Below are 113,643 nucleotides of genomic sequence, written 5' to 3'. Positions count from 1 at the left end.
ATAGTCCTCTGTTTTTCGAGCAGGGACACGTATAAAATAGTGACTAAGTCCTTTCCTTGAATCATCCATTTTTGTAACGTCGACCACTTTCAGCGATTGTTTTGTCAATGATTCGATTTGCTGGATGGAACGATCGGCTGTTGCTGAAAAGAAAGCTAACTGGTAGTCCGTGGGCGCTTGATGAACGATTTGATCAATAAATGGTCGATTTCCTTCATCAAAAAGTTGATCTGCCTCGTCAAATACGATTGTTTTGATTTGATGAGCCTTTATTTTTTTTTGTTTCATCAACTCTAATACACGACCTGGTGTGCCTACCAATACTTCCGGTTTCTTTTTTAGCCCTTCGATTTGGCGTTTGACATTTGCGCCGCCCACAACAGATTGGATAGAGATTGCTAAATCTTTTGCCCATTCTCTAGTGACCTCTGCAACTTGGATCGCCAATTCTTGAGAAGAAGCAAGGATCAACAAAGTACTTGCCTCACCTTTTTTCACATTCAATAGCAAGGGCCATAGATAAGCTAAGGTCTTACCAGAACCGGTTGGAGAAACAGCAATCAAGCTTTTACCTTCTTTTAAGTCAGTGAATACTTCTTGTTGGATAAACGATGGGACAGTGAACCCTTTTTCTTCCCATTTGTTTTGCCAATTAGTTGGAAAATGTTTTACAAAATCAGTCATTACTCAGTTCCCTCTTTATCTGCATCGAATTCGATCCCTCCACTGATTCGCAAATCATAAACGACTTGATTCACGTTTCGTGCAAGTTCGACCCATTCTTCATACTGTAATCCCCATTGTGGATCTTTAGGATTCATGATCACATTCGCAAAATCTTCTGCCTCTTCACTCATTGGATTTTCAGAAGCAACGATCTCTAATTTTTCGATTTGTTCGTGGTTACGATCATGGTATTCTGCTTGCTCAATTGCATTGACGCCATTCATGATCACTGTTCCACTATTGAAATAAATCTCAGAAGGTAGATACGAATCACCGATCTTGCCCGGTTGGATTGCCACATCAAAAGTAGCATATCTTAAAATTCCCCAACCTAATCCATCAACGCCTGTGGCTATTTTTCTAGGGAAATAATGAACTTCTTGCGGCTTGCCAAACCAACCTACAGCTGCATAAACGAGGTAAACGCCGAGATCCATCATTGCGCCACCTGAAAAACGCGGAGAGAAAATATTCGGTTCTTCCCCATCTAACACTTGATCATAACGAGAAGAATATTTCATATAGCTGAAATTCGCGCCAATGATCTCATCTTTCAAAGGTAAAAATTCAGCAATTTTTTTAAACCCAGCTTCATGGATATTTCGCGCGGCTTCAAAGAAAAAGACTTTCTCTTGATTGGCTAAATGAATGATTTCTTCCATTTCTTTTGGCGTACTAAATGCCGGTTTTTCTACAATTACATTTTTTCCAGCCAAAATTGCTTGCTTCGCATGTTGAAAATGCAAACTGTTTGGCGAAGCAATATAGACGGTATCCATATGTTCTAACTCAAAAAAAACAGTTAAATCTGTTGCGAATGCGATATCGCCTTCATATTCTGCGCCAAATTGTTGCGCCTTTTCTAAATGTCTTGAATAAACAGCTGTTAATTCATACTTACGTGTCGCTAATGCTGCTTGAACAAATTGATGGGTAATCCAATTTGTGCCGATTATACCTAAATGGATCATCTTTACGCCTTCTTTCTATAAATTAGGATCTTCAAAAACTGTATTTAGGTCAAATGGGATTGCTTGTTTCAATACCACTTGTTTTTCTGTTACTTGACAATTATATACGATTACTTGAACACCTGCTTGCTGAGCCAAACGAAAAGCAGTGGCTAATTCTGGTTGCATCTGCTCATGGATCGTTGCTTGATGCAAGTGTTCAAATTGTGCAATAAAAAGAATATAGGCCTCATAGCCTTCTTGATGCGCGCGGATCAATTCATTGACGTGTTTAAGTCCACGAATGGTCGGTGCATCGGGAAAAGCACCTATTGCTTTGTTTTCCAGAGTCATCCCTTTGACTTCTACAAATGCTTTTTGTCCGCAACTTGTTTCTAAATAAATATCGAATTTAGACTTGCCAAAGGTCACTTCACGTTTGTAGAACACAATATCACCATTTAAATTTGGTAAGTGGATCGTCCCATCTAAAATCCCATCAACCGCTAATCGGTTTGGTAACTGACTATCGATATTGAACCACTGCTGCTCTTTTTTAACAGCAATCAGATCATACGCAGTTTTACGCTTTGTTCCAGGAATGTGTACTAACGCCACCTCTGCACCAGGAAGCAATAACTCTTTGCCTCTACCTGTATTCTTAACATGGGTTTTGACTACTTCTCCTTTTTTGTTCAAACAAAAAGAAATAAAGCGATTTGGTCTTTCAATGAAGTAAGCAATTTCAACATCTTGGTACTCCAATAGTGATCACCTGTCTCCCTACTACTGTATCCTACCATATTTTTACTAAAAACACTTGAAAAACCAGTCGAAAGTCTTAGAGAAATCATGCACGTTCTTTAGTAAACTATAAGAAAAGGGACAATAAGCAAAATATGCTTTTATCATAAATGAAGACAAAGGAGTGGAAAAAATGAAAAAAAGAATCCTCTATATCCTACTTGCCGGTATCGCAACACTTGCTGGAAAAAAAGTACTTGATCATAAAAAGAAAGAAGCACAGGTCGATCATCTGGATAAATACTGTGGAACTTGGTCATTTACAGATACCAGCCAAACACACCATGAACTGACCATTCATTCTGATTATTCTTTTTGGCTTGATGACCGTTCTTTAGGAACACTATTAGTCGAAGTTACTTCCGAAAAATTGATAGTTAGAGATCAGTACGGCTTTTACCTAACGTTTTCTTACAACGACATGTTACTGTACGATGAAGCAAACGATTCCGCTTATTTGTTATCAAAAAAATCATGATTATCCTAGCTTAGTAGATGATACACTGCCAATTACTTCATTAACGTACTTCTTTTTTATAAAAACAAGACGAAGGGTTTAGAAAATTGCTGTTTTCTAAACTCTTTGTCTCGTTTTACAAGTTTCATCCATGCAACTTCCTCTAGGTCACAACGATCGAACAAATTATGCTATGATAAGATCAAAGTACTTTTCAACTAGTGGCTATTTGATCACTGCACATCTCAAACAACTACTTGGAAAGATGGACGAACGATTGAATACGAAAAAAAAACCGACATTTCCGTCCTATTTTTTTCTCATAAAATAGTCAATTTGTGTTTTTTTTGTTACACTTACAAGTGATGGTTTCTTACCATGAAAGGATGATCGCATATGACACCAAACCGAGAAGATTATTTAAAAATCATTCTGGAATTAGGCGGTGACACAACTAAAGTCAACAATAAACAAATCGTTTCTAGCCTAGCAGTGTCACCTGCTTCAGTAAGCGAAATGATTTCTAAACTCGTCAAAGAAAAACTAGTCGAACACTCTCCTTACCAAGGTGTACAATTGACTGATAGTGGACTGATAAAAGCAAGTAGCCTGATACGTAAACATCGATTATGGGAAGTTTTTTTAGTCGAACATTTAGATTACAACTGGAATGAAGTCCATGACGATGCAGAAGTACTTGAGCATGTGACTTCTGAACAACTTGCGGATCATTTAGAAAGTTATTTAAATCATCCTAAACATTGTCCTCACGGAGGCATTATTCCTGAAAAAGAACAGGTTGTCCATGAAGAGCGTCGTCAAACACTTGAATCCTATCCAGTCGGTACAAAAATTCGGATCGCTCGTGTCCTTGATGAAAAGGAATTATTAGACTATTTAGTCACAATCGATGTCAATATTGATGAAACTTATGAAATCACTGATGTAGCGGCCTATGAAGGACCAATCACCATCCAAAATAAAACCAAAAAAATTCCTGTCAGCTTTAAAGCCGCCAGCACAATTTTTGTCGATAAACTGTAAAGGAGATTACCCAAATAATGAATGAAAAAAACGTATTATTTACTATATTTGGCGGTACAGGAGATTTAGCACAACGTAAATTGTATCCTTCACTTTTTCGTTTATACAAAAAAGGTAACTTGAGTGAACATTTTGCTGTGATCGGTACAGCACGTCGTCCTTGGAGTGATGAACACTATCGTGAAGTGGTTAAAGGAACAATCGAAACATTAAATCCTTCTGCCGAAGAAGCCGAACGATTTGCTAGCCATTTTTATTATCAATCTCATGATGTCAATGATTCTTCTCATTACCAAACATTAAAAGAATTATCTGATCGTTTAGATGAAAAATACCACTTGAATGGTAATCGAATGTACTATTTAGCTATGGCTCCTCAATTTTTCGGCACGATCGTTTCACATTTGAAATCTCAGAAAATCATCACTGAAACTGGCTTCAACCGATTGATTATCGAAAAACCTTTTGGTTCTGATTTCCATTCTGCATTTGAATTGAATGAAAAAATTCGACAAGCCTTTCCAGAAGACGATATTTTCCGTATCGACCATTACTTAGGTAAAGAAATGATTCAAAATATCTCTGCGATTCGCTTTGCCAATAATATTTTTGAGTCTCAATGGAACAATCGTTACATCGACAACATCCAGATCACTTTTGGTGAAAGTTTAGGTGTCGAAGATCGTGGCGGCTACTATGACCACAGCGGTGCGTTAAAAGACATGGTCCAAAATCATATCCTTCAAGTATTAGCATTACTCGCGATGGAACCGCCTGTTGCCTTTTCCGAAAAAGAAATCAGATCAGAAAAAATCAAAGCGTTAAAAGCTATTCGTATTTATGAAAAAAAAGAAGTCTTAGAAAATTTTGTACGTGGGCAATATGCTGCAGGTCAATTAGATGATCAGACATTCAAAGGCTACCGTGAAGAAGACAACGTTGATCCACAATCGACAACTGAAACATTTGTTGCTGGAAAATTTACGATCGATAATTTCCGTTGGTCTGGCGTACCGTTTTATGTACGTACTGGGAAACGTCTTACTGAAAAAGGTACACGAATCAATATTGTCTTTAAACAAGTACCTGTCAATGTATTTAAAACATCGATCGACGAACCTTGTAATGATCCAACGTTACCACCAAATGTTTTGACTATCTATATTCAACCAACAGAAGGTTTTTCATTTACATTAAATGGAAAAAAAGTTGGTCAAGGCTTCGCCACCGATCCAATCAAACTGGAATATCGCAATAGTGCTGAAATGGTCGAAAATAGTCCTGAAGCGTATGAAAAGCTTATGTTAGATGCATTGAACGGTGATAGCACCAACTTCTCTCATTGGGAAGAAGTCGCACAATCTTGGCATATCGTTGACGTGATCCGCCAAGTTTGGGATCAAGTACAACCAGATTTCCCAAATTATAAAGCTGGTTCTATGGGTCCTGAAGCAGCATTCGAGCTTTTAGAAAAAGACGGTTTCGAATGGATCTGGCAACCAGATCATTGGTACCGTGAACGCGGTAAATTGGATTAGTGACCAATCATTTGCTATTCGCTTAAAAATACTCTTTGATGTAATAAAAACAACCAAACACAAAATGTGTTTGGTTGTTTTTTACTAACTTTTATTCAAAACCTTCTGCGACTGCTTCTGGATAGAATTCTTCAACAAGTTGTGCGCAACGTCCGCATAAGTGTGGTAATTTTTCATCAGTTCCAACATCTTTACGGATTTGACGGCAACGATCACACGTTTCACCTTCTGCTTTTTCGACTAAAATCGCTACATCATCAAAGACTAAAGCATTTTCAGGCGCTTCAGTGTTTTCTGGCATAATCGTAAAGTAGTCTGGTGAGACGATCAATAACTGAGGAATGTCAGCAGCAACTGCTGTCAATAATTGATTCACTTGTTGATTCGGATAGATCGTTAATTTTGCTTCTAATGATTTTCCGATCAATTTACTATTTCTTGCTTCTTCTAGTGCTTTTAAGACTTTATCACGGAAATCCATGAAGGCCGCCCATGTATCTAACAACTCATCTTGGTTCGCATATTCAACATATCCTGGTAGCTCACTTAATTGAACATAAGCTTCTTCTTCTTTTAAGAATGACCAGATTTCCTCTGTTGTATGAGGAATGATTGGTGTCAATAATTTTGTTAATGAAACAGCTGTTTCGTAAAAAACAGTTTGCATACAACGACGTTGATGATCATTTTCTGCTTCAATATAAACAACATCTTTTGCAAAATCAAGATAGAAAGAAGAAAGATCAACTGTTAAGAAATTCATCACTGTGCGATAGATTTGCATAAAGTTATACTTATCATATCCTTCTTCACGAATTTCTTTGATGACTTGATTTAAACGAACTGTCATATATTTATCAACTGAACGACGATCTTCATACGCTACTGCATCTTTCTTAGGGTCAAAATCATCCGTATTTGCTAATAGGAAACGCATCGTATTTCGGATTTTCCGATAAACTTCAGCAACTTGTCCTAAAATATCCATAGACACACGAACATCTGCTTCGTAGTCCACACTAGATACCCATAGACGTAGAATATCCGCACCAAATTGTTTGATCACTTTATCTGGAACGATCGTATTGCCTAATGATTTACTCATTTTTCGACCTTCGCCATCTAACGTGAAGCCTTGGGATAAAACTGATTTGTATGGCGCAACACCATTGATCGCTACACTTGTAGTGATACTTGAATTGAACCAACCACGATATTGATCTGAACCTTCAAGATACATATCTGCTGGGAAAGATAACTCAGGGCGTTGACGTAAAACAGCTTCATGAGAAGAACCTGAATCAAACCAGACGTCCATGATATCTGTTTCTTTAGTGAATTCGCCATTTGGCGATCCTGGATGCGTAAAGCCTTCAGGTAGTAAGTCCTTCGCTTCTTTTTCAAACCAAATGATTGAGCCATGGGCCGCAAATAATTCAGCGACATGTTCAATAGTCTCAGGTGTAATGATCGCTTCGCCATTTTCAGCATAAAAAATTGGTAGTGGGACGCCCCAAGCACGTTGGCGTGAGATGACCCAATCGCCGCGATCACGTACCATATTGTAAAGACGTGTTTTTCCCCATGGAATGATCCAATCAACTTTTTCCACTTCATCAAGAATATTTTGGCGGAAATCATTGATTGAAGCAAACCATTGTGGTGTTGCACGATAAATGACAGGTTTTTTAGTACGCCAGTCATGTGGGTAACTATGGGTGAAGAAATCCAATTTCAACAAGGCACCTTTTTCTTGTAATAGATCCGTGATCATTGGATTTGCTTTGTCATAAAAGATTCCTTCAAATCCAGGTGCTTCATCCGTAAATACACCTTTAGAATCAACTGGCGAAACCACAGGTAATTTGTAACGATTTCCTGCAATATAGTCATCTTCCCCGTGTCCAGGTGCGGTGTGGACTAATCCAGTACCTGCATCCAAGGTCACGTGATCTCCTAAGATCACTAAAGATTCACGATCATAGAATGGATGTGTCGCTGTCATGTATTCCATCTCTTGTCCTGCAAATTCTTTTAAGACTACGACTGTTTCCCAGCCAATTGCCTGTTGCACCGTTTCCATCAAATCTTTGGCAACAACAAATTTGCGACCATCAGCTTCTACTAAGACATACGTAAATGTTGGGTTTACAGCAATCCCTTGGTTAGCTGGCAATGTCCATGGTGTCGTTGTCCAAATAACGAAAGCAGTATCTTCTTCTAAAAGACCTTTGCCATCCTTCACAGTGAAAGCGACATAGATAGAAGGAGATTTGACATCTTTATATTCAATTTCAGCTTCAGCTAATGAGGATTCACTAGATGGTGACCAGTAAATTGGTTTTAATCCTTTGTAGATATACCCTTTTTCAGCCATTTTACCAAACACACGGATCTGTGCAGCTTCATAGGAAGGATCTAAAGTGACATAAGGATTTTCCCAATCACCAGCAACACCTAAACGTTTAAAGTCTTCCCGTTGTTTGTCTACTTGTGAAAGGGCGTATTCACGACATTTTTCCAAGTATTCAGCCATCGTCATTTCTTTTCTTTTGATTCCTTTGTTCGTCAAGACTTGCTCAATCGGCAAGCCATGCGTATCCCAACCGGGAACGTACGGCGCACGAAAACCAGACATTGATTTTGAACGGATGATGATATCTTTACTAATTTTGTTTAAAGAATGCCCTAAATGGATATTTCCGTTTGCATACGGAGGACCATCATGAAGAATAAAGCTTGGTTTGCCTTCATTCAACGCTTGTCTTTGTTGATAGATTTGATTTTCTTCCCATTCTTTTTGCCACTCACCTTCACGGTTCGGCAAATTCCCACGCATAGGAAAACTTGTTTTTCCTAGTTGCAAGGTTTCTTTCATTTTCATACAAACACTCCTTAACTATAGTTTACAGAACGCAAAAAAGCATGTTCATCCTAGGGACGAACATGCCGTGGTACCACCCAAATTTAGTTACAATCGTAACTCTCGAAGACCGATAACGAGGTCAGCCGCTATTTCTTACTGTCGTTCAGAAATAAATCAAGTAGAGGATCTTTCACTTTGCAGGGTCTTACCAATCTTACACTGTCATTGGCTCGCTTTAAGAATGTCAAAATGCTTTTCTGTTCTACTCTTCTTCGTATTCTCCAGGAATGATCGAAAGATCGATTGCTTGCGTATCAAAAGCAGTCACTGGAGACTCGTATACTCCTGTTTCAGAGTGTACATCACTTTCAATTTCATTGTCAAGCTGTTTTGCCAAAACTTCTTTGATTACTTCATGGCTGTCTGTTACATAACTCGAGAATGGTTGTAAGATTTCATCCCATTCTGGACTTTTCACTTGTTCAAGTTGTGATTCCAACATCAAGCTGATTCGTTGATGGAATACACGTGTTTTCTTTTTCAAATCTTCTGTTTCTGTAGCCAATTGTCTTGCTTTTTCAGTCGCATCTGTCAAGATACGGCGGGCTTTTTCTTCTGCATCCGTTGTTAATTGGTGTGCGCGTTTTTCAGCGTTTGCTACCATTTCGTCTGCTTTATTTTGTGCAGAAGTCACGATCACTTCTGATTCTTTACTTGCGCTTGTTTTTACTTTGTCGGCTGTATCTTGTGCCACGATAATCGATTGATTCAACGCATCTTTCAGTTCATTGAAGTATTCAAGTTTTTCTTCTGAATGCTTCACTGCTTTTTCTAACTCACGATTTCTTTGTGTTACTTCTTCGTAATCACGAACAACTAAATCTAAGAAATCATCTACTTCGTCTTGATTATATCCCCGCATTTTTGTTGGGAATGTTTTATTTTGAATATCTAATGGAGTTAAAGCCATGAGTAAACCACCTTCTTGTTTTATTTACGTAATACACCAAACAACACCCTGCACTTGTCTTTCTTTGTTTTCCCCTCAAGGTCTTGGATTTGTATTCTACCATATCCTCTGATCGAAACAATATCTAATAACTCAAGCAAAAAATCCGGTTTTGTATTTTCTGTCCAATTAACTTTTACTTTCCCCGATTCGATCAGCTGCTTTGAACGCTGTCTTGAAATATTATAAATTTCCGAAATCACACTATCCAGTCTAAGTGAACTGACCGTACCTCTTTCTTGAGTCCAGCTGTCTTTTGGCAAGATCATATCTGTGTAATTGATCTCCTCTAAGCGAACAGCCACTTTCCCGATTTTAGTCACTTGATTAACGACAAAATGATCGATTTCGTCTGCAATGAAAACTTGCCATCGGTCATCATCTGAAATAATATCACCGAAGTAAGAACGTTTAATCCCTGTGCCAACTAGTGTACCTAAAATCTTTCCATGACTCAAACTGGCAAATTTACTTGGGTAATGGATTTCATATAACGACATTTCAAAATCATCGTCAACTGGTTCATAGTAGTCTGGGAAAATCAAGCATCTTTTTCGTTCTGCTTGCTCATAGCCACCGTATAATTGAAAACGCAAGTCACTATTTTGGCGAATCAAGGTCTCTAAGATGTAACATTGTCTTGGATCAAGAAATTCTGTCAGATAAGGTGCATACTGACTTTGGACCTGTTCGATCCAATCTCCGACAGAGTCAATAAACGGACGTTCATCTACTCGGAAATGCTGATACACATTCGTATCCACTTGATTCCCTCCTATATATCCCTGGTTGTTCTACACTAAATAGCGAACGTAATCATCCATAAAACGATATGCTGCAATCCTTGGACAGCAAGATTTAAAATGACAATTGATGCTAAGACAGTAAAATCCATTGGTCCAAATCTTAAAGGCAAACGATCGAATAGGCTGATATATGGTTCACAAATCTTTGCTAATATACGTCCAAGGCTAGATTGATACCCTCCTGGAAACCAAGATAGTAACGCATAGACTACTAGGATCATGCTATAAAAGTATGCAGCACGTGAAATTAAATTAAGTAACATAAAAAGAATATAAATGTTTGCTCCTCCTCTTTACAGATCAAACATACTTCCATCTGCGAAAGATTGAGCCGTTGAACTATCGATTTCCAGACCAGCTGGTGTGCAAAGGAAAATCTCATCACCTACTCGTTTGATATCGCCGTCTAACGCATAGACTGTCCCTGTTAGGAAATCCACGATACGTCGAGCCTGCTTTTCTTCTACTAACCGAAAGTTGACTAATGTTGCTTCTCCCGCAATGATCCTTTTAGCAATCGTCATTGCTTCAGAGTAGGCACGAGGTTCCATCACTGTGATTTTTCCTGCTAACTGTGTGTTAGGTTGAACAGATGGTCTCGTTTGTCGTTGGTCTTTTTGCGTATTTTTTGTAGAAGTTTGATGTAATTCGATGACTTTTTTTGTTTCGTTCGTCGGCGCATTCTCACGACCAACCGGACGAGATGTCGTCGTTGGGCGTTGTTTTTTTTCAATCGGCTGTGAAACAGCTGGAGAATGTTGTTGATACTGTGTGTTTGATTTAGTTGGTTGCTTAGCAACCTGTTGTTGTTCAGGATAATCTTCGTATTCGTACTCTTCTTCATCAGCTAATCCGAAAAAATTAGCAATTGCTCCCCTGTTTAAAAGTGGCATTATTCTTCCTCCTCGTCTTTGAATAGCGCTGTTCCTACACGGATAAATGTAGCTCCTTCTTCAATTGCAAGTTGAAAATCTTGGCTCATCCCCATGCTCAGTTCGGTACATGGTGCATGTGTGTATTGTTTTGATTGGGCAAGATCACGCAATTCTCTCAGCGTTTCAAACACTTTACGAATTTGTTCAGCAGAAGCGTCCTTCGGTGCCATAGTCATAAGTCCCACTACCTGTATATTTGGATAGGCTGCTAAAGATTCTAAGAAAGGTAGAAGCTCCGCTGGTGAGATACCGTGTTTCGATACTTCACCAGACACATTGACTTCCACAAAACAAGCTAATTGTTTTTCTAATCTTTTTTGGATTTCTTCTGCTAATTTCAAACTGTCTAACGCATGAAAGTAATCAATTTCATTTACAATCAATTTTACCTTTCTGCGTTGTAAATTACCAATTAAATGCCACTTCACTTCAGAATATTTAAGCAAATCTTGTTTTTTTTGCAACAATTTATCGACACGATTTTCTGCACAATGTGTGACTCCAGCATTGATTAATTCTTCAGTTTGGAGTGATTCTACAGATTTTGTAACAGCTACTAATGTCACTTCTTTCGGGTCACGATGAACAAGAGCACACGAATCCTGAATGTCTTGCTTGATATTCTGCAAGTTGTCAGCAATCATGTGCTCTTCCTCCTTTTATTTTTTACGACGGAAAAACGGCGGTGTATTCAATTCGTCGTCACCTTTTGTTTTTGTTTCTTCACGATTGAATGTATCAAATTCTTTTTTCTCAATAGTTTCGTAATTAGACTCATCCACTTTTGGACGAACATTTTGTTCGCGACGGATGTCCCAATCACCAAAACTGCTTTCATCTTCAGCAGTAATTGGTTTTGCTTGGTCCATGTCTAGTCGATTGCTTTGAGCAGAAGATTGCGTTTGAGTTGACGTTTGTCTAGCTGGACGACTAGACTTTCGTTCCTTTTTTGTTTCATCAATACCTGTAGCAATGACCGTTACACGGATTTCATCGCCCATTTCTTCATTGATCGATGTACCTAAGATGATATTTACATCGCCAGTTGCTGCATTTGCTACGATATCTGAAGCATCTTGTGCTTCGAATAACGTCATATCCAAGCCACCAGTGATGTTCAATAGGACTTGTTCTGCCCCATCGATCGATGTTTCTAATAATGGAGAAGAGATTGCTTTCTTCGTTGCTTCGATCACGCGTTCTTCACCGCTTGCTACTCCGATACCCATCAAAGCAGTACCTTGGTTTGCCATGACTGTTTTTACATCAGCAAAATCCAAGTTTACGTAACCTGGTGCAGTGATTAGATCAGAGATACCTTGCACACCTTGGCGTAAGACATTATCTGCCTCACGGAATGCTTCAAGCATTGGTGTCTTTTTGTCAACGACTTCAAGAAGACGGTTGTTTGAGATAATCAATAATGTATCAACATTTTCTTTCAAACGTGCGATACCTTCCGCAGCGAAACGGCCACGTTTTGGTCCTTCAAATGTAAATGGACGAGTGACAACACCTACTGTCAATGCGCCTAATTCTCTAGCAATTCCAGCAACGATCGGTGCAGCACCAGTACCAGTTCCACCACCCATACCAGCAGTGATGAAGATCATGTCTGCGCCTTCTAATGCTTCACGTAAAGATTGTTCACTCTCTTCAGCTGCTTTTTGGCCAACTTCTGGTTGTGAACCTGCTCCTAAACCACGTGTGTATTTAGGGCCTAATTGGATCACTGTTTCAGCTTTTGAATTTTTTAATGCTTGAACGTCTGTGTTGGCAGTGATAAACTCAACACCTTTAACGTTTTCTTCAATCATACGGTTTACAGCGTTTCCGCCTCCACCACCGACGCCGATTACTTTGATGACTGCGCCGTCATTGATGTTATTATCAATTGAGAATTCCATGTTTTTTTCCTCCCACGATGATTAATCAAATATATTGGTAAAAAATCCTTTGATTTTACTTGTTACGTTTTCGCCAGAATTTTTTTCTTCTGGTTCTTCGTTATACGTTGTTTCTTCTGCCACATCGTATTGTTCATAAGATGTGTGAGCTTCCGGCTCATTGGTTGTATAATGAACAGGTGCTGATTCCCCCATAACAGCGATTTTAGCTAATTGGTATACTTCACTTAAATTCGCAGAGTAATCAACGATACTGATCACGTTTGTAAATACCGGATTTCTTAGACCCATTTGATTTGGTACATAAAGTTTCACGTTTACGCCAAATATTTCCTGTGCCAAATCAACGACACCTGGAAGGCTTGCTGCCCCACCAGTTAACACGATACCACCAGGCAGCTCTAATGCTTCGATTTGATCTAATGCTTCTTTTGCTTTATTGAAGATTTGTTCCATTCGAGCAGAGATCACTTCTGATAGGTAATGTTCATCGACTCGAACAGGTTCTGTTTGGCCAATCACATCTACCGGAAATTCTTCTTGCTCTGAGGTACGTTCTGGATAAGCATCCCCGTAATTTATTTTTAATGCTTCTGCATTGTTGAAGGAAGTATTTAAAACAATGGAGATATCTTTTGTGACAAATTCGCCACCTTCTTGATCTAGGCTCGTGAATTTCAACTGTTTGTCATGCATGACAGCTGTTGTTGTTTGTCCACCACCCATATCGATAACGATTGTACCAAAATCTTTTTCTCCATCTGAAAGAATTGATTCAGTCAACGCTAAAGGTGTGATCACTAATTCATTGACGATCAATCCCGCATTCTCAACACACTTACGAATGTTATGAATGATTGTTTTTGGTCCTGTAAATAATAGACCATACATTTCTAATCTGACACCGATCATCCCACGAGGATCTTTGATGCCTTCGAATCCATCTACCGTAAAGTCCTGTGGTAAAATTGACACGATTTGACGTTCAGGAGGTATTGAACGAACCAGTGCAGCTGAAGCCACATTGCGGACATCTTCATCGGTGATTTCTTTTGAATCTCCGTTTACTGCAATCATCCCTTGGCAGTTTTCTACTTCAAGCATGTTTGCTGGTAGACCCACGCTTACACTTTTGATTTGAATGCCGGCTTTTTCTTCTGCCTGACGCACTGCTCGCTTTATCGCTTGTACTGTTTTATCGATATCAACGATGATGCCTCGGTTAATCCCTTCTGATTTTGCGTTCCCTACTCCAATAATATTCATTTGGCTGTCGATATATTCAGCCACGACAACTTTGACAGATGTCGTTCCAATATCAAGGCCTACGTACATTCCTGTTTTTGCCATGAATGGGATTCCCTCCTACTTAACTATTCCATATACATGCGAACCAATAACGTCCGTTTTAAAAATATACTTTATAGATATATTCACTGTTTCCAATTTTACCATAAATTACCAGTTTTTAGAAAGTAGATTATCACATTTTACAGTGGTTTTCTTAATTTTCATCTAAACTTGACGAAGATGGGGTCGTATTTTCATTCGTTGGATTCATTTCGTCTTGATTCTCACTTATTTGAGGATCATCAACGCCTGTTTCTGGAGTAGAAGTTTGATCCGCACTTTGCGCACTTTCATCTGTACTTTCTTCTGATCCTTCTTCTGCTTCTTCGCTATTATTTGAGTAAGGGTAAGAAAAAATCCCTACTTCCATATCGATCACACCATTTTCTTCCATTTCACTAGCTACTTGCGCATAAAAATTCATTTGTGATGCTAAGTTAGTAATATTGACGATCACTTGATTGCCATCGTTCATATTCAGCTGGATCAAATTTTGATTCGTATTACGTGGCGTATATTTGATTTCCGAAATGGCTTTTTGTAACTCTGGAGATAGTTTATTATATTCTATTGCTAAATCTTTGATTTTTGTTGGGTCAGTAAATCCTTCTAGGATCGGAAGATTTTTTGTTGGACTTTCAACGGTCTCATCCAACACTGTTCCATCTTCGATCACAGGGCTATATTTTCCGTCCGTTAAAATCAAAGCAATCTCTTTATATTCAGTGACAGACAGATCAAATGTATTGACACTACTAAAACCGATCGTAGCAGATTTTATTCGAGGTTGCTCTTTTTTCAAATGATCGATGTAACTTTGGCGTTGCCAATACTGTCCCCAAATATGTTGATTCAATGCTAATTGCGTATCCTTCAATATTTCTTCTTTCGAAACAACTTCATTTCCGGAAATAGAAACACCCTCTAATTTGCTCAACGGGGAAACGTAATAAATCAAAAATAACAAAGGAATCAAAAGAATGGAAATGATTAAACTCAGCCTTTTGTATAAAACTTTGTTTCGATAATTTTTTAAATTAGGCAAGCGATCGATAAACGAACCATTATACGGTCCCCCGTCTTTCTTATGTTCGATTTCTTCATAGTCTAATAAATCATCTTCTTCAACAAGCAATTCTTCTTTTTCAGAAGAAATAGGATCTTTTTGTTCTTCTTTATGCTCGCTTTTTTCACTTGTTCCTGTCTGATGATCTGTTTTTTCTTTATGTTCTTCTAAGTATTTTCGGTTGGCCATTTGCCAAGGTGTCAGCGAGTTTTCATCGTTTGACTTCTCAGGCATTTTTTTTGTTTCTTTTTTCTTACTCATCTATGACCACCACCTTATTCTATGATTAACGATTTTGCTAGTTGGTACAAGCGCTCAGACGCATCCGGGATACCTAATGTTTTAGAGGCAGTTGACATGCTTTTTTGCAGTGTTTCATCTGTCATGATCTCATTTATCGCGGCACCCAACGAATCACCATCCAACTCTCCATCCGCAATCATCTTAGCCGCCCCAACTCGAACGAGACTCATCGCGTTTTTTGTCTGATGATCGTTTGTCACATAAGGACTTGGGATAAGGATCGCAGGTAACCCAAGTGCGGTCAGCTCAGCAATGGAGGTTGCCCCTGCTCGTCCGACCAATAGATCACTTGCCGCCATCACCGCTGCCATTTCATTGATGTAAGGTTGAATACTGATATTTGCTTTTGTTTCTCCTAACTTTTCCTTAATGCTTTGATAATAACGTTCTCCTGATGCATAAAGGATCTGATAATCCGTCGCTTCAAATGTATCCAAATAAGAAGTAACAGCTTGGTTGATTTTTAATGCCCCTTGGCTTCCTCCAAAAATCAAGACTGTTTTCTTCTCAGGATCAAGATCAAATTTTTTTAGAATATCTGTTTTCATCGTATCTGCAACTTCTTGTGCTCGCGGGTTACCAATCAAAACTGATTTGTCCTCCGGAAAAAAGGTCGCTGCATCTTTAAAAGAAAGCGCGATTCGATCCACATAACGACTCAAAAATTTATTTGTCATCCCCGGCACACTATTTTGTTCATGGATGATTGTCGGAATCCCTAACTTAGCTGAGGCATACACAACTGCTCCAGAAACATAACCACCGGTTCCGATCACGATGTCTGGCTGAAATTCTTTTAGTATTTTTTTCGCTTGATGGATACTTTTTAAGAATAATTGGATCGTTTTGACATTAGCTAGTGAAAACTTTCGCTGAAATCCTTGGATCTCTAAGGTATGAAAAGGAATCCCAGTGGTTGGAACAATTTTGTTTTCCAAACCACGTTTTGCACCTACATACATAAACTCGGCGTTCGGCTCTTGTGTTTTCACATAATTGACGAAGGCTAGCGCGGGATAGATATGTCCACCGGTTCCTCCACCTGTTACCAAAATTTTCATAGTTATTATCGCTCGTTTCTACTTTTCTATTTTTAATTTTCTAACGGCTTCCATAAAGCGATCGCCACGGATCTCAAAATTAGGATATTGGTCCCAACTTGCATTGGCTGGTGATAATAAAACCACATCTCCTGGTTCGCTATTTTCTAAAGCTACAGGAACCGCAGCTTCCACAGACTCTGCGGTGCAGATCGTTGGTATGCCCGCTTTTTCACCAGCATCCTTCAATTTCTCTTTGGTTTCACCAAAAGTGATCAATCCCTTCACACCTTCAAGTGATGGAATGAGTTCATCAAAGCTATTGCCCCGATCAAGTCCACCGGCGATCAGAATCAATTTTTCTGGTTGAAATCCGCTTAATGCCATCTTGGTCGCTAAGATATTTGTGGCTTTCGAATCATTGTAAAATTTACGTCCTTGGACCTCACCGACATATTGTGTACGATGTGGTACGCCATGAAAATGACTCAATGTTTCTTTTATTTCTTCATTTGAGACATTATATTGTTTTGCAACAGTAATAGCTGCTAACGCATTTTCGACATTGTGTGCTCCTGGAACACCTATTTCTGAGATTTCCATGACTTTTTCTTTGTCGTAATAAATAACTCCCTCAAAAGAATAAGCACCTGTCTCTAAGACTTGATCTGTCGCAAAAGGTAACACTTTCGCTTTTGTTTTTTTACTTAGTTCCTGTAATTCTTTCTGATTCCAATTCAGTACAAGATAATCCTCTGACGTCATGTTTTTTTGCAAATGCCATTTAGCTTTGACGTAGGCTGGACGAGAGCCATGATAGTCGATATGTGCTTCGTAGATATTGGTGATCACTGCAATGTGGGGACGAAGATCAGTAATCCCCATCAATTGAAAACTTGAAAGTTCCATTACAATCTTGTCTTCCGGATTTGCTTCTTGTGCCACACTACTTGCAGGATAGCCAATATTACCAGCTAAACGAGTGATACCTGCTGATTTCCCCGCATTCAACAATAACCCAGTCATTGTTGTTGTCGTCGTTTTTCCGTTGGTGCCTGTTATGCCGATAATTGGGCATTCCGCTACTTCGTAAGCCAGTTCAACTTCCGTAATTACCGGAATACCCATTTCTTGAGCTTTTGCAACGAATGGATGTGTGTAAGGAATACCTGGATTTTTGACCAGCATTGAAAATTTTTCATCTAATAATTCAATTGGGTGACTACCAGTCACTACTTTGATCCCTAAAGAAAGTAATTCTTGCGCTTCAGGATTTTCATCAAACGGTTTTCCATCATTAACGGTTACAAGTGCGCCCAGTTCATGTAATAACTTGGCCGCACTGAATCCACTTTTTGCTAATCCTAATACAAGGACTTTTTTATTTTCATAAGTTGTTATTTTTTTCATTCTCGTCATCTCCTACCATACGATCCACAATGTGATCAACGAAGTAATTACACTTGTTATCCAAAAGACAGTATCTATCTTCCATTCAGACCAACCACTCATCTCGAAATGATGATGGATTGGTGACATTTTAAAGATTCTTTTACCAGTCAATTTGAAAGAAGATACTTGTAACATCACGCTAGCTGTTTCGATGACATACATCAGACCGATCAATAGTAATGTCCATTCCTGATTGAGCATGATCGAGATTGCTGCTAATAATCCTCCTAATGCTAAGGAACCGACATCCCCCATGAATATTTTGGCAGGTTTGCGATTATAGACGAAAAACCCTAGTAAACCACCTAAAACACTCAAGCAGATAATTAAGACATCATACTGCTGTTGGTGCCAAGCGATAACTGCGTAGGTCAAAAAAGAAATACTTCCTAATCCAGCTACTAAGCCATCAATACCATCTGTTAAGTTAACAGCATTGGAAAAGCCAACTAACCAGAAAATCGCGAATAATCCGTACAACCAACTTAATGGAAGATCAATTCCAAAAAAATTCAGTGTTCCAGGGTATCCTTCACCACGATAAACGAGATAAAAGATGATTCCCCCAACAATTTGGCCAATCAATTTTTGCTTTGAGTTCAATCCCATATTTCTTTTCTTGAAGATTTTGATGAAATCATCTAAAAAACCAATTGCTCCATATAGGGCAAGTACAAAAAGTAGGATGAAAAGAGTAGGCGTCAACTGTTGTTGCCAAGCGCCTACCCAGATACCAGTCAAGAGCGCACTGACTAAAAACACCAATCCCCCCATCGTTGGAGTTCCGGCTTTTACATTATGCCATTTAGGTCCTTCCTCACGAATGGCTTGGCCTTGTTTTTTCATTTGAAAATAACCAATAAATAACGGCATTGTTGCAATCGTCATTGCACAACTACTCGCAATGGGAATTAATGTTTGTGTCAAATCCATGCTCTCTTCTCTCCTATTATTCTTTTAGATGGAAACTTAATGTTTCATCAGATATTTTTTCATAAGGTGCGAGGCTTTGTTCTGTACAGTAACCATCACCGTGGAACGTCACTTCGACACCAAGTATTTTTCCTAATTTCATGATATCTGCCTTTGACCAGCCTGTCACATCAGGCATCAATGCAGTACCACCACTATATAAAATCAATTTTTCTCCCGATATCAGCTCATCCCCATTTGCTGTGGATTGCGCTTCTACCTTGTCTCCATCGCCGATGACTACTGGTTGCAAACCGCTCTTTTGTGCATCAGCAGCGGCAATATCAGGATTCAAATTTCGATAGTCAGAGACAGTGATATTTTCCGTCTTTTTCTCTTCTGGCGTAGCTGTTTCCGCTTCTTTGAAATCCATTGCTCGTTTCAGTAATGGGTTCGCAATTTTTGCTAAAGCTGTGCGGTCATATGTCTTAGGATGTTTCATTGTCAGATAAAGGACATATTCGGGATCCTCAGCTGGTACCATTTCGACGATCGAATACAAATACGCGGTATCACCTGTTAGATAACCTCCTGTATCAGAAGCAATCTGGGCTGTTCCTGTTTTAGCTGCAATATTGTATCCCGGAACATTATATACTCCGTAAGCACTCCCGTAATTTTCATTTTCTATGACATCACGCATATACTCACGAACTTTTTCTGTCGTTTCTTTCGAAAATGGCTGTCCTAACACTTCCGTTTCAGTAGAAACTTCTTCTCCAGTATTTGGATCAACGATCTTACTAATATAACGTGGTTGGATCATCGTCCCGTTGTTGGCGATCGCGCTGAAAGCTTTCATCATTTGGAAATTCGTGACACCAATCGCTTGGCCATACGCACTCATCGCTTGGTCAACGATATTAGCAGTGGGTAAAGCACCCGCAACTTCATCATCCAACCCAGAGTGAGTACTTTGCCCAAATCCTAGTTTTTGCAAATAGTTATACCACTTGCCACCTAAACGTTGTTCCAGCATTACCATTCCCACGTTACTAGACCATGAAAGAGCTTGACGCATGGTCAGTATTCCTTTTTTACCAAAGTCATGGTCATTGATCGTGGCATCAGCCACTTTGATCTGTCCGGATAGGAAAGATTCATTTTCATCAAATTTACCTTCTTCGATCGCTGCTGCTGTCGTGAAGACTTTGATCGTTGAGCCTGGTTCATAAGAATCTTGTACAAGGATGTTACGCCACACAGCATCTTCACCAGTCAACCCTTCCATCGTCTCAGGATTGAATGTCGGGCGTTGGCTCATCGCAGTGATCTCGCCTGTTTTAGCTTCCATCAATATCGCAGTCAATTCTTCAGGTTGGTATTCTTCATTGACTTGATCCATCAATGTTTCTAAGTAACTTTGCAGACGACTATCAAGGGTCGTATACACATCTTTACCGTCTGTTGCCTTTTCTTCTTCTGCTACAGTACCTGGTAATGGGTTTTGGAAATTATCTTTTTGATAGTAGATCTTTCCGTTTTGTCCACTCAAAATATCATTATAAGCAGATTCGATCCCAAGTCGGCCAACTAAACCATTTTCTTCTTCATCCGGTACCGCATAGCCAATAAAATGGGAAGAAAATACCCCACTAGGATACATACGTGCAGGATGGTTATCGAAATAAAGCCCAGTCACATCAGCTGCTTTCATCTCTGCTTCGATGTTTTGTTTCGTTTCTTGGGTGATATTACGTCCATAATTCCCAAACTCTACTTGGTAGAGATTTTGCTCGGCTCCATCACGTAGCACCTTCAAGGCTTTACTTTTTTCCATTGAAAGGTTTTTACTGATAATATCCGCAAGTGTATCGAAATCTTTTTCTTGTGCATATAATTTTTTATTTCCAGTCGTGTATGTTTCGGAAAGAATCGCTTTGATCGAGTAAGACGTGGCATCTTCTGCTAGTGCCACCCCATTACGATCAAAAATCGTGCCTCGTTTTGCCTTGACCTCTTCACTACCTTGATAAAGCTGGTTCGTTTTTTCTTCTAGTGATGTGCCAGCCACATGTCCACCGATCACGATGTATGCAAAACGAACGGCAAATAAAAAGAACAATCCAATACTCGTAGCAAATAAAATGATACCTACTTTTTTGCGATTGTTCATCGGATTTAGATTTTTCTTTTCCATAAACCGCCGGAATTTATTTTTAAGACTCATTTACTTCACTTTCCTTAAATTGTCGTCATTGATTGACAACCCTTTTTCTTCTGCGATTTTTTTAACACGCTCGGTACGAGAAAGTTCACTTTTCTCTTGTTCCAAACTGATTTTTTCTTGATTTTTTTCATTATATTCAACCTGTAGCGCACCGATTTGCTTTTCCATACCACTGATATTGGTTCGTAACATCACTGTTAATACGCAAAGTGCGATGACAGAAAAAGCAATACACACTACTGCAAGCTTTTCAAAAATAGAGATTTGCTTCAAGCGTTTTGCTGGAGATTGAGGAAGAACGATTTCTTTCTCTGAGGGTGAATCTGGCAGAGGTTGCTCTGGTAGTTCAATTTCTTGTAAATCATATGGATATTGTTGGACTTTCTTTAGTTCTGCCATTCTTCTACTCCTCTTTCTCTCGTATTTTTTCAGCGATACGCAATTTTGCACTACGAGAACGATTGTTTTCTGCCAATTCTTCTTCAGATGGCAACATCGGTTTTCTCGTTATCACTTTTAATTCAGGTTGGAACTCATCAGGTACGATCGGCAACCCTGGTGGTAAATCTTTGACCGTACTATATTCTTTGAACATGTTTTTGACGATCCGATCTTCTAATGAGTGGAAAGTGATCACACTGATCCGGCCACCGACCTTCAATAAGCGGATTGCTTGCTCTAAAGAGGCTTCCTCCGCACCTAGCTCATCATTGACTGCAATTCGCACAGCTTGAAAAATGCGTTTTGCAGGATGACCGCCTTTTCGTCTTGCTGGGGCAGGAATCACCTGTTTGATGATTTCTACTAATTCCCCGGTTGTTTCAATCGGATGATCTTTTCTCACCCGTTCAATTTCTCTGGCAATTTGTTTTGAAAACTTTTCTTCTCCATAACGAAAGAAAATCTTTACTAATTCATTGTAAGGATATTCGTTGATCACATGATACGCTGACAAATGTGCCGATTGATCCATTCGCATATCCAAAGGCGCATCTTGATGATAACTGAATCCACGTTCTGCTTCGTCTAATTGTGGCGAAGACACGCCTAAGTCGTAAAGTATCCCATCGACCTTAGGTACGTATTCAGTCAAGCGCTCTTCAAGCTCACGGAAATTTGCTTTGATAAAAGTGACCATACCTTTTTCGACATACTCAGCCAAACGTATTTTTGCGTGATCGATTGCTATTTGATCTTGATCAAACGCATAAAGATGACCCTCTGTATTCAGTTGGCTTAATAAGTATTCGCTATGCCCGGCTCCGCCGAGTGTACAGTCCACATAAATTCCGTTCGGTTTGATTGCAAGTCCATCTACCGTTTCTTTTAACATGACTGTATAGTGTTGAAATGTTTCAGTCATTGGTCAGCCTCTTCCTATTTCTTATAATCCGAAATCGATCATATTTTCAGCGATTTCATCAAAGTTTTCTTCCGCAGCTTCTGAAAATTCTTGCCATTTGGCTTCATCCCAAATTTCGATTCGGTTTGACACACCAACAATGACACACTCTTTCGTTATTGTTGCGTAGTTTCTTAATGTATTAGGGATGTTGATACGTCCTTGTTTGTCCAACTCACATTCTGTAGCTGCTGAGTAGAAAAAACGGACAAAGGTTCTAGCGTCTTTCTTTGCTAGGGGCATATCATTGAGTTTCGACTCTAATTCGTTCCATTCGCTCATCGGATAGCCAAAAAGACAGCCATCTAATCCACGAGTCAACACGAATTGTTCGCCTAATTCTTCGCGCAGTTTTGAAGGCACGATCAAGCGACCTTTTGCATCAATATTATGCCGAAATTCGCCCATTAACATCGAAACTACCCCCAATCCTCCACTAACTAAAATCAGTCTACCACAATCCCCCACTTTCTACCACCTTTTATGGGAAATCTGAGAATAACTTTTTGATTAGTAAAAAAAATTTTAACAATAAGGCTGCTAAAAGATTTTTTAAAGTCTTTTAACAGCCTGATTGCGCCATATTAGAGAAACGAAAGGATGTTTAGGACGATCAAAACGAGATACATGACTAAGGTCACCAAAAAAGTAAGACGCCAAGTCATTTTGAAATAACGTGAATACACAAGTTCGTCATAGTAATAAGCTTGGAATATCGCGATACAGATTGCCATTAAAAGGATGGTGATCAATAAAAAGGGCAAAAATGAAGACGTAGCGGTATTACGAGACAATGCGTGGATGCCTCCCCACAAAAAAGGAACGGCTAAATCAGGTGCTTTGACTTTGAAACGACGAGTCAATGCAAATATTTTTACTAGAAATTGACAACCAAAAATCACGATTGCCGGAAAGATGTACCAAAACAATACAAGTGGTGAAAAACTGCCCATTCGACAAATCTCCTTTTTTATCGTTGCGTTCAGTATACGTGATTTAGTTTACACAACGATTTCATTTAGTTTAAATTTATACTGTTTTATTATTTTGTTGCAGCCGTTTTTTGACAAATCAAGATTGATAATCAGTGGGTAGTCTCTTTCAATGTGTTCTTTTCAAGAATTGGTTATAATAGAAGAAAGAAGTATTGAGGAGGTTCCCAATGATAAAGTATTTCACACTTGAAGACCAGAAATTGGTTGATTCAATGGAAGAAACGGCTGAAACCATTTGGTATTGTGTCGAGCGACCAACAGAAGAAGAAATCAATCAATTGATCAAACAGTTCCAAATACCTAAAGATTACCTCACGTCTGTCTTAGACGATGCAGAAAACTCCCGGGTAGAAGAATTTAATCAAGAAAAGCTTACAAAACCAGCATTGGTATTATTGCAATACCCTTTTCCAAAAACTAGTCCTAGCGGATATTTCCAAGTAGATACTTATCCGTTTTCGATTATTCTCACGCCCAAAAAGAAGCTTATCACAATTACGAATCACGAACCACTTTTTTTGAAAAAAGTCTTTCATCAAACGTTTCAAAGAAACGATCTTTCGACAACTCTAAATATTTTTATGCAGTTACTTTGGCAGATCACTCAGTCCTATAACACTTATCTCTCTACCTTACTTGCACAATGTGATTTGTTGGAGACACAACTAAAAGTTTCAACTGAGAATAAACAATTGTATCAAATCATGGATATCCAAAAAAGCTTGGTTTATTTCAAAGAAGCGACTGCCTCGAATCTTGAAGCGTTGCAACAATTAGCCGAGAACCAATCGGTAAAAAATAATCACGCGATGATGAATCACCTCAGAGACGTGATCATCGAAACAGAACAAGCAAAGACCACCGCTCGTATCCGCTTGAAGCTTGTCGAACAGATGAACCAAACTTTTTCTGCCATCATTTCAAACAACTTGAACAATATTATGAAAATTTTAACTTCTTTAACGATTATCCTAACGATTCCAACAATCATTGGAAGTATTTATGGTATGAATATTAAACTACCAATTGCCGAAAGGGATGATGCTTTTCTTTGGTTGATACTATTGACCGTGATCATTTCACTTCTGACTACTTATTATTTGAAAAAAGGTAAGTTTTTATAGAGATGCCCTCTTGTAGAATCAGTGAAAAGCATGTAAAATCAAGTTAACAATAATAAATCGAGGTAATCACGATGCGAGAAAAAAAACAAACAAGCACTTTTGCGAAAGTCACAAAATTAGTGATTTGGACAATGTTGATTTTGACAATCGGCTCAGTCGTTCTAACTGCTGTAATCAGTGTCATGTAAAAATAATGGAGGTTGCGCCAAATTTGGCGCAACCTCCATTTCCTGTTATTAGCTATTATCATCAAGAGTCTGTCACATTGGTTACTACATACTTAAACTGACCTCTTTTTTGTTTGTTCTTGGTTGCTGGCTTGCTTGATTCGATATATTTTTATGTTGGCTTTTTACTCTCGCATCACTTGTTAGCATCGCAAAACTTTTCTTATTTTCATTTTGAAATCTGGTCACTGACTGTGTAGACTGATTCGCCTGTTCTTCTCTCAATCTAAAATCTGAAGTTGGACTGTCTTTGGTCTGGGATGAAGGAGCTTGCTGTAAATCTTTCAAAAAATCCTTCAATTCTGCGGGAAAATTCTGTCCATCCGATGATTCTATCATTTTTAAAATATATTCACCTGTCGGCGTATCTTTTAAATCAATAGTTTTTTGATTCGCCAAGCTGTTATACAGATCCTGTGATTTATTTTGCGACGGTTGCGTAGGAATCGCCTGTTGATATATTGTAGCCTTAGAACGATAGAGCTGTGCTTGCTCTCCGAACTTGTTTAGACTTTCTCCTACACCGTGTGTCAAGCTTTCTTCGTTTTCACCTCTTACATTTTTTGCTTCAAATACAGGATTATCATTGAGATTGCGCAGTTTAACTGTGTCAACTTCTTTTCCTCCATGCGTTGTAAAACTGACCTCTGAATTCGGATCATCTTTTGTTTGGGATGAAGAGGCTTGCTGTAAACCTTCTACAAATTTCTTTGTCATTCCCTGATTTTCCATATAGGTTGTCCGATTACGTGAGTCTGTTCCCTGATTTCGCTTGGATGGTCTTGCTTCAAACTTAGATATGTGATCATTTTGAATACTCTTCAAACTTTGCATTGCCTTATCCTGTAGTTCAATCGTCGATTTCTGAGTTGTATCTACACCTTCCTGTGACAAGTGATTCTTTCCTTTTTGCCAGGACGCTATTCCAGTGCTTGTTGGCTCATTTTCTTCTCGCAATCTAAAATCTGAATTTGGACTATCTTTTATTTGCGATGAATAGGCTTTTTGTAATCCATCCAAAAATCCCTTTAAAATTTCCTGATTTTCCATATTGGTTGTTCGATTACGTGAGTCTGTTCCCTGATCTAGCTTGGATGGTCTTGCTTCAAACTTAGGGATTTCATAAACAAAAGAAGTCTCATCTTTTTGAATTCTACTTGTATGATTTACTATCTGATCATGTAGTCCACTTGCATCTTTCTTAATTGCATCTACATCTTCCTGTGACAAGTGAAACTTTTCTTCATGCCAGGAAGTCATCCCATTATTCGTTAGCTCATTGTCTTTTGTTTGGGATGTCTGCTCATGGTTGGATGATCTTACTTCAGACTTAAACATTTCATCTTTTTGAATACTATTCAGAATTTTTACTCTCTGATCATGTAGCTCACTTGTGCCTTTCTTAATTAAATAGGAGGCTTCCTTGGAGAGCGCACGGCGATGTCTTGGATTGATCTGTCTACTTCCATTTAGGGATTGTTGCAATACATCACTTGTATTGCGAGATGTATTGCCCTTATGTTCACTAGATTCTTTACGTTTAAATTTCAATGCCTTTTTAGGAACGTACTCACTATTAAAATGTTTAGGAACCGTACCTGTCACATTAGCTAGCCCATTTGATGCTAGAACGTTTTGATCTATACTGACTTGAGGAATTCTCTGTACTACATTACGATAGCTTTGAGTTGCATTTGCTCTAGTATTTAAATCATACGAAGGACTTTCTTGATTTCTTTCTCCAAATGAGGTGCGCGCATTTCCTGCAACTCGATCATTCCTTTGATTAATCGGCTGTAGTGTTGTATTTTGAAGAATACCTGTCGAATAATAAAGATAAGTAACAATTGGGTTTGCTCTCACATTTAGGGATTCATTCCCCATGCGAATAGCTAATCTATTCAGATCTTTTTGAGTATTTGTCTTATTAGCGTCATGCATTCGATTAATGAACTTTCCACCTGTTTCTCTGAAATCAATTCCTGGCATATCTTACACTCCTCGCATTTTTATGTATTTGTTTTGTTCCATTCCTTTTTCTTAGAAAAACTTCTAAAAGTGTACGTTCCTAAATCACCCATTTACAAAAAATTTTTAGATGAATTGTCCCCTCCTCCCTTTCTTGTAGGTATTCTCTATGAGTAAAAATACGACGTAACCACCATTGGGACAAAAACAACGAACAATAATCATTGAGTTTGCTATTTCTATAACAAATAAATCACCAGCGGAAACGAATCATTTACATAGACGATATGACGATACTTTTAATACAATACTTTAAGCGAATCAATGATAGCTTTTATTGATCTAAGAATATTCGTATTATTCATTTACTGATCTATTACATTCTTACAAACCTATCTTTTATCCGTGGTAGTTACACAGATAATATTTCTTGTTTATTTACAGAAATACTTTAGACTATTTATGACATCATTTTCCTACTAACCTCAAGTATCTGTTCTTAGCGTTCAAAAAAGAATTATTTTCAATAATCATACGTTTAAACTAATTTATGTGTAGTGCTTTTTTTTCAAACATAATCAAAAACTGGGAAAACATTACTACTGAATTTATCTTTTCATCATTGACCAAAATTTTTTATGATTAAAAAAATATACCTTTGTAAGCGGATTAACTATTGATTGACTATCGACAGCTTTTGGATTTAAAAATCTCATTCTCAAAATCATAAAAAAAGTATAATAAAATACAATATAAAAATAACCAATTATTTTTTCTGTTGGGAAAGATTTCAACTGTTTTTTTACCTCTATTCCCTAAAAAAGCAAAATAAAATCACCCTAGCCAATGTAGGCAAAGGGTGATTTTTATTTTCTATTTATTTTTTCGCCAAACGTAACAACTCTTTGGCGTGTTCGATCGTTAAAGGCGTGATTTCACTCCCCGCTAACATTCGTGCGATTTCATTTTCTCTTTCAGCTGCGGCTAATTCGGAGACGGATGTTTGTGTTCTTCCGCCGACGACTTTTTTTACAATGTAATATTGATAATCCGCTACAGCAGCCACTTGAGGGAGATGCGTGATACAAAGTACTTGGGAATACTTGGATATTTTCAATATCTTATCCGCAATGGCTTGTGCCACTCTGCCACTAACACCAGTATCAACTTCGTCAAAAATGATACTAGTCACACCTTGTTCAGAAGAAAAAATGGTTTTCAGAGCAAGTAATACTCGTGACAATTCTCCACCTGATGCTACCTTGACTAGTGGCTTCAATGGTTCTCCTGGATTTGTCGTAATATAAAATTCGACAATATCAAAACCTTGCTCATCTAAGCGTCCATTTGCTTGCGTTGAAAAACGAACTTCAAATTCGGTGTTTTCCATATAAAGACTCTTTAATTCGCGCAGAATCGACTGTTCTAAGTCACTTGCGATCGCTTTTCTTGCTTGATGGAGTTCTTCTGCACATTGAAACGCCCACTCTTCTTTTTGGGTCAGTTCATTCTTCATTTTATCAAGTTGACTTTCTGTAAAATCCGATGAATCCAATTCTTCTGTGATTTCTTCATAGTAGGCTAAGATGGCTTCAACTGAATCGCCATATTTACGCTTCAATTGACGAATCGTTTCCATGCGTTGCGTCACTTCTTCCAAACGATTCTCATCCAGTTCAAGCAGATCGATTTGCCTGCTCATATCCCCTACTGCATCTTGCAATAAATAATAGGCACTCTGGATATTATCAAAAATTGCTTCATACTCTGAATCAAGATGGGCAATACTTTGGATCTCGGAAACAGCCATTCCCACCCCATCAAGACTGCTTTGTTCACCTTCACTAAGCGCCCCATAAGCAGTAGCTAAACCATCGACGATTTTTTGATAATTACTTAATTTATCGCGCTCTTCTCGAAGTTTTTCTTCTTCACCAACTTCTAATTGAGCGGCTGCGATTTCTTCTTGTTGGAAATTCAACATATCAATACGTTGGACATAATTTTTTTCGTTTTGTTGGATCTTACGTACTTTTCTTTCAAGTTCACGATACGCTTGATAAGCTTCTTGGTACGCTCTTTTTTTCTGTTGGAATGTCGAGTCCCCAAAACGATCAAGTAACACAAGATGTGACTCAGGTTGTAATAATTCCTGATGCTCATTTTGACCTTGGATATCCACTAAATAACTGCCAACTCGTCGCAAATTCGCTAATGTCACGATATGTCCATTGACTCGACAAACATTCTTACCTGCTAAAGACATATCTCGACGGACGATCAGATTCGAGCCATCAGACTCGATCCCTAACTCTTCCATCAGCGCTTCAAAACCTTCTTGTTTAGGCCACTCAAATAACCCTTCCAGAATACATTTATCGGCACCTTGACGAATATAATCACTTGATCCACGACCACCTGCTAATAAGCCCAAAGCATCAATAATAATTGACTTACCGGCTCCGGTTTCTCCTGTTAATGCTGTCATTCCTTCATGAAACGACAAACGCAATTCAGGAATAATCGCAAAATTGGTGATACTGATTTCTTGTAGCATTGCAATCACTCCTTAGATTAAAGGTAATGCAGAAAATCTTTCTTTAATTGAACAGCATCTTCTTCCAATCGTGTGATCATCAACACATTGTCATCATCGTTGATGATCGAGAACAATTCTTTTTTGTAACGTTTATCGATTAAATTTGCAGCTGCAGAAGCATTGCCCGGTAAAGTCTTTAAAATAACAAATTTTTCCATCTGGTCAACTGCTACAAATGCGTCCTTCAATAGTTTTTCTAGCTTTGTGCTCACATCTTCACTTGTTTCAGCAGGCAGACTATAGCGATAGCCACCATCAACTGCGGGAACTTTGATCAATTTAAGCTCTTTGATATCTCTTGAGATCGTTGCTTGTGTAACAGAAATCCCTTTATTTTTTAATATTTCAACAAATTCTTCTTGTTTACGTATATCTTGTTCATTTAGTAATCGAGTAATCAAACGATGTCGATCTTTTTTTCTCATGCTCAATCCGCTCCTTCACCAATCCTTCTTCTTTCAATGATAGCTTATTTTAAGCGCTTAATAAAGAAGAACTCATAGTCTTTTTTGTCAATTTCTAGACTACCGCTTATGCGTGAATTGTTCATGAGCCATTTCAACGATGTGAGCTGGATCAACGTTCGCATAGATCGTTCCTTTATCTGATACTTTTTTTAAGTGCGCTAAAAATTCAATATTTCCCTCTCCACCTGTAATAGGAGAGTAACTTAGATCTAATACATCAAACCCTTGCTCTGTGGCAAAAGTCAAAATTTGTTCGATGACTTGTTGATGGGTTGTCGCTTCTCGAACAATACCATTTTTACCGACCGCTTCTCTACCTGCTTCAAATTGTGGTTTGATCAATGCAATTACTTCACCCTCTGGTTTCAAAATTGCATGTAATGGCGGTAGCATCAGCTTCAAAGAAATGAATGATACATCAATGACAGCGACTTCTGGCACACCTTGATCAAAGTCTTCAGGTTTTGCATAACGAAAGTTGACACGTTCCATCACGACCACTTTTGGATCTTGTCTGATTTTCCATGCTAACTGATTGTAGCCTACATCTAAGGCATAGCTCATTTTTGCTCCATTTTGTAAGGCAGCATCGGTAAACCCTCCTGTGGATGCCCCAATATCAAGCAATACTTTATCTTTGACTGTTAGATCAAATTGTTTTAATGCTTTTTCTAGTTTCAACCCACCACGAGAAACATACGGCAATTTTTTACCTTTGACTTTTAATTCACTACTAACGGGGATTTTTTCTCCTGGTTTATCAAAACGTTCATTTTTCTCATTATAGATCAATCCTGCCATCACGGAACGTTTTGCTTGTTCCCTTGTTTCAAATAGCCCTTGTTTGACGGCTAATACATCTACTCGTTCTTTTTCCATCCTCTTCCTCACTTCTCATCAAATCGTTTGACCAACTGACGAAGACTCTCTCCATCAAATGAACAAACTTCTTGTTCTAACTCGGCAATGATCCTATTGGCGGAATGGATTTCTCGTTGTAACGCAGCTCTTGTCTGCTCGATCCCTAATAAGCGTGGATACGTATTTTTATCCGCTCGTTCATCCTTGCCAGCTGTTTTTCCTAATGCTTCTGTCGTACTAGTCACATCCAATAAATCATCACGGATCTGAAAAGCTAACCCAAGATGAGCGGCAATTTGTTGCAATTGTAACAAAACTTCTTCTGGTTGTTCTGCTAAAATCCCACCTGCTAGCAAAGCATAACGTATCAAACGTCCAGTCTTTCGTTCATGGATCAATGCTAGTTCTTCTAGCGTCAAATCTTTCGTTTCTCCTTGGATATCTGCCGCTTGTCCTGCAACCATGCCTTGTGTCCCAGCACTAACAGCCAATTGTTGCAATAATAACAATTTTGGTGAGTTCGCTAAGTGGGTCATGCTGATCAACTGGAAGGCACCCGTCAATAATCCATCCCCTGCTAAAATTGCGATTGCCTCCCCATAGACTTTATGATTGGTTGGTTTTCCTCGACGCAGGTCGTCGTTATCCATTGCTGGAAGATCATCATGGATCAATGAATACGTATGGATCATCTCTAATGCTGCTGCCACTTGATAAGCTGAAGTATCGATCTTGGCATCAAAAGAAGCCACGGTTGCTAATAAAGCAAGTGGACGGATTCTTTTCCCTCCTGCATGGATCGAATAGATCATACTTTCTTTTAAGCGTTCATCCGAAGTATATTCCGTAATGAAAGAAACCATTTCTTCTTCTACCAAAGGAAGGTGAGTCGCAGAAAAATCGGTTAGATTCATTGTGTCCCCTCTTTCTCGTCAAAAGTGATCTCTTCATTCGTCTCAGTCATCATTTTTGTGAGGGTTTCTTCTGCTTTAGAAAGAGTATCTTGACATTGCTTACTTAATTCCATCCCTCTTTTAAACGCATCTAACGCTGATTCTAAAGGAACATCTCCTTGCTCTAATTGCATGACGATTTTTTCTAATTCTTGCAATGATTCTTCAAATGTTGGATTTGCCATCTTATTCTGTCTCCTTTTTGATCTGTTCCACTTTACCTTTGACCTGTCCATCTGCATAATGAATGACTAACTCATCACCGACTTGGATCTCATCGACACTTTTTGCCACTTGATCATGCAACGTGGTGTAACTATACCCTCTACCCATGATTTTTAAAGGACTAAGTAAATCAAGTGATTGAACCGTCTGTTGAAACTTTTGTTGCTGTTGTTGCATATATTGGTACATTTTTTCTTCTAGTCGTTTTTCTAAGTAGCTTGTTTCTTGCTTGGCTGATTTCACTCGATAAATGGGTGCAACTTGTTGCAACTGATGACTTAAGGTCATGGTTTGTTTTTCTTTTGCATGGTAAATTTGTTGCGTTGCTTGATACAAGCGTTGCCGCAATTGATCTAGTTTGATCGTTTGTCCCTCGTAGAGACGTTCAGGTTGGCGAAAGACATAGGATTGTCTTGAGCGGGCAAACCGCTCTTGTTTTCGTTGGATCTGGCGTAAAAACCCTTGCTCTAAGCGGGCTTGTCTTTCCTTGATCCGCATCAACTCTTCCGATAATACTGGAACAGCCAACTCAGCTGCTGCTGTCGGTGTCGCTGCTCGAACATCAGCCACTAAGTCAGCAATCGTCGTATCTGTCTCATGACCGACAGAAGAGATGCTCGGTGTTTTTGCTTGATAAATCGCACGAGCCACCCGTTCTTCGTTGAAAGGCCAAAGATCCTCGATCGAACCACCACCACGTCCGATGATCATTGTATCAAAATTTCCTAACGCTTCAACGCGTTGGATATTGCGGACGACATCATCTGCTGCTTGGTTTCCTTGCACAACAGTTGGGAACAAAACAAGTTGCGCGATTGGGTAACGGCGTTTGACCGTCGTGATAATATCACGAATGACCGCACCACTAGGACTTGTTAAAACGGCGATGCGTTTTGGAAATCTCGGCAATGCCATTTTAGGTCCAGCAAATAGACCTTCTTTCATCAATTTTTCTTTTCGTTCTTCTAGCTCTTGGTATAACGCACCAACACCATCTGGCTCCATATGTTCCACGTAAATTTGATAAGAACCGCTGGCTTCGTAAAGGGAGATCCGACCAATCACCAACACTTTCATGCCCTCTTTTGGTTGAAAACGTAACTTTTGGAAAGCACCTTTGAACATGATCGCAGAGATTTTTGCGTGATCATCTTTTAAACTGAAATATTGATGCGCATTCGCTCGCATACGGAAATTTGAGATTTCACCAGTTAGATAAACTCTTTCCAGATATGGGTCTGCTTCAAATTTTCGTTTTAAATATTTGGTTAAGGTGGTAACTGTTAAATATTCTTGCGTCATAACTCTCCTCGCTCTGCTTCAGCTGATTGGACCGTTTGTGCCATCAACATCGTGATCGTCATTGGACCTACTCCTTTAGGGACAGGCGTGATATAGCTTGCAAGAGGAGCGACTTCATCAAATTTGACATCGCCGATCAGTTTTCCATTCTCATCACGATTCATCCCCACATCGACAACTACCGCCCCTGGTTTGACAAAGTCTTTTGTCACAAAATGGCCACGCCCAATAGCCACTACGAGTATGTCTGCTTCACGAGTTAACGCTGCAAGGTCTTTCGTTTTTGAATGAGCAATGGTGACCGTCGCATCAGCCATCAACAAAAGTTGCGCCATGGGTTTACCGACAATATTACTGCGACCGATCACTACTGCACGCTTGCCAGTCAAATCAATATCATATGCCTCAAACATCTTCATGATTCCATAAGGCGTACAAGGGATCTTATCAGGATTCCCTGCAAATAAACGTCCTAGATTCAATGGATGGAAGCCATCAACATCTTTTTTAGGATCGATTGCTAATAACACTTTCTCTTCATCAATATGTTTTGGTAAAGGCAATTGTACAAGGATTCCATGGAACCGTGGATCCTTGTTATATTTTTCAATTTCATTTAGAAGCTCATCTTCGGAGATTGTTTGACTATAACGCTCTACTTTTGAATAAATACCTAATTGATTCGCAACTCGTTCTTTGTTACGAACATAGACTTGACTTGCTGGATTTTCTCCAACTAATAAAACAACTAATCCGGGATTGATCTGTCGTTCGTTAAGCTCTTTTACTTTTAACGCAAGTTCTGCTTGCATTTTTTCTGCTAATTCTTTTCCATTCATCAATTCTGACATACGATCACTCCCAGATATTTTTGCTTTCATTCTACCATATAAACCACTTGTAACATAACCAGATTTACTAACTATCATAGAAAAAAGCTAGGACTTACGCCCCAGCTTCTAATTCTTTTAACACATTCGATAACATACCATTTACAAATTTACGTGAACGGTCGTCACTGAATGTTTTAGCTAACTCGATTGCTTCATTCAATGCAACAGTTGCAGGCACGTCATCCACGTACATCATTTCGAAAATCGCGATTCTTAAAATAATCAGATCCATTTTGGAAATGCGGTTGATCCGCCAATTATTTTTTAAATGCTTTTCGATGATCGTGTCTAACGATGCTTTTTTTGCACAGACGCCACCAACTAGTGTGTCTAGATATACTGGAACAAATTCTGATTGCTCTTCATTGATCATCTCTTGATGGTCCAACTCGATCGCATTGAAAATTGCATCTTCTTTTGTCAGATCAGTGTTAAAATCTAATGGGAACAATGCCTGTAATGCCATCTCGCGGATCTCGTGTCTTGATAACTCTTTATTCATTTTCTTCCTCTTCGTCCTCAAAAAGTTCATCGATTGCTGGTTGTTCCAATTTTTCTGGTACAACTGCTACGACATGGATATTGACTTCAGCTAATGCAATGTCGGTCATGAACAGTACTTCTTGGTGAACACGATCCTGCATTTCCATCGCTACTTTTGGTACTGATACGCCATATTCTAAATAACAATATAAGTCAACTTTCAAACCTTCTTCGTCATTGACTAAATATACACCTTTACCATGCGCTGCGCGACCTAGCAATTCTGTGACATTGCTAGCAAAAGTCCCACGCATTCCGTAGACCCCTTCGACTTTAGAAGCTGCAATACCGATAATGACTTCGATCACTTCTGGTGCAATCACGATTTCTCCTAAATCTTGATTAGCATGTAAGACTAAGTTTTTTTCGTCTGCCATTTTTATTTATTCCTCCTTTTGCCTACGTACATCTTTCACTTCAAAAGCGATGTCATGTACCTAGGAAAACTGTCGCCTGTAAATCAGTCATGCGTGAAAAAACGCGCCGTTTACAATCGCTTGATTTCTCTTATAGTGTATCATTAAATGAGCCCATTTTCTATAACAAAGTCTGAGTTTCGACATTTACATTTGTTGAAAAACGCTGATTATCATAAAATAATCAATTCTTTTGGTGAGTGAGTCAATACCCGGTTTCCTTCAGCAGTGATCAATAAGTCATCTTCGATCCGGACACCACCGATTCCTGGTAAGTAGATTCCTGGTTCATCTGTAATGACATTACCCACAACAAATGGTTTCTCTGCTCGCGCAGATACATTAGGACCTTCATGGATCTCTAAGCCGATACCATGGCCAGTGGAATGCCCAAATGCTTCCCCATAACCGTATTTGCTGATGTAGTCTCTTGCTACTGCATCAAGTTGGATACCTGTCACTCCAGGTTTAGCCGCTTCTAGAACTGCCAATTGGGCATCTAAAACTATTTGATAGATTTCTTTCAATTGTTCTCCTGGATCGCCGATTGCAAACGTACGTGTCATGTCAGAAACGTATCCTTCATAGTAGCAACCAAAATCGATCGTGATCAAATCCCCTTGTTCAATGATCTTTTGGCTAGCCACTCCGTGTGGCATTGCTGAACGAACACCACTTGCCACGATGGTTTCAAAAGACACACCTGATGCACCTAGTGAACGCATATAGAAATCTAATTGATTCGCGACCTCGATCTCTGTCATCCCTGGTTGGATCATTTTAAGGATATGATCATAAGCCATATCAGCGATGCTACAAGCTTTTTCAATAACCGCTAGTTCGTCCGCATCTTTTACTTCACGCAATTCTTCGATCATATCAGAAACTGGGATCAACTCTGCATCAAGTAATTCTTCCAATACTGAATACTCTAAAAATGAAACTGTGCGTTCTTCAAACGCTAGATTCTTCAATCCTTCTTTTCGAGTCAAATCAGCGACTTCCTCAAAAATTGGTGCAACATTTTTGATGATCTCAAAACCTTGCGCTTGCGCAGCTGCTTGTTCTGTATAACGGAAGTCCGTAATAAAGAAAGCTTTCTCTAATGTGATGACCGCTAACCCAGTGGTTCCTGTAAAATTAGTCAAATAGCGGAGATTGTAAGGACTTGTCACTAAAAATGAATCTAGATTCGCTTCTCGCATTTTTTTGCGTAACTTTTCTACTCGTAACATCATGTGTAAATTCCTTCTTTCTTTGCACTCTTTTTACCATTATAGCAAACTTTCTTTTTTAAAGGCATAGGAAAGATAAATTCCTTCAATAGAAACGAACAAAGCGTTTTGGCTTGAGCTTTCCACCCAAGTCAAAACGCTTTAGACTTTCATTTCTAAGATCTTTTACCAAAGAAAAATGAGACAACTGCAACTAAGATCACTGCCCCTAAAATAGATGGAATAAGTGCCATACCAGCAGCGCTTGGTCCCCAGTTTCCAAAAATCGCTTGACCGATCGTTGAACCAATCAAACCAGCAATAATATTTGTGATGCATCCCATTGAATTTCCTTTACTTGTGATTGCTCCAGCAATCGCTCCAATGATTGCACCAACAATCAATGTCCATAACCAACTCATCGTATAACCTCCCTCTTTACTCTTTAATTTTATCATAAGAAATAAATAGCAAGCAAACGATGAGGGCTAGCTACAAATCATTTACGCTTGAAAATACCGATTACGCCTCGCTTGACTACGTCGATCAAACTTAAAGAGCGAACCATGTGACTTGGGTCAACATACTTACGGATTGCTCGCAAAACTTCCTTGGGATGTTTTGCAGAAAATGAATAGGTTCCGTTTTTCTTTGTGCGAATCGCAAAACGTGGAATCCATTTTCCTTTGAACATCACCGAGGCAATCACGACATCCACCTCTTCCCATGGAATCTGGACGAATTTCCGCGCATCACGATCATTATAAAATTCAAAACCTTTGTCACCAATCATGATCTTCCCATATTCTGCCACACCTAGATAAGATGTCGCATTCATCGTTAAGTCAACTTTTGTGTTCAGCGATTGTACCATTTCAAGCACTCCATTTCTAATCAATCTAAAGTTACGGTAATCAAAAGTCGTACCGTTTCAATGATTTGGCTATTCGTTCAGTTTAGCCTTACTCTTAATTTCGCGTTTTTTACTTCTATATCAAAGACATCTTATCATAAATAGTATGCCTTTTCGAGCATAGATACTACCTCTAACAAACGGTTCTCCACAATCGTCCACCATTTGATCAGAAGAGAGATGAAGTAAAGTCTCGTCGCATTCTATGAAAAAAGCTGCAACAAAAATCAATGATCGATTTCTGTCACAGCTTATTTAGTCTTTTATTGCCTTAGATTACATTAATCCGATCAAGTGGAAAACAATACCCACTACGAATAATCCAAGAATGATAACGATTGGTGAAACTTTTTTCTTCAGTAACCACATACAGAACAATGTTAGTAACAACGCAGCTAATCCAGGGATCAAGCTATCTAAGTTGTCTTGTAATGTTGTTACTTTGTAGTCAGATAGAGAAAGTCCAGCTGCTTGTTGTTCCAACGCACTCTTGATACCTTCCGCACCTGCAGGTAAACTACTCCAATCAATGTAAGCACCTTCGTCAAGTTTAACGCTTGATACTACTGGCGCAAAGCCAATTGATACCCAACGGTTAACTAATGAACCTAAGATGAACATACCTAAGATAGAAGCACCTTTAGTAATGTCTTGCAACAAACCACCAGATAAATCTTCTGTGATTTTAGAACCCGCTTTATAGCCGAATTCTTGTGTGTACCACATAAATGCCATACGGATGATATTCCAAGCGACGAAATAAATGATTGGGCCTAAGATATTTCCAGCCATCGCTAGAGAAGCAGCTAGAGCTCCAAGGATCGGTCTTACTGTAAACCAGAAGACTGGATCACCGATACCAGCTAAAGGTCCCATCATACCAACCTTAACCCCTTGAATCGCAACGTCATCAACAGGTGCGCCATTTGCACGTTCTTCTTCCAGTGCAAGAGTCACCCCTAGAATTGGTGAAGCAACATATGGGTGAGTGTTGAAGAACTCTAAATGACGAGTCAACGCAGCCGCACGGTCTTCTTTTGTTTTATATAATTTTTTGATCGCTGGGATCATTGAGAATGCCCAACCACCATTTTGCATACGTTCGTAGTTCCATGATCCTTGAAGGAAAGTCGAACGCAACCAAACAGAAATACGATCTTTTTTAGATAATTGAATTCTTTCTTCTGCCATTTCGTGAACGCCTCCTTTAATAGTTATCGATGATATCGCCTAGTGGGTCACCAGTATTTGAGCTTCCGCCGTTACCTGAACCACCTTGTTTAGAAAGTGCCAAGTAAATAAGAGCTAAAGCAATACCGATTGCGCCTAGACCGATAAGAGTGATTTCTGATACAGTTGCCAATACAAAACCGATTGCAAAGAATGGCCATACTTCTTTTGTAGCCATCATGTTGATAACCATCGCGTAACCTACAGCAACGACCATTCCACCACCGATAGCTAAACCGTCTGTCAACCAAACAGGCATAGATTCAAGTAAGCTTCTTACTGGACCTTCACCGATTGCTAAGATCAAACCAGCAGGGATCGCAATACGAACACCTTGCATACAGATAGCAACGATATGCCATAATTCAACTTTTCTAAAGTTACCATCTTTTGCAGCAGCATCCATCAAATGAACAAACGCTGTCGCAATCGTACGACAAATGATTGTTAATAATAAACCAGCAACAGCAAGTGGCACAGCAATCGCGATTGCTGAAGAAACGCCGGCTGAACCTTGACCACCTAAAACTAAAATAATTGCAGATGCAACAGATGCCAATGCAGCATCGGGAGCGACAGCGGCACCGATATTTGCCCAACCTAAAGCGATCATTTGTAATGTACCACCCAAGATAAGACAAGGAACTAGATTTCCAGTTACTAAGCCGATCAACGTACATGCAACAACTGGTTGATGGAATTGAAATTCATCAAGAATTCCTTCCATACCAGCTAAAAATGCAACGATGATGACTAAGATCACTTGAATAATATTTAAATCCATGATAGTAATCCTCCATTTTTTCTGATAATTAATTAAGCACGATTTTTTAATTCATCTTGCGCTTTTTTCAAAATTTCATCCATGTTTCCTTTAGAGTCATTCGGTACTTTACGTACATCGAATTTCACGCCAGATTCTTTCAATTTATTGAATGAATCAATATCGTCTTGACTGAAAGCAAGTACTTTATTTGGTTGTACTTTACCTGGAGAATGCGCCATTGATCCGACGTTCACTGTTTCTAATGGTACGCCACCTTCAACTGCACGTACGACATCTTGAGGATTTTCAAACAATAGCAATGCGCGTTGGCCGCCAAAATGTTGATCATCTTTTGCAAGTTTGATCATTTGTTCAACTGGTACAACGTGTGCTTTTACACCAGGAGGCGCAGCTTGTTGAATCAATTTTTTGCGTAACTCATCTTTTGCTACAGCATCAGATACAACGATGATCCGTGTTGGATTTGTTGTTTTTGTCCAAGCAGTTGCTACTTGTCCATGCAACAAACGTGAATCAATACGTGCTAAAACATAAGTGAACTTACCAGGTGTTCCTGAAGGTGCAGCTTCTTGTGCCGCAGCTTTTGTTTCTACTACTGGTTCTAATTCTTCCGGTTTGACTTTCACGCCTTCTTTTGCTGTTTCAATGATATGAGCAGCAATTTCATGTGCTGATTCCATTGAAAAACGTGAAGCATATGCTTCGATCAGCATAGGCAAGTTCAAACCACTTACGATTGCCCACTTATCTTTGTGTTCTTCAAATAATGTGTTTGATTGATTGAACGGTGTTCCGCCCCATAAATCAACTAAGAATAAGACTTCGTCTTGGTTATCGAAGGAAGCGACTGCTTCTTCTAATTTGGCTCTCAAGTCATCTGGACCTTCACTCGGTTGTAAAACAACAGCTTTGACGTTTTCTTGTTCGCCAAAGATCATTGAACCCGACTGTAAGATTCCTTCAGCAAATTGCCCATGACTTGCTAGGATAATCCCTACCATATTTATACCTCCTACTTCTTTTTGTTGTAACAAAATCAAAAATAAAAATAAGTGCTTGCCTTTGACAACAGATACATTTGACCGTTACGCAACAACAATTTTATGCTTTCTTGGCTTTGGTCAGTAATTCCATTAAAAAGATTTTCCGATCAGCAGGCACCTTCCGAATCTCCAACTCCACACCTTGACCATCCAAAAAATGAAAGGCTTCGATATCTCGTTGATCGACGGACACAAAATTTGTGATCATGGTCTTCCCTTCAGAAAAACTCATTCCCCCGATATTTAGAGAATCAATTCGGACACCACTTCGGACAATTTTCTCAACGTCTTTAGGATTAGTAAATAAAAGCATCACTTTCGTTCGCGCTAAGAGTCCACTCTCAAAGATCTGGATCATCTTTTCAACAGTGATGACATTTGCCATGATCCCTGGTGGAGCAGCTTCTTTTAAAAGAAACTTTCTTAACTTGTCTTTCGCTACTACGTCACTTATGACGATGATACGTTCAACGCCAGTCAATTTAGACCAGACAGTTGCAACTTGCCCATGGATCAAACGATCATCTATACGTGCTAATCGAATATCCATTCGTAAATCTCCTTTTTATTAAATCACTACTCAAAACATCTCCCCACTTCTGTCGGAAGAATTTCCGTTAAGCACACTTTATTAAAAGCAAGAACCGTGCCAACTTTTAAAAGATACACTGCTTTATTTAATGGTTTCTTATACAATACACAAAAACGACACACTATTTTAGTGTATCGTTTTTGTGTATATCTTCATTAGTGTATTCTTTTTTCTCTAAATGGTTAGTGATCATTTTCAATAGATAATACACTTCTTCTAACGGAAACTTGACTTTGATCTTTTCTTCTAAATCATTTAGTGGCTTAACAATTTTAACATAGAGCGGATCGTTTTTAATCGAACGATTATCTTGATTTTCTAAAGAGAGCGGTTCATTTAAGATGACACGTTCAATCATTCCCGCCGCATGTAGAACAAGGTTGATCATAAATCCGTATTCTTTTACATCAATGCTTGCTGAATCCATTAACCCATCTGCAAATTTCCATAGAGGATCGATTAACTTTTCTCCATTGATAAATGTAAAATTATCTGCGATAAATGACACACATGTACTTTTGGCTGTTTCTTCATTTAATAAAACATCTTCGGTTTCATCTAACTCTGACTCTAACAGTAATTGATCTAAAATCACCTCAATGTTTTGATCAATAAATCTTTCCAAAGGAATGAATGGTGCATCGATATGCGGGTCCGTGATCCCAGTCGTCGCAATGATTTGGTAATTTTTTTGGATCTTTGGTAGCTTAGTTTTCAAATCGACGATAGACAAAGCAATCACTTCCAATTGAGCTTCTTGTCTTTTACTGACTGCACGCTCGATCAACGATTTGATTCGCTGTGCTGTTCCCTCTCCTGAGGCACAGATGGCCACTACGGCTTTTCGTTGCTTGTCGTCCGCTTCTGCAACATTTCCACTTGAGACTTCAGCATACCCTCGGAAATTCTTCAAGGATTCATAAAGCAAGTCAAGATCTGTTCCCAGCACCGACACTTTACGTACTGTTTCTAAAACTAAAGAAGTCGTGACCATATCGACTGTTCGGACAGGGATACCCGTATCTTGCTGTATCTGAGCATTGAAAGACGCAAGCGAACCCATGTCCACCAGAAGAATCGTACCACTTCCCTCATCTACTTCTTGCACACTCCGCTCAATCCGACTTAAAGCAGTTTTCGGGTCCATGTCTAGTGGCATATCCACCGCCCGGACGTTATCCGCATCTAGCAACTGTTGAACCACTTGCACCATACTGCTTGCGGTACTATTGCCATGTGCAGCCACAACGACCCCGATTCGACCACTTGCTTGATTGGCTCGTAATGAAACAAGCAATACAGTTAAATAGTAATCTTCACTTTCTGGGATTTCCACTTGGAAATACATTTCGATATGTTGCCGTACTTCTTTCGCCAGTGCGTATTCCTCAGGAAAATCAATGGCCATTTCTCGGATATTATCATTCGTATGCCGTTCTTCTCCTAAATGGATTCGTTTTAGAAAAGAACTGATATGCAGACTCATCGCATAAATAAAATTTTGTTGAAACTCGTATGGCAAAGATTGCTTCACCATGAGATAAATCTGATTCGTTACTTCAATGATTTTAGGATCGACAAATTCCGCCAACTTATTATCTGCATTAAATGAAAAACCGTGATCTTTATAGAATGACTTTAAATGGATATTGATATCTGTTGAGATAAAATGATTGATTGCTTCTTGGTCCAAGCCATCTGACTTGAGCAAAGCAGCTTTATCACCAATAATGTCGTAAAGATTATAAGGCAACTCATAAGAGTCTGCCTGCAACTGCATCACATCATCGTTCGGAAAAACGGTGATTTTAGGATCAAGTATCTTGGATAACTCTGCCATCTCTTTTCGATTACTTGCTAGTTGAATCAACCCACTACGAATCCCTTCAGTTAAATCATCGATCGTAATCGATATTTCAGGTTTGTTCATATGGTTTAGAAATCCTCGCGCACATACCAATTGGATATTCGACTTCAACTGTCCAATGTTTCCATAAGTAACACTGCCTATTAGCGCTTTCACAACATCTTCTGTTAAAGAAATTTTTCTTTGCGTACGATTCGCTTCGTGAGCAATCATGATCTTGACTAAATCGATTTTTTCATTCGCTGGACGTCGATCAAAAGCAGGTAACTTGATATTGATCGGAATACGGCGCACAAATGTCTCAAGTAGTGCCGAACCTGGATCTTCAGTCGTTGCACCGACGATCCGAACATTCGCTTCATGAGATTTCGTTGTTTCACCCAATCGGCTATAGGTACCATGGTCCATAAAATAAAAAATCATTTCTTGTCCTTCAGGTGGGAGTCGATGAATTTCATCCAAGAAAAGCATCCCGCCGTCCGCTTGATCAATGATTCCCATTTTCTCTTCTTCCGCACCTGTAAACGCACCTTTGACATACCCGAAAAGATGACTCATCAGTAATTCAGGGTTATTAGCATAGTCCGCACAGTTAAAGACGATCAACTCTGTATCTTCTTCCACCACATGGTTGGTTTTAGCAAAATGAAACATCGCATGAGCAAAATAAGTCTTTCCAGAACCAGTCGGTCCAGTGATCAAACAGTTCAACCCTCTGGGAGGATACAAAATGGCGGCTTTTGCTTGTTCCACTGAGTTTTTCATACTACCATTCGCTCCAATGATTTTGGCAAAAATATCTTTCGTATCTACTTGAAGACTCGGTTTTTTCACGTGAGTCAATTCTTCTTTATAACTAGGTACGTATTTGGATAATGGCTTTTCAATGATTGGACTTTCTTGATAGACATACCGAACCGGACGACCATCGGTTTTCTTCAACTTTCCTTCACGCACCAATTTGTTGAGATCTTTACTGCTATTAGTACGCTGGATACCCAAAACTTCCGCAATCTCTTGGGTCGTTACACCTTGATCATTTTCTTCTATAGATAAATGAGCGGTCTTTTCTTTGACATACGTATAAATTCGGTCAATTCGTTTTGCCAATATTTTCGCCCCTCTTCTCTTGTCCTTAAAACCTAATACTATTGATTTAATCACTATTCGTCAACTATTTATATCAAAAAGAAAACAAGATACGCTTAAAACAAAAAAGAACATTTGTTGTTTATTTATTAAGCAATTTAGACAAGTCTAAACGTATACTATTTTTTCAGATAACAGAAAACGATTACCTCTTTTTTACTTTGCGGGATATCTTTTCCAGTTAGAACTAGCGAAAATAGTAAACCAACTATTTTTACAGCCAGTCATTCTCCCAACGCAAAAAAAGCCTGACTCTGTTTGAGCCGGAAATCATTAGTGATTCAGAAAAAATGAAAAAACTCTATCCCTCGCTAGGCAAGGAATAGAGCCAACTGTTCATTAAGCTTCTTGAGCTACTGGATAAACAGACACTTGGTGTTTGATTATCATCGACACTCTGCTACGTTTTTTATTGCATAATTTATAAGGAATTTTGGTAATATGCTTTTGTCAGCTTTTTGCAGTTTTCTTCTATAAATACAATCAAAGTATAGTCAAAGTCGATTATCTTCACTCCATATTTACAGAATGAACATTCGTTCGTATAATTCACAAGTGGGGGAGATTCTTATGATTCTATATAAAAATAGGCTACTTTGGATTAGCTATGATCCAAAAAAGAAATTTGAAAGAGAACTTTATAAGTATTGGAATAATAATATTGAATTTTGCTTGATTGAAAACAAGTTGTTGATTCACTTATATGAATCTGACAAAAACTATTTTACTCTACCGGCTTCAAAATCTAAAACTAAGTCTAATGTTTATTTCTTATTTGATATCATTACCGATGTTCCCAACACTAGAGTTGAACATCAAAGATATAATTTTAAAAAAAGTTTGTTTATAAATCCTGAAGAAATAGGTTTAAGCTATTAATTAATTTATGTACTGCCCCTCGAAATCGAGGGGCTATTTTTAATAGTTTAATACTTGTCCTGGATAAATTAGATTAGGATTTGATAATCCATTTTGTTGTGCTAGTGATTGGTAGGTTGTTCCTAGCTTAGTCGCAATTGACGAAAGATTATCGCCATATTGGACCGTATATGTTCTAGTAGTGCTTACTGCGCCACTTACTTTTAACACTTGACCAGCATAAATCATGTTTGGATTACTTAATCCATTCAAGGAAGCTAAAGCTTGGTACGTTGTGCCATACTGAGTGGCGATTGATGACAAGGTTTCTCCGTATTGTACAATGTGCGTTGTAGTTGAGGGTTGTTGTGCAACAGTCGTGGAATCTGGTAAAAGTTCCACATTAGATTTATCGATCCAAGAAAGAATATCAGCAAGCAAGATTTTATTCCCATCTACTTGTCGAACCTTGTAGCTTTCACCTTTCACCCATTGTGGGATAGTCTCGCCAGTCACCCACTGATTAGCTGAGAAATTCACCTTAACTGTATCGCCAACTTTGATCTCTGATTTTGGTGTTTCACTTGTTTCTTCACCTGCATTGATTGCTGGCGTTTCTGTTTGTGGTTTATCTGAATTAGTATAACCATTATCAGTGACTCCTGTTAAATCGACATTTCCATCCAAGCCCCCTGCAATATAGTTCGAAGTAAACTGCCAAATTGCCACTCCATCCATTGTTGGGAAGTAGTTATAATTTGGAGTATTCGTCACAGAATTAGACGCATATGCCGCAATCCATAGAGAATTAGGGAATTCTTTTAGAATCCGTTGATAATCGACATATTGAAGCGTGAAAGGTTTATAGGAGTAGTACATTGGTGTGTACCCAGCTTCTTTGATTCTACGCATTCCATAAAGAATCGTATCAGTATTGGCTTTCTTGTCATTGATTGCTCCATGTTCAAAATCTAAGGCTACAATTGATCCTTTCGGTGTTTGAATCTTAGGCAAGAAATAATCCATTGTCTGTTTAGCGATATCCATGTTTCCATAGGTATCATACCAGATATAAGTATGCGCCCTTTTCCCTTGTGCAATTGCTGAAGCTACTTGAGTGGGATAAGTCCATTGAGTATACAATCCATTCGCATTGTAGCCACCAATTTGAGCGATTACAAATTTATCGCTATCGTAACCAAAACGTCCTGTTTCTCCTTGATAAATCGCCCAATCGACACCTTGGTCTCCTTTGGCAGCAAAGACATTCACAGGCAACAAAAAAAGAGCTACAAGAGCTCCTACAAAAATCTTCTTTTTCATCTTATTCCTCCTATTTTTTTGAGTTATACGCTGAAACACCAGTTACTACACCTAAAAATGTTGTAATGGAATTTATCGTAAAAACAGCTAAATCTGTTCCTTCCCATCCATAAGCTTTCCCTAGTGTAGTCACTAACATTGAGGCAGCTGGTAAAACAGTAAGTACTGCCCATTTGATTTTGTTGTAATACTTGTCAGGTAAAATCATCTCTTAACCTCCCAAAAATTTAGTCACCAAATACACAATGAGTGAAGCACCAACAGAACTCAACATACCAGCAATCGTACGCCAAGCCCTCCGTTGACTTTCTTTGATTTCTCGAATCGCTTTTTCATTTTCTTTCGCTATGGATAACGCCTGTCTAGCATTTTCCGTAACTGTATCAAGATGTTTTGTATTCTCTTCGATTCTTGCTAAACGTTGTAGAACTTCAACCCACATCGTTTCTTCTTGATTGGACAACCTATTCACCTACCTTCATAGACAAAAAAGCGCCTATAAAATACGCGCTCTGACCTTTATTTATATCTCTTTTTGCTCTAACTAAGTCATCATATCTTCTTATGCTCTGATTACTTCTTTTATATATACTTGATCCACACCCCATGCGTTTACCGAATCAGTGGAATAATTAGTTCCTGTCACTAAGGTCACTTCATCCCCAGTTTTAAATTCTCTTACCATTATCCAGCCAACATCGTTACGCCAGTTCAAATTCCCTCCGATTCCAGCTGCACGCCAATCATCTTCTCCATTAACTCGCATACCTAAGTAGGCGTAATAATCAGCATGATTAGTCTGACAAGTAAATTTGCCAATGAATTGAAGCGTACAATCTTTTAAAATAGTTAATGTTTTAGTATCATCTGATACTGTAAATAAGTCATTATTTTTTGATCGTTCATTATCATAAGAGTAAGGTTCGCCCCAATTTAATGTGGTTCCATCCTTAACGGGCACTCCTTCCAGTTTACCGCCATGCAGAGTTACACCAAAAACTTCTTGGGCTAAGCTTTTGCCATTAAATAAAGGTTGTTTTAGAAAATTCTTTGTGCCATCAACTTCTTGATCTTCTGATAAATTTACTGTTTTTTCAGTCAAAGCAATTTCATGCCAATTACTCCATGTTTGAGGATTACCGGTGAGTGATCGGATATAAACAGATAATCCAGTTTCAAATGTCTGCTGAGTAACAGTAGTGATTTTTTTAACCGTTAAATAGCCGTACAATGGTCCACTTGTTGGCATATTCTCACCAGAAGAACCTGCACAGTAATAAATACCTACATCTTGAATGTCATTCCAATCTTGACTGGAGATATAAGTATTCTTAAAGACTAATGCCCCATTTTCCAAACTAACTTGGGTTGCGAAATTTTCATCAGCCTCTGTTTTCGTATAAAAGTCGCTACTCTGAAATTCTTTTAGAGCTTCATCGATTGTCGCTAAAACTTCAGTTTGTGTATTACTAACATCATTCTTATAACTCTCTATTGTATTTTCTAAATTGGTGATTCGCCCCTGAATTGATGCAAACGTCGTATCAGTTTCTTCTATATACTCATTTTGAAGTTTCTGTAATTCTTCAATCAACTTATTGTATTCAGTTATAACCGTTTCAGCTTCAGAGGCATTGATATCTGCATTCCCTAATACAATAATTTCAAAGTCTGCTGTCGTATCTCGACTATCTCCAGAAGTAATAGAAAAGTAGGCACGTTCATATTTTCCAGTTACAGCAAATGCTTCACTAGGAAATGTGTACTCAAAAGTCCCTTTTTTTAATCCTTCTTCTGTGCTGTTAATATTATACGAATCAAAGACTTTCGTTTGATTGCGACTAGTTACTCCTTCAAAAGATAAAACACCTACTGATAAATCAACAGGTGCTCCGTTTCTAAAAATATTGACTGTAACTGTCTGTAACCCTTGATCTCCTACACGCCCATAAATAATAGGTTGCATATTAGGATTTTTGGAAAAATCAAGATTTAATATGGTATTAATCATTGCAAACCTCCTTTATGATACTTACGCTGATTTTTCTTTCTATATCCCATCTGACTTTCTAACGATTCGATTTTCTCAATCAATTGCTTATTAGTTAGACTGTTTAACATAATCTGTTTACTCATATCAATTCGTAAATAATGATCTTTTTCGCTTTCAGCACAAAGAAATGGCGAGTACTGAGCAATTAAACCTAACTCCCTTGAGTCATTTGGTTGTTTTTTAGGGTCCTTGCTTTGATAGTTTTGTTTTCTTTTAAAATCAAAGAATTCTAATTTCTTTGTTTCTTCTATTCCATCAACATCAGTAGCTGTAATATTTTCTTTTAAACGAATATCTGATTGAGTTAGCATTGGGAAGCCGTGCATATCAAAAGAGGAGTAAAAATCAATAGTAGAATTATTAGCAACACTTAAATAAGTTTCAATATTTGTGCCACCTCGTAAGTACACCCCTTCAGAGCTTACCTCGACACCACCTTGAACAGTACTTCCATTTGTATAATGTAGCCACACAGGTACTTGAACACCAACTAAACTAGTCGTTGGCGAATCAGCAGGATATCCATGACCTAACGAAAATTCTGTACGTTTTACTGATTCTCCAGCGTTTATATTTATATCGCTTTTAGAATTTAAATCCATGGCCAAAGAATCATTATTTACATTCACTGGATAAAACGATCCGAATTCTTTTCCAGTACGATCTTGGAATTGTATCTTGCCACCAGAAATCATTATTTTACCGTTGCTCCCAGTTGTTTCAAATGTACTCCCAGAAATAGAGACTCCTATAATATTTATTGCTCGTAAAGTTCCTGTAGTCATTCTATCCGCTACAATAGCGCCATTATTAGTCATTGCTAATTCATAAGTTCCATTATAACCAGTAGAACTAAAACCAAGACCACCAGCATTCCACCGCCATACCTCAGTTGCTGTATTAATATCCTTAGTATCCATAATTAAGAATTCTTGTGGATCAGCAAGACTCGGATAAATCACTACGTTACCTTTACCTGGATTTTTTATGATATTGGATGCTTCATCTTGTGCTTTTTCTAAGTCTGAAACCTTATCATTGATATTATTTATATTTTGTTGAGAATCATCTAATACCTTGGAAAAATCAGTTCTAGCTTCTCCTAATTCCACTGAGTCGTATCTATTAAGTGATACATCCCATACAGTCTTAACAATTTGAGCAGAGGTATTGATTCCCAGTTGATTAAATACAATCGTTACCCAATCACACAAATCGATTGATTCTAAATTTTTTAATTGTTCCTCTGATACTGAGCTAGAAAGATCAACAAAACTTGCTTTAATTGAAACTTTTGGAATCCCGACTTTATTATTTTTTATATAGTTTTTAACTAACGTCCTTAGTGAGTCAACATCAGTTGGTTCTTTGTCACTAAAATCAACCATCTGTATCCGACGTTGTGAGTAATTATCAACATAATCGCTATCTAAATATGTTTCAGGTAAAGTGATGATTTTCTCCTCTTCACCACTTCCGATTTTTGCCCAACCATATATTGAAGTGTAAGTACTTTCAATAGATTCTTCTTGATTAATATCCGTCAAGTTTTTCCCATAAGCGATGATTACATTTTTGTCGGTTCCTGCTTGAGACATCAATCGTACTTCATTATTATTAAAAATATATTCTCCACCGAAATTATCAAGAATGGAATTATTAACGCCTCCTAAAACTTCTTGTGCATTGGCAAATTTAGATGGATCTGTAAAATCAATTGAAGAATTAGTTGTGACATCACTAAAAAAAGTAAAGTCTCCTTTTGGCTCCATGCGATCTTTAAGTTGATTTAATGCTGTTTGGGCTGGAATATTATCAAATTTAGAACCCAATTTTACAATTGACCTTAAAAGCTGATACCTGTAATGTTCACAATAAACAGTGACTATACCATTTATCGGCTTTGTTATTTCTGAGATTTCAAAACGTTGACTTTTTGCTTGGCTAGTTGGTCCTGCATCTGCAACAATCCAACGGCCTAATTTTATTTCTGTATAGAGTGGAGCATTTACAGGATAATTAAACATCAGTTCATAAATACCATTTTTTTCCCTAGTAACAATTGGATTGATAGCATCTGTTAATGGACCGATACCTAGCGAGGACCAATTATTGTCTTTTTTCTCATGTAAAATAATCGTACTCATACAGCTAAGTTCCTCCATCTCGGTTTCATTTTGAACTGATCAATATTAAGAAAAGAAATTTCATTAACTCCTGGTTGTAAAACAATTGGATTATATCCTTCTGTATTTAAAAAACAATATTTTGAAACATTTATCCCTCCGTCTTTATAAGCGATGCCATTCTCACTATCCATAGTTATAATGCCAGTTCCTACTTCTTTAGCTATCCGGAATTGTTGACCATTGATATAGATATTACTGTCATTATCACTTGTTGTTTTGTTAAATGTTACAATTGGGAGGCTAGAAAAGGGTTCTGGATTTACAATTGTTTGCCCACTTATGATTTGTCTCTCGTCTTCTCCATCTAGTCGAAAAACGTATGGTTGACACTTGAAAGTAAAATCAATATCTAACCACTCACGCTTAATATCTTTTCCAGAAGTTCCGCTATAGCCTAAGGCTTTATAAAAATAGTCATTATATTCACTAAATATTAGAGGAGTATACTCATGGGATAAATAAAGCCACCCCGCTATATTTCTTAGCTGAGTGGCAATATTTTTATCTTGTTCTTTGAAGATTCTAACAGGAAAAGTTTTCTCAATATCTTTAAATCTTCCTTTATCAAATACAATATCTGAACTTCTTCCATCAACTTCAGTAAATTCCAGGGAAGCTTCTGGAATTACAAACTCCATTTCATTTCTGATCCGCATACTAAACTCGCTCGATCGTCTCCCGCGAAATTGAAAATAAGGAAGATTAGTAAAATTCATTATAGACGCCCCCTTGCTTGTCTTTCTGTCAACTTTGCTAATTCCAGTGAAGTTTCTTCAATCGATTTTTCACTAGATAAATCAGCATGTTCAATATTAAAGTTGAAATTTGGTGAATACGATTTAGATTTATTTGTATTATTTACAATCTGAGATCCTACCGATGCCAAGCCCATTTTAGAAGTACCAAGAGCTACTTCTGGCGTTATGGAATTCATTAAACCTGTAGATAGCTTATTCATAGCTGAATAGGCTGTTTTCGCATCAGCTTCAATACCTACAGCGACTCCTTGAGGAATAAATTTACCTACATAGTCTCGCATCCACCGAGAAGGCGAGTGAATCCCCAAAGCGCCTGTGATAGTATCTTTAATATTTCCAGCAATTTCAGAAACTGTAGAAGCTACTGAACTAACCATTGAACTAATACCATTGATTAATCCCTGAATTACATTTTTACCAATTTCAAATAAATCAATACCACTTAATGTATCTAAAATCGAACTTCCTATATCTGATGCTGCACTTATAACAGAACCGATAATACTTAATATACCGGAAACAAGATTCCTAATTAAATCAGCCCCTGCGCTTAGCATACGTCCTACAAATCCAGCAATAGTACTTAGTAGGCTTGTAATCAAATTAGTTCCTGCATTAATTAGTTGGCCTAATAAACTTAGAACGCCACTAATTAATGCACTGATCAATTGAACACCGGCTGAAAGCAATTTTGGGATTGCATCAAGTAAAGCACCCAATAAGGCGACTATTAATTGTAATGCCGCACTAACTAATTGAGGTAAAACAGAAATTACACCTTGAACTAAAGCTATAATCAGTTCTATACCTGCTTCTAATAGTTGTGGTATTGCGCTGACAAGTGCGGATAATAAAGCCGTGATAATTTGTATAGCGGCATCTATCAATTGTGGAATAATAGAGATTATCCCTTGAATCAAAGCTAGTAACAACTGAATACCAGCTTCTATTATTTGTGGTAATGCGCTAATTAAAGCAGTAATCAGTGACAAAACAATTTGAATTCCTGCACTTATTAGCATTGGCAAAACTGATATGATCCCATTTATCAATGCCATTAGCATTTGAACACCAGCACTTATAAGGGTTGGTAATGCTCCAATAATTGCTGTTAATAAACTAGTGATAATTACTGTTGCTGATTCTACTAATTGAGGTAAAGCCGTAATAATTGCGTTTATCAAAGTTGTTATAATTTGAAGCCCAACATCTAACAACATCGGCAAAGCAGTTACAAATGCTTCAATCAGCGTATTGATGATTTGTATTACTACCTCTATGATTTTCGGCAAAGAGGAGACAATCCCATCAATTAACATTGTTAATAAATTGACACCTGTTTCAATAATTTGAGGCAACAGACTAGTTAAAGCAGTGATCAGACTCGTAATGATATTAGTTGCTACTGAAACAAGCTCTGGCAATGCAGATGTAATCCCTTGAACTAATGTAATAATTACATTAGTGGCCATTTCAGTAAGTTTCGGTAACGCTGTGACAATTGCATCTGTTAAGGTTTGAATGATCTGTGTAGCAACCTCTGTAAGTTGAGGCAACATTTCAACAATCTTATCAACAATATCTGTAATAATAGACGTAATTGTTTCTATGATTTTAGGAAGGTTTTCAGATATAATGTTCGCAAAATTACCAATCGTATTGGATAACTGATCAAAAACTTTTGTGATACCATCTGCACTAAAATCTCCTGTTTTTGCCCATGCAGATATGAAAGAAACAACTAAAGAAATAACTAAGCCTAAAGGTCCAGTTAAGCCAATCGCTGCAATACCTACTTTCGTTAGGACTCCTACAACAAGAGAAATAACTCCTCCTATTTTTCCAAAAGTCCCACCGAGCTTTTCTAGAAGTGTTCCTGCTATCTCCAAACCTGTAGAAAAAATTCCTGATAATACACTTCCAATTTGTGAAAAGATTGGGCCAAATTTATCAACACCTGAGGAAATAACATTTTTTACTGCATTAGAAAAAGTTAATAACGCTGGTCCAACAATTGAAGCAATTTTTGATCCAATCTCAATAAGCTTTTGAAAGCCATTTACAACAGAATCAGATATGACGCTTGCCACATTTTGAAGTGTAGGTAATATTGATGAAAGTACAGACTTTAAAAACTCAAAAGCTTTAATAAGCCCTGTTTCTATAAGTTCTATAGTTTTCTGTACCCCATTTTTAAAAGTCTCATTTGTTTGATAGAAATATATAAATACTGCGACCACTGCACCGACTACACCAGCCAATAAAGAAAACACTGTTACACCAGCTGGAATAATTGCAGCTAACAACCCAAAAGCAGTACCTGAAACACCAAACATACTGACCATGCTACCTAACGCAGTAATGATGCCATATATTTTTGTTGCAAAAGATGCTAGTGTACCTAATGACAAAGCTGTCTTAAATCCAATATATGCACCTGTTGCCGCAACAAAAGCAGGTGCTAATAATTCAACTATTTTCAGTAACCCCTCAAATGCTGTTACTAAATCATCAGAATGACGGATTAAAACATCCATCCCTTTACCCATTTCTTCAAATGCTTTATTAATCAGCGCTTTCATTCCATCAATATTTTGCGCAATTGATTGCCCAGTAAGCTTTTGTGTTAATTCATCAAATTTAGTGATGATGTTTGCCATTCCTTTTGAAACAGCATTACTTAGATTTCCAAATGATGTAGCAATACCTAAAGAATTTTCTTTTGCTAATTCTGCTAACATCCCTGTACCAGTACCTAGTTCAATCAGTTTATCCTGAAACTCATCAAAGGTAACAGTACCTTCTTTTAGGGCTTTATATAAATCTTGTTGGGCTGATTTCCCTACAAAGCCCATTGCTTCAGCTGTTTTCTGTAAAGCAAGTGGCATTGTTTCCTGTAAAGTTCTCCAACTTTCTAAATCGACTGTACCAGTTGAAATCATCTGATTATATTGTTGCATTCCACGAGTCGCGTCTTCTGTAGATGCACCTGATGCGAGGAAAGCATTGTTTAAAGCTAAGACTGTATCTGTTGATTTATCTAGATCACCAGTGATAGCTGTCATTTGTTGTGTACTTGCTACAACATCATCTAGTTTCGTTGGTAATCCATCGATACCGTCTGATAATTTGTTGATTGATCGTTGAGAATCTTCAGCACTAAATCCTAAAGCTTTCATAACTTTAGGGAATTTTTGCATCGTATCAAAACGGCTGATTGCCGCATCTAACGAATTATTCAATACATTAAATGCCGCAGAAGCTACCTTGACAAGTCCTACTGAAGTGACTAAGTCTTTGATAGATACACCTGCACGATTACTATTTTTTTCAAGTTGATTTAGGTTTTTATTAAGGACAGTTACACCTTTACCATCAACTTCGACTGCAATTTCAACTCTTCCATCAGCCATCAGTTTCACCTACCTCTTTAGGTAGTGCATACTTTTGTTGTAGCTTTTTCATTCGTTCTCTTTCTTTGGATGAATCACCTTTGCTAGGTTCCCATGTCCTGATTTGAATGATTTTAGCGAGTATAGTATCGTCAGGTAAACTTTCTAACAAAGCTTGAAATTCTTCCCACATCATTTTCCCTTGTTCTTCAAATAGATTTATCCCAATTTGTCGGAAAGAGGCATAAATGTATTTAGCATCATGAATCAAACTGATTAGTTTCGTCTCCTTAACAGCATTTGGCATTGGGTTTCCTAAAATATCAGTCTCAATGGTTTCAGCATCGCCTACGGAGATATACTTTTCTAAAATATGCTCAAATAATAAAAACTGTTGCTCAGTCGTACCTTGAAAGTTCTCTTCAAAGTCACTGATCAACAGTTCTAAACATATATTCACTTTTTCTTCTGGAAACAATTCTGAATCATGCAAGACGTCAAAAACATCCAACACATTATCAAAAGCCAAATTAATTGGATACTCATTTCCATCAAATTTTATTTCGGTGACCAACGGATCATTTAACCGCATCTAATCACCTACTTCTTTTTTTTATTTTTCAAAGCTCTCTTCTTCATTAACTCAGATTTCTTCTTAGTAATACTGTCTTTTCGTTTTACTGCTTCTTTTTCGATTGCTTCAGCAACTTCAAAAGAAATTGGATCAAATAAATCAATTAATTGTTCAACATCACGATAGACAGAATAAATTTTTTCAAAAGAGCCTTCACCTAAAAGGGCATCATATTCTGCTTTTGCCAATTCTTTAGAAATACGAAGAATTTGAAGAGTATCTTCTTTATCTGGTTTGTCAGTATTTTTGATTTGTTTCAGTTGATTTTTTAATTCTTTCGCTCTCTCATCAAACTCAGATTGAACATCAAAGAAACGCGTTAATTCTTCTGTTGTTGTTCCGAAGAAAAATTCTAATTCTCCAATTTTAACTGGAAATCCTTTTTTTTCTAATTGAAATGATAGTTTATTACTCATAACATCCTCCTAAAAAAGAGAGAGTCTCTCTCCTATTTTATTTTTCTACAATTGGCACATCTGCTCTAACTAGCTCGTTGTCGTTTTCATCCGCTAGGTATACTTGAACCTTTTCAGTGACCGTTAAATTATTCTTATAATATTTAAATTTTGGATATTCACTCTTTATAAGCGGTACAGAATAGACATGAGTCTCGTCAACATATAAGCCTATTTTTTCAGCTAACGTTCCTTGATACGTACCTGTTACATATGTGCTTGTTCCTGGTATATATTCATCAACCGTCAGTATTTTTGTTTCAACGATTGCTGTGAATTCAATTTCAGCTATTTCAGATTCCAAATCATCAAAAAAGACACTCAAGCCATAAACATGAGTGTCTCCTTCTGATATTTCTGCAAATGTTTTAGTAACCTTACCTTCCACAATATAAGCAGTTCCAAAATCTCGACTGTCTTTATACGCTCTTCCACTAGTCGCCCCATCTGGACAGTCCGCAGTTACAGTGACAGTCATTTTCTCTGCATCATAAACGGCTGTCAGATTTTGGGGCGCCTTAGGGAGTTTGTACAAGAACAACAGCATCAGACCAAGCCGACCCCAAGGAATTTTCATTTAAGTAAGCGGCTTTTTCAATATCGTCTTTTCCTACACCTTTTTCATTGAAAGCTTGTACGTAGAAATAAATCTTTTCTCCGTCATTTAGAGTAGGAATATCGACTACAGCTAATGTCCATGTATTCTTTTCTGAATATCCCATAAATGTAGCATCGTTAGGATCAGATTGGTTAGCACCGCCATAATGAACGACATAAGCTTGTGCTTCGTTCACGCTATCCCAATTTAATGTAATTGATCCATCTTCATTAAATCCCCCAGTTACGTTCTGGGGCTTATGAGGGTGTAGAAGTTGATGGCACTTCCTCAGCTTCTGGTGTGCTATCAAAAGCAATACCGCAAGAGAAATCACCATAAGCTGTTGCATCTCCGACTTGTGCTACTGGCTCAGTGACAGTTGCCTTTCCGATACGCTGTTTTGTGCCTGAGGCATTTACAACTTTGAACCATACTTTTCGAGCATCACCAGATTTACCGATCATATTTTCGATCGCTGCCATCGCTTCGTTTTCTTCGTCATATAACCCAGTAAATGAATAACCTAGCTGATGAGAGGTAACGTCGGTTTCACCTTCTCCATTTCCATCATAATATCCGGTAGTTTCAGATTCTTCATTTGAATTATCATCGACATTAGAAATCCATTTTGCCAGTTCTAACCATCCGTCTTCGGTTGGTGCATCTGCATTTGTAGTTGTAATTAATTGAATAAAATAAGCTTGTAAGGCATTTTTCCGTCTCATTTATTTTCCCCCTCAAATGTGGTTAATTTTGTTTGAAAATCCAATAAAAAAACGAACCAACCTTGTTCATCCGCATCATTGATGAAAGGTTTGCTCGTTATAGTTAAATCGTTAAATTCAAAAGACCCATCAGAACTAGTGATTTCACTGATTCTTTCTAATGAATCAGATATAAGCCACAGCGTTTGTTCAATCTTAGAACCGTCTTGTGACTTCATGGCAATTTCATAGTTTAGTTGTTCATCCTTCACACCATTATAGTATTCCGTTAGAACTTGACCACCAGGTAATGGATAAATGACTAAACTCTCAACTGCTGAAAGATACCCCTTTTTTATTTTTATTGGGATATCAGGAATACTATTAATTTTATCTTTTATTCGATCAATAAAATCCATTATTTTATTCCAGCCCCTTTCAGATATGCTTTTTCCCAAGAAGGCATATACAAAGATTTCGCTTTTAAATCCCATCTTGGACCAGTTCCTGGTGTCGTATATTTTTTACCATTTAGATAAAATTGACGCTTCGCATATTTTGTTTCATACAAAATCGCACTACCAGAATTATTAATATGAGCGCTTTGTCTAAGTGTATTATCCTTTTTTGGTACAAATGGATTCATATCTGACATTGCTTGATTTGCTACAGCATACTTACCTCTTTTCATAGCCTGTGCGCTAACTTTGGCTCTTACTCCAGTTAAATCAACACTTATCCCCATCAGACTACCTCCAACTCATAAGAATAAACATCGCTTGAATATGCTTCAGTTACTATGTCAATTTTGGTAATAACATGTTCTTGGCCATCATAGACGACAATTGATTGTTCTTTAAACTTCGGCAAGGGATCAGTTAAACCTTTATAACAAAAAATCACAGCGTTATAAAGAAGCTGTTTTCCATTTGATGAAAAGGAGTATTGGCTCCCCCTATCAATACGACAAAAGGAGATCTCTTTTCCTTCTTCATAAATTGGTTTATTCCAGTCGCCTTCCCCTAGATATTCTTTATAAATAAAAGAATCAATTAAAAAATCTATTGGAGGTTTTGGCATTAACATGAGGGAACACCTCGATATAAAAGTCCTGTACCTTCAAGATAGACGTACACATCTTCAGATAACAAAGATGTATCCCCACCATTTTCTGACGACTTATTAGAGATACTCGTACGACCAGCAGAAAAACTTTGTGGAGTTTTGTTTATACTGTGATAAGTATCCCCTCCAACCTCATCAAAATAGATAATTTGAGCGCAAAGAGCTAATTTGAATTGGTTAACACGAAAATCAATAGGATCATCTTTAATATTATGAAATCGGTAGAAGTAGTTTGTTTCATTATCCAAAATGGCAGATGCTTTTAATAAATACTTGTCAAAGGACGATTTGAAATCATCAGTTTTTCCAGACAATTTTTTGAACTCTTCAAAGTCTATATATGTCATATGCCCCTCCTACTAAAGGAGGCATTAGCGCCTCCCTATTTTTGCTTCTTACCCTTATTTTCTTTGTCTTCTTTATTATTTTCTTTAGCTTCGTCACTGTTTTCAGTTACTTCTTTAAAATCTTTTGCTAACAGTTCTTTATGAAAATCACTATCTTTTTGTACTCTATAAACCATATTAGCTTTTTCCAATTTAATCATCTTTATATTATCCCTCCTGTGTAGCTGCTGGCTTAGTAGAAACATATAAACCATCTTTTTGTTGTTTTAAGACAAACAAATCATGATATAAACGATTTTGATATAAATATCCGTCTCCATTAGTATGATCACCAGGAGCGAATAGAAATACTGCATTATGTTTTGCTTTAGCAATTACCGCAGGTTTAGCAACTACCAAAAAGTTGATGTCTAACCCATCATCAGCTTTAACAAATCCTTCTGTAAAATCAAATTTTGTTGCAAAACGCTCCGTATCCCATACTTCTACTAAAGTAACACCATCAATAGAAGTTACTCGCGATTCTAATGCAGTCACTCCAACATTCTGATTTGTAATATTGCGATTAAATTCTTTAGAACGTTCTAAAAGATCCATTGTTTCTGATGAAACGTAAGTGATAATATTCTGTGGTTTATATTTACGAATTGGTAAAATAGCCGCTTTTAGTTTCGAGTAAACATTATCTACAGTTAAAATTTCTGAATCTGTCTTTTTATTACTAATTGCTTCAGTTGCCATCTTAGAGAAACGATAAGCATCTACTTCGGGTCCAGCTTCTTCAGTAATAAATGTATTTGAAATTTTTGCAGCTGCTAAATCTTGATCTGTTTCATCCACATCCATCGTGTCTACATAAAATTCGATATCACGATCAAAACCTAAAGTATATGTTTCTTTGTCATTTGAATATGAGCCAGTATTAAAGCCTTTACTACGTGAGTGATTCTTAAATCCTGTGGTAGATAGTGTTGTTACTTCAAAAGATTTGGCACCAGTCCAATTTACATTTGGTGTTTCAATTAAAGATGTCAATGTTTCTTGTGTTAATTTTTGATCAAATAAACCTGAATTTTTCTTTGCGTAGTTAATAGCCATGTCTTAATTCCTCCAATTATTCATTAGTTTTGAGACCCAAGGCTTGGGCCATTTTTTCTTCATTTGTAATTTGTCCACTACCCGTAGGATTTCCACCAGTTACAATTGTTGGTGTAGATTTGTCATTTGGATTGGTTTGTTGGAATAAAAATCCTTTATTTTCTTGCAAGCTTTTTAATTGTTCTTCAAAACCTTGCAAGCCATCATCTGTGACTTTGATTGTTTCTCGATCTAACAGATTCAAAACAATGTTTTCATCAAGCGCATTTGCTTCCTTTAGAGCTAATTTGATGGCAAAGTCTTTTTGTTGTTCAGCAAGTTTTGTTTCAGAATCAGATTTGACAGCATCAAATTTGTTTTGTAATTCGGCAAGCTGTTGGGTTAAATCTTCATTGCCTTTAGCTGATTCTTTCAGTGCATCCAACTCAGTTTGATTTGAGTTTAGTTGTTCTTTAAATTGATCACGCTCTTGCTCTGCAATAGAAAGATTCTTGTTTAAATCGTTAACAGTTTGGCCATGCAATCCCATGACTGAATTAACTTGCTCATCTGTCAAACCTAGTTCTTTTAATTGTTCTCTTTTCATTTTTCTTCATCCTTTCGAGTTTTAACGTGGCAACGACCACGATGGAGCAGTTTGTCTTTAACGCCTTAACAAGCTAAACAAGGCAAAAATAAAAAGCCTGAGTCATTGACTAGGCTTAAAAATCGTCGTATCTAAAATCTTTCAGCAGTGTATTAATCGGTGTATACACTTTCTCACGAGAATAGTTTCTATTTAAATAATCATTTGAGTCAACTAATTTACGTAATCGGCTTTGTGTAGCTCTGATTTTTCTTGTCCATTCTTTAGCATTTGAATCTTGACCAAGAGCTTCAGAGACCATTTTGTTCTTCTTGTATTTAACAATCTGTCTTTCTAAATACCGCTGTTTCTTAGTTAATTCGGCAACTTTTTTATTTTCTTTTGAATCGAATTTAGGTTGATTATTTGTACTTACACCAGGGATATATGGAATGTGCAAATGCTGACAATTTACACCTCGATGACCTCCTGCAGTTCCATATTCAGCTTGCCAATATGGATCATAGATACTTCGATACTTCCAATTTGATGGCAATTCAGATGTTTGCCTTAAATCTACAACATGACCTTGTATTTTAGAACAGGCATGCCTTGCTCCCATATGACTTGTAACTAGTATCGTATGGACCCTATATTCACTCATACGGTCTTTTCTTAACGTATCATAGGTATTTGCTAGGGTAGACTTTAAAACCGTTCTAACATAGCGTTCTAGGCTCCATGTATGCCCCCCTTTATCAATAAAAGTAGACTTGATACCTTTTTGTGCCCATTGCTGAACTGTCTTTTCCAAAGCTTCCTCAAAGGTAAATAGACCGCTATTGTATGCGGCAGTTGTTTTATTAATAATTTCCGAATACATTTGGGTCGTAGCAGTTCCATATCCAAAGTTAGTGGACAATAGTGTTTGATTCACGTAGTTATCAATATCAGACCAAACCTGTTCATAATAAGCGTTCATGATATTGTCTAGATTTGTCGGCAAAGGTTTTGCGTCGTATGGCAATTGGCTATCTAAATCTCTGACAATCTTCTCACCTGATTCCTCAAATATCTTTTCAACTTCGCTTTGTGCGATTCCTGTTACTTGAGAAATAACCTTTACAGTTTCTTTGTTAAATAAGTGTAATTGCTGAAGCTTTTCCCTCTGCCAGTCTAAAATATTATCGTGTCCGTTATTCAAGCGTTTGATAAGAATGCGTATCAGTTCACCTTCTAACGATTGATAAAGATGAGACATGTTACTGGACCATAAATCTAATTGATGCGGAGTGATCACTATTCTTCACTTCCTAATTGTCCTTCAAGTATATTTTGTTCATGTTCTGAATAATCCATCTCAAGCGTTTCTGCTCTGATCTCGTAGACTATTTTCTTCGCTTCCTTCTCTGTTACTCCAGTCAATTTTTGAATGGCTGTAAGTTTAGAAGTCAAGCCAGCAGTCAATAACTTAGAATAATAATCAGCTTTCGCATCTTGTGATTGGAAAACCCCATCATCAAAATCAATATTCATTCCAAAATCTTTGACAGGATTAAACAGTCCATATGCAGATGCCAATTCGAATATTGTAGTAATCAGTTCTTTCAGTGCTTCTTCTACGATAAGAACGTTGTCGGATCGAGTAGAAAAAGTTTCTGAATTTTCACTAATGATTTCTGTTGCTGTTTTGACAGATTGACCATCAAAACTAAATGTTCCACTAGAAAATCCTGTTTGAATTTCGATTATTCGCAAAATAAAATTGATACTTTCAATAAATTCAGCAGACCGTAAAGATGGAACAAATTCATTAATAAAAGGTTCGTCTGATTTAAGATGTTGAAATACAGAAGTCTTACTATCAAATCGCTTAATAGGTAGGCCGTTATTATCATATTTCACTTTGAAGAAATGATCTGATGCTAAAATCTTCCGCCTACCTTCTTCAATTTCCCACATGAATTCATCATATTTCTCGTTTATATCTTTGATTTGTCGTTTTGCATTGTCGATAATGCCTAAACTTAGTGGACTATCTAAATCAATATTATTTTTACCTGCCAACTTTATATATACAAACAATGGACGACTGAAGCCTTCCAAAACTGTCTCTTCGCTTAAATTCTTGTACTTATCTAAATAACTCAGCGGAATCCTAACACCTACTTGGCTTTGCTGTTCTGATCGATACAATTCATTCCTTATAACATAGGTTTCATTTTCCCATTCATGAAACTCTATCAACGTATAGTAAATTGTTTTTTGTCCTTCGGCTTGTTGTGATTTCGTGACAATTGCAGCTTCTGAAATGTCATTAGTATTTGATTGAAGTGGAAAAAAAGTGTCAGCACGACAGAAAGATATTTTTATTTTATTTGTACTGGTATCTACATAAGGCCTTAAAGCTAATCCGCCGATGGCATACCCAGCTTCTAACTCTTCCCCAAAGTTCTTTCTAAATTTATTATCGGCAAATACAGACTGCAAAAATTTATCAGCTTCATCATCATCTAAGCTGATATTGCAACCATCATTGAACACTAACTTAGATAATTTTCTAGCAACTACTTTGGACACATTTAACGAATGAAATGGCCGTTGTTGCTCTTTTCCATCGCTATTGATATAAGAGACGTTGCCATAAATGTTTTTATAAATTGTTTTGTTGTCTTTGATTCTTTCCAACTCACTAGAATCCATCGCTATTTTTGGGTGATCTGTGATACTGTTTAATGTTTCAACCATTCCTATTTTCGCACCTCCAATCTTGAATAAAGCTTTTAATTTCTCGAACATTTCCCCACCTCTTTTCTAAGCGATGTAAGTTTTGTAAAAATAGTTATTTCCATATCTCGCTTCATCGAGAGCATGGTTGTATTTATCAATTGGTAATCCATTGTCATTTCTCACATACATTGATATTTCTTTTTCAAAACTATAGTGATCATATTTATCACCTGTTTCCAAAATAATAAATTGACCGCTTGTCATAGTATTTTGTAGCCTTTCAATCCCTACCTCGATTTTCAATCCGTTGCTAGCCACTTTATCTGAACTATTGTTGTCTGCTTTGTCGGTATCAATACCAATCAAATCCAACTCAGTTCTTAGTGTTTTACATGCTGGATCGACAAAGAACCAATTCCAATGAGGTAGAGAACTCCATTTCGTGTAACACCATTCCACAAACTTTTTAATTTCTTTCGCATAAACTGACATTGCTTTGGTTTCACCTGTATCCGTTCCGCTGTGATAATAGTTAGCTAAACGATATAAATAGAATTTACCCTCATGATGAGTAACAACCCAAAAGGCGCAAGTCGTAGCATCTGCTTGTCCTCCATCGGCTGTAAAAAAGGTTTCTACTATATTTCCTTGAATGACATCAGCTTTATTTTTCTTGCCAAACATGGAGTAAATCACACCTTGTGGCAACACCCTATGTCCATACCAGTCACGTTCTAGAAGATATTCACTACTTGATAACTCATCGTATAATTGTTTTTTTCGGTCTTCTCCAAGTATTGGGTTATCATTCGGTGTCCAGTGACGAAATAAAAAACGTCCCGACTTCTCAAAACGTTCTAATAATTCAAGATTTGGATGATTCGGAGCTGGCGGATTTTGTTCGCCTAAGTGATAGCGCCATTCAGCAGCAAAGGTTCGTCTAAAACACTCATTAATAAAATCTTTGTGCAATAGATTGAATTCAAGAAATGTTACGGATCCCAAAGACATACCTGTAATGGCACCGACTGAATTTATTTTCCCTCCGCCTTTGTAATAGATTTTCTTTTCACCGTTCGGAGCATAGAGTAATAGATGATCGCCATGTTCGTCATGACGTATATCTGAACAACCGTCGAAAATATGGACTAATCCTAATCCATCGCCATCCATAAACATCCGATATGCTTGTTCTTGGTTGTATGCAGTCACGAGATGGTTCTGGTCAGGTGATTGTAAATAGAAATCTGCCATTTTAAAGATGTCAGAAGTAGTTTTCCCACTCCTTGGTGTACCTTCGTTCAACTCAAACGTTATGCCTTCAGTAGGTTGGTTGATGTTTTCAATCTGTTTCTGACTGAATTGTAGCTGAACCACTGCCATCTCCTCCTAACTTAACATCCAACAAGGAACGAAGTAACTCGTTGACTTTACCACTAGATGTTAGCTTATCAGCTGTATTCTCAACAATCTTAGTTTCAGCTGATAATTTTCTCACTTGAATACTTGCGAGCTTAGTTCTTTCAGCCTGTAACTCTAATTCATTAAACAGCTTAATTGTTTTTGTTAGGTTATTGCTGATTCTCGTCAATGCTTCTTCTAAAGATAAAATATTATCTATTTTCCGATAGGTTTTCCTTGTTACTTGAACATCTTGCATAACCTCACGCTTGATTTCTAGCTTCTTACCATCCTTTTCGATTGGTGTTTTAATCTTTCGCAATTGTTGCAGGCGGTCAACCTCTTCATCGTTTAAACCTGACTCGGCTTCTTTTATCCGTTTCATCATTCGCAATTGCCTTATCTTCAGCAACCGTATTTCCTCAGACAAAACAAAAGAAGGATCATCATCCAAACTTGAATAGATGTCCTTCTCGTCATCGCTTAATGTATCAAAAAATATTGTTTCATACTCACCTGTTTTCAAAGCGTTCTTGTTTCTCTTAGGTGGTGATGCCCTGCTGTTCCCTTTATTCCCTTTAGCATTCTGATTACCAAAAGGAGCGCCTCCTTGATTAGTAACGTTACCTTTTGCATTGGTAACATTACCTTTCAATTCAGCACTCCATTTATCTATTGATTTCCATTTTCTAATTTGAGAATCTGAAACATTTAATTCTGATGCAATTTCTTTCAATTGCTTTTCTCCGTTGGATTCTAGCCAAATCCTTTTGGCTTCATCACGTCTTGGATCACGTTTTCTTGCCATTCAATATACACCACCTCACAATCTAATTTGGTTGAGTTTTGTTTTTCTATTTCCCTTGTTTAGCTTTATCCCATTCTATTTTCAAATACAAAGCTATTATTTTAGAAAAATAATCGATAGCTTGTTGATATCCTCTTAATTCTTCCTCTATTTTTTTAAGCCTTTCATCGTATGAATCAATACTTGTTTTGATACTTTTATATTCGTGTTCATCATCATTGAGATTTCCTTCTGGTTTCGCAAGTATTTCTTTCAATTTTGAATCGTCGTATTTTAAATTAAAATAAAACATCTTTTCGTATGCTTCGTCTAAATAGTTGTTGTACATCTCTTTATATTTAGCATTTTCTTGATATTTATTATCTTTATACAACTCTACTAACAGTTCCACATACTTTCGAATATAACTATTCTTATTTTCGTTCGTTGAACTATTTAGTAAAATACTCTCTATGTTATCAGAGATCTTTATTACAGTATTACTTATATAAATTCCTTCTACTGCTTCAGGTGATTTTATTGAATTAAAGTAAAGCTTAAGTAATTCAGATGCTTCTTCAATCTTTAGCCATTGTTCATAAAAATCGATTTTCTTTTTTTGTAATGATAAAAATAAAGAAATCAGTTCTGATGATTTTTGTCTGACTTCACCTATCCACTTTATCCTTGCTTTAGCCTTTAAATCTGCATCTATTTTTGTTCGAGTTATTTCCTCTTCAAATACTTGTTGTTTTTTACTTTGTCTAAAATCAATAAAAACATTAGCACCAATGCCTAAAATAGTTCCAATAAAAGGTACCCATAACTTCCACCATTCCATAAAAACACTCCCAATATATTTTACTTAAAGTATATCAGGAATTTCATGAAATTTGTCAATCATGATAGATATCCTTTAACATTAAATCAGCTTCAATCAATATCTTTAAATCGGAAACTTTATCCAACTTGATTTGTCCTGACTGGAGATTTTTAAGCCATTTCCCCAAAGCCACTCGAATGATTTTCTTATATTCATCAATAGACTCTGCTTTCTCCATCGCCTTTTCAATCTCATAATCTAAATCAAAGTTTTCGTTTTCCATTGTCTAAGCACCCCTACATCTGTTATGATGCTAAAAGACACAGAGGGTGTCGAAAATCCACGCGTGGGAATTCTCTGTGTCTTCGGGGACTTAGTGTCCTCGTTGAAGTAGTCGAGTGTTAGCGCACTCGGCTTCTTTTTTATTTTGGATATGGTTTATTTAGTTTAATAATTTGTTTTCTGATTTTTTTATTTAATGGCATCAAGTATTTATGTTTACCATTTGATTCATACACTTCTGCTTTAGGATCAACATGTTTTCTCAAGAAATCCAGTCTCTGTGAGCCAGTCCCATACTTAGCATGAATTGACTTAGGATGTGTCTTTTTACCATGGATTATGAAATACCGTTCACCACTGGTTTTACCTTCATAAATCCAGTTAGTTGCTTGATATATTCCACCATGGTGATTTTGATCTGTATCAGCATAACTGACAATCAACTGCATTTCTGGATTGAATTCTTTTAAGAATTTAATTGCTTTAGCTAATATTTCAGAAACGAATGCTTTATGTTTTGTTAAAGCTACTCTTGTTAGCTCACAGCATTCTGTTTGCTTTAGTCCATATGGGCTCCCTATACTTTTATTTGCTCCTCGACTGAAAATTACTACACCTATAAATTTTCCATCTTCCCATGCTCCAATTTTGATCAGTTTCCCAACCGGAACGCTTTTGCTGTAATGAAAATGGGTACAAGCATATCTAGTAGCTTCATGAGTAGCCCAATCAACTTTCAACATCTCGTAAATCGAACTCCTTTCCACAACATGGGCAAACAATCATTTTGGGTTCTAGAGTTGTCAAATCTCCCTGTTCATCAATAGTACCTGGTTCAAAATTCGGTATTTCGATTTCATTTAACAATTCTGATACCTCATTTTCATCAAATCCAGTTAGTAAGATTTCATCATTATTGAGAGTTTGCAATAAACTTGCGAGCTTTTCTTCATCCCACTGTCCAGAAATCTTATTAAGAGCCACATTGAGTGCTTTTTCTTTCTCTAGGGATAAATATACTACGGACACCTCTATCTCTTCGCATAGGCCCAAATCTTTAGCCACAGCAACACGTTGATGCCCGCCAACGAGGTTTCCTGTTCGTTTGTTAAAAATAGGCGGATCAACAAAGCCAAATTCTAAAATGGACTGTTTTAACTTCTCGTATTCGTCCATACCTGGTTCTAACTTAACTCTTGGATTATAATCTGCTGGTTTTAAGTCCTCTAATTTCATTAATTCAATTTGCATTTGTATCCCTCAAATTCTTGTTTATGTTTTCTTGAATATTCTGTTCACTAAAATACCCACGTCCACAATAACGAAGGTTGTATTTGTCGGTTTCTTTTGGCGTCGCTTCTCGTGCCATTTCAATAATTGAGTACTTCTTTTTGATTTGTACTGATCTAACTACTCTAATTGGATCATTATCATTTGGCTGTGGATACCTATTAGACAGTGATACGTACCAGTAGTTTCTCATTATGTAGCCTCCTTTATGTAAAGAAAAAGCCTAGCATCTGCTAGACTTTGATCGCTTTGTTTTCCCATTTTTTATACGCATCAAAATAGATTTCTGATTTGTCTCCGTTATACGTTAACTCATAATACATACCGTCTGAAACAGTAGTACTTAATAAAGCTTTATTATTTTGTAATGTCTTACAAGTCCAGACCACAAAAACATCATTTGTTGTAATCTGCATTTGATCTGTTTTATCAAAGTTTTCATTGACATAATCAGCTACTAGTTGTTTACATTTAGCAATAAATTTTTCGTTATTCATTTTGATTCTCTCCTTTCAAAATAAAAAGACCACTCATTGAGCGACCTTTACTTGACCAATTCATCAACATACTTTTTAATTTTTTTCTGATCCGATTTGTTTAACGCTTTGATTTCTTTCTTAATTTGATCTACATCATTCTTTTCTTTGCGATTACTTGTTCCCCACCATGGGAAGAAAGAATGATGCGAACTGCTTGAACCACTTTTTGCACCTGAGCTTTTACTGCTGGGCTTACTTGTTTTTGAACTATTTGACTTTGTGCTACTTCCCTTTGATGTACTACCGCTCTTGCTAGATGTATGAGCTGATGAGTGTGAACTAACATGAGAACTCGTATGCGATGATGTATGCGGACTTACATGTGGCGTTGCATGAACTGAAGCATGTGCAAATCCGACTAAGACAGCTGGTAACGTGATAATAGATAATAATTTCATGATTTTCCTCCTAAAAAAATAACCACTCGAAATGAGTAGTCCTTCAAATAAAGAATTTACGGTTTTGCTAACTGGTAGCTTGGGATTACCGTAAACCCAAATTCACTAATGTACATATTCAAAAAGTGTATTTATTAATAACTAATATTGAATTTTTATTTCGTTGTGAAAAAATTTACATGTCGTATAATTTTATTTATCAGCGAGTGGTCCGCTGAAATAAATTAGAAAGGAATAAATAAATATGGCGAAAGAAATAGTAGCAGTCCATTACGATACAATAGGCGATAGTACACGAATTACTCAAATTAAACTAGCCGATGACGAGATTTTGCATGCTGATCAGGTTATGGAAAATATTGACCTTTTCTATACAACGTCAAGCAATACAAAAGCCTACGTTGAACCCGCAAAGCTACCATCTAGTTTTGAACTTGCTCGTAGCACATGGGCAGGAACTGCAACACATTACTTTAGGACACAAGGCAATAAAACTGAAAAAGATAATCTTTCAAACTTGCCCACATTCTAAAAAATGAAAAAGAGCCATAGATACCAATTAATTAATGGTTGGGATATCTTGGCTCTTAATATTTTTATTTTTTTTAAATCATAGACAGCAACATATGAACTATTGTTTGTAGGAGCTGAACCCCACTTCCTTTAGTTTTATTTGTTGCTGTCTATCAAAGCTTAATTACAACGATGAGGGAGATTTCCTCCCTTCAAATTGTTTTGTCGAAGGCTCTTTCTTAATCTTTCGACACTAATAGAATATCACGCTGTATACAAGACTGACATAGCTACAATGTTCGAACATTTAGTGAACATTGGAATTTTAGAACAAACTAATTTGTGCAGCTTCGTGCCTACCCTTATTGTAATAATCAATCTCACTAAGCTTGTTTTGTCTATTTAACTTGTTCATTTCATATTCATCCAAGAAATCCAAAGTTTTACGAATATCAGCATGTCTTTGTCTTATATAAGATGCGCTGTAGCCAATTTCTTCAGCTATTATCTCTAATGAACAACCCTCGACATACTTTTTTCGAATGATCTCATTATCAATTCCCTTGAAGGAGTTAATAATAGCAAGCATTTCTTTGCGTTGTTCTTCGAGTATTTCAATTTCATTTTCGATTTTTTGAATATTTTCTTCTAACATGGATGATCTGGAATTTTTTTCAATGCGGACGTCTGCTAAATCTCCATAAACCCACCGACTCAATTCAAGCTTACTTTTATTAAGATTCCATTTTAAGTAAAGAATCTGCTCATCAAGTTCTTGATAATCTTTTAACCACTGAAACCTCACAAACGCCACCCCTTATGGTAAAATAGTTTTGCGGTGCTATCTCATATGAGATGGCTTTATTGTTGCTTTAGCTATTTTATGTGTGCTAAACTTTTTAAGTAGCGAGATTACACTCGGTACTTATATCTATGTTGAGCTGTCTGTCGGAAAACAGATGGCTCTCTATTTCAATATTCTGCTAAGGACAGCCAGTGTTCGGCTGTCTTTTTTTATCAAATATTACGTTTTCTATAGGAATCTTATAAATGGATTCTTATTTTTTTATATGTGTTATGATTAACTAGTACTAAGAAAGTAGGATCCTTATGAATACTAATTTTTATCCTGTAGAAGTATACAGCTCAAATTATCGACTATACTCTTCACATTCCAAATTGGATTTCTCTACGAAAATGGATGGATTTTCAAATGTAATTTTGTATGCCGTGTTAAACTTAAATGAGATTCGAAACATCCAATTGAAACTTTTTATTTATGACATAGATGTTGAAAAATTCGCGACACTTGACCAGGCAAATGATCGTTGTAATGAATTAATGAAATAATATGATTCCAGCTTAACAGCTGGTTTTTTATTTGCATTTTATTCAATTATCTATAACTTCCATATCGACTAATCGAGCAACCGCAACATTCGCTTTGCTCTTCGCTAGTTCTTTGTCACAATCCATCGTATTCTCAATACGAATAACTGCTGAATGATTGTACATGCGTTCTACATACCCTCTGATTGGATAATTGAACTCTTCCGCTGTGCAACGAACCATATCGCCAACTTTAATTTCGGATTCCACTTGCTTAATAGGATTTTTAGTTGGTAGATCGATCATCAAGCCACCAATCCCATAAGCATCAGTGTAAAATTCGTCTTTTAGTTTCATTCCGCTTCCTCCAATGAAATTACTAAATACCCACAACCATTCGTAACAGAGAACCACTTTACTCTTTCATCACCATAGCGATCAACAAATTCATCAATACTATATAATCCCTCATACTCTTGAGTTTCCTCATCAAAACGTTGGATTTGCATACCTGTGTACGCATAACTTAAAAACGCGCCTACGGTAATCATTCCGCTTCCTCCAGTCCTTTAATCCCCATCACAACATATCCATCTTTCTGCTCATAATCAGTGATATAAGTTACATCTACTCTGTGTGAGTCACCTGTGAATTTCTCTCCGTCCCACTCTCTTAAATACAACTGATCAGCAACCTTATAATCACGATCATTCTTGCGAATCTCGAATCGTTTACGTCCGCTTATTACTGCTTCGAAATATTCTGGCAGTATTTTTAGTTCGTGTGTCATGACTTCCATCCCCTTAGTGTCTCCCAATCCTGATACACTGTATTCTTTAATTTCACCACCAATTTTTTTCGTAGTTTCCTTCGCATCTTCATAATTATGAAACCACCGAGCTTCTTGTAATGAGTCAGCCACGATTAATGAAGCAGTATTTATAGATGTCGATTTTTTCTTATAAAAATATCCACCAAACACAATTACATAAAATTTCATTCCGCTTCCACCTTATCCACCCCATCTTGCGCAAAGAATTCTTCACTGCAAAACACCTTAGTTAAGTATTCGCCATTCTCATAAATATAAAGAAGATATTTGTGCCTTGGCTCTCTAAAATTGACGGTAACGATTTCCGCTATAAATACATCATCAGTTTTACTTGCTAGCTTGAATCTGTCTTTTACTTTCATTCCACTTCCTCCTTTAGTTTGATTGTGTTAATCCAGTTATTCTTCTGTAGCCTGCATACTTGCAAAATTACTAGGATTGATTACTACATAATCTCCGCTCAATTTATCTGTAAATGCGATTATTTCCTCGTTATCGTGATTTTCTATAAAATTTTTCCAACGATCCAAGTTAATATCATCCGTTTTATATGTTTTTTCATAGTATGGATTAGTCACATGAATTTTTAACATCACTCTTCCTCCTGTTCAAATTCACTTAGAAAAATCAGCTCTGATAACTCGTGCAAGTTCTCAAACTCTTTCTTTGTTTTGTTCCAACCGCATTTTTCGCATATGAGTTCGCCGTTATCATATTTTTCAACCCTAAACCTTTTACAATATTCACAAGGTTGATCGACATATTTAATCGGTATTTTTACCATCACAATTCCTCCTAAATGACTTTAAAATTGTGATCCGGATCAATTTTAAGTTTTAGTTTTTCCATAGCATTCTCTGCTCTTTTAAAGCTACTGTATTTCTTAGCCTCTTCTTTACAAGAAGTAGTTGCTAGATAATACTCTCCTTGATGAATGTACGTGCCAAGATAGTATCCTTGAGGCTCATCATATGAATAGATATAATATGCCTGACTCACCCTGCTGCCACTTCCTCACTAGGCTCATATAGCACCGCAAACTTCCAGTAATCAGGATTCACTGACTTGATCTGTTCCTCGGTCAGCAACTCATGCCAGTCGCCTTCATTCTCATAATCCCAAATGATGTCATACTGTCCTCTACGCTCGACTAGTATCTTTTTGTTACCTTCTTTGTCTGTTAGCAATGGGACCATGTACAATGGCTCTTGCTCGACCTCGTAGCCAAATAGCCATGCTTGAGCGAATGTTTCTTGATTATCATCTATCCATCTATCCGCTTTACTGTATTCAACCCCATAGAGATTCCATGGCTTAAAAGAGTCTCTTAGACTATCGCCTTTCTTTTTAGCGTATTCTATCCACTCCGCCACAAACCCAGGCACCACTGGCTTCTGCGGTTCGTCTAGTTGTTTAGCTAATTCTATTGCTATTTCATAAGCCTCATATTTCCCGTCACAATGACCAGTGATGCCTCTGAAATCTTCAAGACAACTTGCGTGTCTAGCTAATTCTTCAATCAATTCCTGTTTATTCATCGCTGTTCCTCCCACTCTCTATCTGACGGATGCCCAATCTCACATCCTACTATCACACTTTCAGGAAGTCGCTGATTGACTTGCCATTTTGCACTAGCTTCGTCAATAGCTGTGACGTACATTCCATAACGTACTCCATCTACTTCATAAGTCACTAGATAAGACTTTTTTTCATAAAGAGGAAATACTGCTCGTTTTAACATTGGCTATTCTCCTAAACTATTTCTTCATGTCCGCATTCATCGCACACATACTTTTTGAACTTATTTCCATACCAGAAAAAATGAGCATCCGCTAGATACATGCTAAATAACTTACAGTTAGGACATGGTTTAACATATTCTTTCTTCATTTGACGTCCTCCTTAATTACGTTTCCTTCCAAGTAAATTGTTCCAGTTTTCTTATTAAGGCTTACACATCCAATCTCTTGATTGGATGCTCTTTTGTATCCTGCATCTTGGAAACTACGTTCATGATATTTTACGGTTGATACTAAGACTTCCGATTCAGGATTAAGTTGTAGGATTGGTATTAATTCTCTTGCTTTCATTTGCCGTCCTCCATTTCAGGTAGTCCTAATTGATTCATAACATTACGATTGACAGAATTTATCGCATTAACCGTTAGAATTCTTTGCCACCGTTGATTTTTAGGTGACCATCTTAATGCCGCTTTCTTCAACAAAGCTCGTATCTCATCTGATGGCTTGCCATGTGTTTCGATATAGAGTCGGTCATTTTCTACATCAAATCCGTATCCTGCTAATTCGTCATGCTCTAACTCAGTGTAAAAATCTTGCCAACCTTTTTCTTCTGCCCTTTCTTTTCGCTTTTTATCCAATTCAATTTTTTGTTCAATCAACACAGGATCAAACATCTTTCTTGTATTTTCAACAAAGCGAGCATGTTTGCCATCTGGCGAATACAGTTCACTTTCTAAACGATAAATCCGTTCTTCTTCTTTTTGTTTTCTCCTGGTAGGATAATTTGCTGGTCCACAAATCATCACTGATGGAATGGTTGTCGCTTTGAGAATATTTGTTTTTAATTCGACAACTAGCTTATTGTATTTAACAAGTCGTTCATTCATCTGTTCTTCATTTTCTGGTGTTAAAAATTCACTAAACTGTTCGACGAAATCAACCATGTAATCTCTGATAGCTTTGTTAAAATCTCGCCCTCTACTAAACGATGTAAGTGATTCATAATGTTCTCCTACTTCTTGAGGTATTTTATAAACTAACTCGAAATTTCTTTCGATTACACTTTTAAAAGTCAAATTCATTTGTCTTCTTCCTCCTTCAAATTAACTTTTCCAAGCTTGATCCAATTTTCTAAATATCTTAGTTGCTGTTTTACATATGCTTCTTCTCTACAGCTTTCCAAACGATGGCTAATGTCGGTCAGTACTTCTACAGGAAAATCATATTTACTTATCAGCTCATTGATTTGATTGATTGCGCTCATTGGACTGCCTTCATCTCTTTGAATGAAACAATCGTTCTTCCACCACGATCAGCAATTAAATAGTCATCATCTGGATGAGTAGTACGAATGATCACCATAGCTGATTTCTCATAGACCTTTTCTACAAATCCCTCAAAAGGATATCTCCATGGTGTGTTTCTTTTTGAATCGCAGATAAAGCACTCCACTTCTTGACCAACTTCTGGAATAAAACCTTGTTTTTTCTTCCTTGCCACTTTCAATCCCTCTCTTTTCTCATCCAAGCTTGATTAGCTTTATTTATTTTCTTTTTGATAGTCTTGTTTTGATTATTTGAAGGAGTAATCACCTCAACTACTTCACCACCGCAAACATATGCTGCTAGTTCAGCTAATTCCTTTGTTTCATAGCGTTTAGCATGCGATAAGCTAGTTTTCCCATTATTCTCTTCATCCATGTAACACATGGCTTTTACGACATATGACATAGCTCTCTCTCCTTCACTTCGTTTGCTTTACGCCATCTTGCCCAGACTGTACTCCCAACTTCGAGAGCTTCACGGATAGCTTTGACAGTGTATCCAGCTTCTCTCAGGTTCCGATAATCTTCATAGGTAAAACTATCGAAATCCAACTTCGGTAAAGGATGCGATTCATCCATCGTGTCAGAGTCAATTAGTTTTCTTATTGCCTGAATTTCATGTAATTCTTCTGAAGTTAATTCATCAATGGGACGTCCTCTTAGTATTTGCATCATTCTTTTTCGATAAGAACATTTTTCTTGTCTAGTCAGATTCATCTGCTTGCTCCTTTAATAACTTTAGTACACTAGCAAGTGCGCTCTCACGTCCCCCATGGAACGTGTTGAGCCACTTATCTTCATACTCGGCGCTCTTCCTCAATGCTTCTTTGTGCATTAGTTCTACCTGCGCTGTAATTTGTTTAAGATTCATTTCCTTCGCCTTCCTGATTCCGTTGAGAAAGATACGCTTCAAAACGTGCTTCAATTTCTGCTTTCTGTTGTGGATCAAGTTCTTTCTCTTCTTGAGGTTTGTCAACCCAATCTGGAAGCTTCTCTCGTCTATTATTTTTTTGATAACCTGAGTTATTCTTTTTAGATTTTTCTTTCTCAGCCTTGATATCGAATTTGAGTCTTTCAAATTTTTCTCGAAGCTTCTTGGCACTCCTGATATTCCCAAACCAAAATTTATTTGTTGGTAACCAATCAATCACATATTCAATAGCTTCGATAGATAAAGCATCACGTTCTTCCATTAATCTGAATACGTCAGCCCATTTATCCAGATCCACTCTATCCATTTCTTTTGGAAAATCTTCAGCTAGGTTGCTTTGTAACTTTCTAGCAAGGCGTAAGTGTTCGTCAGAATACTTACACTTTTCTTTTTCTATCTCTTTCTCTATCTCTTTCTCTAACTCTGGTGGAGTTTTGTCCGGACTTTTGTCGGACATTTGTCCTCCAGTTATTAAATTCTGTTTTGCTTCTTCAATTTTTCTTCTGTAATTTCTTTTTCTATCAGCTTCTGTTGACGACTTACCAATAAAACTCTGTATATCCGACATGTAAATTGCACCGTTATCTAATACATCAATTAAACTTAACTCCCTAAAAATTTGTACAGCCTTTTCTACAACCCCTACGGAGTGTCTAGTGATCGTTGCAAGCATAGTTGAATTAAATGGAATCCTGTCATTAAACATCAACTTGCCTTCATGTTTTAGACTTCTCAAGTAAAGTTTTAGAAGAATATTAGAGTAGATGTAACCATCCGGCATACTTTCTAAAAGAACCATTTCATCGCTATCAAAAAAGTTTTCTTTCAATTTGAGATAGTAATATCGCTTATTATCCGACACTTTTTATCCCCCAATATTTAATTTTTTAATCGTTTCTTGATTCAATCTAATTCCTTTTATCTGATATTTGTTCTTAAAATTAACTACACCAAGTTGATGCTTTTCCGTATGGTGTATTCTACAAAGTGCCGCGAACGTGTAATCTGAATGATCGATTTTCTTACGTTTCCGTCTACCCAGCGCTTTATCGAAATGATCAATGTCAGCGCCTGTTCTCCCACAGATACAACAGACCCTTTTTGTAATACACTTATAGAAATAGTATTCTTGATTCGCTGGTAAGATTTCATACCCTTCTTTGAATGGAATATGATGTTCAAAAATAAAATCTATAATGATATTCGCTAAGATATTCGCATCGCTCACGGTTGTACTAGAATCATCTTTTAGGCTTATTTTGCGCCCTGTGATACCTTCAAAACGGAAGTAAAAGAATTCCTTCCAAAACTCTGTTGGCGTGCCTGTATCGATGAAAATATCGCCCATCAGTGCATATATGAAATTCCTTTGTTGAACAGTGAATCTACGAGGATCAATGAAACGAATTTCGATGATCCTGTCACCGTCATAACCGTCATACATTGTTTTTAAGCGTTCAAGATTTACTTCCTCGTTGATTGTTGCACCAATATCATTTCCCTTAAAATGCTTCAATATGGCAGAATATGAATCAATTAGCGGTTTAAACAATTCAATCACTTCTTTTTCTTCTGATTAGTTGCTTATTCCATTTCAACAGAATATTCCACGCCTAAGCTTTCAACCGTTTGCTTAATAACCGACAATTGTTTTGCAGTACCAGTAATATTTAAAGTGAAGGAATACTTCGGTTCATCGATGTCTATTTTTTGTGGTATTCCCACAGTTCTTTCTGGCGTTGCGGTTCGTTTTATTTGTTTTTCTGTCTTTTCTAGTTCTTTCTCTTCTTTTTCTCTCAATTCTTTAACAGCTTGATCAATCTTTGGAAAAATTTGAGCTGCATTGAGACCTTCATCGATCAAAGTGATCCAAGCCATTGGTTCAAGTCCATATGCTTTTACATAACTTTCAACCAAAGCCTTTTGCTGTTCATAGTTCTCTTTTTTTTCTTTTATTGCTGTGCATTCTGCAATAATTTCTTCTTCAATTTTTTTCGTCAGATTGTTTTTTGCGGTAAAACTTGTGGCATTAAGCCACTTACTTTGGAGATTAATTCCATTAGGTTCAATGCCAAATTTCTTTGCCTGTTTTTCGACAAATGCTAAAACAATCTTTTTTCGTTCTTCCTTTGTTCTAGCTTCAAATTCTTTAATTTGTTCATCAATACCTTTAGATGCTTTCTTGATTTCATTGCTATATGCTTTGATTTGCTTTTCAAATTCAGTAAGAGGTTCACTAAATTGCTTCTTTACTTCTATTCGTTTCGAATCGATCAAATCAAAAATCCGATTTAATTCAGCTCTTGCTTTCTTGGCATCTGAAATATCCTCTTCTTTAAAGATTAGATTTTCAAAACGTTCGACAGTAGCATTGATTAAATTCGCTAATTGGTCTTCATTGACAATTTCAATTACGCTCGGTTGATAATTAACATCAAAGATGACTTCTGTTGATAGTTCATTGCTCATTTTATAAATCCTCCCAAGATGGTTTATTGTGATTTTCCGATTCTTTTTTCTTCTGCTCTGCTTTCAATGCGTAACGTTTAAGAAATCCAATGATTTTCGAATAGGAGTTTCTGTCAATTTGTTTAAAGCTACTAAAACCGCTTCTTTCTAACGTTGTAGCAATTATGAAATCTTTTTCTTGGTTAGTTAACTGAGCGATTCGATGAACATAATCATCAAATGTCTGTTTAAACTCAGAATCTAAATTATTGTCATTCTGAATTTTTTCATTCTCATCAGCACCTATTTTGGCGTCATCATCCCCATCTGCAACAACTCCAAATGAGCTAGCCAGCGAATACCTTTTTGCATAAGTAATTACACTACCTAAAGATTGTGGGTTTTTTGTATTACATGGAAAGCCTAAAGGACCATATAAAATGTATTGACCGCTTGAGTGATAAACGCACGTTGTTACAGCAACATAATTATCACTTGTAACTACATCTTGACCAAAATCAATCCCACTATCAGACTCTTGAGCAGCATTTCTTATAGCCGATTCAATAGATTTAAGTGTTGCGTACTCAAATTTCATTTCCCCACCATTTTTTGTTCCATAGTTTACAGAAGCATCAAATTTAGGTTGTTGTAGCTTACCTTTCAATACATATAGCCCTTTATAAATCTCATTTGTTTCTTCACTAGTCTTCATCTATTTCATCCTCCACTTCACTAATAGTCGGTTTACCCCAGTCAGGATTAGTTAAATATTCATCTAAAGTGGAAAGTTCATTATTCATATGCTAAAATCTCCTTAGATATGTTTTGTTTGTGACTCATTGCTTTGGTCGGCTGAGTCACTTTTTTATTTTTATCCATGCCTTTTGTTTATCAATTAGCTGTAGGCTTAAGATAGTTGACTTATTGTCATACCACCATCTATCAGCAATCACCTTTCCTTTCTTCAATGCTTCTCTTCGATTCATACGTTCTCCTTTCCTTCGAATCTAATAGGTTTATCAAAACCATTAATGAGGAGAAGATAAGTCCTCCTAAAATATTTTGATGTGCTACTAAAACCAATAGCCCTAATATAAATCCAATAAAAAGTGTATCTGTCTTTTTCACAGTCCCAACTCCACTCCGATTTTTATTTACAACAAGATTAAGCTTCAAAGTTCTCTTTCAAAAATCTTTGTAATTCATTTCTATCTATACGTATGTCTTGTTTACTCCAAATCTGAATTCTTAAACCATTAGCAATCCAACTATCTAACTTTCTATCTCCAATCCCTAATACTTGTTTAACTTGTGTTTTATTTGGATAAGGTGGTAATTCACTAGACTTGTTCAATAGTGATATCTTCGATTCAAGTGAATTTAAGACACTGCTTACTATTTGGTTTACTAATTCAGGTATTATTACTTGGTCAGGGATATTGATTTGCATGCTTAGACCTCCTTTACTAAAAAATAGATAAGTTCACAAAACGTGAACTTTTGGTTTAAAAAAATATTCGTGCAAATTTTTAATTTCGATATCTAATAAACTGCACGCCTTAACGATATCATCATCTTTCCAAGAAACCCTACCATTAATTTTCAAAGACAAACTTCTTTCTGACATTCCCATTGCAATTGCAAAATTGTATTGTGTTCCAAATTTTTCTACAATCTTACCTGACAGTGAAGAATAATCATAACTCATTAATAATCACCCTCCTTTTTAGTTCACGAAACATGAACTTTATATGTTTATGTTAATCGTTTTATTGAATCATGTCAACCAGAAAGTTCATGATAATTGAACTTTTTTATTGAACTTAAATTCAACGATTGCTATACTGTATTTATCAAAATTATAAAATGAAAGGAGTGTTAGTTATGAAAGTTAGCACTGCTACCAGACTAAAACAGCTTATGAGTGAAAGAAACTTGAAACAAGTAGATATTATGAATCAGTCTGCCCCCCTACAAAGAAAATTAAATATTAAGATGGGGAAAAGTACTTTGTCACAATATGTAAATGGGAAACAATCACCTGATCAAGATAGAATCTTTCTTTTATCTAAATTCTTTGATGTTAGCGAACCTTGGTTGATGGGTTTTGATGTTCCAAAAGATAGGGTTCCTGATAACCTACGTGATTCTTATCCCCTTTCTGAAGATATTAATTCTGTATACAACAAATTAACCGAAGAACGTCAAAAAAGGGTATTTAATTATGCAAAAAATGAGCTTGCAGAACAAAGCAAAAATACTAAGCTTATTTCTATGGATAATAAAAATGATACAGAAGAAATTCACACAATAGCCGCCCATGCCGCTGATCCTAAAAAGGAATATTCTCAAGAAGAAATTGATCATATTAAATCTGTTTTAGATAAAGCAAGACAAAAATACGAAAATAAAAAAGGCAAGTAGGTGTTGTAGATAATGGATGAATATGAATCACTACTAGATAATATTTCAAGTACTATTCCGGTTATCGAAATGGATCTGTTAAGTGAAACTGGTCTTAAGGCTGCTTATCAAGACAATTTCATTTATATAGATAAAAACCTAAGTACCGCTGAAAAGAAGGTCAATCTATCTGAGGAATATTCACATTACAAAACAAGTATCGGCGACATCATCAATTACAACGATGCGAAGAATAGAAAACAGGAGTGGCAAGCACGTCGAGATTCCATCGAACGGCTTGTCACTCTTGATGATTTAATCGCATGTTCATTTGCTGGCTGTACAACAAAATACGCATGTGCTGAGTTCTTAGGTATTACAGAAGAATTTTTATTAGAAGTACTTGTGCATTACTACACTAAGTTTGGTCCTACTCATTTATATAAAGATTATCTTTTAATCTTTAACAATGATTCTTTAGCTGTCATAGACACAAAATTAGACAGTGTAGAATCAGCATTCAATTACTAATATGTGAATATCTAAAAAAAAATTTATTATTTTAAATAACTATGTATATTTAATCTTAAATAAAAAAAGCCCGTGCTGTAACACGGACTCTAACCTCATTTTTGAGATCACATATATACTATAACAAGAAATGAGGAACTAATAAATGAAAAAAACAATTTTTTTTGGAACTTCACTATTATTATTGCTAACTTTGTCAGCATGTAATAATAATTCTGCAACATCAACAAGTAACACGAGTGAACAAACAGCCACCACAACAGCATCTAGCAAAGCAGAATCATCATCTACAAAGGAATCAGGAGATTTTGTTGCCACTGCACAAGATTCTTATTTTGATGGAACAACACTTAAAGGAAACTCGTATTCTATTAAAATTACAGACCATAAAATTTTACAACCTGGTGAAAAAGGAAATGAGTATGGCACCAAACCAGTAATTGCATTTTGGTTTGATACACTTGTGAATCCAAATTATGATAATTCAGCGCCAATTTCTCCTAATAGTGCTTGGATTTCAAACTTTACTGCTACTCAAGACAATGATCCTAATAAAGTTAATGAACTTAATGTTGCGTCATTACCAGACGAACAATACTTAGATAACCAATCAGCAGAAATCAAACCAGGTGGTACTTTGTCAAGCGCAGTAGCATATGAATTATCCGATACAGAAACACCTGTAACATTAACCTCCCAAAGTATTATGGGAGATGAATTCGGGAGTGCAGAGTTTCAAGTTAAATAAATTGATACATTTTGCAAATAAAAGAGTTTTATTGAAAAAGCTTAACAGCTTTTTCTTTTACGCTAAAAAGAACATACATTCGAGGTGGAACAATTATGGCTGAAATAAAGAAATATATAAAGAAAGATGGTACAACTGCGTATAAGTTTCAAATCTATTTAGGAGTTGATCCTTTATCAGGAAAGAAAAGATATACTACACGGCGAGGTTTTAAGACACAAAAAGAAGCAAAGTTAGAATTATCTAGAATAGAGTTAGATATCCAGAAATCTGGAGTACCGATAAATACAAACGTAACGTTTATAGAAGTTGCAGAAATGTGGTTAGAAAATTATAGAAGAACTGTAAAAGAAAGTTCTTATTCTAGAACTAATATCATTTTCAGAAAACACATATATCCTAAATTTGGAAAATTGAAATTATCTAAAATTACGACAGCCTACTGTCAAAATGTAGTACAAGAATGGAGCAAAAACGGAACTTCAAAGCAATTCCCACTTTTTGTTAACTACATGAACAAAGTTTTTAAATATGCTATTAATATAGGTTTAACCACAAACAACCCTACTTTAAACCTAATTATACCAAAAGCTAATAACACAAGTGAAAAGAAACTAAAACTATACACTAAAACACAATTAGAGTTATTTTTGAAGGAAATATTAAATGAAGAAAATCAGTATCTAAAAAATAGAGACTATACTATTTTTAGATTGCTAGCTTTTACTGGATGTAGAATCGGGGAAATTCTTGCATTAAGTTGGAAGGATGTAAATTTTAATACTAATGAAATAACAATCAACAAAACAGTTGCTCGATCAGATAAATATTATATTTCTGAAACTCCTAAAACAAAAAAATCAAATCGAGTGATTTATCTAGATGAAAAAACAATTATGCACTTAAAAAAATGGAAACTTGAACAAAAAAAATATCTATTAAGACTAGGTTTTAATCAAGCAAATTATATCATTACTAATGATGATAATACTTTCACTATTAATCAAGCTGTTGCAGATAGGTATAATATTTATCGCAAACGTGCAGACTTACCTTATATTGGTTTACATGGTTTCAGACACACACACGCTTCTATGCTCTATGAAGCTGGTGCTGATCACAAAGAAGTGCAAGAAAGATTAGGCCATTCAAATATTAAAACAACCATGGATACCTACACACATATAACTAATAGTAAAAAAGAAGAAACAACAATGAAATTACTAAACTATATGAATTTCTAAAAAGACATTCAAAAGGATAGTCAAAATGGATTTAAAAAAAAACAAAAAAAGCTCAATCCCATGAGCTTCAAGGGATTGAGCATTCGACAAGAATTAAGCTGGATAAACAGACACTTGTTTTTTGTCGCGGCCTTTACGTTCGAAACGAACAACACCGTCAACTTTAGCAAATAAAGTGTCATCTCCACCAATACCTACGTTCACACCTGGATAAATTTTTGTTCCGCGTTGGCGGTAAAGAATTGATCCACCTGTAACTGTTTGTCCGTCAGCACGTTTTGCACCTAGACGTTTTGATTCTGAGTCACGGCCGTTAGATGTAGAACCGCCACCTTTTTTGTGGGCAAATAATTGTAGATTCATTGTTAACAACATGGTCTGCACCTCCTATTTATCATTAATTGTTTTTGTTTGGATATATTCTGGGTTTTCAGCTTCGATCGATTGTAAACCTAATAGGAGATTCTCCAATAAGATTTCCGCAATATTGTTTTGCTCTTGTGTCAATCGTGAAATTACTTCGACGTACAAATAGCCGCCTTCTTCTTCATTCATGTCAACAATCGGTTCAAAACCAGCTAATGATGAAATCCCATTGACAGTGCTGATCGCTAAGGCAGAAACACCTGCACAAACGATATCACTTCCGTAAGGACCGGCATCAGCGTGCCCAGTCAAAGTAAATGAAACGATTTGACCAGCGTCATTTCGTTTAAATGTCCCTTTGATCATTGTTTAGGCCTTCTTTCTCAAACGCAGATTAAGCGTTGATCGCGTCGATAACCACTTTTGTGTATGGTTGACGGTGACCTTGTTTACGGTGTGAGTGTTTTTTAGGTTTGTATTTGAAAGTAACGACTTTCTTTTGTTTGCCGTGTTTTTCAACTGTACCTTCAACTGTTGCACCAGAAACGGTTGGAGCGCCTACTTTCGTAGTTTCGCCACCTACTAAAATAACTTCGTCAAATACAACCTTTTCGCCTGCTTCAACGTCAAGTTTTTCGATGTAGATTGTTTGTCCAACTTCAACTTTTACTTGTTTACCACCTGTTTTAATAATTGCGTACATGCTTTAAAGCACCTCCTTATTTTCATACTTAGACTCGCCATCCAGAGTGACAGGGTGTCCTGTACTTAATCAAACTCATTCTGTGCGGTTGTAGCTGTGGAGACCACAATTACAACATTACTAGAATAACAAATCCTACTATATTAGTCAACAACTTTTTTATTTTGCCAATCATTCGTCAATTGAACGATTTCTTTCTATAATGGATGAGAATAGGAGTTGATACTATGGATTACCCAAAACATTTGATTGACGAAGCAACTCGGCGTATTCAAGGACACCGCGTGGAAGGATTTGTCGCTGGACAAGGCCCTATCCGACCCAAATTGATGTTAGTTGGCGAAGCCCCAGGTAAAACAGAAATTGAGAATCACATTCCATTTAGCGGCCAAGCTGGCAAAGAGTTGATGAATGCACTAAAATCAGTCGGGTTATCTCGGGATGAAGTGTATATTACTAGCGCTGTCAGAAGCCGTCCTTATCGAATCGTCCAACGCATCAATGGACGGACAAAAAAATCAGAGATCGTTTATCCGAATCGAACGCCAAGTAAAACGGAAGTTTTTGCTCATGCACCAATCTTAGATTACGAACTACAACATATACAGCCCTCTTTGATTGCCACGCTAGGCAATATTGGACTGCAACGTTTATTAGGTAATGGCTATACAATTTCAAAAAATCACGGAAAACTATATACCGGACCAGTCTTAGAGTTAAATCCACCGCATGATGCTTATCAATTTTCCACTAAACAGTATCGTGTTCTTCCACTCTTCCACCCAGCGGCCATTTTTTATAATCGAACGCTGACAGAAACGATTTTAGAAGATTGGCAAAAACTTGGAAAAATACTTGCTGAAAAAAAGTAAAGACAGCAAAAGAACCAACCAGTCTCACAAATCATGATCGATTGGTTGGTTCTTAGTTTTAGCGACTAGATCAAACTAAGATTGGATCTCCTTTGACTAAGTCTTGATTATAACGCGCGATTTTCTTTTGGAGACGTTCCTGACAAGCTTGCATCTCTGCAATTTTTTTTGCCAATTGTTCACTTTCTTCCATAAGAAGATCCCTACGAGCAAGGATTGTTTCATCACCGGCGCTATATAAACGAATATATTCAGTCAAAGATTCGATCGACAAACCCGCACTACGCATACATAAGGTGAAATCGACCCAACGTAAATCTTCTTCAGTATAATCCCGGATACCTCCGTTTGTTCGGTTCACCGGTGGGATCAAACCGATTCGTTCATAGTAGCGTAACGTATCCGCAGAGATTCCTTTTTCTTCACTCACTTGTTTGATGTTCATCCATTCCTACCTCCCAAACGTCTATAAACTTATTTTACCTTAGAACAGGCGGCAGTCACAATTTTTTTAGCGAACCAACTGACTATATTTCACTATCTAACATAGTTTGTTTGTGTAAAGAGGCCAGCGCATGAGCCACCGTAAGATGTTGTTCTGTCTTTTGTTTTTCCCAAAGATGTTGCAATTGCTTTTCCACTTCTGGTTGTAACGAGGTGTAAATAATCGTTTGTTCTTTTATAGCAGCTTTTTCTTGAAATTCTTCAAATAAACTTTGCGCCGTCAAATCAATACTTGGCACCCCACGCATTGAAAAAATGATTCCTTCTTTATCTGCTAATTCTGTTAACGTCGCTTTCAATCGTTCGGCGGACATGAAGAATAAAGGACCACTGATATAAACAACTGCCCAATTATCCAACTTTTTCGTTTCCGGCAAACTCATTCGCTGCCAGTCGATTTCCTCTACTGAAATCGTGATGGCTGCACTCTTAACAATAAAAAATACACACCCACTGATAATTCCTATAACGATCGCAATACTAAGATCAAAAATCACTGTACACCCCATCGTCAAGAAAAATAGAAGAAGCGCTGACCAGTATCTTTTAGCGAATAGTTCTTTGATCGTTTCCCATTCATTCATACGCCAAGCAGTGACGATCAATACGCCTGCTAATGCTGGCATCGGAATGTTCGACATGATTGGTGCAAAAATAAGCATGGATAGAAACAATACGATTGCATGGATCATTCCAGCTACTCTGGTTTGAGCACCGGATTTGATTGCGACACTCGTTCGAGCAATGGCTGCTGTAGCTGGAATCCCACCAAAAAATGGTAACAGTAGATTACCAATTCCTTGTGCGACCAACTCCTGATTACTATCTAACTGACGATTCGCCATTCGGCCTGCCGAGGCACCACACAACAAACTTTCGATCATACCTAACAGTGCAATGCTGATTGCTGGCACAATCACTGTTTGGATCGCAGACAAACTAAAATCACCAAGTACCAAACGGTTACTACTGATCAACGTTTGGGGAATTTCCCCTACGGTCGCAATTGGCCAATCAACGATCATCATCAACGTAGTTGTGAGGATGATTGCCAACAATGAGCTTGGTATCTTTTGCCCCCATTTTTTAGGATAGATCAGCATCCCAATAATGACCAAACTTCCCATTAAAATCGTTGGCAAAGAAATTTCAAAGCCTAAGTTTTGATAACTAGCCAATTTTTCCATCACATTGGCCCCTTCTGAGTGAACACCGAATAAATTATCGATCTGACCTAAAGCAATAATGATTGCAATACCAGAAGTAAACCCTGTGATGACAGGTGCAGGGATAAATGAAGTCAGCGTTCCTAATCGCAAGACACCCGCAGCGAGTAAAAGAACTCCAGCCAAAAAAGTAGCCAGCAAGACACCTTGCATTCCTTGTTTTGCGGCAATCGACATCAAGATTGCTGCCATCGCGCCAGTAGGACCAGAAATCTGATAGAACCCACCAGATAAACCACCAATGACTAGACCAGCAATTACAGCAGTGATCAGACCAGCAGCTGCATCTGCCCCACTTGAAACACCGAAGGCTAAAGCGAGTGGTAAGGCAACCGCCGCGACTGTAATACCTGCCAATAAATCTTTTTGAAATACCGAAAGATTATAACCAGAAAATTCTTTTTTCAATAAACCAATATAATTCTTTAACAACACTACTACCCCATTTTCATAAAAAATTGATGAAATGCACGTTACAGGATAGCATATTTTGTTGATTAAAGTAAGTTTTTTCACAAACTTTCATAATTTTTTCAGCTGTTTTTCCATTATATCCTAAAAGAATAACGTAATGAGTGCAATCGCTGCTAACCCACCTTGTTTGACGATGATCAAGCGATCACTAGTCAAGCTACCATAAGCAGCTACAAGCAAAATATAGATCAGCAATAGCCCCGTGATTTCTTTTGGTGCATTTGAAAAATAAGCGCCGTACACCAATGCCACACCAAGTAAACCATTATAGATCCCCTGATTCTTAAATAAAGTCTGTACTGACTGACGTTGTAATTCTTCCTTCGGCATGTTGAATACTCGACTAGTTGTGGCAGATTCCGTCGCAAAAGTTTCAATATACATGATATAAAGAAATTCCAAGGCAACAAGTGTAACTAAAATTTGAGATAATAATGTCATCTATTTTCTTCCTTTCTAAAATCGGTGATTGATCGTTTTTTTTAGCTGGATCATTGCTATGAGTACCAACCGAAAACGATCTCTCTTTGATTATAAAGGAACTGTTGTTTTTTTTCTGCAACTTACTCTTACAAATCAAGCGTGTAAAAATACAAATAAACGCCGACTCATCACTGAGTCAACGTTATACGTCGTCTAATCACTAGAGTTTTCGATCATAAGGTGGTGCTTAGTAAGTAACAGGTCATTGATTCTCCTCCACCTAGATCGATTGGTTGGCGACCAAAAATGGTGAATCCTTTTTTTAAGTAAAATTGGTAGTTGCAGTTAGAGTCTGTATAGAGAAATATTCGCTTATTTTTATAACGTTTCTCTATTTCTTCTAACAAGCGTGAGCCAATCCGCTTACCTTTCAATGTGGGATCAACGGCAAAATAAGTGACTTCGCCTTCTGGATGATTAGATGCAAATTCATGATACATTGTTTGATTGGCTTGATCATAAATACCTATTGCATCTTGATAGCCGGTCAATCCCATCAATTTTTCCACTACGTTGATAAACAGGCGTCTTCCCCATGAAACAGATACTTTCGTTTCCCCATCGAAGCGAGCAAAAAGAAAGCCGACAAATTGACCGTCTAGATACGCACCTAATGTGACTGTTGATTTCATCAATGCACCTGTAAGTGCATACTGACGATAGAGATAAAGTGCGATAGGATTTTCTGTATAGCTCGAAAAATTCATCCCTTGTGCTGCAAATTCACTTGCTTTATTTAAGTCTTTTCTATCAATTGAACGAATCGTTAATTTTTCCATATCCATCTACTCCTTTTGAATCAAAACTTTATTTCTTTACGTAACTTTATTATAATTACTCAAAAAGCGACTTCCTATAGGCAATGATTCAACATCTGTTCAATAATGAACACTTAGGAAGATACTGTCTAAAAAAGGAGATACATATGGATCGTCGAAGCACCCGAACGAAGCAAGCAATCAAACAAGCCTTTTTAGATTTAACGAAAGAAAAACCCATCAATAAAATCACGATTGCGGAGCTTTCACAACAAGCAGATATCGGAAGAGGGACGTTTTATACTCACTATGAGGATATTTACGACCTTCGATCAAAAATCCTCGAGGAAACAATCGATACATTGACGGATATATTCGATCAAAAATACCCTAAAAACGAACAATATGACTTTCGTTTATTCGTTCATGCATTAGTGAATCATGTAGATGAAAACAAAGAGGTCTTTCATTTTTTATTCAATGATTTTTTAAATGATGATCTATCTGTGCAGCTTCGACAGATTCTAATGAAAAAAGTCATGGACGAAGAACAATTAGATATGAAAGATATCAAAAATAAAGTAGAAGTCCTTTTTTCTATTTCCGGAACTACTAGCGTCTTAGCCGAATGGATCAATGGTCATTTAAACGTGGAGAAAGAAGAATTGATTGCTATTTTAGATGACATCATCACACGGTTTTAATAAAAAAGAAGAACGACTATGCAACGACAATATCGTTGCTAGTGTTCTTCTTTTTTTCGTAAGTGATATCCTTACTCGAGTTGCATCAAAAATTCTCTTTGTTCATCACCTAAAGGGATGATTTTTTTCATAATACGAAACCGCCAGTGCTTTCTACCAGCGGAAAAACGCCAGACCACGGATAATCCGCCACCTAATGCTACTTGTTCCTCTTCGATCACTGTTCGCTCATACGTGAGATGATCAATGACTTTTGTTTGAAAAAAATTCAAAAACAAAATCGTCACTTTTGTCTCATCAATCAATAGAATTGCTTTACTACTGACACTGTCCATACTCTGAGATTCCGCAAAACAGCGAAACATTCCTGATGTTCGATACGGACTTGTTAAACGATCCATCCATTTTCTTGTGATTAACATTCGTCTTTTCCTTTGTCCTCTCCTGAAATATGCCGTTCGATGTTCAATTTAAGAAACGTTGGTCACACTATCTGATCAGACAGTTTCTTTTGATAGTTTCTTTTGATAGTTTATTTTATCATAGATGTCTGATTTTCCTAGATTAATCAAATGAAGGTATTTCAGAAAAAGTGAGCGACAAAAAAAGACTTCTAATTGACAGAAAACTACTTCACGTTATTCCATATCTTACACTATCTCTTAGGAATACATTCCCAAAATATCTTTTTTACGGCAAGCACTTAATCATACACTGTGGAAATTGAAAAAACTGTAGCAAAGTCTTTAACTGACATGCTTTAGAAACAAAATCATCATATTCATACTCTTAGGATTTTTAACATTTTGGTTGGCACAAATTTGGCACAATCTACAAAAAAACCGCTAGAAACAAAAGTTTCTAACGGTTTTTACGTCACAGGAGGGATTCGAACCCCCGACCGTCCGCTTAGAAGGCGGATGCTCTATCCAGCTGAGCTACTATGACAGCTTTAGCGGAACAAAAATAATTATAGATAAATTGAGAGCTTATGTCAATACAAAATAGTTATTTTATGAAACAAAAATTTTTATCGTACTTTTTTCTTACAGATTTCACTATAAAAATACAGGCACAATTTTCATATTGTACTTTTTTGCTGCGATCGGCTTGTCATTTTAACATGGAACATGAACGTCTGTTTCGTTCAAAATAGTAAGGCAGAACTTGATTGGATTGATTCCCTACTTTCAACCTCTGCCTTGCTAACAATGAAATCGACTTAGCTAGTATTCTTTTGAATCTTTACTAAAAAAACTGGCAATTATAAGTCGATCGTTTCTGCCTCTTTCGTGATCAAAATCACACCATCACCCAAAGGTAACAACGTAGAGGTCAAATCTGGATGTTCCATGACCACGCGTAGAAATTCATTCAATTTACGATGGATCGCTCGTTTTCCTCTTGGGATCTCTTCATCTGACAGAAGAATCGTCCCTCCTTGAAAAATATCATCAACCATCAAGACGCCGCCTTTTTTCAACACACGAAGGCATTCAGGCAAGAATTCGATATATTTTGATTTTGCACTATCCATAAATATAAAGTCATAAGGACCAGTCAATGTTGGCAAAATATCAGCCGCTTGGCCTTCTAATAATGTCACTCGATCCGTCATCTCTAAACGCTCATACGTCGCTTTCGCTTTTCTGATCATTACGTCAAAGCGATCGATCGTCGTCACATGACCGTCTTTTCCAATGACTTGCGCCATCAAACTAGATGAAAATCCAATCGCAGCTCCGATTTCAAGTACTTCTTTTGGTTTGATCTGTCCTAATAAAAACTGCAAAAAGACGACCGTCTCATGAGGAATGATCGGCACTTCCGCCGCATGTGCTTCCTCTTCGACTTTCCCCAATTCTCCAGTTAACTGTTTTTGTTTTGTCCGCATAAAATCCAATAACTCTTCTTTTACAACGGGACGATGCATCATTTCATTACGCATACTTCCCCTCCTCTTCCAAACATTATACGAAGAAACCTATCTTTCGACAAGAGGGAGAAGCTGGTAAATAAAAATATGATTATTGCATGTCAGAAAAAAAATCAGTTTCTTTCTCTCGGCGTTTTTTCAGTTCAAGGTAGGTATGCCAAGCTGTAATGGAAGACAAGCATACAGCGATTCCTAAGAATACCCATTTCATCCAATTGAACGCATGCCGTGAGAACAATAACCCTATGTACGGGATCTTGAATACAGGCGTGCCAATAATATTACGATCTCGTACTGCTTCAACTTCGATTTGCGTTTTTCCATCAGCTTTCGTGTAAAAATACTGGTGTTGATCTTCAATAGCAACGACCCTTCTTGTCACGATATGTTTACCTGAATTTTCATAGTAGGTGATCACATCTCCAACTAAAATCGTATCTGTCTTTCTTTTCTGTACATAGATCAGACTTCCTTCTGCATAAGACGATGCCATCGCTTGATCATCAATGATATGCGGTGTCAGTCCGAATACTCGAGGGAGCAGCACGACACACAAAATGATTGCTAGAAGAACCACTAACGAAATCGAACTGAAAAAAGTTATTTTTTTATAGATAGGCACATTGAACCTCCTTAAGAAACATTTTATTAAATCTATAATATAATAACGTAATTTTTTTTACAATATTAATACTCAGTTTGAGCATTCTCTATAAAAAAATAAAGAAACGAACAAAAAAACTATAAAAATACCTAAAAATTGACTGTTAAATGAAAAAAGTTTACTCTGGAATTAGATAATTTATTAAAGGAGATTTGTCTATGGTTCTTTTTAATAACGGACGCAATAAAATTATACCATTCTATACGAAAATCAAATGGAGCATACTTATTATATTTGCATCGTTATTTATAATAAGTATCGCTTATTTTTTTCATTACCTCTTCACACCAATTGACAATAAACAAATGTCTCAGATTGATGATTCATGGGTCTATTATTCCGAGCACGATCCTTATTTTCAGTTCGACAGTAACCATATCGACTACATGCCGTCCATCGACAAGAATGAACCATTTATAATGGAAACTACTCTACATAAAGAATTGGCGGATGCCAATCTCTTGATCAAAGGCAACCATCAATGGCTAAGTGTCTCATTAGATGACACGCTACTCTACAGTCGCTCCAAAGAAAGCGCACGAAACAATCCTGGATTGTCTTTATCGATCATCGATCTACCAGAATCCTATGTGGGCAAGACGTTGAAAATCGTTGTTTCCTCGCCTTATCAAAATTATGCTGGTCTGACACCCAAAGTTTATTTGGGAACTACCAGTCCAATGATCAGCTTCATTTTTTCACAATCGATCCCACAAGTCATCGCGATGATCTTGGCTTTCGTCATTGCCATCGGATTATTGATCTGGACTAGCTATATTCTCTACAGGCATAATAGATTAGATCGTTCATTATTGATTTTGAGCCTATTTTCTTTCGTGCTTGGATTTGAATCGATTTCGGAAGATATCTTGAGCGGTGTTCTTTTTGAACCAATCGTACATTCGATTTTTTCCCACTTATTTGCAATCTTGACTTCTATACTGATTATTTTTTACTATCAGTCCAAAATGACGAACTATCAGAAATGGTATGGTTATTTCTGCTATTTCCAAACATTTGTTTTTGCCAACATCTTAATTTATGCATTATTTTCAGATTTTGAATTACCCGAATTGATGCCCTTTGCTAGTGTTGTTAGTGTTGTAAGCACTTTAGTTACTTCTATAGCAAGTATCGGTGAAGCATATAAACAAAATCGTTTTTTCACTGTATGTAGCCCTTGGATCGTTTTGATCGCTATCTTTCATTGTATGTTTTATATTCAAACTGCCTTAGGGATCGGGCATTCAATTATCAACTGGTCCACGCTCTTATTTGCGGTTCTCCTGATTGTTATTGTCGGATACAACATCATGGAGAATATCATGAAAATCGATAGTTACCATAAAGAACGGCTTTTCTTACAAACTAAAACAGATCTGATCGAAACACATTATACAAAAATCCAAGCACAGATCCAACAAATCGATCAAGCAAAAAATGACTTTGTTGTACAAATGGAAGAACTGAGTCAATTGATTGATAAAAATGAACAAGCCGAAGCGAAAACTTACTTAGAACGGATCGTAGACGAAACAAGACGATTGGATTTGTCTCTTTTTCCGACAGGTCACCAACTAACCAATTTGATTTTGGCTAGATATCAAGAAGTCGCTGCTAAAAAGAATATCAAGGTTGATTTTCACACCCATATCCCAGCTTCCTTACCGATCCATGATGAAGATTTCACACAATTACTCATCCATATTCTAGAGCACTCGTTTCGCGAAACACAAGCCATTGAAAATCCTTTGCATCGAGAAATCTATTTATCGATCCAAGAAATCAATTCTCACATCCAGATCCACTGTGAGCACAGTACACACTATGAGAAAAATATTTTTTCAAAAGATGTGACAGAAGAATTGATACGACAGGAACAGTATGACTTGATGATGATCCAGAACACGCTCGAAAAATACAGCAGCACCTTGATCCAAGAAAAAGATAAGTGGGTCGATCGCCTAAAAATTAATATATCCCCTGGCTAAAAAAGACCTTCAAAAGCAGTCAACCGGCTGTTTTTGAAGGTCTTATGATCTATTCAAGATTTGTCAGGTCTGGGACATTAGTTATCTTATCCCCCTACAACCAAATAAATGATGTTCCAGAAACGGACATTCAACATCAAACTAAAAAATTGTAAAACATGAAAAACTATTTTTCAATTTTCTATCTTACTTCCTAGGTCAAGACGCTTCTGGCACAACCTTATTTAGTACAATAACTCCAATAAATCTTGTGCTTCGATCGCACCAAAATACTTCTTGATATCGATCGTTTCAACTGCGTCTTGTAAGGTAGCTTTATCATATTTTAACCCTGTCAACACTTGTTCAACATCTTTGATATCTCCTAGACCAAAGAAATCGCCGAAAATTTTTACATCCTCGATGATCCCTTCTGAGACATTCAGATGTACTTCGATCGAGCCAATTGAAAAGCGTTTTTGGCGTGAAAAGTTGAAATCCGGTGATTTTCCATAATTCCAATCCCAATTTCGATAATACTGCTCAGAAATTTGATTGATTTTTTCCCAATCTTTTTCTGTCAATTCATAAGTTTTTACTTCTTCTACTGAAGACACCCCAAAGATTTTCAAAAGAATGTCTTCACGAAATTCTTCTGTTGTCATTCCTTGTTTTTCCTCAGGTAAGAATGGTTTGATATTTGTAACTCGCGAACGAATCGATTTGATTCCTTTAGATTCGATTTTTTCTTTTTTGACTTTAAGCGCATTGACTACCTCATCAATGTCTGAATCGAACATGATCGTTCCATGTGCAAACATTCGACCATTTGTAGCATACATAGCATTCCCTGAAAACTTCAAGCCATCGATCACCAGGTCATTACGTCCTTTTAATTCGGCACCTGAAATACCTAATTCGTGTAACGCTTGAATGATTGGTTTAGTCACCTTCGCAAAGTCACGGAACGAATCCCCATCATCTGGCATGATGAAACTGAAATTCAAGTTACCAAAATCATGATACACAGCCCCACCACCGCTTAAACGACGTACCACATGGATGCCATGCTCTTCAACATATTCACGATTGATTTCTTCGATCGTGTTTTGATTTCGACCAATAATGATTGACGGTTCATTGATGTAAAACAGCAAGATTGGTTCTTCTAATGGCATCTCTTGCAGTAAAAAGGTCTCAATTGCTAAATTCACTCTTGGATCATGGTTTTCATTTGGTACAAAAATCATTCTGCTCGTCCTCCTATATGTCAAACACTTTATCGACTTCAGCTAAAGCAACTTCGATTTCTTCTCCAGCCGCTTCTTTTGCTTCATTCTCTAATTGTGTTAGGTCCCCAAATTGTGGCAAGTGTGTCAAAACCAGTTTTTTGACTTTTGCCGCTTTTGCGATCTCCCCGGATTCTTTTGAAGTGAAATGCGCTTTATGTCGCTCATTTCCTGCAAAAAGATACGTGTCCGCCAAAAAGAGATCCGCCTCTTTAGCAAATGGGATGAAACTCTCTAAATAGCCAGAATCTCCTGTAAAAACAAATACTTTTCCGGTGGCTCTTTCGACAATACGCATGGCATAACAAACCACTGGGTGAATCGTTTCCAAGAAAGTGATCGAAAATGGTCCGACTTCAAGTTCTTGGGTTGGATCATATGCCACCCCTTGGGACACTCCCGGCATTGTCAATTGTTCAAAATGACTGGCATCTTTCGTATGTCCATAGATTGGTAATATCTTTTCTTGATCTCTGTTTGGATGCAATTGCCACTCATATTGCAAGACACCTAGATCTGCGATATGGTCATGATGATAATGGCTGATGATCACAGCATCTAAAGCAAGCGGATCAAGATGGTCTTCCAATTTCACAAGCGTTGCGCTCCCTGCATCAATCAACAAATTAAATTGATCAGCTTGCAACAAATAACTCGTCGTTCCTTGTTTTTTATAAGGATATGCACCTAAGCAACCTAAAACGGTTAATTTCATGACTGATTCCCCCTCAAAAACTTATGCTACCACAATTTCTTATTTTCATAAGGAAAACTGCTTATCCTAAGTTAAAGTATTCCATTGGGCTACCTTTTTCAATACGGGCTTGTTCGTAAAACTGTGCAATCGACACATTGACGTAAGCAATCACCCAGAGTAAACCAAAGAATAGCGCAATAAATCCGAGAATATACCAACCAATAAAAGAAAGTTGTAGGAGAAGATAGGTACCAATACGATCTTTTAATAAAAACCAAGCATATTTCAAACTTTGGATAACTGTCAGTTTCGGATAGTCAAACTTTGTCCAAGCAGCAAATTGGAACAATCCTGCAACGATCGTCATCACAAATAGCGACACGACGAATAGTAAAGTTGTAAAGATTGCAAAACTCAGATCAATCGTAAAATCATTCATCATCCCTTGTGGTGAAGCATTTCCATTGAAAAGTAAATTGATATACGTATTGAACCCGCCTATCAAAAAACTAGGCAAAAGTATAATACCGTTGATCAACCAATTGAATACGGTATTTAAAAGATTGATAAGCAGAATCGATACAAAATATTCTTTTTGAAAAACAGCAAACAACAGATTAGATTTTGCTCGCCCACCTCTGACCACAACTAACGAGATATAATAGACCCCATAAGTAAAAGCAAAGATCAGTACGTGTTGGATCAAAAAATTGAGTATGTTTGCCTGTGTGCTATCTGTTGGGAAGATGCCCACAAAAAGCTGCTGGATGATCAACCCAATAAAGACTGAAAGGAAAATGATCCAAGCATTGATCCCCCACTGTCCTTCTAAAGATGCCCGGGCTTTTTTTCGATATTCAGAAACATTCTTCATTACTCATAGCTCCTGATTTCTGCTACTTTTTCACTATCCAAACGTTTGACTACTTCAGTAACTAACTTCACTGTATTGAAGTAATCTTCTTCATGGATGATCGATGTATGTGAATGCAGATAACGAACGGGGACAGTGATTGCAATAGATGGCACACCATTACGTGACACATGCATTTGGCCCGCATCTGTTCCCCCACCGGTGATGACAGTATATTGGAATGGAATAGCCATTTCTTCTGCCACTTGGATCACAAAATTCAATAATTTTTTATGTGGGATCATCGAAGCATCGAAAATCAAGATTTGTGGTCCTTTACCTAAAACTGAATCTGCCTCTTTCGGTGTCATCCCTGGTGTATCTCCAGCAGTACCTGTATCTAAAGCAATCGCTATGTCAGGGTCAACCAAATGAGTACTTGTGCGCGCACCTCTTAAACCAACTTCTTCTTGTACATCACTTCCAGCAAATAAGACATTCGGATGTCCTTCTTTTGCTAGATTTTCAAGTACACGTAAAGAAACAGCTGTCCCAATACGATTGTCCCATGCTTTTGCTAACAAGAATTTTCCATCATTCATTCGACGATATTCAATATAAGGAGTGACCATATCACCAGGACGAATGCCCCATTTCGTCGCTTCTTCTTTGCTTGTCGCACCGATGTCAATAAACATATCTTTGATATCATACGGTTTGTTACGAACTTCAGCAGTCAAGACATGTGGTGGTTTTGAACCAATCACGCCATGGATAATTTTTCCCTCTTGGGTCTTGATTTCTACTTGTTGTGCCAACATGACTTGGCCCCACCAACCACCTAGTGTTTGAAATTCAATAAATCCTTTATCTGTGATCTTTGTAACCATAAAGCCAACTTCATCCATATGTCCGGAGATAAATACTTTAGGGCCCTTGCCAGAATCATGTTTTGCGATGATACTACCTAAACCATCGTAAAAAATATCATCTGTGAATTGCTCTGCATATTTTTTATAGACTTTTCGTACCTCTTCTTCATTTCCTGGTACGCCACGCGCAGTTGTTAAATCAATCAATAATTGTTCTTCATTTTTATTCAAACGCTTTCCCTCTTTTCCATACTTAATAGTAGAATTATATCATTGTTCACTGATTTTGGGGCAGCATATTTGTTTGATTTATGCAGTCTTATTATCAAGCCAATCTTCGTTTTAGTTTTTTTGGATCTGCTAACATCTCAAAAACAACCCATAACATCCACTTTATTTGGAAGTTACAGGTCATTCCTCACATTTCTTTATTCGACTTTTATTTTGATTCAAATGCATCACTTATTTTTCTGGTAGTGTATCCGGGGTCTGCAATTGCCAATCTTTACTATAGAAAGCATCGTCCATCTGATAATGACTCACTGGCTGCTCCTCTTCTAAGAAGGGTTGGATGTACTGATCTGCAGTCAACCAGCCTTGCCAACCAAGATGGATCGTATCTTCCATAAAATAGGGAACACTAGCCATCTTTGTTAAGTCTGCGATATGTTGAAATCCTTGTTTCTTTAATTGATACTTGACTTTTTTGGCAAATCCTTGCAACATTTCTTGAGACAAACCAGTATAATCACTCCACTTTTCATTCACTGGTGGAAGAATGAATAGTGCTTCAGTATGTTCATTTGCTAGTTGTTGCAATAATAATTGAAAATCAGAATATTCCTTTGAAAAACGATAATCCCAGTCTTTCTGTGAGTCTTTCAACTCATCTAAATGGTGTTTGATTCGGGTATTGTAGAAATCATCTTTTAAAGCAAAAGGATTATTCTTAGTTTTACTAGCACCGATCTGTGTAGCGAGCTGACTTAGTTGCTCTTTTTCATAGCTAGTCGGTAATGGTTTGGTCGCTTGATCGATCTGTTTTTGTTTATCCGTCAAACCAATTCCACTAAATAATTCATCCTCACGCTTCAAGATGTTCCATTTGTCTTCCAAGCCCGCTAATTCTTTATCATTGGGTTTGATTCCTTTTTGTACTGTATTTAAAATCCGCGTGATCTCTTCATCTTTTGAAACGATCGAAAAACTTAATAAACGTCGCGCGAAATAGCGATCTGACGCGGTCACTTTTTTTATTGAAAACAGCCAATCCAATGTCTGTAACTCTGAATAGTGGGTACTGAAATAGTCTTCCTTCACCCCGTCTTTTACGAACCACTGAGGAGACACGATAACCACTACTTTTTTATTTCTGAGATCCCTACCAGCTGAGCGCATCATCATGAACTGGCTCAGCGATTGAGTCCCAGGGGCACCTAATAAAAATGGTTCGTAGCTCCGTTGATATTTCTGGGCTAAAACAGAAGGATGAAAGGGACTGATCCGACTCAATTCACTTGAACCAAGAAAAGGCACATACTTTTTTTCAGTAAAAGCTGTATTTTTGATTACATCCCCTCGTAAGACGTTGTCTGACATCGAACTGGCTGCTCTATGAATGATTTCTGGGTCAGCTACATTCACGCGATAAGATGAAGTGAAAAAAATCGCAATCAGTATAAACGCAAATATCACTGGACCAAAAATCGCAAACAGCTTTTTCTTCATCGTTATCCCTTCAATTCGTTGATTTGATCAATAATTTTATTTGGTGTTGCCCATTCTTCTCGGTCAAATTCTGAGACAGGAACTTGTACATCAAGTTGTCCATCCAGCTCAACTAATAATTGAACAGACCCTAGTGAATCCAATAAACCTTCACCAAACAAATCGATTTCTTTATTTTCTTTCACTTCATCTGTACCTGTAATCTCTGCTAAAATCGTTAAAACTTGTTCTTCCATATCTATTCTCTCCTTTAAACTCGTCATTTATTTAAAAAATAGTTGATCTAAAAATCCTGAAAAAATCAATAAGCTAGCACACACCGCTTGAAACGTCATGAAAACAGAAAATGCGTGGGTCAAGCGATTGGAAGGAAGTTTTTTCTTCCGTTTTTTCTTGTAACGAATCCATGCATCTGTCACACAAATCAATGTTGCATGATAGATACCATATAAAATGTAGTACCATGTCAAACCGTGCCAGACACCCATCAATAGAAACAATGCAAAGTATCCAATATTTGAAGTCACGATCTTGCTCTTGAACCATTTTTTCTTCATCAAGAAGAACATCAACCGCATATAAACGTAATCTCTGAACCAGAAGGACAAAGACATATGCCAACGATTCCAGAATTCTTTGATATTCCAAGCTAAAAATGGTTTGTTGAAATTGATCGGGGTATCATAGCCCATCAAATAACTTGTACCAACTGCAAACAAACTATAGCCAGCAAAATCGAAAAAGAGATACAAACTATAGACATACATGTATCCCAATAGCCACCATGAGACTCCGCCATGAGTCAAGGCTCCTTTTGATACGATGGGTAACAGTACCTGTCCGAGATAATGACCGATGATGAATTTGTATAAAAAACCCATAAACAGATGATGGACCCCTTTTTCCAACATTTCCAGATATTGTTCCTTTGTTGGTGGTTGGAGCTGATCTTTTTCAAATCTTCGATAACGATCGATTGGTCCTGAAGAAATGGTTGGGAAAAACAACAAGAACTGAATATAACGGTAAGGATGATAGGTTTTGATCATACCGTCTCTCATTTCCATGATCATTTGTACCGATTTGAATGTTAAATAGGAAATTCCCAGAAAACTAAACAGTGATCCCTTACCAGATGTTAGAAATGGTGTGACTTTCGTAATCGCTAAAGGTAGAATTGCTAGAACTACCGCTAGATAAAACCATACACTTTGATTTCTTTTTTTTCGATAAGTGAAATAACACCAAACAAGTATACTTTGCCAGATCACATAGCCAATCAAAGCAAGTCCTTGTTGCCAATACATTCCTCCAAAGCTGATGAACAAGAAAAAGAAAGTGACAAGAACTTGATAAGTTCCTAAACGTTTCTGGAAAAATAGTAGAGAAAAAATGATTGGCGCTAACGCGAAACTCAGTAATAGAAAATAATACGGCTCCGCATAAGGAATCATATGTGGGAGACTCATCACCTATTCACCTCAGCTGTCAATGCTTTTCGATCAATTTTCCCATTGTTCGTTTGTGGCAATTGGTCAATAAACGCCACTTTTTGTGGGATCATATAGTCCATCAGAAAATCGGTCAACCTTTGTTTGATCGAACGTATCAACTGATAATTAGTATCCGGAATCGCTTGGTTCAGTACAACAAACGCCACTAATTGTTGGACTTTCGATCCTTGATATTTGGGCACAACGATTGCTTGTTTGATTCGTTCATCTTTAAGCAACGCATGTTCAATATCACCTAATTCAATGCGGTAACCATGTAATTTCACCTGTTGATCGATTCTTCCCTCAATAAAAAGCAAACCGTCCTCTGCTAAATATCCTGCATCTCCTGTTCGATAGTTTTGATGCCCAGTTACTTGAAAGAACACTTCTTTTGTTTTCTCAGGATTGTTCAAATAGCCTTTTGACACGCTAGGACCGCTAATCAAAATCTCGCCATGATCACTTTCGCCATTTTTCAAAATGGATACAGTAGTATCAGACTTGACATAGCCAATTGGTAAACGCTCATACGTAGTCAATACTTCTCTTGTGATCAATATACTAGAGATGGCTACTGTCGCTTCTGTCGGCCCATACGTGTTGTAAATTTTGGCTGAAGGAAACCGTTCGAGTAACGCTTGCGCCGTTTTTTTCGTCAATTCTTCGCCACAGAAAATGAACGTAATCAGTTCTGGTAAATGTCCCTCGTCAAAAGATGCGTCCATCAAGCAAATATCGACAAACGAAGGGGTTGATACCCAGATGTCCAGTTTTAATTGTGGTAAAACGGCAAATAGTTTTTGAAAATCTTGTACGTTTTCCTTAAATAAGGGCTTGATGATCCCACCGGAAACTAATGCTGGATACAAAGTGAATACAGATAAATCAAAAGAGAAAGGCGCTTGTGCTAAAAAAGCTTGTCCCTCTTTGATTGGAAAATCGCTCAAGACCCAATCGACAAAGCTCACTAAGTTATCATGACTGATTTGCACGCCTTTGGGTTCCCCTGTGGTGCCCGAAGTAAAAATCAGATAAAAATTTTCATCACCTTTCACTGCATGCTCAAATGGATAACCAACTATCGAGGCGATGATCGAGCGTAAACAATCTTTTTGGATGATTGGTAGATCTGTCTCAATCTCCCAGTCGCTTAAACTAATGATCATACTAGGTTGTGCGACACGTAAAATCGCTTCGATCCGCTCCTTCGGTGTATGGGCATCAATCGGTAGATACGCATGTCCTGCTTTCACTGCGCCCAAAAATGATACCACCATCTCAAACTCTAGATTGCCGAACACGACGATTGGCCCTTTCGTAGTCAAACGCTTCTCTAAGTAATAGCCTAATGCATCTGAGGAGTACTTCAATTCTTGATATGTGTGTCGCTCCTCTGCTGTCTGATATGCGATTCTCTCTGGGTCTGCTATTCCCCAAAAATCGATCGCTTCCACGATTCCTTTTTTCTTCATCGTTTCCCTCCTAGAATTCGTTATATATAAATGTTCCACCTTGAATATTTTTGTAATGATACAAATAAATGAGTAACAATAGTATCGTAGAATAAACAAGGGTTCGAAGCATAAAAGTTCGCCAATATCGAACCTGTGGTTGCTGCCACCATTGTTTCATCTCTTTTTCCTCCTATTTAGATCCTTAGTCAAATTCTACTCATTCCATCCACAAAAAAACATTTGTTTTACTAACAGAATGCGCTTTACAGCTAACAGTTTTGTCACTAACTAAAGAGAACAAAAAAAAGAGCCGTACGAAAATAGATTCGTACAACTCGATTCTGTCTTTCGTTCAGCTAGAATAGGATACCCTTTTTGCTCTATTCTTCTTATTCCTCAATGATCCGACAATACAAACGGCTAGTCATAAAGTAAAAGAGTAGGTAAATGACGATCAATAAGCCACAAACAAAGTATGCCAACCAATAGTCTGCCCCTTCTACATATTGAGAAAACACATTGATGGCAAATACAGCATGAGTGATGCCCAAAATCATTGGTGGAAAAAACATCAACGCATTTTGTTTATAGATCATCCGATTTGTTTTGCGTTGAGCAATCCCTAATTTTGTCAGCAATTGATAATTGGTTCGTTCAATTTCAGCTTCGGATAATTGCCGAACCATCAAGATACTACCAGTTGCAATGATCACGATCATCCCCACAAAAAGGGCAACAAAGATATTGATTCCAATTTGACGATCAGTGGCACGCAGTCTAGGATAGCGAGCATTATAATTCAAACGTGAAGCTTGACCTGTCAATTTATTTTCTGAGTATTCACTTTCCTCTGCTTTAGAAGCATCGGTATGGATCGTCCCAACTATCCCTTGATCGGTGATCTCATAACTATAATAAATCGTGTGGTTCCAATTAGTAGCTACTTCTTCATTTGATCGTTCGGTCAATTTTTCTTGATTGCCACCAGTTACATTCCAATTGATGATCTGAAAGTCTAATCCAGTTACACGGTCAAAGATCGCTTGATCAACGACCAAGGTCGGTCCATAATAGGTCATATCTTCATCTCCCAGAAATCCCGGAAGCACCTGTTGGATCAATAGTTCTTGCTGACCAGGTAGATGGATCTTTTTCCCGTAACTAGAAAAATTACGAAACATCGATTCGATTGCATCTAACATGACTGTATGATTTTTTCCTGTAAGTTTGATTTCTGGCAGACTAGGTTTGATTTTGCGAAAAGCGTGATACTCTTTTTCAGAAATCAAATTGACTGGCTTGATCTCATTGCCGGCAGATACCGAACCAATGCTCAAGTCATAATAGCTACCTACTACTTTGTAATGAAAAACGAATTCATCAGTGATCTTCTGATTTTCTTCTGCTAAGATCGGTCGAAGTTTGTTTGCCGTCTGAGTATCTAATTGATAAGAAACAGGAGCAGCAATCTCTTCACGATGTGCAATGAGTGTCGATATACCAGTCATCCCTCCGATCATTGCCAAAGATAGACCGATAACTAATGTGATTAACGAATTCATTCGCCAACTTTTTAAAAGATGGATCTGTGTGTTCCCAATCAATAAAAAATTGGTTCCTCGATACTTGAATCTCGAATCGCTCAACAAATGGAGCAACAAGCGAAAAGAATAACAAAAGAACAGATAGGTTCCTAATAAACAAACAAAAAATATCGAAAATGGGAAAGCAATCATTAATCCTAGATTTACCTTTTTTTCAAATAGCTGACTAATCGTTTCTCTAAAGTTCCATGCGGCGAAATAGCTACTAGAAATCATCAATAGACCGATTACGCCTAATAAACGATGCCTTGTGCGAATACGCAACATTGAACTTTCCACTTGTTCTCTTTCCCCAAAACTACGATTCATGGGATAACTCCAAATCTTCCATAGTGAATAAAGAGAAACTGCTGAAAGAATGACAAAAAATACCACGACGGTTTCAACAATGGACGGGATAGAAATAAAAAAACGACTAGTAATATCCATCTTCATCATTCGTACTAAAATCATTTGAAACAATTTTGAAAAAATACTTCCCAATAAAATACCTAACATACAAGCAAAAAAACCAATAGTCATCGTTTCCAACACATAGATCGATGAAATCTGGAATTTACTGATTCCAAACAATTGATAGATCCCAATTTCTTTTTGTCTCCGATTGAGAAAGAAACGATTAGCACTGAGTACGAAAAAGAGTAAAACAACGGTAATGATCCAACTACCAAGCTTTAAAATAGTATCTATCGAAACATCTTGACTTGCCCTTCGAATCAGTGATTGGTCATAGGTCATCGCGCTAAAAGAGTAATAGATCATCGTCGATAAGGTCAAACTGAAGAAATAGACAAGGTAGCCCCTCGATTGTTTAAAAAAACTTTTTGCGGCTAGTTTATAAAGCATTGATTTTACCGCCTCCTCCAATCGTCGCCTGCATGTCGATGACTTTTTCAAAGAATTCTTTTCTCGTTCCTCGGCGGATCACTTCTGAAAAAATCACACCATCTTTGATAAATAAAATACGATTGCAATAACTAGCTGTATAAGGATCATGTGTCACTAATAAGATCGTTGATTTTTCGACTTCGTTGACTGTTTTTAAATAATTCAACAATTCTGTTGCTGATTTTGAATCCAATGATCCCGTTGGTTCGTCTGCGAAGATCACCTCTGGTTCTACTACTAAAGCTCTAGCTGCCGCAATCCGTTGTCTTTGTCCAACTGACATTTCATCAGGATAACGTTTTAGTAATTCTTCGATCCCTAAAAGCTGGGCAACATGTAAAACTCTTCGGTCCATTTCATCTTTTGCCATATTTTCAATAGCCAAAGGAAGTAAAATATTATCTTTACCATTCAATGTATCGATAAGATTGAACGTTTGAAAGATAAAGCCAATTTTTTTTCGTCTGAAATCACTCAATTCATGTTTTTTCATTTTTGTGATTTCATTCCCTTGGATCATCACACTACCCATCGTTGGTAAATTGATCGTTGATAAGATATTCATCAGAGTAGTTTTTCCAGCCCCACTTGGCCCCATGATCCCAATAAACTCTCCTTCTTCAACTGAAAAAGAAACATTGTCTAACACCTTGACCGGTGATTTACTACTTCCATAACTTTTACTTAGATGTTTTACTTCGATTATTTTACTCATGCTAATCCTCCACCTTTATCCTTAATTGAATAGTAGCACATCCTTTCACTTTTTTCCCTTTTGATTTTGTCACCTGACCACTCGAAAAATTTATCCATGAAATTTTTTTATTCAATTTTTTTATTCAAAAAAAAATAATTCGTATTTTCCAAAAGCTGATACCATACGTTTTCACTTTTTTTCACAAGATAATATACACCATATATAGTATACTCATTCAATTATACAGCGATAAAACACTATATGTAGCAGATAATTAGTTGCTCCTTTCTTCAATTTGTTTTATGATAGACAAGAACTATTTTTGTAGGAGCTGAAGAAAATGAAACGAACAGATCAAGAAATGGCTGTACTAGAAAAACAGCCTGAAACTAAAAAAATGACTGTCATCAAACGCGACGGACGCGAGGTACCATTTGATGAACAGAAAATAAATGCCGCACTGATCAAAGCAGAAAAGAAAATTCACGGTTCCTTATCTCCTATTACGTACGAAAAGATCCAATCAATCGCAGAACTTGTGATCAAAGAAATCAAAGATCGCTTCGCAAATAACGTAAAAATCTATGAGATCCAAAATATCGTTGAACATATTTTGTTAGAAAAAAACGAATATGCCTTAGCAGAAGAATATATCCACTATCGAACAAAACGTGATTTTGCTCGTAGTAAGGCAACAGACATCAACTTTTCGATTGAGAAACTGATCAATAAAGACCAAAGTGTTGTCAATGAAAATGCGAACAAGGATAGTAATGTGTTCAATACACAGCGTGACTTGACTGCTGGGATCGTTGGGAAATCGATTGGGCTAAAATTACTCCCACCGCATATTGCCAACGCACATCAAAAAGGCGATATCCATTATCATGATCTCGATTATCATCCGTATACACCAATGACAAATTGCTGTTTGATCGACTTCAAAGGTATGTTGAACAACGGATTTAAAATTGGGAATGCAGAAGTCGAATCACCAAAATCGATCCAAACAGCAACGGCACAGATCTCACAGATCATTGCCAATGTTGCATCTAGCCAATATGGCGGATGTTCTGCCGATCGTACAGATGAATTGCTTGCTCCTTTTGCACAATTAAATTACAAAAAGCATTTAATTGATGCCAAAGAATGGATCGACACACCCGAACGTCAAGAAGCCTATGCAAAAGCCAAAACAAAAAAAGATATTTTTGATGCCATGCAAAGTTTAGAATATGAGATCAATACACTTTTCACTTCCAACGGACAAACGCCTTTTACTTCACTTGGCTTCGGTCTAGGTAAAAATTGGTTTGAACGAGAAATCCAAAAAGCGATTTTACAAATCCGGATCAATGGATTAGGAAGTGAAAAACGGACAGCAATCTTCCCTAAATTGATATTTACACTAAAAGACGGAATCAATCTGAAACCCACTGATCCAAACTACGACATCAAACAATTAGCATTAGAATGTGCCACAAAAAGAATGTATCCAGATATTCTAAACTATGACAAGATCGTTGAATTGACAGGAAGCTTCAAAGTACCAATGGGCTGTCGCTCCTTCTTACAAGGTTGGAAAGACGAGAACGGTGAAGAAGTGAATGTCGGAAGAATGAATCTAGGTGTGGTTACATTGAACTTGCCACGGATCGCCATGGAAGCAGATGGTGACCAAGAAAAATTCTGGCAATTACTTTCAGATCGCTTGTCGATCATGAAAGATGCATTAGTTTATCGTGTCGAACGTTGTAAAGAAGCGATTCCTGCAAATGCACCGATCCTTTATATGTATGGTGCCTTCGGTAAACGACTATCTCGTACAGACGCCGTAGACGAATTATTTAAAAATCGTCGAGCAACTGTTTCATTAGGCTACATTGGACTTTATGAAGTCGCTGCTTCTTTCTTTGGCGGTGAGTGGGAAAATAATGCTGAAGCTAAAGACTTCACTCTGGATATCGTGAAAAAACTAAAAGCCAATGCAGACGCTTGGGGGAATGAATATGGCTATCACTTCAGCGTATACTCCACGCCAAGTGAAAGCTTGACTGATCGTTTTTGTCGTTTAGATACAGAGAAATTCGGTATCGTTGAAAATATCACAGATAAAGAATATTACACTAATAGTTTCCACTATGATGTGCGTAAAAATCCAACGCCATTTGAAAAACTTGAATTTGAAAAAGACTATCCAAAATACTGTTCTGGTGGCTTTATCCATTACTGTGAATATCCAGTCTTGCAACAAAACCCTAAGGCATTAGAAGCTGTTTGGGACTTTGCCTATGACAAAGTAGGCTATTTAGGAACCAATACGCCGATCGATCATTGCTACCAATGTGGTTTTGAAGGAGATTTCCAACCAACTGAACGTGGCTTTGAATGCCCAGAATGCGGCAATCACGATCCAAAATCATGTGACGTAGTCAAACGAACATGCGGCTATCTAGGAAACCCACAAGCCCGCCCAATGGTCCACGGCAGACACAAAGAAATCTCATCACGCGTGAAACATATGAAGTAAGGTTGTGAGAAAAGCGTCCTGACCTGAGCAGTAAGATGGGAAATCAGAAAATAGCTTCTCATATTTTTTGATTTTTCAGCTTAATGTTGAAGGTCAGCTTTTCGAACACCGTAGATAAGGTTGTGAGAAAGTCGTTCAGCTCCAAGTAATAAGACAGAAGATGGGAAAATAGTTTTCTATATTTTTTCATCTTTTGACTTATTATCGTAGGAGTTGGCTTTCGAACACTGTAGATAAGGTTGTAAGAAAAGCGTCCAACTCCAAGTCATACGAGAGATAGCACCCCTTCTTCTGGCTATTTTCTTATGTCTCCTACGACCTTCAAGAATTTTTTATAACGGATACCATTTTATAATGAAAGAAGTTTTACTATGAGAAATCCTAAACCTAAAGAATGGCTGGCTCAAGATTATAGTCATGACTATATTGCCGATTATAAACCGTTCAACTTTGTGGATGGTGAAGGTGTTCGTAATAGCTTATATGTAAGTGGCTGTTTATTTGCCTGTGAAGGTTGTTTTAACAAAGCCGCTCAGAATTTCCGTTACGGCAAACCATTCACTGCTGAACTGGAAGAACAAATCATGGCTGATCTACGCAATGATTACGTCCAAGGATTGACACTCTTAGGCGGTGAACCTTTTTTGAATACGAATGTTTGCCTACGTGTAGTCGATCGAATCCGGCAAGAATTTGGTCACAGCAAAGACATCTGGTCTTGGACCGGTTATACCTTCGATGAATTATTACAAGATTCGGAAGATAAACTAGAACTGCTCTCGAAAATCGATATTCTTGTTGATGGCCGTTTTGAATGGTCAAAAAGAGATTTCAAATTACAATTTCGTGGAAGTAGTAATCAGCGCATCATTGACGTGCAACGATCGCTTGCTGAAAAACAAGTCGTCATCTGGGAAAAATGTACAGATGCTACGCAAACATATGAACAAATAAAAAAACAAGAACTGATTTAACTATACTCAGTTTTGATTGAACACAATAAAGAATGCTCCATCTAAAAGGCCAAGACAGAAGTGAATTTCGCTTTTGTCTCAAAGTCTAAGATGGAGCATTCTTTATTCTATTTCTGATTCTATCGCTTGCGTTTCCCACAAAGGCAACACAATATTCTCATAAGTCATCGGATCTAAATTCGTCAGTGTGATACCTAATAAACGAATCCCTTTCTCTATCCCTAAAATCTCTTCCCATATCAGACTCGCTTGATAAAACAGCGCTTCTTTTTTATAAACATATTCTGGTAATGTCACTCGCTTCGTTACTGTAGAATAATCGGTATAACGGACCTTCAAGACAACTGTTTTTCCATGTTTCTGAACACGTCGGAGAGACTCTTCTACTTTCTCAGCTAGCTGACGTAATTGACCTAAAACTTCTTCTTCTGTTCTTAGTGGTTGTCCATACGTATGCTCTTTTCCGACTGACTTACGCTCGCGGGTGACATTGACCGGCGAATCATGGATACCTCGTACTTTTCGATACAACGAATACCCCATTTTACCAAACTGTTGGATCAACATCATTTCACTGCATTTATACAGATCTTCTCCTGTAAAAATACCTAATTCATGCATTTTAGGAACAGTTTTCTTGCCGACACCATGAAATTTTTCGATTGATAATGCTTTTAAGAAATCGACTGCTTCTTCGGGGGTGACGACCGTCATTCCTTTAGGTTTTTGAAAATCTGATGCAAGTTTCGCTAAAAATTTATTATAGCTGACACCAGCCGAACAAGTCAGATGCACCGTTTGCCAAATATCAAGTTGGATCATGCGGGCGATCTTGATCGCTGATTTACAATTGATTTTATTATTCGTGACGTCTAAATAAGCTTCATCAATACTAACAGGTTCGACTAAGTCTGTATAGCGATAAAAAATCTCCCTGACTTCTTTTGATATCGCACTATATTTTTGGTGGTCTCCCGGTTTGAAAATCGCTTCTGGACAAAGTTCATAGGCTTTTTGGGCACTCATTGCTGAATGAATACCGAACTTACGTGCTTCATAGTTAGCTGTTGTCACTACCCCACGCCCGCCAGTATCACTCGGATGTCTGGCGATCACTAAGGGTTTACCACGAAGTTCAGGGTGATCTCGTTCTTCAACGGATGCAAAAAAGGCATCCATATCGATATGGATGATTTTTCTTGACGTATCATTATGTAAAGGAAACTGTAATTCCATCAGACTCACCCCACTATCATTATACACGAACTTTTGTTCCCTTTCAAGTTAGGAGGTTAGTTTTTTAAAGAAGCTGTACCTCGTGCTTAATTGATTCTAAGAAAAAAATCGTTCAAAAGACTGTTCACCACAGCAATCTTCTGAACGATTTTTTTCATGAAAAGTTAATCATCCAATTCATGGAACTGACGATAAACTTCTTGTTTTTTTATTCCGTTTTTGACTGCAATCGTTTTGATTGCCACGTTAGTTTTTTCTCCTTGCTCAATCAATTGTTGTACCTGTTCTTTTAACGTACCTTGAAATTGTTCACTTGGTACGACCTCTTCGTTGCTTCCCTCAACAAGTAAACAGCATTCTCCCTTGATCGGCTGTTTTTCTAAATAAGCAAGTAATTCTTCAATGTCTCCGCGTAAATATTCTTCATGGATCTTCGTCAATTCTCGACAAAGCACAACTTGACGATTACCGAACACTTCTAACATATTAATCAACGTTGCAGCCACGCGATAAGGTGATTCATAAAAAATCAATGTTGCTGTTTGATTGCGCAACGATTCCAACATTGTTTTTTGTTCTTTTTTCTTTCTAGGTAAAAAACCATGAAATAAAAATGGCTGCGGTACGAGACCTGAAGCAATCAATGCAGTCATTCCTGCGGTAGGTCCTGGCAATGCAACGACTGGAATATCTTCCTTGATACAAGCAACGACAAGCTCATGTCCAGGATCACTGATAGATGGCATGCCTGCATCACTCACTTGTGCTATCGATTTTCCTTCTTTTAGCCAGTCGATCAATTGAGGAATACGTTCTTTATAATTATGTTCGTGTAAACTTTTTTGGGCAGTTTGGATCTCGAAATGATTCAATAGCTTTTGTGTATTGCGTGTATCCTCACTTGCGATCAAATCCGCTTCTTGTAATGTGCGCACACTGCGAACAGTCATATCCTCCAAATTTCCGATCGGTGTTGGAACGAGGTAAAGTGTGCCAAACACGTGATTTCCTTTAAAGCTCTTTTGGTTATACATATGATTCTCCTTCTCAAACAGAGTAAAGGAAGCTACTCTAATTAAAAAATTTATCCTGGTAGTTCAACGACGAATACCGCAAAACAAGAATGCTTTGCGGTATTCGTTGACCGTGATAGAAGCCACTAGATCCTTTGATTTAGCGTCCACTTTCTCGATAGATCACTTCTAAACAGAACGCACAAGGTTCATCATTTTCACGTCTTGAACCATACAAATCATAACAAACATGAAATCCTTCTTCATAAATCTTTTCAAGATTCATTCGGGATTTTGATAGTTCCTGTTTGGCATTTTCAGCTGGAGCTTGCGCCACTTGGTTCAATTCACGAAGATGTTCGCGTAGTCGTTGATTTTCCATCTCTAAGGTGGTATTTTTCTCAACGATCTCATGCAGTGCATGTTTCATCTCTACTAATTCAGTCAATGTATTTCGTAACTCTGACTCCAATTGGTTCAACCCATCATATAATGATCTCTTATCCATTCATCTCACCTACTTGGATGAAATTTTTTAGTTCATCCCATTCATATTCAACAGGATTCTCCCGTCCGTTCAGTCGCACACTAACTAAGCGACTAAGCAGATTCAATCCTACGACTTTCCCTTTACCATCAGGAGTTTCAAGTGTTTTCCCAAAGTCAGGGAGTTCTTTTTTTGCGGCTTCATATGCTTCACTTTCATACTGTAGACAGCACATCAAGCGACCACACAAGCCAGAAATTTTAGTTGGGTTCAGTGATAATCCTTGTTCTTTTGCCATTTTGATCGAAACAGGCACAAAATCTCCTAAGAAAGAAGAACAACAGAGTGGTCGCCCACAAGGCCCGATACTTCCGATCATCTTCGCCTCATCCCGAACACCGATTTGTTTCAATTCGATCCTTGTACGAAAAACGGCCGCCAAATCTTTCACTAATTCACGAAAATCAATACGTCCATCTGCCGCAAAATAAAAAGTCAATTTGCTTCGATCAAAAGTATATTCAACTTGGACGATTTTCATTTCTAGTTTTCGATCTCTAATTTTTTCTTTCGCAATCAAAAAAGCTTTTTTTGCATCTTCTTCATTTTTGTTGCTTTTTTTAAGCTCAGCAGTTGTTGCTTTATGCAAAATGGGATTGATGGTTTCAGGTAAATCTTCCAGATCAATATCTCTTTTGGGAATAGCAACCGTTGCGATATGTAAAGTTTGCTGAGACTCGACTAACACTTTATCATTGTATGCATATTCTGAATCTCCGGGTGTAAAATAATAGACATGACCAGCATCTCTATAACGGACACCTACTACTTCTACCATTTGTGGCCTCCTTGATTACGCAAAATATAAATTGACAAATCAAAAAATCGTTTGTAATACAAATTGCTCAGCGACGGCTTGAAAACTCACATTGCTACGTAGTTTTTGTTCTGCTAACAAAAGACGTTCAATCGTTTGATTCAGCCGTTTGACTTTACCATACTCCCCAGATGTTATCGCCTGTTTTTGAGCTTCCTGATAATAATACATTAAAATTGAAAAACCAGTAAATTGTTGATTTTTTTCTTTAAATACTTTCACCAATCGTTTTTGGACATAGATAAAGGCTTGTGTATCTCTTTTATCCAAGTAGACAAACCATTGATAAATCAAGTCCTTAGCCTCATTAAACCATTCATCTTCTGAGATTTCAACTGCTTTTCCTAAACTGTTTGTCAAGAATGACAAAAGTTTTGCTTTTTCCGCAGAAATTTGCTGATCTTGTAATTTTTGAATCAATGAATCCTTTGACAATTCTTGGAAATGCAAGGTTTGACAACGAGATTGGATCGTAGGTAAGATCCGACCAATGGCTTCCGTTTCTAAAATCGCTAGAAAATCACCAGGTGGTTCTTCTAAAAATTTCAATAAACTATTGGCCGCACTCGCATTCATTTTTTCTGCTTCCTGGATCAAGAATACTTTTTTCCTTGATTCATATCCGCTACGACTAAACTCTGTCTGTAAGCGCCGGATCTGATCGACCTTGATCGACTGACCATCGGGTGCAAGAACGAGTACATCTGGATGTTCTTGGTTTTGGATCCGTTGACAATTATTGCATCTGCCACAAGGTTGTTGGTTGTTCATCTTCGTACAATATAAATGTTGTGCTAACCAAATGCCTACCTCATGCTTTCCTGTACCTTTTTCACCTTCAAAAAGATAAGCATGAGCGAGACGCCCATGCTCAAAACTTCGTTGAAGTTGTTGATACACGAGAGGTTGCATTTGCGCAAGTATGTTTTCTTGAGCCATAGTTCCTCCTAGAAATGGTGGAATCCTTCAACTGGTAAGACAAAGACTGTTGCTCCGCCCACTTCTACTTCTACAGGATAAGGAACGCCACCGTCCATTGAAATATCTAACGTTACTGGAGTAGAAACAAATTGTTTTCTTGACTCACACGTTTTTTTGATGATCTCTAATGCTTCTTCGACGCGATCGTCCTCGATACCAACGATAAATGTACTGTTTCCCGCTTTAAGGAAACCACCAGTAGAAGATAATTTAGTCGCACGAATATTTGCATCGATCAATTCATTGGACAAACGGTTGCTATCTTTATCTTGAATGATTGCTAAAATGATTTTCATTTACGTTCACCTTCCTGACTTTCAAAATATTGTGGAAATTGGTTGATAATTGCGTGGTAACTCAATTGTAACACTTCTTCAAAACTATTTCTTGCATCGATCTTATGGATGCGGTCTGGATGCTCCTCTACCAATTTCAAATAGGCATGACGGACACGCTGGTGGAACTCTAATCCTTCTGAATCTAAGCGATCGATTTGATTCTGGCGATTTTTAGCGATTCGACGTAATCCTGTGTCAGAATCCACATCAAGATAAAGAGTAAAATCAGGAGTCGTTCCTTCTGTAGCAAATTCATTCAGTTCAGCAATCTCGTTTACGCCGATCCGACGACCTGCACCTTGATAGGCCAACGAACTATCGACAAAACGATCACACAAAACGATTTTCCCACTCGAAAGTGCAGGTAAAACTTTTTCGACTAAGTGTTGTCTTCGAGCAGCTGCGTA

The 113,643-nt window shown here is 37.3% G+C and carries 135 protein-coding genes, 1 tRNA gene, 1 pseudogene and 1 other annotated feature (2 of these 138 only partly in view); of the genes and pseudogenes, 16 read left to right on the top strand and 121 right to left on the bottom strand.

All coding sequences use genetic code 11. The annotated features are described in order from the left end of the window. The 3 genes in view from EM4838_RS03520 to sfsA are tightly spaced (at most 15 nt apart) and all read right to left on the bottom strand, a layout consistent with a single transcriptional unit that may run on beyond the window. On the bottom strand, positions 1–684 hold the 5' portion of the coding sequence (locus EM4838_RS03520; protein ID WP_071865942.1) for a DEAD/DEAH box helicase. 594 nt of this gene lie to the left of the window's left edge; only the first 684 of its 1,278 coding nucleotides appear in the window; it begins with the start codon at positions 682–684; its stop codon lies off the left edge, out of view. Next, positions 684–1,697 (bottom strand): Gfo/Idh/MocA family protein, encoded by a 1,014-nt coding sequence (locus EM4838_RS03515; protein ID WP_071865941.1) that lies wholly within the window; start codon positions 1,695–1,697, stop codon positions 684–686. Before EM4838_RS03515 ends, EM4838_RS03520 begins: the two co-directional genes overlap by 1 nt. Positions 1,698–1,712: 15 nt before the next feature. Beyond that, entirely contained in the window at positions 1,713–2,441 is a 729-nt protein-coding gene (sfsA, locus tag EM4838_RS03510; RefSeq protein WP_071865940.1) for a DNA/RNA nuclease SfsA, read from the bottom strand. Between the two features lie 172 nt (positions 2,442–2,613). On the opposite strand from sfsA, the gene EM4838_RS03505 reads away from it, so the two are divergent. The 3 genes from EM4838_RS03505 (at position 2,614) to zwf (ending at position 5,519) form a co-directional block, all read left to right on the top strand. Further along, complete coding sequence (locus tag EM4838_RS03505) at positions 2,614–2,958, top strand: DUF4828 domain-containing protein (protein WP_071865939.1); 345 nt, start codon at positions 2,614–2,616, stop codon at positions 2,956–2,958. A 375-nt stretch (positions 2,959–3,333) separates the two neighbouring features. Continuing rightward, positions 3,334–3,981 (top strand): transcriptional regulator EfaR, encoded by a 648-nt coding sequence (gene efaR / locus EM4838_RS03500; RefSeq protein WP_071865938.1) that lies wholly within the window; start codon positions 3,334–3,336, stop codon positions 3,979–3,981. A gap of 14 nt (positions 3,982–3,995) precedes the next feature. Next, positions 3,996–5,519: a glucose-6-phosphate dehydrogenase gene (gene zwf, locus EM4838_RS03495; protein ID WP_176285305.1), complete on the top strand. Its 1,524-nt coding sequence runs from the start codon at positions 3,996–3,998 to the stop codon at positions 5,517–5,519. Between the two features lie 91 nt (positions 5,520–5,610). Here the strand turns inward: zwf and ileS are convergent, their stop codons facing one another. The 17 genes from ileS to EM4838_RS03410 all read right to left on the bottom strand — a co-directional run bounded on the left by ileS (position 5,611) and on the right by EM4838_RS03410 (position 23,750). After that, a complete protein-coding gene (gene ileS / locus EM4838_RS03490) occupies positions 5,611–8,403 on the bottom strand; it encodes an isoleucine--tRNA ligase (RefSeq protein WP_071865936.1) in 2,793 nt (930 codons plus the stop codon). Between the two features lie 244 nt (positions 8,404–8,647). Beyond that, the gene (locus tag EM4838_RS03485; RefSeq protein ID WP_019722916.1) at positions 8,648–9,355 is read right to left on the bottom strand and encodes a DivIVA domain-containing protein; all 708 of its coding nucleotides are present in this window, start codon (positions 9,353–9,355) and stop codon (positions 8,648–8,650) included. Between the two features lie 20 nt (positions 9,356–9,375). Next, a complete protein-coding gene (locus EM4838_RS03480) occupies positions 9,376–10,158 on the bottom strand; it encodes a YlmH family RNA-binding protein (protein ID WP_065095675.1) in 783 nt (260 codons plus the stop codon). A gap of 35 nt (positions 10,159–10,193) precedes the next feature. Further along, entirely contained in the window at positions 10,194–10,463 is a 270-nt protein-coding gene (locus EM4838_RS03475; RefSeq protein WP_071865935.1) for a YggT family protein, read from the bottom strand. A 30-nt stretch (positions 10,464–10,493) separates the two neighbouring features. After that, the gene (locus EM4838_RS03470; protein ID WP_065095674.1) at positions 10,494–11,093 is read right to left on the bottom strand and encodes a cell division protein SepF; all 600 of its coding nucleotides are present in this window, start codon (positions 11,091–11,093) and stop codon (positions 10,494–10,496) included. Continuing rightward, positions 11,093–11,779 (bottom strand): YggS family pyridoxal phosphate-dependent enzyme, encoded by a 687-nt coding sequence (locus EM4838_RS03465; protein ID WP_071865934.1) that lies wholly within the window; start codon positions 11,777–11,779, stop codon positions 11,093–11,095. The genes EM4838_RS03470 and EM4838_RS03465 overlap by 1 nt, the downstream gene beginning before the upstream one ends. 15 nt (positions 11,780–11,794) lie before the next feature. Further along, positions 11,795–13,042, bottom strand: coding sequence for a cell division protein FtsZ (gene ftsZ / locus EM4838_RS03460; protein ID WP_010735977.1), 1,248 nt, complete (start codon positions 13,040–13,042; stop codon positions 11,795–11,797). Positions 13,043–13,063: 21 nt separating this feature from the next. After that, entirely contained in the window at positions 13,064–14,392 is a 1,329-nt protein-coding gene (gene ftsA / locus EM4838_RS03455; RefSeq protein ID WP_071865933.1) for a cell division protein FtsA, read from the bottom strand. A 154-nt stretch (positions 14,393–14,546) separates the two neighbouring features. Next, the gene (locus tag EM4838_RS03450; protein WP_071865932.1) at positions 14,547–15,719 is read right to left on the bottom strand and encodes a cell division protein FtsQ/DivIB; all 1,173 of its coding nucleotides are present in this window, start codon (positions 15,717–15,719) and stop codon (positions 14,547–14,549) included. Between the two features lie 14 nt (positions 15,720–15,733). Next, positions 15,734–16,822: an undecaprenyldiphospho-muramoylpentapeptide beta-N-acetylglucosaminyltransferase gene (gene murG / locus EM4838_RS03445; RefSeq protein ID WP_071865931.1), complete on the bottom strand. Its 1,089-nt coding sequence runs from the start codon at positions 16,820–16,822 to the stop codon at positions 15,734–15,736. An 18-nt stretch (positions 16,823–16,840) separates the two neighbouring features. Continuing rightward, positions 16,841–18,211, bottom strand: coding sequence for a UDP-N-acetylmuramoyl-L-alanine--D-glutamate ligase (murD, locus tag EM4838_RS03440; RefSeq protein ID WP_071865930.1), 1,371 nt, complete (start codon positions 18,209–18,211; stop codon positions 16,841–16,843). Between the two features lie 12 nt (positions 18,212–18,223). Next, positions 18,224–19,186, bottom strand: a complete 963-nt coding sequence (mraY, locus tag EM4838_RS03435) for a phospho-N-acetylmuramoyl-pentapeptide-transferase (protein ID WP_066026042.1) — start codon at positions 19,184–19,186, stop codon at positions 18,224–18,226. Positions 19,187–19,202: 16 nt separating this feature from the next. Continuing rightward, positions 19,203–21,395 carry a penicillin-binding transpeptidase domain-containing protein gene (locus EM4838_RS03430; RefSeq protein ID WP_071865929.1) on the bottom strand — a complete coding sequence of 731 codons (2,193 nt, stop codon included), beginning with the start codon at positions 21,393–21,395 and terminating at the stop codon, positions 19,203–19,205. Further along, positions 21,396–21,794, bottom strand: coding sequence for a cell division protein FtsL (ftsL, locus tag EM4838_RS03425; RefSeq protein ID WP_010735984.1), 399 nt, complete (start codon positions 21,792–21,794; stop codon positions 21,396–21,398). Positions 21,795–21,798: 4 nt separating this feature from the next. Continuing rightward, positions 21,799–22,758 carry a 16S rRNA (cytosine(1402)-N(4))-methyltransferase RsmH gene (rsmH, locus tag EM4838_RS03420; RefSeq protein ID WP_071865928.1) on the bottom strand — a complete coding sequence of 320 codons (960 nt, stop codon included), beginning with the start codon at positions 22,756–22,758 and terminating at the stop codon, positions 21,799–21,801. 21 nt (positions 22,759–22,779) lie between these two features. Then, the gene (gene mraZ, locus EM4838_RS03415) at positions 22,780–23,211 is read right to left on the bottom strand and encodes a division/cell wall cluster transcriptional repressor MraZ (protein ID WP_029594184.1); all 432 of its coding nucleotides are present in this window, start codon (positions 23,209–23,211) and stop codon (positions 22,780–22,782) included. 170 nt (positions 23,212–23,381) lie between these two features. Beyond that, positions 23,382–23,750 carry a DUF3397 domain-containing protein gene (locus tag EM4838_RS03410; RefSeq protein WP_071865927.1) on the bottom strand — a complete coding sequence of 123 codons (369 nt, stop codon included), beginning with the start codon at positions 23,748–23,750 and terminating at the stop codon, positions 23,382–23,384. A gap of 209 nt (positions 23,751–23,959) precedes the next feature. On the opposite strand from EM4838_RS03410, the gene EM4838_RS03405 reads away from it, so the two are divergent. Both EM4838_RS03405 and EM4838_RS03400 read left to right on the top strand, forming a co-directional pair. Further along, a complete protein-coding gene (locus tag EM4838_RS03405) occupies positions 23,960–24,916 on the top strand; it encodes a magnesium transporter CorA family protein (RefSeq protein ID WP_010735988.1) in 957 nt (318 codons plus the stop codon). A gap of 71 nt (positions 24,917–24,987) precedes the next feature. Continuing rightward, on the top strand, positions 24,988–25,104 hold the full coding sequence (locus EM4838_RS03400; RefSeq protein ID WP_010735989.1) for a DUF4044 domain-containing protein: 117 nt from the start codon (positions 24,988–24,990) through the stop codon (positions 25,102–25,104). 84 nt (positions 25,105–25,188) lie between these two features. Here EM4838_RS03400 and EM4838_RS03395 read toward each other — a convergent pair whose 3' ends face one another. The 18 genes from EM4838_RS03395 to EM4838_RS03310 form a co-directional block, all read right to left on the bottom strand. After that, on the bottom strand, positions 25,189–27,132 hold the full coding sequence (locus EM4838_RS03395) for a hypothetical protein (RefSeq protein ID WP_071865926.1): 1,944 nt from the start codon (positions 27,130–27,132) through the stop codon (positions 25,189–25,191). Between the two features lie 856 nt (positions 27,133–27,988). Beyond that, a complete protein-coding gene (recN, locus tag EM4838_RS03390; RefSeq protein ID WP_071865925.1) occupies positions 27,989–29,668 on the bottom strand; it encodes a DNA repair protein RecN in 1,680 nt (559 codons plus the stop codon). 17 nt (positions 29,669–29,685) lie between these two features. After that, positions 29,686–30,135 (bottom strand): arginine repressor, encoded by a 450-nt coding sequence (locus EM4838_RS03385; protein WP_010735995.1) that lies wholly within the window; start codon positions 30,133–30,135, stop codon positions 29,686–29,688. 99 nt (positions 30,136–30,234) lie between these two features. Continuing rightward, on the bottom strand, positions 30,235–31,056 hold the full coding sequence (locus EM4838_RS03380; RefSeq protein WP_010735996.1) for a TlyA family RNA methyltransferase: 822 nt from the start codon (positions 31,054–31,056) through the stop codon (positions 30,235–30,237). 8 nt (positions 31,057–31,064) lie between these two features. Further along, on the bottom strand, positions 31,065–31,952 hold the full coding sequence (locus EM4838_RS03375) for a polyprenyl synthetase family protein (RefSeq protein ID WP_071865924.1): 888 nt from the start codon (positions 31,950–31,952) through the stop codon (positions 31,065–31,067). Beyond that, a complete protein-coding gene (locus EM4838_RS03370; RefSeq protein WP_010735998.1) occupies positions 31,949–32,176 on the bottom strand; it encodes an exodeoxyribonuclease VII small subunit in 228 nt (75 codons plus the stop codon). The genes EM4838_RS03375 and EM4838_RS03370 overlap by 4 nt, the downstream gene beginning before the upstream one ends. Position 32,177: 1 nt before the next feature. Beyond that, complete coding sequence (gene xseA / locus EM4838_RS03365) at positions 32,178–33,518, bottom strand: exodeoxyribonuclease VII large subunit (RefSeq protein ID WP_071865923.1); 1,341 nt, start codon at positions 33,516–33,518, stop codon at positions 32,178–32,180. Further along, complete coding sequence (locus EM4838_RS03360) at positions 33,515–34,369, bottom strand: bifunctional methylenetetrahydrofolate dehydrogenase/methenyltetrahydrofolate cyclohydrolase (protein ID WP_071865922.1); 855 nt, start codon at positions 34,367–34,369, stop codon at positions 33,515–33,517. Before EM4838_RS03360 ends, xseA begins: the two co-directional genes overlap by 4 nt. Before the next feature lie 94 nt (positions 34,370–34,463). After that, positions 34,464–34,913 (bottom strand): transcription antitermination factor NusB, encoded by a 450-nt coding sequence (gene nusB / locus EM4838_RS03355; protein ID WP_010736001.1) that lies wholly within the window; start codon positions 34,911–34,913, stop codon positions 34,464–34,466. Further along, positions 34,906–35,331, bottom strand: a complete 426-nt coding sequence (locus EM4838_RS03350; RefSeq protein ID WP_010736002.1) for an Asp23/Gls24 family envelope stress response protein — start codon at positions 35,329–35,331, stop codon at positions 34,906–34,908. The genes nusB and EM4838_RS03350 overlap by 8 nt, the downstream gene beginning before the upstream one ends. 212 nt (positions 35,332–35,543) lie before the next feature. Next, positions 35,544–36,608, bottom strand: a complete 1,065-nt coding sequence (locus EM4838_RS03345) for a M24 family metallopeptidase (protein ID WP_071865921.1) — start codon at positions 36,606–36,608, stop codon at positions 35,544–35,546. A gap of 152 nt (positions 36,609–36,760) precedes the next feature. Continuing rightward, entirely contained in the window at positions 36,761–37,006 is a 246-nt protein-coding gene (locus EM4838_RS03340; protein WP_010736004.1) for a GlsB/YeaQ/YmgE family stress response membrane protein, read from the bottom strand. A 77-nt stretch (positions 37,007–37,083) separates the two neighbouring features. Further along, positions 37,084–37,458 (bottom strand): DUF956 family protein, encoded by a 375-nt coding sequence (locus EM4838_RS03335; RefSeq protein ID WP_071865920.1) that lies wholly within the window; start codon positions 37,456–37,458, stop codon positions 37,084–37,086. A gap of 315 nt (positions 37,459–37,773) precedes the next feature. Further along, complete coding sequence (locus EM4838_RS03330) at positions 37,774–38,688, bottom strand: PTS system mannose/fructose/sorbose family transporter subunit IID (protein ID WP_019724014.1); 915 nt, start codon at positions 38,686–38,688, stop codon at positions 37,774–37,776. Positions 38,689–38,704: 16 nt separating this feature from the next. Continuing rightward, positions 38,705–39,511: a PTS mannose/fructose/sorbose transporter subunit IIC gene (locus tag EM4838_RS03325; protein ID WP_071865919.1), complete on the bottom strand. Its 807-nt coding sequence runs from the start codon at positions 39,509–39,511 to the stop codon at positions 38,705–38,707. 32 nt (positions 39,512–39,543) lie between these two features. Further along, positions 39,544–40,515, bottom strand: coding sequence for a mannose/fructose/sorbose PTS transporter subunit IIA (locus tag EM4838_RS03320; RefSeq protein ID WP_071865918.1), 972 nt, complete (start codon positions 40,513–40,515; stop codon positions 39,544–39,546). Between the two features lie 100 nt (positions 40,516–40,615). Then, on the bottom strand, positions 40,616–41,107 hold the full coding sequence (locus EM4838_RS03315; RefSeq protein WP_066026051.1) for a mannose/fructose/sorbose PTS transporter subunit IIB: 492 nt from the start codon (positions 41,105–41,107) through the stop codon (positions 40,616–40,618). A gap of 163 nt (positions 41,108–41,270) precedes the next feature. After that, complete coding sequence (locus EM4838_RS03310; protein ID WP_071865917.1) at positions 41,271–44,126, bottom strand: sigma-54-dependent transcriptional regulator; 2,856 nt, start codon at positions 44,124–44,126, stop codon at positions 41,271–41,273. Positions 44,127–44,735: 609 nt separating this feature from the next. Here EM4838_RS03310 and EM4838_RS03305 point away from each other — a divergent pair. Continuing rightward, on the top strand, positions 44,736–45,044 hold the full coding sequence (locus EM4838_RS03305) for a DUF5960 family protein (RefSeq protein WP_071865916.1): 309 nt from the start codon (positions 44,736–44,738) through the stop codon (positions 45,042–45,044). A gap of 39 nt (positions 45,045–45,083) precedes the next feature. Here EM4838_RS03305 and EM4838_RS03300 read toward each other — a convergent pair whose 3' ends face one another. The 30 genes and pseudogenes from EM4838_RS03300 to EM4838_RS03160 all read right to left on the bottom strand — a co-directional run bounded on the left by EM4838_RS03300 (position 45,084) and on the right by EM4838_RS03160 (position 68,514). Then, a complete protein-coding gene (locus EM4838_RS03300; RefSeq protein ID WP_100917237.1) occupies positions 45,084–46,346 on the bottom strand; it encodes a LysM peptidoglycan-binding domain-containing protein in 1,263 nt (420 codons plus the stop codon). A gap of 10 nt (positions 46,347–46,356) precedes the next feature. Continuing rightward, positions 46,357–46,554, bottom strand: a complete 198-nt coding sequence (locus EM4838_RS03295) for a phage holin (RefSeq protein WP_100917236.1) — start codon at positions 46,552–46,554, stop codon at positions 46,357–46,359. Between the two features lie 3 nt (positions 46,555–46,557). After that, entirely contained in the window at positions 46,558–46,809 is a 252-nt protein-coding gene (locus EM4838_RS03290) for a hemolysin XhlA family protein (protein ID WP_071867957.1), read from the bottom strand. Between the two features lie 99 nt (positions 46,810–46,908). Next, positions 46,909–48,357 (bottom strand): BppU family phage baseplate upper protein, encoded by a 1,449-nt coding sequence (locus EM4838_RS03285; protein WP_071867958.1) that lies wholly within the window; start codon positions 48,355–48,357, stop codon positions 46,909–46,911. Further along, on the bottom strand, positions 48,354–50,546 hold the full coding sequence (locus EM4838_RS03280; protein ID WP_071867959.1) for a phage tail spike protein: 2,193 nt from the start codon (positions 50,544–50,546) through the stop codon (positions 48,354–48,356). Before EM4838_RS03280 ends, EM4838_RS03285 begins: the two co-directional genes overlap by 4 nt. Beyond that, positions 50,543–51,304 (bottom strand): distal tail protein Dit, encoded by a 762-nt coding sequence (locus EM4838_RS03275; RefSeq protein WP_071867960.1) that lies wholly within the window; start codon positions 51,302–51,304, stop codon positions 50,543–50,545. The genes EM4838_RS03280 and EM4838_RS03275 overlap by 4 nt, the downstream gene beginning before the upstream one ends. After that, positions 51,304–54,759: a tape measure protein gene (locus tag EM4838_RS03270; protein WP_081367474.1), complete on the bottom strand. Its 3,456-nt coding sequence runs from the start codon at positions 54,757–54,759 to the stop codon at positions 51,304–51,306. Before EM4838_RS03270 ends, EM4838_RS03275 begins: the two co-directional genes overlap by 1 nt. Next, complete coding sequence (locus EM4838_RS03265) at positions 54,752–55,330, bottom strand: Gp15 family bacteriophage protein (RefSeq protein ID WP_071867962.1); 579 nt, start codon at positions 55,328–55,330, stop codon at positions 54,752–54,754. The genes EM4838_RS03270 and EM4838_RS03265 overlap by 8 nt, the downstream gene beginning before the upstream one ends. An 8-nt stretch (positions 55,331–55,338) precedes the next feature. Further along, entirely contained in the window at positions 55,339–55,788 is a 450-nt protein-coding gene (locus EM4838_RS03260; RefSeq protein WP_071867963.1) for a hypothetical protein, read from the bottom strand. 37 nt (positions 55,789–55,825) lie between these two features. Further along, positions 55,826–56,374 (bottom strand): immunoglobulin-like domain-containing protein, encoded by a 549-nt coding sequence (locus EM4838_RS03255; protein ID WP_071867964.1) that lies wholly within the window; start codon positions 56,372–56,374, stop codon positions 55,826–55,828. After that, positions 56,346–56,717: a fibronectin type III domain-containing protein gene (locus EM4838_RS03250; RefSeq protein ID WP_071867983.1), complete on the bottom strand. Its 372-nt coding sequence runs from the start codon at positions 56,715–56,717 to the stop codon at positions 56,346–56,348. The genes EM4838_RS03255 and EM4838_RS03250 overlap by 29 nt, the downstream gene beginning before the upstream one ends. After that, positions 56,683–57,150: a phage tail tube protein gene (locus EM4838_RS03245; protein WP_071867965.1), complete on the bottom strand. Its 468-nt coding sequence runs from the start codon at positions 57,148–57,150 to the stop codon at positions 56,683–56,685. Before EM4838_RS03245 ends, EM4838_RS03250 begins: the two co-directional genes overlap by 35 nt. After that, positions 57,147–57,548, bottom strand: coding sequence for a minor capsid protein (locus EM4838_RS03240; RefSeq protein WP_071867966.1), 402 nt, complete (start codon positions 57,546–57,548; stop codon positions 57,147–57,149). Before EM4838_RS03240 ends, EM4838_RS03245 begins: the two co-directional genes overlap by 4 nt. Further along, positions 57,548–57,874, bottom strand: a complete 327-nt coding sequence (locus EM4838_RS03235) for a minor capsid protein (protein ID WP_071867967.1) — start codon at positions 57,872–57,874, stop codon at positions 57,548–57,550. Before EM4838_RS03235 ends, EM4838_RS03240 begins: the two co-directional genes overlap by 1 nt. Continuing rightward, positions 57,874–58,215 (bottom strand): putative minor capsid protein, encoded by a 342-nt coding sequence (locus EM4838_RS03230; protein ID WP_071867968.1) that lies wholly within the window; start codon positions 58,213–58,215, stop codon positions 57,874–57,876. Before EM4838_RS03230 ends, EM4838_RS03235 begins: the two co-directional genes overlap by 1 nt. After that, positions 58,209–58,601 carry a head-tail connector protein gene (locus EM4838_RS03225; RefSeq protein WP_071867969.1) on the bottom strand — a complete coding sequence of 131 codons (393 nt, stop codon included), beginning with the start codon at positions 58,599–58,601 and terminating at the stop codon, positions 58,209–58,211. The genes EM4838_RS03230 and EM4838_RS03225 overlap by 7 nt, the downstream gene beginning before the upstream one ends. Positions 58,602–58,636: 35 nt before the next feature. Then, positions 58,637–58,801 (bottom strand): hypothetical protein, encoded by a 165-nt coding sequence (locus EM4838_RS16445; protein ID WP_157811368.1) that lies wholly within the window; start codon positions 58,799–58,801, stop codon positions 58,637–58,639. Positions 58,802–58,808: 7 nt separating this feature from the next. Next, positions 58,809–59,699: a hypothetical protein gene (locus tag EM4838_RS03220; RefSeq protein ID WP_071867970.1), complete on the bottom strand. Its 891-nt coding sequence runs from the start codon at positions 59,697–59,699 to the stop codon at positions 58,809–58,811. Between the two features lie 16 nt (positions 59,700–59,715). After that, entirely contained in the window at positions 59,716–60,285 is a 570-nt protein-coding gene (locus tag EM4838_RS03215; protein WP_071867971.1) for a phage scaffolding protein, read from the bottom strand. 115 nt (positions 60,286–60,400) lie between these two features. Next, a complete protein-coding gene (locus tag EM4838_RS03210; RefSeq protein WP_071867972.1) occupies positions 60,401–61,564 on the bottom strand; it encodes a phage minor capsid protein in 1,164 nt (387 codons plus the stop codon). Continuing rightward, entirely contained in the window at positions 61,564–63,063 is a 1,500-nt protein-coding gene (locus EM4838_RS03205) for a phage portal protein (protein ID WP_071867973.1), read from the bottom strand. The genes EM4838_RS03210 and EM4838_RS03205 overlap by 1 nt, the downstream gene beginning before the upstream one ends. 15 nt (positions 63,064–63,078) lie before the next feature. Further along, complete coding sequence (locus EM4838_RS03200) at positions 63,079–64,377, bottom strand: PBSX family phage terminase large subunit (RefSeq protein ID WP_071867974.1); 1,299 nt, start codon at positions 64,375–64,377, stop codon at positions 63,079–63,081. Further along, positions 64,337–65,203, bottom strand: coding sequence for a phage terminase small subunit (gene terS / locus EM4838_RS03195; RefSeq protein ID WP_071867975.1), 867 nt, complete (start codon positions 65,201–65,203; stop codon positions 64,337–64,339). The genes EM4838_RS03200 and terS overlap by 41 nt, the downstream gene beginning before the upstream one ends. A gap of 46 nt (positions 65,204–65,249) precedes the next feature. Next, on the bottom strand, positions 65,250–66,023 hold the full coding sequence (locus EM4838_RS03190) for a hypothetical protein (RefSeq protein ID WP_081367475.1): 774 nt from the start codon (positions 66,021–66,023) through the stop codon (positions 65,250–65,252). 55 nt (positions 66,024–66,078) lie between these two features. Further along, positions 66,079–66,288 (bottom strand): hypothetical protein, encoded by a 210-nt coding sequence (locus tag EM4838_RS03185; RefSeq protein ID WP_071867976.1) that lies wholly within the window; start codon positions 66,286–66,288, stop codon positions 66,079–66,081. Between the two features lie 139 nt (positions 66,289–66,427). Next, the gene (locus EM4838_RS03180) at positions 66,428–67,030 is read right to left on the bottom strand and encodes a Mom family adenine methylcarbamoylation protein (protein ID WP_071867977.1); all 603 of its coding nucleotides are present in this window, start codon (positions 67,028–67,030) and stop codon (positions 66,428–66,430) included. Between the two features lie 109 nt (positions 67,031–67,139). After that, a pseudogene (locus tag EM4838_RS03175) lies at positions 67,140–67,538 on the bottom strand (ParB N-terminal domain-containing protein); the annotation flags it as partial. Beyond that, on the bottom strand, positions 67,528–67,770 hold the full coding sequence (locus EM4838_RS03170) for a hypothetical protein (RefSeq protein WP_071867979.1): 243 nt from the start codon (positions 67,768–67,770) through the stop codon (positions 67,528–67,530). The gene EM4838_RS03170 and the pseudogene EM4838_RS03175, both read right to left, overlap by 11 nt. A gap of 40 nt (positions 67,771–67,810) precedes the next feature. Continuing rightward, positions 67,811–68,074, bottom strand: a complete 264-nt coding sequence (locus EM4838_RS03165) for a DUF6275 family protein (protein WP_071867980.1) — start codon at positions 68,072–68,074, stop codon at positions 67,811–67,813. Between the two features lie 47 nt (positions 68,075–68,121). Next, positions 68,122–68,514 (bottom strand): hypothetical protein, encoded by a 393-nt coding sequence (locus EM4838_RS03160; protein WP_071867981.1) that lies wholly within the window; start codon positions 68,512–68,514, stop codon positions 68,122–68,124. A 244-nt stretch (positions 68,515–68,758) separates the two neighbouring features. On the opposite strand from EM4838_RS03160, the gene EM4838_RS03155 reads away from it, so the two are divergent. Continuing rightward, positions 68,759–69,046, top strand: coding sequence for a DUF3892 domain-containing protein (locus EM4838_RS03155; protein WP_071867982.1), 288 nt, complete (start codon positions 68,759–68,761; stop codon positions 69,044–69,046). Positions 69,047–69,352: 306 nt separating this feature from the next. Here the strand turns inward: EM4838_RS03155 and EM4838_RS03150 are convergent, their stop codons facing one another. From EM4838_RS03150 to EM4838_RS03035, 24 genes are all read right to left on the bottom strand, one after another. Beyond that, positions 69,353–69,832 carry an RNA polymerase sigma factor sigma-70 region 4 domain-containing protein gene (locus EM4838_RS03150; protein WP_100917235.1) on the bottom strand — a complete coding sequence of 160 codons (480 nt, stop codon included), beginning with the start codon at positions 69,830–69,832 and terminating at the stop codon, positions 69,353–69,355. A gap of 587 nt (positions 69,833–70,419) precedes the next feature. Beyond that, positions 70,420–70,713 carry a hypothetical protein gene (locus EM4838_RS03140; RefSeq protein ID WP_071866949.1) on the bottom strand — a complete coding sequence of 98 codons (294 nt, stop codon included), beginning with the start codon at positions 70,711–70,713 and terminating at the stop codon, positions 70,420–70,422. Continuing rightward, on the bottom strand, positions 70,710–70,907 hold the full coding sequence (locus EM4838_RS03135) for a hypothetical protein (RefSeq protein WP_071866950.1): 198 nt from the start codon (positions 70,905–70,907) through the stop codon (positions 70,710–70,712). Before EM4838_RS03135 ends, EM4838_RS03140 begins: the two co-directional genes overlap by 4 nt. Then, positions 70,904–71,356 carry an ASCH/PUA domain-containing protein gene (locus tag EM4838_RS16790; protein WP_233433763.1) on the bottom strand — a complete coding sequence of 151 codons (453 nt, stop codon included), beginning with the start codon at positions 71,354–71,356 and terminating at the stop codon, positions 70,904–70,906. The genes EM4838_RS03135 and EM4838_RS16790 overlap by 4 nt, the downstream gene beginning before the upstream one ends. Further along, positions 71,353–71,550, bottom strand: a complete 198-nt coding sequence (locus EM4838_RS03125) for a hypothetical protein (protein WP_071866951.1) — start codon at positions 71,548–71,550, stop codon at positions 71,353–71,355. Before EM4838_RS03125 ends, EM4838_RS16790 begins: the two co-directional genes overlap by 4 nt. Positions 71,551–71,586: 36 nt before the next feature. Beyond that, the gene (locus EM4838_RS03120; protein ID WP_071866952.1) at positions 71,587–71,781 is read right to left on the bottom strand and encodes a hypothetical protein; all 195 of its coding nucleotides are present in this window, start codon (positions 71,779–71,781) and stop codon (positions 71,587–71,589) included. Further along, the gene (locus EM4838_RS03115; protein ID WP_071866953.1) at positions 71,781–71,972 is read right to left on the bottom strand and encodes a hypothetical protein; all 192 of its coding nucleotides are present in this window, start codon (positions 71,970–71,972) and stop codon (positions 71,781–71,783) included. The genes EM4838_RS03120 and EM4838_RS03115 overlap by 1 nt, the downstream gene beginning before the upstream one ends. 11 nt (positions 71,973–71,983) lie before the next feature. Then, complete coding sequence (locus EM4838_RS03110; RefSeq protein ID WP_071866954.1) at positions 71,984–72,187, bottom strand: hypothetical protein; 204 nt, start codon at positions 72,185–72,187, stop codon at positions 71,984–71,986. Then, on the bottom strand, positions 72,184–72,726 hold the full coding sequence (locus tag EM4838_RS03105) for a DUF1642 domain-containing protein (RefSeq protein WP_071866955.1): 543 nt from the start codon (positions 72,724–72,726) through the stop codon (positions 72,184–72,186). Before EM4838_RS03105 ends, EM4838_RS03110 begins: the two co-directional genes overlap by 4 nt. Further along, positions 72,723–72,929, bottom strand: a complete 207-nt coding sequence (locus EM4838_RS03100; protein ID WP_071866956.1) for a hypothetical protein — start codon at positions 72,927–72,929, stop codon at positions 72,723–72,725. Before EM4838_RS03100 ends, EM4838_RS03105 begins: the two co-directional genes overlap by 4 nt. Before the next feature lie 11 nt (positions 72,930–72,940). Next, positions 72,941–73,078, bottom strand: coding sequence for a hypothetical protein (locus EM4838_RS16440; RefSeq protein WP_157811367.1), 138 nt, complete (start codon positions 73,076–73,078; stop codon positions 72,941–72,943). After that, on the bottom strand, positions 73,075–73,278 hold the full coding sequence (locus EM4838_RS03095; RefSeq protein WP_071866957.1) for a hypothetical protein: 204 nt from the start codon (positions 73,276–73,278) through the stop codon (positions 73,075–73,077). Before EM4838_RS03095 ends, EM4838_RS16440 begins: the two co-directional genes overlap by 4 nt. Then, positions 73,275–74,012, bottom strand: a complete 738-nt coding sequence (locus EM4838_RS03090; protein WP_071866958.1) for a hypothetical protein — start codon at positions 74,010–74,012, stop codon at positions 73,275–73,277. Before EM4838_RS03090 ends, EM4838_RS03095 begins: the two co-directional genes overlap by 4 nt. Further along, positions 74,009–74,194: a DUF6877 family protein gene (locus tag EM4838_RS03085; protein ID WP_071866959.1), complete on the bottom strand. Its 186-nt coding sequence runs from the start codon at positions 74,192–74,194 to the stop codon at positions 74,009–74,011. Before EM4838_RS03085 ends, EM4838_RS03090 begins: the two co-directional genes overlap by 4 nt. Beyond that, on the bottom strand, positions 74,191–74,430 hold the full coding sequence (locus EM4838_RS03080; protein WP_071866960.1) for a hypothetical protein: 240 nt from the start codon (positions 74,428–74,430) through the stop codon (positions 74,191–74,193). Before EM4838_RS03080 ends, EM4838_RS03085 begins: the two co-directional genes overlap by 4 nt. Positions 74,431–74,432: 2 nt before the next feature. Further along, entirely contained in the window at positions 74,433–74,660 is a 228-nt protein-coding gene (locus EM4838_RS03075) for a hypothetical protein (RefSeq protein WP_071866961.1), read from the bottom strand. Next, positions 74,645–74,971, bottom strand: a complete 327-nt coding sequence (locus EM4838_RS03070; RefSeq protein WP_071866962.1) for a hypothetical protein — start codon at positions 74,969–74,971, stop codon at positions 74,645–74,647. Before EM4838_RS03070 ends, EM4838_RS03075 begins: the two co-directional genes overlap by 16 nt. 143 nt (positions 74,972–75,114) lie before the next feature. After that, complete coding sequence (locus EM4838_RS03065) at positions 75,115–76,047, bottom strand: phage replisome organizer N-terminal domain-containing protein (protein ID WP_071866963.1); 933 nt, start codon at positions 76,045–76,047, stop codon at positions 75,115–75,117. Positions 76,048–76,050: 3 nt separating this feature from the next. Then, complete coding sequence (locus EM4838_RS03060) at positions 76,051–76,737, bottom strand: putative HNHc nuclease (protein WP_071867029.1); 687 nt, start codon at positions 76,735–76,737, stop codon at positions 76,051–76,053. 32 nt (positions 76,738–76,769) lie between these two features. Further along, positions 76,770–77,654, bottom strand: a complete 885-nt coding sequence (locus EM4838_RS03055) for a DUF1351 domain-containing protein (protein WP_071866964.1) — start codon at positions 77,652–77,654, stop codon at positions 76,770–76,772. Between the two features lies 1 nt (position 77,655). Beyond that, positions 77,656–78,348, bottom strand: a complete 693-nt coding sequence (locus EM4838_RS03050; RefSeq protein WP_071866965.1) for an ERF family protein — start codon at positions 78,346–78,348, stop codon at positions 77,656–77,658. Positions 78,349–78,493: 145 nt separating this feature from the next. After that, on the bottom strand, positions 78,494–78,622 hold the full coding sequence (locus tag EM4838_RS17030; protein WP_257790704.1) for a hypothetical protein: 129 nt from the start codon (positions 78,620–78,622) through the stop codon (positions 78,494–78,496). A 179-nt stretch (positions 78,623–78,801) separates the two neighbouring features. Continuing rightward, positions 78,802–79,086 (bottom strand): hypothetical protein, encoded by a 285-nt coding sequence (locus EM4838_RS03040; RefSeq protein ID WP_071866966.1) that lies wholly within the window; start codon positions 79,084–79,086, stop codon positions 78,802–78,804. 33 nt (positions 79,087–79,119) lie between these two features. Next, positions 79,120–79,344 (bottom strand): DUF739 family protein, encoded by a 225-nt coding sequence (locus tag EM4838_RS03035; RefSeq protein ID WP_071866967.1) that lies wholly within the window; start codon positions 79,342–79,344, stop codon positions 79,120–79,122. 176 nt (positions 79,345–79,520) lie between these two features. Here EM4838_RS03035 and EM4838_RS03030 point away from each other — a divergent pair, with 176 nt between their 5' ends. The 4 genes from EM4838_RS03030 (at position 79,521) to EM4838_RS03015 (ending at position 82,562) form a co-directional block, all read left to right on the top strand. After that, complete coding sequence (locus tag EM4838_RS03030) at positions 79,521–80,060, top strand: helix-turn-helix domain-containing protein (protein ID WP_071866968.1); 540 nt, start codon at positions 79,521–79,523, stop codon at positions 80,058–80,060. 12 nt (positions 80,061–80,072) lie between these two features. Continuing rightward, positions 80,073–80,570, top strand: coding sequence for an ImmA/IrrE family metallo-endopeptidase (locus EM4838_RS03025; protein WP_071866969.1), 498 nt, complete (start codon positions 80,073–80,075; stop codon positions 80,568–80,570). 145 nt (positions 80,571–80,715) lie between these two features. Further along, positions 80,716–81,318 carry a DUF5067 domain-containing protein gene (locus tag EM4838_RS03020; protein WP_071866970.1) on the top strand — a complete coding sequence of 201 codons (603 nt, stop codon included), beginning with the start codon at positions 80,716–80,718 and terminating at the stop codon, positions 81,316–81,318. 95 nt (positions 81,319–81,413) lie between these two features. Continuing rightward, positions 81,414–82,562, top strand: a complete 1,149-nt coding sequence (locus tag EM4838_RS03015) for a site-specific integrase (RefSeq protein ID WP_071866971.1) — start codon at positions 81,414–81,416, stop codon at positions 82,560–82,562. A gap of 93 nt (positions 82,563–82,655) precedes the next feature. On the opposite strand, the gene rpmA is transcribed toward EM4838_RS03015, so the two are convergent. The 3 genes from rpmA to rplU are packed head-to-tail and all read right to left on the bottom strand — an operon-like array spanning position 82,656 to position 83,631. Further along, entirely contained in the window at positions 82,656–82,937 is a 282-nt protein-coding gene (gene rpmA, locus EM4838_RS03010; protein WP_071866972.1) for a 50S ribosomal protein L27, read from the bottom strand. A 12-nt stretch (positions 82,938–82,949) separates the two neighbouring features. Further along, positions 82,950–83,294: a ribosomal-processing cysteine protease Prp gene (locus EM4838_RS03005; protein ID WP_010736012.1), complete on the bottom strand. Its 345-nt coding sequence runs from the start codon at positions 83,292–83,294 to the stop codon at positions 82,950–82,952. Between the two features lie 28 nt (positions 83,295–83,322). After that, positions 83,323–83,631 carry a 50S ribosomal protein L21 gene (rplU, locus tag EM4838_RS03000; protein WP_019723824.1) on the bottom strand — a complete coding sequence of 103 codons (309 nt, stop codon included), beginning with the start codon at positions 83,629–83,631 and terminating at the stop codon, positions 83,323–83,325. 20 nt (positions 83,632–83,651) lie between these two features. Then, positions 83,652–83,731: a sequence feature (ribosomal protein L21 leader region), on the bottom strand. A gap of 127 nt (positions 83,732–83,858) precedes the next feature. Here rplU and EM4838_RS02995 point away from each other — a divergent pair. Continuing rightward, positions 83,859–84,503, top strand: a complete 645-nt coding sequence (locus tag EM4838_RS02995; protein WP_071866973.1) for a uracil-DNA glycosylase — start codon at positions 83,859–83,861, stop codon at positions 84,501–84,503. Positions 84,504–84,573: 70 nt separating this feature from the next. On the opposite strand, the gene EM4838_RS02990 is transcribed toward EM4838_RS02995, so the two are convergent. From EM4838_RS02990 to EM4838_RS02975, 4 genes are all read right to left on the bottom strand, one after another. Further along, entirely contained in the window at positions 84,574–84,948 is a 375-nt protein-coding gene (locus tag EM4838_RS02990) for a MerR family transcriptional regulator (protein WP_071866974.1), read from the bottom strand. Positions 84,949–85,030: 82 nt separating this feature from the next. After that, positions 85,031–86,665 carry a SulP family inorganic anion transporter gene (locus EM4838_RS02985; RefSeq protein ID WP_071866975.1) on the bottom strand — a complete coding sequence of 545 codons (1,635 nt, stop codon included), beginning with the start codon at positions 86,663–86,665 and terminating at the stop codon, positions 85,031–85,033. Positions 86,666–86,788: 123 nt separating this feature from the next. Beyond that, positions 86,789–87,148, bottom strand: coding sequence for a DUF1304 domain-containing protein (locus EM4838_RS02980; protein WP_071866976.1), 360 nt, complete (start codon positions 87,146–87,148; stop codon positions 86,789–86,791). Between the two features lie 215 nt (positions 87,149–87,363). Further along, positions 87,364–87,969, bottom strand: coding sequence for a GNAT family N-acetyltransferase (locus EM4838_RS02975; RefSeq protein WP_071866977.1), 606 nt, complete (start codon positions 87,967–87,969; stop codon positions 87,364–87,366). 146 nt (positions 87,970–88,115) lie between these two features. On the opposite strand from EM4838_RS02975, the gene EM4838_RS02970 reads away from it, so the two are divergent. Continuing rightward, the gene (locus EM4838_RS02970; protein WP_071866978.1) at positions 88,116–88,652 is read left to right on the top strand and encodes a TetR/AcrR family transcriptional regulator; all 537 of its coding nucleotides are present in this window, start codon (positions 88,116–88,118) and stop codon (positions 88,650–88,652) included. A gap of 71 nt (positions 88,653–88,723) precedes the next feature. Here the strand turns inward: EM4838_RS02970 and EM4838_RS02965 are convergent, their stop codons facing one another. The 4 genes from EM4838_RS02965 to EM4838_RS02950 all read right to left on the bottom strand — a co-directional run bounded on the left by EM4838_RS02965 (position 88,724) and on the right by EM4838_RS02950 (position 91,210). After that, positions 88,724–89,074, bottom strand: coding sequence for a hypothetical protein (locus EM4838_RS02965; RefSeq protein WP_071866979.1), 351 nt, complete (start codon positions 89,072–89,074; stop codon positions 88,724–88,726). A gap of 452 nt (positions 89,075–89,526) precedes the next feature. Continuing rightward, positions 89,527–89,600 (bottom strand) — tRNA-Arg (locus EM4838_RS02960). A 316-nt stretch (positions 89,601–89,916) separates the two neighbouring features. Next, positions 89,917–90,600 (bottom strand): O-methyltransferase, encoded by a 684-nt coding sequence (locus EM4838_RS02955; protein ID WP_071866980.1) that lies wholly within the window; start codon positions 90,598–90,600, stop codon positions 89,917–89,919. Between the two features lie 79 nt (positions 90,601–90,679). Continuing rightward, the gene (locus EM4838_RS02950) at positions 90,680–91,210 is read right to left on the bottom strand and encodes a signal peptidase I (RefSeq protein WP_071866981.1); all 531 of its coding nucleotides are present in this window, start codon (positions 91,208–91,210) and stop codon (positions 90,680–90,682) included. Between the two features lie 200 nt (positions 91,211–91,410). On the opposite strand from EM4838_RS02950, the gene EM4838_RS02945 reads away from it, so the two are divergent. Next, on the top strand, positions 91,411–93,243 hold the full coding sequence (locus EM4838_RS02945; RefSeq protein WP_071866982.1) for an ATP-binding protein: 1,833 nt from the start codon (positions 91,411–91,413) through the stop codon (positions 93,241–93,243). A gap of 224 nt (positions 93,244–93,467) precedes the next feature. On the opposite strand, the gene EM4838_RS02940 is transcribed toward EM4838_RS02945, so the two are convergent. From EM4838_RS02940 to EM4838_RS02890, 11 genes are all read right to left on the bottom strand, one after another. After that, on the bottom strand, positions 93,468–94,472 hold the full coding sequence (locus EM4838_RS02940; RefSeq protein ID WP_071866983.1) for a lipoate--protein ligase: 1,005 nt from the start codon (positions 94,470–94,472) through the stop codon (positions 93,468–93,470). A gap of 13 nt (positions 94,473–94,485) precedes the next feature. Beyond that, a complete protein-coding gene (locus tag EM4838_RS02935) occupies positions 94,486–95,226 on the bottom strand; it encodes an MBL fold metallo-hydrolase (RefSeq protein WP_071866984.1) in 741 nt (246 codons plus the stop codon). Positions 95,227–95,287: 61 nt separating this feature from the next. Further along, on the bottom strand, positions 95,288–96,082 hold the full coding sequence (locus EM4838_RS02930) for a DUF975 family protein (RefSeq protein ID WP_071866985.1): 795 nt from the start codon (positions 96,080–96,082) through the stop codon (positions 95,288–95,290). Further along, entirely contained in the window at positions 96,082–97,164 is a 1,083-nt protein-coding gene (locus EM4838_RS02925) for a M42 family metallopeptidase (RefSeq protein ID WP_071866986.1), read from the bottom strand. The genes EM4838_RS02930 and EM4838_RS02925 overlap by 1 nt, the downstream gene beginning before the upstream one ends. A 231-nt stretch (positions 97,165–97,395) precedes the next feature. Next, complete coding sequence (gene dltD, locus EM4838_RS02920; protein WP_071866987.1) at positions 97,396–98,661, bottom strand: D-alanyl-lipoteichoic acid biosynthesis protein DltD; 1,266 nt, start codon at positions 98,659–98,661, stop codon at positions 97,396–97,398. 2 nt (positions 98,662–98,663) lie between these two features. Beyond that, positions 98,664–98,897, bottom strand: coding sequence for a D-alanine--poly(phosphoribitol) ligase subunit DltC (gene dltC, locus EM4838_RS02915; RefSeq protein ID WP_071866988.1), 234 nt, complete (start codon positions 98,895–98,897; stop codon positions 98,664–98,666). 27 nt (positions 98,898–98,924) lie between these two features. Further along, on the bottom strand, positions 98,925–100,130 hold the full coding sequence (gene dltB, locus EM4838_RS02910) for a D-alanyl-lipoteichoic acid biosynthesis protein DltB (protein ID WP_071866989.1): 1,206 nt from the start codon (positions 100,128–100,130) through the stop codon (positions 98,925–98,927). Next, entirely contained in the window at positions 100,130–101,629 is a 1,500-nt protein-coding gene (gene dltA, locus EM4838_RS02905; protein ID WP_071866990.1) for a D-alanine--poly(phosphoribitol) ligase subunit DltA, read from the bottom strand. Before dltA ends, dltB begins: the two co-directional genes overlap by 1 nt. Positions 101,630–101,639: 10 nt before the next feature. After that, positions 101,640–101,789, bottom strand: a complete 150-nt coding sequence (locus tag EM4838_RS02900) for a teichoic acid D-Ala incorporation-associated protein DltX (RefSeq protein ID WP_010736035.1) — start codon at positions 101,787–101,789, stop codon at positions 101,640–101,642. Between the two features lie 211 nt (positions 101,790–102,000). Further along, positions 102,001–104,061 carry an ABC transporter permease gene (locus tag EM4838_RS02895; protein WP_071866991.1) on the bottom strand — a complete coding sequence of 687 codons (2,061 nt, stop codon included), beginning with the start codon at positions 104,059–104,061 and terminating at the stop codon, positions 102,001–102,003. Next, complete coding sequence (locus tag EM4838_RS02890) at positions 104,051–104,818, bottom strand: ABC transporter ATP-binding protein (RefSeq protein WP_071866992.1); 768 nt, start codon at positions 104,816–104,818, stop codon at positions 104,051–104,053. The genes EM4838_RS02895 and EM4838_RS02890 overlap by 11 nt, the downstream gene beginning before the upstream one ends. 322 nt (positions 104,819–105,140) lie before the next feature. Here EM4838_RS02890 and nrdD point away from each other — a divergent pair, with 322 nt between their 5' ends. Together nrdD and nrdG are read left to right on the top strand one after the other, a co-directional pair. After that, positions 105,141–107,330, top strand: a complete 2,190-nt coding sequence (gene nrdD, locus EM4838_RS02885; RefSeq protein WP_071866993.1) for an anaerobic ribonucleoside-triphosphate reductase — start codon at positions 105,141–105,143, stop codon at positions 107,328–107,330. A gap of 371 nt (positions 107,331–107,701) precedes the next feature. Beyond that, entirely contained in the window at positions 107,702–108,304 is a 603-nt protein-coding gene (gene nrdG / locus EM4838_RS02880; protein WP_071866994.1) for an anaerobic ribonucleoside-triphosphate reductase activating protein, read from the top strand. Between the two features lie 102 nt (positions 108,305–108,406). Here the strand turns inward: nrdG and dinB are convergent, their stop codons facing one another. From dinB to tmk, 7 genes are all read right to left on the bottom strand, one after another. Continuing rightward, positions 108,407–109,543, bottom strand: a complete 1,137-nt coding sequence (gene dinB, locus EM4838_RS02875) for a DNA polymerase IV (RefSeq protein WP_176285304.1) — start codon at positions 109,541–109,543, stop codon at positions 108,407–108,409. 161 nt (positions 109,544–109,704) lie between these two features. Beyond that, entirely contained in the window at positions 109,705–110,574 is an 870-nt protein-coding gene (gene rsmI, locus EM4838_RS02870) for a 16S rRNA (cytidine(1402)-2'-O)-methyltransferase (RefSeq protein WP_071866996.1), read from the bottom strand. A gap of 139 nt (positions 110,575–110,713) precedes the next feature. Continuing rightward, positions 110,714–111,061, bottom strand: coding sequence for a DNA replication initiation control protein YabA (locus tag EM4838_RS02865; protein ID WP_010736045.1), 348 nt, complete (start codon positions 111,059–111,061; stop codon positions 110,714–110,716). Next, positions 111,054–111,878, bottom strand: a complete 825-nt coding sequence (locus tag EM4838_RS02860) for a PSP1 domain-containing protein (protein ID WP_071866997.1) — start codon at positions 111,876–111,878, stop codon at positions 111,054–111,056. The genes EM4838_RS02865 and EM4838_RS02860 overlap by 8 nt, the downstream gene beginning before the upstream one ends. Positions 111,879–111,917: 39 nt before the next feature. Continuing rightward, complete coding sequence (holB, locus tag EM4838_RS02855) at positions 111,918–112,856, bottom strand: DNA polymerase III subunit delta' (protein ID WP_071866998.1); 939 nt, start codon at positions 112,854–112,856, stop codon at positions 111,918–111,920. 8 nt (positions 112,857–112,864) lie between these two features. Further along, positions 112,865–113,194, bottom strand: coding sequence for a cyclic-di-AMP receptor (locus EM4838_RS02850; protein WP_010736048.1), 330 nt, complete (start codon positions 113,192–113,194; stop codon positions 112,865–112,867). After that, on the bottom strand, positions 113,191–113,643 hold the 3' portion of the coding sequence (tmk, locus tag EM4838_RS02845; RefSeq protein WP_071866999.1) for a dTMP kinase. It continues 210 nt past the right edge of the window; 453 of the gene's 663 nt are visible here — the last part of the coding sequence; its start codon lies off the right edge, out of view — the gene reads right to left on this strand; its stop codon occupies positions 113,191–113,193. The genes EM4838_RS02850 and tmk overlap by 4 nt, the downstream gene beginning before the upstream one ends.

This window comes from Enterococcus mundtii (assembly GCF_002813755.1).
Classification (GTDB): Bacteria; Bacillota; Bacilli; order Lactobacillales; family Enterococcaceae; genus Enterococcus_B; species Enterococcus_B mundtii.
This window is presented reverse-complemented; position numbering and strand designations above follow the sequence as displayed.

What these genes read in the sequence shown, in the direction of transcription:
- EM4838_RS03515 (WP_071865941.1), bottom strand. Translation starts at nt 1,697, where the DNA reads ATGATCCATTTAGGTATAATCGGCACAAATTGGATTACCCATCAATTT.
- EM4838_RS03505 (WP_071865939.1), top strand. Translation starts at nt 2,614, where the DNA reads ATGAAAAAAAGAATCCTCTATATCCTACTTGCCGGTATCGCAACACTT.
- efaR (WP_071865938.1), top strand. Translation starts at nt 3,334, where the DNA reads ATGACACCAAACCGAGAAGATTATTTAAAAATCATTCTGGAATTAGGC.
- ileS (WP_071865936.1), bottom strand. Translation starts at nt 8,403, where the DNA reads ATGAAAATGAAAGAAACCTTGCAACTAGGAAAAACAAGTTTTCCTATG.
- EM4838_RS03485 (WP_019722916.1), bottom strand. Translation starts at nt 9,355, where the DNA reads ATGGCTTTAACTCCATTAGATATTCAAAATAAAACATTCCCAACAAAA.
- EM4838_RS03475 (WP_071865935.1), bottom strand. Translation starts at nt 10,463, where the DNA reads ATGTTACTTAATTTAATTTCACGTGCTGCATACTTTTATAGCATGATC.
- EM4838_RS03470 (WP_065095674.1), bottom strand. Translation starts at nt 11,093, where the DNA reads ATGCCACTTTTAAACAGGGGAGCAATTGCTAATTTTTTCGGATTAGCT.
- EM4838_RS03465 (WP_071865934.1), bottom strand. Translation starts at nt 11,779, where the DNA reads ATGATTGCTGACAACTTGCAGAATATCAAGCAAGACATTCAGGATTCG.
- ftsZ (WP_010735977.1), bottom strand. Translation starts at nt 13,042, where the DNA reads ATGGAATTCTCAATTGATAATAACATCAATGACGGCGCAGTCATCAAA.
- ftsA (WP_071865933.1), bottom strand. Translation starts at nt 14,392, where the DNA reads ATGGCAAAAACAGGAATGTACGTAGGCCTTGATATTGGAACGACATCT.
- EM4838_RS03450 (WP_071865932.1), bottom strand. Translation starts at nt 15,719, where the DNA reads ATGAGTAAGAAAAAAGAAACAAAAAAAATGCCTGAGAAGTCAAACGAT.
- murG (WP_071865931.1), bottom strand. Translation starts at nt 16,822, where the DNA reads ATGAAAATTTTGGTAACAGGTGGAGGAACCGGTGGACATATCTATCCC.
- murD (WP_071865930.1), bottom strand. Translation starts at nt 18,211, where the DNA reads ATGAAAAAAATAACAACTTATGAAAATAAAAAAGTCCTTGTATTAGGA.
- mraY (WP_066026042.1), bottom strand. Translation starts at nt 19,186, where the DNA reads ATGGATTTGACACAAACATTAATTCCCATTGCGAGTAGTTGTGCAATG.
- EM4838_RS03430 (WP_071865929.1), bottom strand. Translation starts at nt 21,395, where the DNA reads ATGAGTCTTAAAAATAAATTCCGGCGGTTTATGGAAAAGAAAAATCTA.
- ftsL (WP_010735984.1), bottom strand. Translation starts at nt 21,794, where the DNA reads ATGGCAGAACTAAAGAAAGTCCAACAATATCCATATGATTTACAAGAA.
- rsmH (WP_071865928.1), bottom strand. Translation starts at nt 22,758, where the DNA reads ATGACTGAAACATTTCAACACTATACAGTCATGTTAAAAGAAACGGTA.
- mraZ (WP_029594184.1), bottom strand. Translation starts at nt 23,211, where the DNA reads ATGTTAATGGGCGAATTTCGGCATAATATTGATGCAAAAGGTCGCTTG.
- EM4838_RS03410 (WP_071865927.1), bottom strand. Translation starts at nt 23,750, where the DNA reads ATGGGCAGTTTTTCACCACTTGTATTGTTTTGGTACATCTTTCCGGCA.
- EM4838_RS03405 (WP_010735988.1), top strand. Translation starts at nt 23,960, where the DNA reads ATGATAAAGTATTTCACACTTGAAGACCAGAAATTGGTTGATTCAATG.
- EM4838_RS03400 (WP_010735989.1), top strand. Translation starts at nt 24,988, where the DNA reads ATGCGAGAAAAAAAACAAACAAGCACTTTTGCGAAAGTCACAAAATTA.
- EM4838_RS03395 (WP_071865926.1), bottom strand. Translation starts at nt 27,132, where the DNA reads ATGCCAGGAATTGATTTCAGAGAAACAGGTGGAAAGTTCATTAATCGA.
- recN (WP_071865925.1), bottom strand. Translation starts at nt 29,668, where the DNA reads ATGCTACAAGAAATCAGTATCACCAATTTTGCGATTATTCCTGAATTG.
- EM4838_RS03385 (WP_010735995.1), bottom strand. Translation starts at nt 30,135, where the DNA reads ATGAGAAAAAAAGATCGACATCGTTTGATTACTCGATTACTAAATGAA.
- EM4838_RS03380 (WP_010735996.1), bottom strand. Translation starts at nt 31,056, where the DNA reads ATGGAAAAAGAACGAGTAGATGTATTAGCCGTCAAACAAGGGCTATTT.
- EM4838_RS03375 (WP_071865924.1), bottom strand. Translation starts at nt 31,952, where the DNA reads ATGAATCTAACCGATTTTTCTGCGACTCACCTTCCTTTGGTAGAAGAA.
- EM4838_RS03370 (WP_010735998.1), bottom strand. Translation starts at nt 32,176, where the DNA reads ATGGCAAATCCAACATTTGAAGAATCATTGCAAGAATTAGAAAAAATC.
- xseA (WP_071865923.1), bottom strand. Translation starts at nt 33,518, where the DNA reads ATGACGCAAGAATATTTAACAGTTACCACCTTAACCAAATATTTAAAA.
- EM4838_RS03360 (WP_071865922.1), bottom strand. Translation starts at nt 34,369, where the DNA reads ATGTCAGAATTGATGAATGGAAAAGAATTAGCAGAAAAAATGCAAGCA.
- nusB (WP_010736001.1), bottom strand. Translation starts at nt 34,913, where the DNA reads ATGAATAAAGAGTTATCAAGACACGAGATCCGCGAGATGGCATTACAG.
- EM4838_RS03350 (WP_010736002.1), bottom strand. Translation starts at nt 35,331, where the DNA reads ATGGCAGACGAAAAAAACTTAGTCTTACATGCTAATCAAGATTTAGGA.
- EM4838_RS03345 (WP_071865921.1), bottom strand. Translation starts at nt 36,608, where the DNA reads ATGATGTTACGAGTAGAAAAGTTACGCAAAAAAATGCGAGAAGCGAAT.
- EM4838_RS03340 (WP_010736004.1), bottom strand. Translation starts at nt 37,006, where the DNA reads ATGAGTTGGTTATGGACATTGATTGTTGGTGCAATCATTGGAGCGATT.
- EM4838_RS03335 (WP_071865920.1), bottom strand. Translation starts at nt 37,458, where the DNA reads ATGGTACAATCGCTGAACACAAAAGTTGACTTAACGATGAATGCGACA.
- EM4838_RS03330 (WP_019724014.1), bottom strand. Translation starts at nt 38,688, where the DNA reads ATGGCAGAAGAAAGAATTCAATTATCTAAAAAAGATCGTATTTCTGTT.
- EM4838_RS03325 (WP_071865919.1), bottom strand. Translation starts at nt 39,511, where the DNA reads ATGGATTTAAATATTATTCAAGTGATCTTAGTCATCATCGTTGCATTT.
- EM4838_RS03320 (WP_071865918.1), bottom strand. Translation starts at nt 40,515, where the DNA reads ATGGTAGGGATTATCCTAGCAAGTCATGGGCAATTTGCTGAAGGAATC.
- EM4838_RS03315 (WP_066026051.1), bottom strand. Translation starts at nt 41,107, where the DNA reads ATGGATATTCGATTAGCACGTATAGATGATCGTTTGATCCATGGGCAA.
- EM4838_RS03305 (WP_071865916.1), top strand. Translation starts at nt 44,736, where the DNA reads ATGATTCTATATAAAAATAGGCTACTTTGGATTAGCTATGATCCAAAA.
- EM4838_RS03300 (WP_100917237.1), bottom strand. Translation starts at nt 46,346, where the DNA reads ATGAAAAAGAAGATTTTTGTAGGAGCTCTTGTAGCTCTTTTTTTGTTG.
- EM4838_RS03295 (WP_100917236.1), bottom strand. Translation starts at nt 46,554, where the DNA reads ATGATTTTACCTGACAAGTATTACAACAAAATCAAATGGGCAGTACTT.
- EM4838_RS03285 (WP_071867958.1), bottom strand. Translation starts at nt 48,357, where the DNA reads ATGATTAATACCATATTAAATCTTGATTTTTCCAAAAATCCTAATATG.
- EM4838_RS03280 (WP_071867959.1), bottom strand. Translation starts at nt 50,546, where the DNA reads ATGAGTACGATTATTTTACATGAGAAAAAAGACAATAATTGGTCCTCG.
- EM4838_RS03275 (WP_071867960.1), bottom strand. Translation starts at nt 51,304, where the DNA reads ATGAATTTTACTAATCTTCCTTATTTTCAATTTCGCGGGAGACGATCG.
- EM4838_RS03270 (WP_081367474.1), bottom strand. Translation starts at nt 54,759, where the DNA reads ATGGCTGATGGAAGAGTTGAAATTGCAGTCGAAGTTGATGGTAAAGGT.
- EM4838_RS03265 (WP_071867962.1), bottom strand. Translation starts at nt 55,330, where the DNA reads ATGCGGTTAAATGATCCGTTGGTCACCGAAATAAAATTTGATGGAAAT.
- EM4838_RS03260 (WP_071867963.1), bottom strand. Translation starts at nt 55,788, where the DNA reads ATGAGTAATAAACTATCATTTCAATTAGAAAAAAAAGGATTTCCAGTT.
- EM4838_RS03255 (WP_071867964.1), bottom strand. Translation starts at nt 56,374, where the DNA reads ATGCTGTTGTTCTTGTACAAACTCCCTAAGGCGCCCCAAAATCTGACA.
- EM4838_RS03245 (WP_071867965.1), bottom strand. Translation starts at nt 57,150, where the DNA reads ATGAGACGGAAAAATGCCTTACAAGCTTATTTTATTCAATTAATTACA.
- EM4838_RS03240 (WP_071867966.1), bottom strand. Translation starts at nt 57,548, where the DNA reads ATGGATTTTATTGATCGAATAAAAGATAAAATTAATAGTATTCCTGAT.
- EM4838_RS03235 (WP_071867967.1), bottom strand. Translation starts at nt 57,874, where the DNA reads ATGGGGATAAGTGTTGATTTAACTGGAGTAAGAGCCAAAGTTAGCGCA.
- EM4838_RS03230 (WP_071867968.1), bottom strand. Translation starts at nt 58,215, where the DNA reads ATGTTAATGCCAAAACCTCCAATAGATTTTTTAATTGATTCTTTTATT.
- EM4838_RS03225 (WP_071867969.1), bottom strand. Translation starts at nt 58,601, where the DNA reads ATGACATATATAGACTTTGAAGAGTTCAAAAAATTGTCTGGAAAAACT.
- EM4838_RS16445 (WP_157811368.1), bottom strand. Translation starts at nt 58,801, where the DNA reads ATGATTAAATTGGAAAAAGCTAATATGGTTTATAGAGTACAAAAAGAT.
- EM4838_RS03220 (WP_071867970.1), bottom strand. Translation starts at nt 59,699, where the DNA reads ATGGCTATTAACTACGCAAAGAAAAATTCAGGTTTATTTGATCAAAAA.
- EM4838_RS03215 (WP_071867971.1), bottom strand. Translation starts at nt 60,285, where the DNA reads ATGAAAAGAGAACAATTAAAAGAACTAGGTTTGACAGATGAGCAAGTT.
- EM4838_RS03205 (WP_071867973.1), bottom strand. Translation starts at nt 63,063, where the DNA reads ATGTTCGAGAAATTAAAAGCTTTATTCAAGATTGGAGGTGCGAAAATA.
- EM4838_RS03200 (WP_071867974.1), bottom strand. Translation starts at nt 64,377, where the DNA reads ATGGCAGTGGTTCAGCTACAATTCAGTCAGAAACAGATTGAAAACATC.
- terS (WP_071867975.1), bottom strand. Translation starts at nt 65,203, where the DNA reads ATGGCAAGAAAACGTGATCCAAGACGTGATGAAGCCAAAAGGATTTGG.
- EM4838_RS03190 (WP_081367475.1), bottom strand. Translation starts at nt 66,023, where the DNA reads ATGGAATGGTGGAAGTTATGGGTACCTTTTATTGGAACTATTTTAGGC.
- EM4838_RS03185 (WP_071867976.1), bottom strand. Translation starts at nt 66,288, where the DNA reads ATGGAAAACGAAAACTTTGATTTAGATTATGAGATTGAAAAGGCGATG.
- EM4838_RS03180 (WP_071867977.1), bottom strand. Translation starts at nt 67,030, where the DNA reads ATGTTGAAAGTTGATTGGGCTACTCATGAAGCTACTAGATATGCTTGT.
- EM4838_RS03170 (WP_071867979.1), bottom strand. Translation starts at nt 67,770, where the DNA reads ATGAGAAACTACTGGTACGTATCACTGTCTAATAGGTATCCACAGCCA.
- EM4838_RS03165 (WP_071867980.1), bottom strand. Translation starts at nt 68,074, where the DNA reads ATGAATAACGAAAAATTTATTGCTAAATGTAAACAACTAGTAGCTGAT.
- EM4838_RS03160 (WP_071867981.1), bottom strand. Translation starts at nt 68,514, where the DNA reads ATGAAATTATTATCTATTATCACGTTACCAGCTGTCTTAGTCGGATTT.
- EM4838_RS03155 (WP_071867982.1), top strand. Translation starts at nt 68,759, where the DNA reads ATGGCGAAAGAAATAGTAGCAGTCCATTACGATACAATAGGCGATAGT.
- EM4838_RS03140 (WP_071866949.1), bottom strand. Translation starts at nt 70,713, where the DNA reads ATGAAACTAAAAGACGAATTTTACACTGATGCTTATGGGATTGGTGGC.
- EM4838_RS03135 (WP_071866950.1), bottom strand. Translation starts at nt 70,907, where the DNA reads ATGATTACCGTAGGCGCGTTTTTAAGTTATGCGTACACAGGTATGCAA.
- EM4838_RS16790 (WP_233433763.1), bottom strand. Translation starts at nt 71,356, where the DNA reads ATGAAATTTTATGTAATTGTGTTTGGTGGATATTTTTATAAGAAAAAA.
- EM4838_RS03125 (WP_071866951.1), bottom strand. Translation starts at nt 71,550, where the DNA reads ATGAAAGTAAAAGACAGATTCAAGCTAGCAAGTAAAACTGATGATGTA.
- EM4838_RS03120 (WP_071866952.1), bottom strand. Translation starts at nt 71,781, where the DNA reads ATGTTAAAAATTCATGTGACTAATCCATACTATGAAAAAACATATAAA.
- EM4838_RS03115 (WP_071866953.1), bottom strand. Translation starts at nt 71,972, where the DNA reads ATGGTAAAAATACCGATTAAATATGTCGATCAACCTTGTGAATATTGT.
- EM4838_RS03105 (WP_071866955.1), bottom strand. Translation starts at nt 72,726, where the DNA reads ATGAATAAACAGGAATTGATTGAAGAATTAGCTAGACACGCAAGTTGT.
- EM4838_RS03100 (WP_071866956.1), bottom strand. Translation starts at nt 72,929, where the DNA reads ATGTTAAAACGAGCAGTATTTCCTCTTTATGAAAAAAAGTCTTATCTA.
- EM4838_RS16440 (WP_157811367.1), bottom strand. Translation starts at nt 73,078, where the DNA reads ATGAAGAAAGAATATGTTAAACCATGTCCTAACTGTAAGTTATTTAGC.
- EM4838_RS03095 (WP_071866957.1), bottom strand. Translation starts at nt 73,278, where the DNA reads ATGAAAGCAAGAGAATTAATACCAATCCTACAACTTAATCCTGAATCG.
- EM4838_RS03090 (WP_071866958.1), bottom strand. Translation starts at nt 74,012, where the DNA reads ATGAATTTGACTTTTAAAAGTGTAATCGAAAGAAATTTCGAGTTAGTT.
- EM4838_RS03085 (WP_071866959.1), bottom strand. Translation starts at nt 74,194, where the DNA reads ATGAGCGCAATCAATCAAATCAATGAGCTGATAAGTAAATATGATTTT.
- EM4838_RS03075 (WP_071866961.1), bottom strand. Translation starts at nt 74,660, where the DNA reads ATGTCATATGTCGTAAAAGCCATGTGTTACATGGATGAAGAGAATAAT.
- EM4838_RS03070 (WP_071866962.1), bottom strand. Translation starts at nt 74,971, where the DNA reads ATGAATCTGACTAGACAAGAAAAATGTTCTTATCGAAAAAGAATGATG.
- EM4838_RS03055 (WP_071866964.1), bottom strand. Translation starts at nt 77,654, where the DNA reads ATGAGCAATGAACTATCAACAGAAGTCATCTTTGATGTTAATTATCAA.
- EM4838_RS03050 (WP_071866965.1), bottom strand. Translation starts at nt 78,348, where the DNA reads ATGAAGACTAGTGAAGAAACAAATGAGATTTATAAAGGGCTATATGTA.
- EM4838_RS17030 (WP_257790704.1), bottom strand. Translation starts at nt 78,622, where the DNA reads ATGAATCGAAGAGAAGCATTGAAGAAAGGAAAGGTGATTGCTGATAGA.
- EM4838_RS03040 (WP_071866966.1), bottom strand. Translation starts at nt 79,086, where the DNA reads ATGCAAATCAATATCCCTGACCAAGTAATAATACCTGAATTAGTAAAC.
- EM4838_RS03035 (WP_071866967.1), bottom strand. Translation starts at nt 79,344, where the DNA reads ATGAGTTATGATTATTCTTCACTGTCAGGTAAGATTGTAGAAAAATTT.
- EM4838_RS03030 (WP_071866968.1), top strand. Translation starts at nt 79,521, where the DNA reads ATGAAAGTTAGCACTGCTACCAGACTAAAACAGCTTATGAGTGAAAGA.
- EM4838_RS03025 (WP_071866969.1), top strand. Translation starts at nt 80,073, where the DNA reads ATGGATGAATATGAATCACTACTAGATAATATTTCAAGTACTATTCCG.
- EM4838_RS03020 (WP_071866970.1), top strand. Translation starts at nt 80,716, where the DNA reads ATGAAAAAAACAATTTTTTTTGGAACTTCACTATTATTATTGCTAACT.
- EM4838_RS03015 (WP_071866971.1), top strand. Translation starts at nt 81,414, where the DNA reads ATGGCTGAAATAAAGAAATATATAAAGAAAGATGGTACAACTGCGTAT.
- rpmA (WP_071866972.1), bottom strand. Translation starts at nt 82,937, where the DNA reads ATGTTGTTAACAATGAATCTACAATTATTTGCCCACAAAAAAGGTGGC.
- EM4838_RS03005 (WP_010736012.1), bottom strand. Translation starts at nt 83,294, where the DNA reads ATGATCAAAGGGACATTTAAACGAAATGACGCTGGTCAAATCGTTTCA.
- rplU (WP_019723824.1), bottom strand. Translation starts at nt 83,631, where the DNA reads ATGTACGCAATTATTAAAACAGGTGGTAAACAAGTAAAAGTTGAAGTT.
- EM4838_RS02995 (WP_071866973.1), top strand. Translation starts at nt 83,859, where the DNA reads ATGGATTACCCAAAACATTTGATTGACGAAGCAACTCGGCGTATTCAA.
- EM4838_RS02990 (WP_071866974.1), bottom strand. Translation starts at nt 84,948, where the DNA reads ATGAACATCAAACAAGTGAGTGAAGAAAAAGGAATCTCTGCGGATACG.
- EM4838_RS02980 (WP_071866976.1), bottom strand. Translation starts at nt 87,148, where the DNA reads ATGACATTATTATCTCAAATTTTAGTTACACTTGTTGCCTTGGAATTT.
- EM4838_RS02975 (WP_071866977.1), bottom strand. Translation starts at nt 87,969, where the DNA reads ATGGAAAAATTAACGATTCGTTCAATTGATAGAAAAGACTTAAATAAA.
- EM4838_RS02970 (WP_071866978.1), top strand. Translation starts at nt 88,116, where the DNA reads ATGGATCGTCGAAGCACCCGAACGAAGCAAGCAATCAAACAAGCCTTT.
- EM4838_RS02965 (WP_071866979.1), bottom strand. Translation starts at nt 89,074, where the DNA reads ATGTTAATCACAAGAAAATGGATGGATCGTTTAACAAGTCCGTATCGA.
- EM4838_RS02955 (WP_071866980.1), bottom strand. Translation starts at nt 90,600, where the DNA reads ATGCGTAATGAAATGATGCATCGTCCCGTTGTAAAAGAAGAGTTATTG.
- EM4838_RS02945 (WP_071866982.1), top strand. Translation starts at nt 91,411, where the DNA reads ATGGTTCTTTTTAATAACGGACGCAATAAAATTATACCATTCTATACG.
- EM4838_RS02940 (WP_071866983.1), bottom strand. Translation starts at nt 94,472, where the DNA reads ATGATTTTTGTACCAAATGAAAACCATGATCCAAGAGTGAATTTAGCA.
- EM4838_RS02935 (WP_071866984.1), bottom strand. Translation starts at nt 95,226, where the DNA reads ATGAAATTAACCGTTTTAGGTTGCTTAGGTGCATATCCTTATAAAAAA.
- EM4838_RS02930 (WP_071866985.1), bottom strand. Translation starts at nt 96,082, where the DNA reads ATGAAGAATGTTTCTGAATATCGAAAAAAAGCCCGGGCATCTTTAGAA.
- dltD (WP_071866987.1), bottom strand. Translation starts at nt 98,661, where the DNA reads ATGAAGAAAAAGCTGTTTGCGATTTTTGGTCCAGTGATATTTGCGTTT.
- dltC (WP_071866988.1), bottom strand. Translation starts at nt 98,897, where the DNA reads ATGGAAGAACAAGTTTTAACGATTTTAGCAGAGATTACAGGTACAGAT.
- dltB (WP_071866989.1), bottom strand. Translation starts at nt 100,130, where the DNA reads ATGAGTCTCCCACATATGATTCCTTATGCGGAGCCGTATTATTTTCTA.
- dltA (WP_071866990.1), bottom strand. Translation starts at nt 101,629, where the DNA reads ATGAAGAAAAAAGGAATCGTGGAAGCGATCGATTTTTGGGGAATAGCA.
- EM4838_RS02900 (WP_010736035.1), bottom strand. Translation starts at nt 101,789, where the DNA reads ATGAAACAATGGTGGCAGCAACCACAGGTTCGATATTGGCGAACTTTT.
- EM4838_RS02895 (WP_071866991.1), bottom strand. Translation starts at nt 104,061, where the DNA reads ATGCTTTATAAACTAGCCGCAAAAAGTTTTTTTAAACAATCGAGGGGC.
- EM4838_RS02890 (WP_071866992.1), bottom strand. Translation starts at nt 104,818, where the DNA reads ATGAGTAAAATAATCGAAGTAAAACATCTAAGTAAAAGTTATGGAAGT.
- nrdD (WP_071866993.1), top strand. Translation starts at nt 105,141, where the DNA reads ATGAAACGAACAGATCAAGAAATGGCTGTACTAGAAAAACAGCCTGAA.
- nrdG (WP_071866994.1), top strand. Translation starts at nt 107,702, where the DNA reads ATGAGAAATCCTAAACCTAAAGAATGGCTGGCTCAAGATTATAGTCAT.
- rsmI (WP_071866996.1), bottom strand. Translation starts at nt 110,574, where the DNA reads ATGTATAACCAAAAGAGCTTTAAAGGAAATCACGTGTTTGGCACACTT.
- EM4838_RS02865 (WP_010736045.1), bottom strand. Translation starts at nt 111,061, where the DNA reads ATGGATAAGAGATCATTATATGATGGGTTGAACCAATTGGAGTCAGAG.
- EM4838_RS02860 (WP_071866997.1), bottom strand. Translation starts at nt 111,878, where the DNA reads ATGGTAGAAGTAGTAGGTGTCCGTTATAGAGATGCTGGTCATGTCTAT.
- holB (WP_071866998.1), bottom strand. Translation starts at nt 112,856, where the DNA reads ATGGCTCAAGAAAACATACTTGCGCAAATGCAACCTCTCGTGTATCAA.
- EM4838_RS02850 (WP_010736048.1), bottom strand. Translation starts at nt 113,194, where the DNA reads ATGAAAATCATTTTAGCAATCATTCAAGATAAAGATAGCAACCGTTTG.